The organism is Suipraeoptans intestinalis (assembly GCF_034091795.1).
GTDB classification, from domain to species: Bacteria; Bacillota; Clostridia; order Lachnospirales; family Lachnospiraceae; genus Suipraeoptans; species Suipraeoptans intestinalis.
The window spans coordinates 57,672-147,029 of the sequence record NZ_JAXFXH010000004.1 but is presented as its reverse complement, the minus strand read 5'-3'; the positions used below and the strand labels follow the sequence as shown (position 1 = coordinate 147,029).

Annotated in this window: 82 protein-coding genes, 1 tRNA gene and 1 pseudogene (1 of these 84 cut by a window edge); 59 read left to right on the top strand and 25 right to left on the bottom strand. The window is 45.7% G+C overall.

From position 1 onward, the window contains the following. The 20 genes from SOW26_RS01660 to rpmH form a co-directional block, all read right to left on the bottom strand. Positions 1–1,153 (bottom strand): oleate hydratase (locus SOW26_RS01660; RefSeq protein WP_320651769.1); only part of this gene is annotated, 1,153 nt, incomplete at its 3' end. Positions 1,154–1,360: 207 nt separating this feature from the next. Then, positions 1,361–1,927, bottom strand: coding sequence for a TetR/AcrR family transcriptional regulator (locus tag SOW26_RS01655; protein WP_320651768.1), 567 nt, complete (start codon positions 1,925–1,927; stop codon positions 1,361–1,363). Between the two features lie 590 nt (positions 1,928–2,517). Then, the gene (locus SOW26_RS01650; protein WP_320651767.1) at positions 2,518–3,264 is read right to left on the bottom strand and encodes a DUF169 domain-containing protein; all 747 of its coding nucleotides are present in this window, start codon (positions 3,262–3,264) and stop codon (positions 2,518–2,520) included. Between the two features lie 25 nt (positions 3,265–3,289). Then, a complete protein-coding gene (locus tag SOW26_RS01645; protein WP_320651766.1) occupies positions 3,290–4,096 on the bottom strand; it encodes an energy-coupling factor transporter transmembrane component T family protein in 807 nt (268 codons plus the stop codon). Beyond that, entirely contained in the window at positions 4,096–5,577 is a 1,482-nt protein-coding gene (locus tag SOW26_RS01640) for an ABC transporter ATP-binding protein (protein ID WP_320651765.1), read from the bottom strand. Before SOW26_RS01640 ends, SOW26_RS01645 begins: the two co-directional genes overlap by 1 nt. A gap of 11 nt (positions 5,578–5,588) precedes the next feature. After that, positions 5,589–6,146 (bottom strand): ECF transporter S component, encoded by a 558-nt coding sequence (locus SOW26_RS01635; RefSeq protein WP_320651764.1) that lies wholly within the window; start codon positions 6,144–6,146, stop codon positions 5,589–5,591. A gap of 310 nt (positions 6,147–6,456) precedes the next feature. After that, positions 6,457–6,528: transfer RNA gene (locus SOW26_RS01630), tRNA-Arg, on the bottom strand. A 46-nt stretch (positions 6,529–6,574) separates the two neighbouring features. Then, positions 6,575–7,441, bottom strand: a complete 867-nt coding sequence (locus SOW26_RS01625; RefSeq protein WP_320651763.1) for a DUF3881 family protein — start codon at positions 7,439–7,441, stop codon at positions 6,575–6,577. 7 nt (positions 7,442–7,448) lie between these two features. Further along, entirely contained in the window at positions 7,449–8,735 is a 1,287-nt protein-coding gene (gene serS / locus SOW26_RS01620) for a serine--tRNA ligase (protein ID WP_320651762.1), read from the bottom strand. Between the two features lie 35 nt (positions 8,736–8,770). Beyond that, positions 8,771–9,301: a DUF4446 family protein gene (locus SOW26_RS01615; protein ID WP_154477134.1), complete on the bottom strand. Its 531-nt coding sequence runs from the start codon at positions 9,299–9,301 to the stop codon at positions 8,771–8,773. Then, on the bottom strand, positions 9,301–10,218 hold the full coding sequence (locus SOW26_RS01610) for a ParB/RepB/Spo0J family partition protein (RefSeq protein ID WP_276959143.1): 918 nt from the start codon (positions 10,216–10,218) through the stop codon (positions 9,301–9,303). Before SOW26_RS01610 ends, SOW26_RS01615 begins: the two co-directional genes overlap by 1 nt. 193 nt (positions 10,219–10,411) lie before the next feature. Beyond that, the gene (locus SOW26_RS01605; protein WP_320651761.1) at positions 10,412–11,182 is read right to left on the bottom strand and encodes a ParA family protein; all 771 of its coding nucleotides are present in this window, start codon (positions 11,180–11,182) and stop codon (positions 10,412–10,414) included. A 246-nt stretch (positions 11,183–11,428) separates the two neighbouring features. After that, positions 11,429–12,142: a 16S rRNA (guanine(527)-N(7))-methyltransferase RsmG gene (gene rsmG / locus SOW26_RS01600; RefSeq protein WP_320651760.1), complete on the bottom strand. Its 714-nt coding sequence runs from the start codon at positions 12,140–12,142 to the stop codon at positions 11,429–11,431. A gap of 2 nt (positions 12,143–12,144) precedes the next feature. After that, complete coding sequence (gene mnmG, locus SOW26_RS01595; RefSeq protein WP_320651759.1) at positions 12,145–14,058, bottom strand: tRNA uridine-5-carboxymethylaminomethyl(34) synthesis enzyme MnmG; 1,914 nt, start codon at positions 14,056–14,058, stop codon at positions 12,145–12,147. Next, complete coding sequence (gene mnmE, locus SOW26_RS01590; RefSeq protein WP_320651758.1) at positions 14,024–15,412, bottom strand: tRNA uridine-5-carboxymethylaminomethyl(34) synthesis GTPase MnmE; 1,389 nt, start codon at positions 15,410–15,412, stop codon at positions 14,024–14,026. The genes mnmG and mnmE overlap by 35 nt, the downstream gene beginning before the upstream one ends. 67 nt (positions 15,413–15,479) lie before the next feature. Next, positions 15,480–16,298: an RNA-binding cell elongation regulator Jag/EloR gene (gene jag, locus SOW26_RS01585; RefSeq protein ID WP_320651757.1), complete on the bottom strand. Its 819-nt coding sequence runs from the start codon at positions 16,296–16,298 to the stop codon at positions 15,480–15,482. Between the two features lie 12 nt (positions 16,299–16,310). Then, complete coding sequence (locus tag SOW26_RS01580; RefSeq protein ID WP_320651756.1) at positions 16,311–17,333, bottom strand: YidC/Oxa1 family membrane protein insertase; 1,023 nt, start codon at positions 17,331–17,333, stop codon at positions 16,311–16,313. A 25-nt stretch (positions 17,334–17,358) separates the two neighbouring features. After that, entirely contained in the window at positions 17,359–17,571 is a 213-nt protein-coding gene (yidD, locus tag SOW26_RS01575; RefSeq protein ID WP_320651755.1) for a membrane protein insertion efficiency factor YidD, read from the bottom strand. A gap of 5 nt (positions 17,572–17,576) precedes the next feature. Beyond that, positions 17,577–17,918: a ribonuclease P protein component gene (gene rnpA / locus SOW26_RS01570; protein WP_154477150.1), complete on the bottom strand. Its 342-nt coding sequence runs from the start codon at positions 17,916–17,918 to the stop codon at positions 17,577–17,579. Positions 17,919–17,963: 45 nt separating this feature from the next. After that, the gene (gene rpmH, locus SOW26_RS01565) at positions 17,964–18,098 is read right to left on the bottom strand and encodes a 50S ribosomal protein L34 (protein ID WP_154477151.1); all 135 of its coding nucleotides are present in this window, start codon (positions 18,096–18,098) and stop codon (positions 17,964–17,966) included. Between the two features lie 224 nt (positions 18,099–18,322). Here rpmH and dnaA point away from each other — a divergent pair, with 224 nt between their 5' ends. From dnaA to SOW26_RS01500, 13 genes are all read left to right on the top strand, one after another. After that, the gene (dnaA, locus tag SOW26_RS01560; RefSeq protein ID WP_320651754.1) at positions 18,323–19,708 is read left to right on the top strand and encodes a chromosomal replication initiator protein DnaA; all 1,386 of its coding nucleotides are present in this window, start codon (positions 18,323–18,325) and stop codon (positions 19,706–19,708) included. Positions 19,709–19,971: 263 nt separating this feature from the next. Next, the gene (dnaN, locus tag SOW26_RS01555; protein ID WP_276959914.1) at positions 19,972–21,081 is read left to right on the top strand and encodes a DNA polymerase III subunit beta; all 1,110 of its coding nucleotides are present in this window, start codon (positions 19,972–19,974) and stop codon (positions 21,079–21,081) included. A gap of 9 nt (positions 21,082–21,090) precedes the next feature. After that, complete coding sequence (locus SOW26_RS01550; protein ID WP_276959915.1) at positions 21,091–21,300, top strand: RNA-binding S4 domain-containing protein; 210 nt, start codon at positions 21,091–21,093, stop codon at positions 21,298–21,300. Then, complete coding sequence (recF, locus tag SOW26_RS01545) at positions 21,290–22,381, top strand: DNA replication/repair protein RecF (RefSeq protein ID WP_276959916.1); 1,092 nt, start codon at positions 21,290–21,292, stop codon at positions 22,379–22,381. The genes SOW26_RS01550 and recF overlap by 11 nt, the downstream gene beginning before the upstream one ends. Positions 22,382–22,391: 10 nt before the next feature. After that, positions 22,392–24,323, top strand: a complete 1,932-nt coding sequence (gene gyrB / locus SOW26_RS01540; protein WP_154477158.1) for a DNA topoisomerase (ATP-hydrolyzing) subunit B — start codon at positions 22,392–22,394, stop codon at positions 24,321–24,323. 14 nt (positions 24,324–24,337) lie between these two features. After that, a complete protein-coding gene (gyrA, locus tag SOW26_RS01535; protein ID WP_276959918.1) occupies positions 24,338–26,815 on the top strand; it encodes a DNA gyrase subunit A in 2,478 nt (825 codons plus the stop codon). A gap of 358 nt (positions 26,816–27,173) precedes the next feature. Beyond that, a complete protein-coding gene (locus SOW26_RS01530) occupies positions 27,174–27,623 on the top strand; it encodes a DUF2975 domain-containing protein (protein ID WP_154477167.1) in 450 nt (149 codons plus the stop codon). Positions 27,624–27,634: 11 nt separating this feature from the next. Continuing rightward, positions 27,635–27,925: a helix-turn-helix domain-containing protein gene (locus SOW26_RS01525; protein ID WP_154477169.1), complete on the top strand. Its 291-nt coding sequence runs from the start codon at positions 27,635–27,637 to the stop codon at positions 27,923–27,925. A 22-nt stretch (positions 27,926–27,947) separates the two neighbouring features. Continuing rightward, positions 27,948–29,468: a DUF4153 domain-containing protein gene (locus SOW26_RS01520; RefSeq protein ID WP_154477170.1), complete on the top strand. Its 1,521-nt coding sequence runs from the start codon at positions 27,948–27,950 to the stop codon at positions 29,466–29,468. A gap of 49 nt (positions 29,469–29,517) precedes the next feature. Then, on the top strand, positions 29,518–30,360 hold the full coding sequence (locus SOW26_RS01515; protein ID WP_154477172.1) for a fumarate hydratase: 843 nt from the start codon (positions 29,518–29,520) through the stop codon (positions 30,358–30,360). A gap of 3 nt (positions 30,361–30,363) precedes the next feature. Beyond that, positions 30,364–30,912, top strand: a complete 549-nt coding sequence (locus SOW26_RS01510) for a Fe-S-containing hydro-lyase (protein WP_276959921.1) — start codon at positions 30,364–30,366, stop codon at positions 30,910–30,912. A gap of 31 nt (positions 30,913–30,943) precedes the next feature. Beyond that, on the top strand, positions 30,944–31,663 hold the full coding sequence (locus SOW26_RS01505) for a lysophospholipid acyltransferase family protein (protein WP_276959922.1): 720 nt from the start codon (positions 30,944–30,946) through the stop codon (positions 31,661–31,663). A gap of 377 nt (positions 31,664–32,040) precedes the next feature. Further along, complete coding sequence (locus tag SOW26_RS01500) at positions 32,041–34,587, top strand: cation-translocating P-type ATPase (protein ID WP_320651753.1); 2,547 nt, start codon at positions 32,041–32,043, stop codon at positions 34,585–34,587. A gap of 169 nt (positions 34,588–34,756) precedes the next feature. Here the strand turns inward: SOW26_RS01500 and SOW26_RS01495 are convergent, their stop codons facing one another. Next, positions 34,757–35,731 carry a dipeptidase gene (locus SOW26_RS01495; RefSeq protein ID WP_276959924.1) on the bottom strand — a complete coding sequence of 325 codons (975 nt, stop codon included), beginning with the start codon at positions 35,729–35,731 and terminating at the stop codon, positions 34,757–34,759. A gap of 144 nt (positions 35,732–35,875) precedes the next feature. Continuing rightward, positions 35,876–37,111 (bottom strand): DUF819 family protein, encoded by a 1,236-nt coding sequence (locus tag SOW26_RS01490; protein WP_154477179.1) that lies wholly within the window; start codon positions 37,109–37,111, stop codon positions 35,876–35,878. A gap of 249 nt (positions 37,112–37,360) precedes the next feature. On the opposite strand from SOW26_RS01490, the gene SOW26_RS01485 reads away from it, so the two are divergent. From SOW26_RS01485 to SOW26_RS01335, 31 genes and pseudogenes are all read left to right on the top strand, one after another. Beyond that, positions 37,361–38,167 carry a CPBP family intramembrane glutamic endopeptidase gene (locus tag SOW26_RS01485; protein WP_320651752.1) on the top strand — a complete coding sequence of 269 codons (807 nt, stop codon included), beginning with the start codon at positions 37,361–37,363 and terminating at the stop codon, positions 38,165–38,167. A 699-nt stretch (positions 38,168–38,866) separates the two neighbouring features. Beyond that, a complete protein-coding gene (locus SOW26_RS01480; RefSeq protein ID WP_276959926.1) occupies positions 38,867–39,082 on the top strand; it encodes a hypothetical protein in 216 nt (71 codons plus the stop codon). 91 nt (positions 39,083–39,173) lie between these two features. Next, on the top strand, positions 39,174–41,051 hold the full coding sequence (locus tag SOW26_RS01475; protein WP_320651751.1) for a glycosyl hydrolase family 18 protein: 1,878 nt from the start codon (positions 39,174–39,176) through the stop codon (positions 41,049–41,051). A gap of 208 nt (positions 41,052–41,259) precedes the next feature. Further along, positions 41,260–42,297 carry an L-threonylcarbamoyladenylate synthase gene (locus SOW26_RS01470; RefSeq protein WP_276959928.1) on the top strand — a complete coding sequence of 346 codons (1,038 nt, stop codon included), beginning with the start codon at positions 41,260–41,262 and terminating at the stop codon, positions 42,295–42,297. A 19-nt stretch (positions 42,298–42,316) separates the two neighbouring features. After that, the gene (upp, locus tag SOW26_RS01465) at positions 42,317–42,946 is read left to right on the top strand and encodes a uracil phosphoribosyltransferase (RefSeq protein ID WP_154477189.1); all 630 of its coding nucleotides are present in this window, start codon (positions 42,317–42,319) and stop codon (positions 42,944–42,946) included. Between the two features lie 19 nt (positions 42,947–42,965). After that, positions 42,966–43,454 (top strand): deoxycytidylate deaminase, encoded by a 489-nt coding sequence (locus tag SOW26_RS01460; protein WP_154477191.1) that lies wholly within the window; start codon positions 42,966–42,968, stop codon positions 43,452–43,454. 17 nt (positions 43,455–43,471) lie between these two features. Further along, on the top strand, positions 43,472–44,512 hold the full coding sequence (locus SOW26_RS01455) for a 1-aminocyclopropane-1-carboxylate deaminase/D-cysteine desulfhydrase (RefSeq protein WP_320651750.1): 1,041 nt from the start codon (positions 43,472–43,474) through the stop codon (positions 44,510–44,512). Positions 44,513–44,644: 132 nt separating this feature from the next. Next, a complete protein-coding gene (locus SOW26_RS01450) occupies positions 44,645–45,787 on the top strand; it encodes a YibE/F family protein (RefSeq protein ID WP_320651749.1) in 1,143 nt (380 codons plus the stop codon). Further along, complete coding sequence (locus SOW26_RS01445) at positions 45,784–46,560, top strand: YibE/F family protein (RefSeq protein ID WP_320651748.1); 777 nt, start codon at positions 45,784–45,786, stop codon at positions 46,558–46,560. The genes SOW26_RS01450 and SOW26_RS01445 overlap by 4 nt, the downstream gene beginning before the upstream one ends. Before the next feature lie 326 nt (positions 46,561–46,886). Continuing rightward, positions 46,887–47,591 (top strand): tyrosine-protein phosphatase, encoded by a 705-nt coding sequence (locus SOW26_RS01440; protein ID WP_320651747.1) that lies wholly within the window; start codon positions 46,887–46,889, stop codon positions 47,589–47,591. A gap of 25 nt (positions 47,592–47,616) precedes the next feature. Continuing rightward, entirely contained in the window at positions 47,617–48,339 is a 723-nt protein-coding gene (locus SOW26_RS01435) for a YveK family protein (protein WP_154477233.1), read from the top strand. 25 nt (positions 48,340–48,364) lie between these two features. Next, on the top strand, positions 48,365–49,066 hold the full coding sequence (locus SOW26_RS01430; protein WP_154477235.1) for a polysaccharide biosynthesis tyrosine autokinase: 702 nt from the start codon (positions 48,365–48,367) through the stop codon (positions 49,064–49,066). Next, positions 49,063–50,148 (top strand): LCP family protein, encoded by a 1,086-nt coding sequence (locus SOW26_RS01425; RefSeq protein ID WP_320651746.1) that lies wholly within the window; start codon positions 49,063–49,065, stop codon positions 50,146–50,148. Before SOW26_RS01430 ends, SOW26_RS01425 begins: the two co-directional genes overlap by 4 nt. Positions 50,149–50,336: 188 nt before the next feature. Next, the gene (locus SOW26_RS01420; RefSeq protein ID WP_276959932.1) at positions 50,337–51,785 is read left to right on the top strand and encodes a sugar transferase; all 1,449 of its coding nucleotides are present in this window, start codon (positions 50,337–50,339) and stop codon (positions 51,783–51,785) included. A gap of 46 nt (positions 51,786–51,831) precedes the next feature. Then, positions 51,832–53,094 carry a nucleotide sugar dehydrogenase gene (locus tag SOW26_RS01415; protein WP_320651745.1) on the top strand — a complete coding sequence of 421 codons (1,263 nt, stop codon included), beginning with the start codon at positions 51,832–51,834 and terminating at the stop codon, positions 53,092–53,094. 16 nt (positions 53,095–53,110) lie between these two features. After that, the gene (gene pssD / locus SOW26_RS01410) at positions 53,111–53,578 is read left to right on the top strand and encodes a PssD/Cps14F family polysaccharide biosynthesis glycosyltransferase (protein WP_154477248.1); all 468 of its coding nucleotides are present in this window, start codon (positions 53,111–53,113) and stop codon (positions 53,576–53,578) included. Continuing rightward, positions 53,575–54,057, top strand: coding sequence for a PssE/Cps14G family polysaccharide biosynthesis glycosyltransferase (gene pssE, locus SOW26_RS01405; RefSeq protein ID WP_276959934.1), 483 nt, complete (start codon positions 53,575–53,577; stop codon positions 54,055–54,057). The genes pssD and pssE overlap by 4 nt, the downstream gene beginning before the upstream one ends. 63 nt (positions 54,058–54,120) lie before the next feature. Then, the gene (locus SOW26_RS01400; protein ID WP_320651744.1) at positions 54,121–55,209 is read left to right on the top strand and encodes a glycosyltransferase family 2 protein; all 1,089 of its coding nucleotides are present in this window, start codon (positions 54,121–54,123) and stop codon (positions 55,207–55,209) included. A gap of 1,332 nt (positions 55,210–56,541) precedes the next feature. Then, positions 56,542–57,774, top strand: coding sequence for a CpaF family protein (locus SOW26_RS01395; RefSeq protein ID WP_320651743.1), 1,233 nt, complete (start codon positions 56,542–56,544; stop codon positions 57,772–57,774). After that, a complete protein-coding gene (locus SOW26_RS01390) occupies positions 57,740–58,456 on the top strand; it encodes a type II secretion system F family protein (RefSeq protein ID WP_276959937.1) in 717 nt (238 codons plus the stop codon). Before SOW26_RS01395 ends, SOW26_RS01390 begins: the two co-directional genes overlap by 35 nt. Positions 58,457–58,482: 26 nt before the next feature. After that, positions 58,483–59,655 carry a hypothetical protein gene (locus SOW26_RS01385; RefSeq protein ID WP_320651742.1) on the top strand — a complete coding sequence of 391 codons (1,173 nt, stop codon included), beginning with the start codon at positions 58,483–58,485 and terminating at the stop codon, positions 59,653–59,655. A gap of 43 nt (positions 59,656–59,698) precedes the next feature. After that, positions 59,699–59,875 (top strand): Flp1 family type IVb pilin, encoded by a 177-nt coding sequence (locus SOW26_RS01380; RefSeq protein WP_154477277.1) that lies wholly within the window; start codon positions 59,699–59,701, stop codon positions 59,873–59,875. Continuing rightward, entirely contained in the window at positions 59,875–61,227 is a 1,353-nt protein-coding gene (locus SOW26_RS01375) for a DUF5702 domain-containing protein (RefSeq protein WP_320651741.1), read from the top strand. Before SOW26_RS01380 ends, SOW26_RS01375 begins: the two co-directional genes overlap by 1 nt. Positions 61,228–61,398: 171 nt before the next feature. Beyond that, entirely contained in the window at positions 61,399–62,118 is a 720-nt protein-coding gene (locus SOW26_RS01370; RefSeq protein ID WP_276959940.1) for a pilus assembly protein, read from the top strand. After that, a complete protein-coding gene (locus tag SOW26_RS01365) occupies positions 62,106–62,534 on the top strand; it encodes a prepilin peptidase (RefSeq protein WP_276959941.1) in 429 nt (142 codons plus the stop codon). The genes SOW26_RS01370 and SOW26_RS01365 overlap by 13 nt, the downstream gene beginning before the upstream one ends. Positions 62,535–62,696: 162 nt before the next feature. After that, positions 62,697–63,143 carry a TadE family protein gene (locus SOW26_RS01360; RefSeq protein WP_320651740.1) on the top strand — a complete coding sequence of 149 codons (447 nt, stop codon included), beginning with the start codon at positions 62,697–62,699 and terminating at the stop codon, positions 63,141–63,143. A gap of 76 nt (positions 63,144–63,219) precedes the next feature. Beyond that, positions 63,220–63,948, top strand: a complete 729-nt coding sequence (locus tag SOW26_RS01355) for a DUF6382 domain-containing protein (RefSeq protein WP_276959943.1) — start codon at positions 63,220–63,222, stop codon at positions 63,946–63,948. A gap of 258 nt (positions 63,949–64,206) precedes the next feature. Beyond that, positions 64,207–64,806 carry a rhomboid family intramembrane serine protease gene (locus SOW26_RS01350; RefSeq protein WP_320651739.1) on the top strand — a complete coding sequence of 200 codons (600 nt, stop codon included), beginning with the start codon at positions 64,207–64,209 and terminating at the stop codon, positions 64,804–64,806. A 3-nt stretch (positions 64,807–64,809) separates the two neighbouring features. Then, a complete protein-coding gene (locus SOW26_RS01345; protein ID WP_276959944.1) occupies positions 64,810–65,220 on the top strand; it encodes an HIT family protein in 411 nt (136 codons plus the stop codon). Positions 65,221–65,492: 272 nt separating this feature from the next. After that, positions 65,493–65,990: pseudogene (tnpA, locus tag SOW26_RS01340) on the top strand (IS200/IS605 family transposase). A gap of 330 nt (positions 65,991–66,320) precedes the next feature. Beyond that, positions 66,321–68,981, top strand: a complete 2,661-nt coding sequence (locus tag SOW26_RS01335; RefSeq protein ID WP_320651738.1) for a hypothetical protein — start codon at positions 66,321–66,323, stop codon at positions 68,979–68,981. Positions 68,982–69,145: 164 nt separating this feature from the next. On the opposite strand, the gene SOW26_RS01330 is transcribed toward SOW26_RS01335, so the two are convergent. Next, complete coding sequence (locus tag SOW26_RS01330; RefSeq protein WP_276959947.1) at positions 69,146–70,210, bottom strand: undecaprenyldiphospho-muramoylpentapeptide beta-N-acetylglucosaminyltransferase; 1,065 nt, start codon at positions 70,208–70,210, stop codon at positions 69,146–69,148. Between the two features lie 12 nt (positions 70,211–70,222). Next, entirely contained in the window at positions 70,223–70,471 is a 249-nt protein-coding gene (locus SOW26_RS01325) for a TIGR03905 family TSCPD domain-containing protein (RefSeq protein ID WP_154478844.1), read from the bottom strand. Positions 70,472–70,703: 232 nt separating this feature from the next. Here SOW26_RS01325 and SOW26_RS01320 point away from each other — a divergent pair, with 232 nt between their 5' ends. From SOW26_RS01320 to SOW26_RS01255, 14 genes are all read left to right on the top strand, one after another. Then, positions 70,704–71,408, top strand: coding sequence for a 5'-methylthioadenosine/adenosylhomocysteine nucleosidase (locus tag SOW26_RS01320; protein WP_154477294.1), 705 nt, complete (start codon positions 70,704–70,706; stop codon positions 71,406–71,408). A 74-nt stretch (positions 71,409–71,482) separates the two neighbouring features. Next, on the top strand, positions 71,483–72,832 hold the full coding sequence (locus tag SOW26_RS01315) for a glucose-6-phosphate isomerase (RefSeq protein WP_276959948.1): 1,350 nt from the start codon (positions 71,483–71,485) through the stop codon (positions 72,830–72,832). Beyond that, positions 72,829–74,286, top strand: a complete 1,458-nt coding sequence (locus SOW26_RS01310) for an aminotransferase class I/II-fold pyridoxal phosphate-dependent enzyme (RefSeq protein WP_320651737.1) — start codon at positions 72,829–72,831, stop codon at positions 74,284–74,286. Before SOW26_RS01315 ends, SOW26_RS01310 begins: the two co-directional genes overlap by 4 nt. Next, the gene (locus SOW26_RS01305; RefSeq protein WP_276959950.1) at positions 74,243–74,830 is read left to right on the top strand and encodes a nucleoside/nucleotide kinase family protein; all 588 of its coding nucleotides are present in this window, start codon (positions 74,243–74,245) and stop codon (positions 74,828–74,830) included. The genes SOW26_RS01310 and SOW26_RS01305 overlap by 44 nt, the downstream gene beginning before the upstream one ends. Then, the gene (locus tag SOW26_RS01300) at positions 74,817–75,806 is read left to right on the top strand and encodes a DNA polymerase III subunit (RefSeq protein ID WP_320651736.1); all 990 of its coding nucleotides are present in this window, start codon (positions 74,817–74,819) and stop codon (positions 75,804–75,806) included. The genes SOW26_RS01305 and SOW26_RS01300 overlap by 14 nt, the downstream gene beginning before the upstream one ends. A gap of 4 nt (positions 75,807–75,810) precedes the next feature. After that, complete coding sequence (locus tag SOW26_RS01295) at positions 75,811–76,722, top strand: PSP1 domain-containing protein (protein WP_154477302.1); 912 nt, start codon at positions 75,811–75,813, stop codon at positions 76,720–76,722. Continuing rightward, complete coding sequence (locus SOW26_RS01290; RefSeq protein WP_276959952.1) at positions 76,712–77,464, top strand: tRNA1(Val) (adenine(37)-N6)-methyltransferase; 753 nt, start codon at positions 76,712–76,714, stop codon at positions 77,462–77,464. The genes SOW26_RS01295 and SOW26_RS01290 overlap by 11 nt, the downstream gene beginning before the upstream one ends. A gap of 2 nt (positions 77,465–77,466) precedes the next feature. Beyond that, on the top strand, positions 77,467–78,306 hold the full coding sequence (gene rsmI / locus SOW26_RS01285) for a 16S rRNA (cytidine(1402)-2'-O)-methyltransferase (protein WP_154477306.1): 840 nt from the start codon (positions 77,467–77,469) through the stop codon (positions 78,304–78,306). A gap of 122 nt (positions 78,307–78,428) precedes the next feature. Next, entirely contained in the window at positions 78,429–79,541 is a 1,113-nt protein-coding gene (locus tag SOW26_RS01280) for an ABC transporter ATP-binding protein (RefSeq protein ID WP_154477308.1), read from the top strand. Positions 79,542–79,892: 351 nt separating this feature from the next. Then, positions 79,893–80,318, top strand: a complete 426-nt coding sequence (locus SOW26_RS01275; protein WP_154477310.1) for an Rrf2 family transcriptional regulator — start codon at positions 79,893–79,895, stop codon at positions 80,316–80,318. Between the two features lie 10 nt (positions 80,319–80,328). After that, complete coding sequence (locus SOW26_RS01270; RefSeq protein WP_320651735.1) at positions 80,329–81,336, top strand: NADP-dependent oxidoreductase; 1,008 nt, start codon at positions 80,329–80,331, stop codon at positions 81,334–81,336. A 17-nt stretch (positions 81,337–81,353) separates the two neighbouring features. Continuing rightward, the gene (locus SOW26_RS01265; RefSeq protein WP_276959954.1) at positions 81,354–82,208 is read left to right on the top strand and encodes a nitroreductase family protein; all 855 of its coding nucleotides are present in this window, start codon (positions 81,354–81,356) and stop codon (positions 82,206–82,208) included. Between the two features lie 528 nt (positions 82,209–82,736). Then, positions 82,737–83,849, top strand: coding sequence for a PucR family transcriptional regulator (locus tag SOW26_RS01260; RefSeq protein WP_276959955.1), 1,113 nt, complete (start codon positions 82,737–82,739; stop codon positions 83,847–83,849). After that, entirely contained in the window at positions 83,842–86,121 is a 2,280-nt protein-coding gene (locus tag SOW26_RS01255; protein WP_320651734.1) for a hydratase, read from the top strand. Before SOW26_RS01260 ends, SOW26_RS01255 begins: the two co-directional genes overlap by 8 nt. Before the next feature lie 179 nt (positions 86,122–86,300). On the opposite strand, the gene SOW26_RS01250 is transcribed toward SOW26_RS01255, so the two are convergent. After that, positions 86,301–86,855 (bottom strand): biotin transporter BioY, encoded by a 555-nt coding sequence (locus tag SOW26_RS01250; RefSeq protein WP_320651733.1) that lies wholly within the window; start codon positions 86,853–86,855, stop codon positions 86,301–86,303. A gap of 1,342 nt (positions 86,856–88,197) precedes the next feature. On the opposite strand from SOW26_RS01250, the gene SOW26_RS01245 reads away from it, so the two are divergent. Further along, positions 88,198–89,358, top strand: the 5' end (the start) of a protein-coding gene (locus SOW26_RS01245) for a tetratricopeptide repeat protein (protein ID WP_276960290.1). Its footprint extends 1,578 nt past the window's final position; the window shows 1,161 of its 2,739 coding nt (coding positions 1–1,161); the start codon lies at positions 88,198–88,200; its stop codon lies beyond the right edge, outside the window.

The window sequence follows — 89,358 nt, the reverse complement described above, 5'->3', positions numbered from 1 at the left end:
TAACAATCCCGCCGGTTGTAACTTTTCCTTCCCTTGGATCCCTCTTGCACACCCCAATAATCTTCTGAATGATTTCTTCGTCAGCGGTTTCAACCGTTGCACTCATCCAGTTTGTCGCCTCAACATCACTACAGAAATTCTTCGGGTTCCCATACTCCCCGTTCTTGGCCTGTGCAGCTATATTTTTCCACAAATCCCACGACTCGCCCTCTCCATTCCTGATATTTCCAAGATCCGGCGCCGTATTCTGGTCCCCGTAGCAAGAGGTATCTGTACAGCAGCCATTGGTTATGAATACCAGGTCGTCCTCTACAAGATCGATCGTGTCTGTCGCTCCCTCTTTCTCGTATACAATCCGGGTTGCAGTTTTCTTCCCATTTTCATCCTTTATGATAACATTTTTTACATCTATTCCAAATTCTACCGTTACGCCATGATTTTTGAGATATTCTATCAAAGGTAAAATCATGCTCTCATACTGATTGTATTTTGTGAATCGAAGAGCTGTAAAATCCGGCAGTCCATCAATATGGTGACAGTATCTGCACAAATATCTCTTCATCTCAAGAGCAGAAGACCATCTCTGGAAGGCAAACATGGTCTGCCAGTAAAGCCAGAAATTTGTATCCCAGAAGGAGTCCGGAAGAACTTCACTGATCTTCTTGCCCTCCAGATCCTTTTCCGGCGTCATAAATAATTTGGAAAGTGCCAGTGCGGATTTCTTATCCAGAGAAAATTTTTTGTCCGTATGCGCATCCTGCCCACACTTCTCTGATGCTCTGCAAAGAGAATAGTTTGGATCGTGCTTGTTCAGCCAGTAATACTCGTCAAGTACAGAAATGCCGGGAGTTTCTATGGATGGAACGTCACGGAACATATCCCACATACATTCAAAATGGTTATCCATCTCCCTGCCGCCTCTCATGTAAAAGCCCTTACGAACATCCTTTCTTCCATCACAGCTGCCACCTGCAAGATCCAGCTTTTCAAGAAGATGTATTCTCTCTCCTTTTACCTGCCCATCTCTAACCAGGTAAAATGCGGCGGAAAGTCCTGCAAGTCCTGTTCCGATGATATACGCTGATTTTCTGTCAGCTCCCTCCGGTTTCTCCGGTTTTGCAAATGCCTCATAAGTTCCTGCTGAATAGTACATAAAAACACACTCCTTTTCTTTTTCCGGAGCCTAAACTCTTTATTTAGGTCGCTAGTAGATTCTACGCACTTAGTATATTGACAAAAAACCAGAATTAAAATGAACAAAAACAGAAAACTGTCAAAAAGAACGACAGTTTCTCCCTATTGAACAAAAATACGACAAAACACTCTCTTTGTCGTATTTCCCACCATATTTTCAAACGCTCTATTTTTTGTTTATTTTAGCATTATTAAGCGCATGGAAAAAGGTTCCCTGAATTAGAGAATTCAATCTCTCTACGATCCGTTTTGGATCCTCCTTCATCCCGCCATCGATCCATTCCAGTACAAGACCCACAAACCCATACTTATAAAAGTTTGCAATAAAGACCTTGTCCTCTTCTCTGATGACCATTCCTTCCGCCTTTTCTTCCAGTACGTTGTAAAGCAGCTGGTAAGTAACCCTGTACAAATAGCGATATAAATAGTCCTTTGGGACATTGCGGTAAATGTTTATGATGAAAGCCTTATCTTTTTTTATCATGTCGAAAATGGACAGGAATCCCTCCTGCCATGTGTCGTACGTTCGATTTTCCTTTAAGGCCTGCTCTGCATCCTCCTCGCAGATCCATTCGGTGAGTTCTAAAATATCATGAAAGTGATAATAAAATGTCTGACGATTTATCTCACATTTTTCGGCAATATCACTCACTGCTATTTTGTCCAACGGTTTTTCTAATAACAATTCTTTAAAAGCAAATGCAATCGCAAGCTTTGTAGTTGTTTTACTCATAGTCCCTTTCTCCTTTTCCCGTTTTGCACCAAATTTGTTTCGGCAAACCGCATCGCACACTCTGGCATACCGCCTACAGCAAGATACCGTCGCTAGAACTGCATTGCCGCATCGTGCAATGCGGACGACATCGGGTTATAAGTTCTTCTGACCTGTCTTGCTCCCTACAAAATAAAGAGTTTGCGGTATTCATTTCCTTTTCACGCTTCTAAAAAGCTTCTTTTTTCTATGGATCGTTCGCCTGCCGGTAAAGCAAGCAAAATCATCCGCCTTCATGATCTGTATTTAAAGTACTGGCTGTAATACATGGAATTATCCTGTAAAAATCAATGGTTTTTAGATTGGTATCTGTACTTATAATCTGGTTTTCACAAACGGATATTCTCGTGCCCTGGTTGACAGGGTTAGTCTGACCAGTCCTGCCTGATATGTCCGGAAACTGCATCATAGTACAAACAAAGGCAGAACCTCAAAAAATTAGCTCTGCCCGAAGTAACTAGCGACATGTCTTATATCTGTTTTTCAATTTACACAAAACTTGAACCGGTCTTGAGAGAACTTTTTAAGTTCTTCTTTGAAAAAACACCATTTTAATAATTCGGTTGTGTTGCCACAACTCCATTCGTCATTGATTCAAATAATTCAAAAGGAATTCCTACTGCCATATCGTTTTCACTCCATTTACATAGCATTCTTGTACTTGGACATAATACACTAACATTTAATTCACCTGATAAATATGGCGATACAGTAACTTCTGAACACATTCCTTGCATTGCTCCCATATCAATTGCAGGTTTTTTACCTGTATTATACTCATATCCTTGCACATATCGCATTGCTTGATATACATTACAAATGCTTATAATAACGTCCGGAGTCTGCACACACTGACTTAATGGCACGATTGCCACACCATAATTACGCACTGGCATTCTATGTAAACTTCTTATCGAATTCCTGAGTCTTCTTGCTGTAGCAACCGATGAATACAATTTATATGAAAAATATTCTCTCCCGCTTTCGATTTTCTCTGTGCTCGGTTCCAACGCCAAAGCAGTTGTTGCGCCATCGCATTTATGATGTTCCAACCTACTTTTAATTCCTTTAGAGTGTAAAGTAGCTTGTTTCACCATCACGCAATATGGCATTGCTGTTTCAATCTCTTCTACTGGATAATTATCATAGTCCTCTTGTGTAAACAAAAATGTAATTGCAACAGGCTCTTTGTCTAAGCTTATCACATTTTTTAGTTCTTCAAGACATTGATTAATAATTTCTCTTGGATACTGCTCATGTGGCAAGCCATATTCAATATTTTTATGTTTAAATGGCATTTCTATTTCCTCCCAACAAATCACTTTATTTGATTGCAGCAAAATTTAATCTAAACAAATCATATTTCACTAAAACTGCAATAATTATTGTATAAATTATAACTCCTGCACCCAAAAACAACCAGTCATTCTTAACAATTTCTGTCGTTTTATAATATGTTCTATTTTCACTCTTTCCGAGTCCTCTGCTCTCCATTGCACACGCTACTCTTTCGCCCCTTCTTGCAGCTACGCATAGCAAGGGTAGCACCACTCTAAAAGGTGATGTAAATCTTGATACTATCCCTTTGTTCCAAGATATTCCTCTAATTTCCTGCGCAAGATGAATTGAATCAACCTGTGCTTGCAATTCAGGTAAAAACCGATATGCCGCCATTGTTGCGTAACCATGGACTGGGGATATATTGCATTGTAAAATAAGGCTAAGTATTAAATCTCGTGGTCTCGTAGTCAAAACAAATCCCATTGACATTGTAACTAATGCCAGGATGCGGAATCCTAAAGAAATAGAGTGTATTATATCTTTCGCTGTCCATCGAAAAACCCACAGGCGATAAACAATTCCTGACTCGCCATTTAATCCACGCAAAATCATCATCGATATCATAAAAAGCAAACTAATCACTATAAACATTAAAAGTCTACGCAAAAGATTTTTCAAAGGAATTTTTCCTGCAAGCCAAGTGGTTGTAAATACAAGAAAAAATGTTATACTCGGTAATACTGGAAAATAGGAAAGACATACAATAATCGTCATCATTACAATTAACAATAGCTTAATCATCGGATTTCTCTGATGTAAAAAAGAATCTTGTTCAATATAAGCAAACATCAAGCATCTCCTTCCATAAGCTTTTCCTTCACCACATGTCCATTTGCAATCACTACTTTTTTTGTTGCATACTGTTTTACTAAATGCATGTCATGCGTAATCATAATAATTGTTACACCCTCGTTTCGTAGCATTTCCATATCGTTCATTAATTCTCGACGATTTTCATAATCTTGACCGTATGTTGGCTCATCCAAAAATAGAATTTTCTGATCCGTCAGCAACATACTTGCAACGCTTAATCTTCTTTTTTGCCCCTGACTCAGTACAAATGGACTTTTTTCCTTTTCCGTTTCAAGATGAAAACGTTCTAGCATTTTCTTTACTTTTTCTTCTTTTTCATTCGGATTCATCTTTACCTTTTTCAAACTAAACATCATTTCATCCCATACGGTATTCGTTACAAATTGTTCTTCTGGATTTTGAAACACTAATCCGATCGTATTGTACAGTTCCTTCTTTTTATAAGATTCTATTGGCTTCCCATATAGCAAAATACGACCTTCATTTTGCTTGAAGATTTGAAAGATCACTCTCAGCAATGTTGTTTTTCCTACCCCATTTTTACCTGTTATGGCTAGGAAATCTTGCTTATTTATCCTTAGATTCAAATGACGTAATATGTAATTATCTTCACTCAATATCCTTTTCCGGAATCCCTGTTTCTGATATGAAAAGGAAATATCACTTAGCTCTAATATACATTCCTGCGATAATTCAATTTTGGAAACATTACTCTGATTTCGTTTTGCAATCTGTGGTTCTGACCACGCTCTAAAATTCTCCACAACGCTTTTCCCATGAACATCACAAAACTTTCTACCTTGTAAGTCTAAAATAACCAAGTGATCAATTTGTTCTATAATTTCCTCTACATTATGTTCCACCAAAATAATCGTTATATTCTTTTCTTTAGCTAACTTTAAAATCAAGTCGAAAATTTGTTTTCTACTTTCCGGATCTAAATTTGCTGTAGGTTCATCTAACAGTAACACTTCCGGTTCTGTAACAAGAATTGATGCAATGGCTATTTTTTGTTTCTGTCCTCCTGAAAGATTATTCAAATCACATTCTTCGTAACCAGATAAGCCAATATACTCCAACATTTCCGAAATCTTCTCTTTCATGATTTCTTTAGGTATTTCTAGATTTTCCATTCCGAATGCTAATTCTTCTTCAACTGTAAAAGTGCAAAACTGGCTTTCTGGATTTTGCATAACAAACCCTATTTTATCACAACGCTCCTTTGGAAGCATTTCTGTAATATTCACTTCATTATACAACACTTTTCCAGTTAATTTTCCTTCATACATATGAGGAATCAATCCATCAATTAAATAAAGAATAGAACTTTTTCCACATCCACTTGGTCCGCAAATTGCATGAACTGCTCCTTTATAAAAACAACAAGAGAGATGCTCCCAAACCGGAAGTGTCTCTCCTTCATAACAATATGAAACATCCTGTAATTTAAGACTCATTTTGTCATTTCCTATTTTGCACATACAAATCCTTTCAATACGCCAGTTTTTACCAGTGCTGCTGTAATTACTTTCACAAGCACAATACCAATTACCACAGAACTTAACAGACGTACCACTATTACTCCTAATGCAATTGTCACACCGTAACACATTGGTGATCCCCAGAAAAATGCATCTCTTCCAAACACAAAGACTGCTCCAAGAATCTGACCAACAACCAGACATTTAAGGTTTGCCTCTCTCTTAAAAAGAATATAGGCGATTTCTACTCCAAGTGCTTCTAAAATTCCGGCTAAAACCAACTGTAAACCATACGGACTACCAAGAAGCAGATTAACACCAGCAGTAACTAAAGCTCCGAAAACTGCTACTCCTGGTTTGCGTACTAAATACATGGGAAGAGCTGCTGATAACATATAAATGCCAAATGTTAATTCCATAAATACCGTTCCAAGAACTGCTGATAATGGCATATATGCATAATCAAGCAATGTAAAAACAACTCCCACTACTGCAGCAACCATAGCCACAACAACAACCTCTTTTGTTCTGATTTTTTTGTTCATTCTCATCCACCTCGTACAATAATTTTTCAATATAGCAGTATAAATTATATTAGCTATATAAAAAAAAGTAAAATAGCTATTATCTATGCCGGTTTATTTATAGGCAATATCTATTGCTAAATTAAGTTCTGACAAGCAATGAATTGCATCCATATCGCTAGCTGTATCGGTGAAAGTAACGTCGTCGCCAAAGTTTCTTAAAAGAGTTTTTCTTTTTAGGCATGATTTTAAATGACTGTGATTATTTGAAATCATGCCTGAAAAGAAAAATGCAGTAATAATTGAAATCAATTATTACTGCAAAAATGACCGTTCCCTGCGAGAATCGAACTCACAACTAGTGCTTAGGAGGCGCTTGTTATATCCATTTAACTAAGGGAACTTAAATAGGAAAGCTATAATGCTTTCCCATTATACTGCAAATCTACTCAACTGTCAAAGTTTATTCTTCCCTGCAGCCATATAATCGCTTTCAATCTACGTCCTGCCTGCGGTTCTCCTAATACGTGCTTTTTGGGAACACAGACATCGAAGATCAATCCATTCACTTCTACCTGCAAAATATACAGAACCACTCCCGTACTTTCATTCTCCACTTCCAAAAAGTTTCGGATCTCCCCCAGAATAGAATATTGATCACATTCCAGCCCGTAGGGCATGATATAAGTATCTACAATGCTGTAGACGTCTTCCTTCATCAGCCGCTTTGACATTAATGTATATGTATTCCATTCTTCCTTTGTGAGATGTTCAATGGCAGTGGTATCTCCACTTCTTGCCGCCTGCATCAGGGATGTTCTGTCGGTCGCTTCTTTCTGCTGTCTCTGCCTCTGTCCGGAATCCTTGCTTACCGGCAACAAAATAGTTCCCTCCCTGCAAAGGCCCGATAAGGTTACAGACCTGCAGGGAATTTCCTTTCGGGAGAGAAGTCTTCTGTTTTTAAGGGAAATAAGATTTTGCAGGTGAAAAATCAAGCTGATCCCCACTCTCATATCTTCGCAGATTCCGATATAAGCTTCTTTATCCAGTCGCCTTTCTGCAAAAATCTCTCCTCTGGCCGTCTCTCCTGTTCCTTCAAAAAAAGGCACATAGTATTCCCGGTGATAGCTTTCATCCGTCCTCCCAAAAGAGGAAATCCCAAATCCCGCGCCAAACTCTTTTTGATATTCACAAAAATTTTCGTCCGCAGCGCAGTGATGCGCTGAAAAGATATGTTCGGTCTGCCGCAGCAGCTTTTCCGGCAGACCGTCTTTTCCACTTGTTTCAAACCCGATTGCTTCTAAATATTGGTGCATAGTCCTCCTATTTCTTTGGGATCAGCACTTCTTTTCCTCCCATGTATGGGCGCAGGACTTCCGGAATTTTTACGCTTCCATCTTCCTGCAGATTGTTTTCCAAAAATGCGATCAACATTCTCGGAGGTGCCGCTACCGTGTTGTTCAATGTATGGGCAAAATATTTTCCTTCTGCTCCCTTTACGCGGATGCCCAATCTCCTTGCCTGTGCATCTCCCAGGTTGGAGCAGCTTCCGATCTCAAAATACTTTTTCTGACGGGGAGACCACGCCTCCACGTCGCAGGATTTTACTTTCAGATCTGCCAGGTCTCCGGAACAGCATTCCAGCGTGCGTACCGGTATGTCCATAGAGCGGAACAGATCCACGGTATTCTGCCACAATTTGTCATACCATTCCATGCTTTCCTCTGGCTTACATACTACGATCATTTCCTGTTTTTCAAACTGATGGATCCGGTAAACGCCTCTCTCCTCGATCCCATGCGCTCCTTTTTCCTTTCGGAAGCAGGGAGAATAGCTGGTCAGGCTCTGCGGAAGCTCCTCCTCCGGCAGCATCGTATCAATAAACTTTCCGATCATGGAATGCTCGCTGGTTCCGATCAGGTACAGATCCTCTCCCTCGATTTTATACATCATGGAATCCATCTCTGCAAAACTCATAACGCCTGTTACCACATTGCTGCGGATCATGAAAGGTGGAATGCAGTAGGTGAAGCCTCTGTCGATCATAAAATCTCTTGCGTAAGACAGTACGGCAGAATGCAGTCTTGCAATATCTCCCATCAGATAGTAAAATCCATTTCCTGCCACTCTTCCCGCACTTTCCAGGTCGATCCCCTTAAAGCTTTCCATAATTTCTGTGTGATAAGGAATCTCAAAAGCCGGTACGACAGGCTCTCCAAACTTTTCGATTTCTACGTTTTCGCTATCGTCCTTTCCTATGGGAACGCTGGCGTCAATGATGTTTGGGATCGTCATCATGATCTTTTTGATCTTCTGCTCTACTTCTTTTTCTTCGGCAGACAGCGTCTCGATACGATCTGCATTTTCCTGTACCTTTTGCTTCCATTGTTCTGCCGCTTCTTTTTCCCCTCTTGCCATACACCCGCCGATTTCTTTGGAAATCTTATTTTTATCCGCCCGAAGCACTTCTACTTCCTGTTTGATTTCCCGGTTTCTTCTGTCCAGTTCTAAAACTTCATCTACCAGAACCAGCTTTTCCTCCTGGAATTTCTTCCTGATGTTTTCCTTCACTGTCTCCGGGTTGCTTCTGACAAACTTAATGTCTAACATATTTTTTTCCTCCTTCGTTCCTTCTATGATCCTTCTTATTGTTTTTTCGCTTCCAGTTCATACCCATCGCTGAAAATCGCCTTGTCTAATGCCTCTGCCTCTTCTTCAGACAGTTCTACATAACTTTCCCCTTTTACAACCTCTTTGATATAGGTGTAACATCCTTCCCGGCTATGCATGGCGTTCATGACCCATCCATTGTGATTCCCATCCAGCATGGAGATCGCGAAGCTGAGTTTTCCGCCCATTTCATTAAATGCGTCGTATTTTACCACTCCAAGCTTCTGATAACTGCTGTTCTCTCTCTTATTGATCTCACGGATGTCTTGTCGGTTCTGCTTCACTACCTTCAAAACCAGTTCCAGTTCCTCAAACTTTTCTTTCATGCTCTCTTCCAGTGCTTTTCCGTCCTTCCCTTTCATGAAAGTGCTGTAGCTGCTTTTCAACCGATTATATTTCATCATAACATTTACATATAGTGCAAACAGTCCAATGATAAGCAGCAGCAGGATCACAAATAAGATCACCGGATCGATTCCCATTGCTTTCAGAAATTTGCTCTCCATTATGACTCCTCTCCTCTTTTTATACTCATAATTTTATAGAACACATGTTCTAGTTCTTCTTCCGAATAGTATTCAATTTCAATTTTTCCTTTGCCGGAACTTTTTGAATGAATTGAAACTTTGGTTCCCATCACGCTTTTCATTTTTTCTTCCAGATCTTCATAGAGAAAAGCATGTTTCTCTTTTATGATTTCTTTCTTTTTCTTCGGATTCTTCCATTCTTTTATCAGTTTTTCCACATCCCTGACACTTAATTTTTCATCAAAAATGCGGTTTGCAAGAATCTGCTGGTCCTCCTTATTTTCCAGGGAAAGTAACGCTCTTGCATGGCCTGTCGTCAGCATTTCGTCAATGATCATTTGCTGTACTTTTTCATCCAGTTTTAGCAGTCGCATGGAGTTTGTCACAACTGTCCTGCTTTTTGAAACCCTTTCCGCTACTTCGTCCTGCTTTAAGTGAAATTCCTCTATCAGCTTTTTGTAGGCCATAGCTTCTTCTATTGGATTCAGGTTTTCTCTCTGAATATTTTCAATCAATCCAATTTCCAGGATTTCCTGTTCCGAAAAATCTTTGACGATTACCGGAACTTCTTTTAGTCCCGCCCGCTTTGCAGCTCGCCATCTCCGCTCTCCTGCAATAATTTCATAATAATCCTTGTTTTTTCTTACCAAAAGGGGCTGCAATACCCCAAACTGTCTGATAGAATCCTCTAATTCCATCAGACTATCCTCATCAAAATGTTTTCTTGGCTGTTCCCTGTTTGGTTCTACCTTTGTTATCTTTACCAGTTGTTCTCCTGGTATTTTTTCTTCCTTTTCCTCAGGTTTCTTTGCTTCCTCTTTCTTTCCCTGAGTACTTCGTGTATTTGGAATCAAACTATCCAGTCCTTTTCCCAATCCTTTTTTTCTTACCGCCATCGCTTTCTCCCCGTCTGCCTTTAGCAGATCTTTTTTTGTTTTTCTAACCGGTGTTTGTCGTTTTTCTAAAATATTACAGTATATTTCTTATTTCTTTCAATCTTGTTCTGTTCTTAGTTTCTTTCCGATTTTTGTTTCTGCTTTTCCTTCTTATTTTTCTACTCTTTTACTCTTGCTTTTAATTTTTTAATCTTTATTGTTCTGTATTGTGCTTAATTACCTCGTCTGCCAACTTTCGATAGCTTTCTGCTCCTGCTGATCTTGGATCATACTGATTGATAGGCATTCCATAGCTGGGGGCCTCTGCCAGACGTATATTTCTTGGAATAATCGTTTGATAAATCGTCTGATTCAGATTTTCTTTTACATTTTCTACCACTTGAAGAGATAAGTTTGTTCTTGCATCATACATAGTAAAAACAATTCCTTCTATTTCTAATGCCGGATTCAATCTCTCTTTTACCAACTCCACCGTGTAGATCAACTGACTCAATCCCTCCAAAGCATAATATTCGCACTGTATTGGCACCAGCACTGAGTCTGCCGTTGTCATGGCATTTACCGTCAACATATTCAACGACGGAGGACAGTCTATGATCACATAATCATAGCGATCTTTTATCTTTTCCACTTCTTTTTTTACGATAAACTCTTTGTCTTTGATTCCAATTAATTCGATTTCTGCCGCAGATAGGTTGACTGTAGATGGAATAACATCCAAATTATCCATTACACTTTTGTGTATAACTTCTTCTACCGTCATTTCTCCAATCATAAGGTTATAGATGGTTTTCTCTGTATTGGATTTCTCTATTCCCAGCCCGCTGGAAAGATTTCCCTGTGGATCCATGTCTATTGCAAGAACCTTTTTTTTATTTTCTGCCAAGCATGCTGCTAAGTTTATGGAAGTCGTCGTTTTCCCCACTCCTCCCTTTTGGTTTGCAACAGCTATAATTTTCCCCATTTGAAACCATCCTTTCTTTTTTATACGTAGTTTCAGTATAACACCTTTTCCCTTCTGAATCCAGTAATGTTTCACGTGAAACATTCTATCATTCTATTTTTCATACATAGTCTGGGTCTGTTTGTTTTTTATCTTTATTTTTACTTTCCATCCTTCTACTTCTCACAGAGGTTCTATCTTATCACTCTATGATACTTGTATATTTTAGTATGTTTTAGCATATTTATAGTAAAAATTACTTTTTCTCTATTTTATAGGTTCTTTTGTAGGTATTCCTGCCTTTCTCGGATATTTTTTTGCTGTAGGATGCTCTTTTAATATGGTGACTAGTGTTCTATTGATTTCCGTCTCCGGAAGCTGGAATTCATGAATAGACTGAATTTTCCCTCCCAGAATTTTTATCGCCTTTCTTGACTCTTCTATTTCCTTTTTAGAATCTCCTGCTTTGTAGGAAATAAAGGCCCCTCCTTCCCGTACAAAGGGAATACAATATTCACTTAAAGTGGAAAGATTTGCTACTGCTCTGGATACGCACAGATCGTACTGCTCGCGATATTCTTTCTTTTTTGCAAAATCTTCCGCTCTTCCATGCAGCGTTTCTATTTCATGTAATCCCAGTTCTTCTATGACTGTATTTAAAAACTGAATTCGCTTATTAAGAGAGTCTAACAGGGTAACTTTCACATGAGGAAACATAATTTTAATCGGGATACCGGGAAATCCTGCACCAGTTCCTATATCTATCAGATTGCTTATTTTTTTCAGATCTGTTACCTTTACAATACTCAAGCTGTCTACAAAATGTTTTTCTACCACTTCTTCAAAATCTGTGATTCCTGTCAGATTCATTCTTTCATTCCATTCGATCAAAAGCTGATAAAACCGAATGAATTTCATTTTTTTCTCTTTATTTATCTCTATATTTAGATTATTTATCTTATTATTCAGAAAATTTATCATATTTATTCTTTTTTCGCTCCATTTAAGTAAATAAGAAGGACTGAAATGTCTGCCGGAGAAATTCCGGAGATCCGGGATGCCTGTCCAATTGATTCCGGTCTGTATTCTTTCAGTTTTTGCCGTCCTTCCAGTCTCAGACTCTTTACCTGGTCATAGTCTATATTCTGCGGAATCTTTTTCTGCTCCAGTTTTTTAAACTGCTCCACCTGTTTTTTCTGTCTTAGAATATATCCTTCATATTTGATGAAAATATCTATCTGCTCCTTTATTTCCTCTGCATATCTTTGTGGCAGCTCCGGTCTTTTCTCATCCATTTCCTTCAGGCTGTCATAGGACAATTCCGGTCTTCGTATCAATTCTGCCAACGTAATACCGGAAGAAAGCGGTGTGCTGTTATTCTGCTCCAAAAGCTTCTGCACCTTTGGCGATGTTCCCACATGTGTGGATCTCAGCCTTTTTACTTCCTCCTCGATCCACTGTTCCTTTTGTTTCAGGCTCTGATATCGCTTTTCGCTGATAAGTCCCAGCTTATACCCTTTTTCTGTCAGGCGTTGGTCTGCGTTGTCCTGCCTTAACAGCAATCTGTATTCTGCTCTGGATGTCATCATACGATACGGCTCATGACTCTCTTTCGTCACCAGATCGTCGATCAGTACTCCGATATAGGCCTCCGATCGATCCAGTACAAATTCTTCTTTTCCCTGAATTTTTCTCACCGCATTGATCCCCGCCATGATACCCTGCGCCGCAGCTTCTTCATACCCGGAGCTCCCGTTCATCTGTCCTGCGCTGTAAAGGCCTTCTATCTGTTTAAATTCTAATGTCGGTCTTAGCTGTCTGGCGTCAATGCAATCATATTCGATGGCATATGCATTCCGTATGATTTTTACCTGTTCTAGTCCCGGAACTGTCCGGTACATTTCATACTGCACATCTTCCGGCAAGGAACTGGACATTCCCCCTATGTACATTTCATTTGTTTCCAGTCCTTCCGGCTCAATAAATACCTGATGTCTGTTTTTATCTGCAAATTTCATGACCTTATCTTCTATGGAAGGGCAGTATCTGGGTCCGGTCCCCTCAATCATTCCTGAAAACAAGGGAGACCTGTCTAAATTTTTCCGTATGATTTCATGCGTCTTTTCATTTGTATAAGTCAGCCAGCAGGATACCTGGGAAATCTGTATCTCTTTCGGATCCGTTCCAAAAGAAAACGGCACGATTCTGTCGTCCCCTTTTTGTTCTTCCATTTTTGAAAAATCCACCGAACGTCTGTCGATCCTGGCCGGCGTACCGGTTTTATAACGTCTCATGGAAATCCCCAATTCCATCAGACATTCTGATAATTCATTTGCTGCAGAAAGGCCATTGGGTCCGGTGTTTTTGCTCACATCTCCGTAGATACATCTTGCTCTCAGGTAAGTTCCTGTACATAAAATCACTGCTTTGCAGAAATAAACGGCGCCGGAACAGGTCTGTACTCCCGTTACTTTTCCACCCCCCACAAGGATGTTTACCACTTCATCCTGCCTGATATCCAGACCTTCCTGATTTTCCAAAACGCGGCGCATCTTTCTGGTATACTGCTCTTTATCTGCCTGTGCCCGCAAGGAATGTACTGCCGGACCCTTTGATTTGTTCAACATTTTGGATTGAATAAATGTCTGATCGATCACGCGGCCCATTTCTCCACCCAGCGCATCGATCTCTTTTACCAGATGTCCCTTTGAACTTCCTCCTATATTGGGGTTACACGGCATCATCGCAATACTTTCAATATTTACGGTAAATATCAGCGTTTTCTGCCCCAATCTCGCAGAAGCAAGCGCTGCTTCACATCCTGCATGCCCTGCTCCCAGTACGATCACATCATATTTTTCTCTATTTTCCCATGCAGAACTTGCTGAAAATTTCATGAATGACATCCTCTCCTGTTGTTTCTCCTGTAATTTTTCCCAAGGCATCGCAGGCTTCCATCAGATCAATAGAATAGAAATCCTCCGCCAATCCGGCATGGATACTTTCTTCTACCCGGCTTAAAGCCTCTTCTGCTTCTCTTAATGCTTCTTTCTGTCTTACATTTGTCAGATACACTTCGTTATTAAAAGAAAGCTCTCCTCTAAAAAAAATCTTTTTTATTTCTTCTTCTACTTCTTCTATCCCTGTGCGGTTTTGTGCAGAAATGGAAATGATGGAAATATGTTCTGTAAATAATAATTTTATATCTTTCTCATTGATCCTGCTTTCTAAATCCGTCTTATTCAGAAGAACCAGAACGTTCTTTTCCTTACAGATTTCTGCAATTTCTTTATCATTTTCATTGAGAAGCCTGGAAGCATCTGCAATGTATATGATCAGATCCGCCTCTTCTGCCAGTTCCTTTGCTTTCTCCACTCCTATTTTTTCCACTGCATCTGCCGTATTTCTGATACCTGCCGTATCCATGACCTGCAAAGTGATCCCCTGAAGATTGATTTCCTCTCTGATCACATCTCTTGTGGTTCCTTCCACATCTGTAACAATGGCGGACTCTCTTCTTGTCAAAGCATTTAAAAAAGAAGATTTTCCTGCATTTGGTTTTCCCAGGATGACTGTTTTGATCCCTTCTTTTATGATTCTCCCATTATCCCAGGTTTTTAGTAATTTATTTATTTCTTTTTTTATTTTTTGGGTGGTTTCTCTTAATTGTTCTTGATAGCCTTCTATACTGATGTGTTCCGGATCATCCAGAGCCGTCTCTATAAAAGCGATTTCATGAATGATCCTTCCTCTTAATTCTTTGGTTCTGTGTCCCAACTCTCCCAGCATCTGGCGCATAGAATTTTTTAAAGCGTATTCGTTTCTTGCAGCGATCATATCTCCCACAGATTCCGCCTGAGACAGATCCATTTTTCCGTTTAAAAAGGCTCTTTTTGTAAATTCTCCCGGCTCAGCAGCAGAAGCTCCATTTTGCAGCAAAAGCTCCAATACTCTTTGTACCACATAGACGCCTCCATGGCAATTGAATTCTACTGTATCCTCCCCCGTAAAGGTATGAGGCGCTCTCATGAGCATTACCAGAACTTCATCCACCAGTTCCTTTTGATCTGCTACATATCCGTAATGTATGGTATGAGACGGCTGAGAAGACAGCTTTTTTTCTTTTTTCCCCCTGTAAATACGATCTGCAATTTCAAAAGCCTGCGCCCCGCTTATTCTCACGATTCCAATTCCTGAATCGCTCATGGCCGTCGCCACAGCCGCAATCGTCTTTTCGTACTGATTTTCCATATGTTTTAACCTCTGTTTATATGGAAAAAAATAGGGGCTTCACAGTCCACCCCTATTTCTGTCCTCTTTATTTTCTTGATAAAGTTACAACCACTTTCCTGTAAGGCTCTTCCCCTTCACTGTGAGTTGTGATAGCCGGATCTCCCTGAAGAACAGAATGAATGATTCTTCTCTCATATGGGTTCATCGGCTCCAGGATCACTTTTCTTCTTGTCCTTTTTACCTTTCCTGCAATATTTTTTGCAAGATGCTCCAGCGTTTCTTTTCTTCTTCTTCTATAGTCTTCTGTGTCCAATTTCACTCTTACATAACTTTCCTGCTCTTTGTTCGCAACTCTGTTTGCAAGATATTGGATGGAATCCAGGGTCTGTCCTCTTTTCCCGATAAGAACGCCCATGCCTTCTCCCGCTACTTCAATAGCCAATGCTCCCTCTTCATCTATTGAAGAGGTTACGGTTGTCTCTTTCATGCCCATGGCTTCCAAAACATCTTTTATGAATGTCTCACAAGCTTCTATTGTTTTTGCTTCCACCGGAGCCAGTTCCGGTTCTTTTTCCGGCTGTTTTTTTGCAACTGTTTCTTTTTCTTCTTTGCTTTCTCCTACAGTCTCTTTTTGGAAGGATTCCTTTTTTCTTTCTTTTTTCTCCGGTTTTTCAAACGATTTCTTTTGAAAGGAGGATTCTTTCTTTTCTTTTTCCAAATTCTTTTTTGGACTTGTTTTTTTGCGGGCTTTTATCACTGCCTGCTTCATGCCTATTCCAAAGAAACCTGCGCTTCCTTTTTCAATGATCTCATAATCCAGCTGATCACTGGTGATCCCCAGTTCTACCAAAGCTTCTGTGATCGCATCATCGACATTTTTTGCTGATACAGTAATATATTCCATCGTAAATGCCTCCTAATTATTTTCGTTAAATTTCTTAACCATGTTTGCTTTACTGGAAAGGCTTCCTTCCTTTGCTTTATCTGAAGAAGCACCTGCTTTCGTATCCATTTCCAGAGAAGAAGTACTTTTTGAAGCGGTTTCTCTCATGCTCTTCGTATTTCTCTGAGCCATTTCATTGATCTTTCCGGCTCTTTCTCCTCTTCTTTCTCTTTTTCTTTCTGCCTTTTCTTTATTTTTTTCAATCAGATCTTCCACAGAAATACTGGATAAATGTCTGTTAATAAAAATCTGCTGTACGCAACGCACAATAGCACTGACGATCCAGTAAAGACCAATACCGGTAGGTAAGGTAAATACCATGAATACAGAAAACAGAGGCATTGTCATATTCATTGTCTTCATCGTACCTGCCATCGGATTATCTTCCATTCCCTGTCCTGAAATAGACTGAGACAGCTTGATGCTGAAATACTGGGTCACTCCCGAAATAAGCGGAAGAAGAATCGCCGTTATGATGACCGCCACAGAAGGATGGCTCTTTATCATTGCAATAGGAGCCACTGTCAGATTCGGAATGGTAAGAAATCTGTTTGCTTCCGTTGAAATAGACGGTACATAATCCTGAATATTATAAATAACCGGATACAGGGCAAACAGGAACGGCATCTGGATCAGAAGAGGAAGGCATCCTCCCGCCATGGAAGTTCCATATTTGTCATAAACCTGACGCATCTCTTCCTGCTGCTTCATCATGGAAGCCTGATCCCGTTTATTTTTATACTTTTTCTGAATTGCCTGAATCTCCGGATTCATGACAGAAGACATTTTTGACGTTCTCTGTTGCTTGATCGTCAACGGCAACATCAGTGTATATACCAGAATGGTATATATGATAATTGATAATCCTACCAATCCTGTATCACTTGGAAGGACGTTATCCAAACTTGTATAGATAAAGTTCATCACCTTACCTAACAGCCAGCAAAGCTGTCCTACGATAGGCCAGTTTGCAGCGCTTAATAAACTTAACGACATTCTGTTTTCCTCCGCATATTTGTATTTATGGAACCGGGTCATATCCTCCCTTTGCAAAGGGGTGACATCTCAAAATCCTTTTGGCTGCAAGAAAGCTTCCTTTTAAAGCTCCATACTTTTCAATGGCTTCTGCCGCATACTGCGAGCAGGTCGGGTAGTAGATGCAGGTAGAGCCTCCCTTTATTCCTGATAGATACCTTCTGTAAAATCCTATCATCCACAACAATGTCTTTTTCATAGTACCTACTCCACATTCATAATCTTATGAATATTACCCAGATGAAAAAAAGAACTTTCTATCTCTTTATAGCTTTTATCTTTTGCATTTACTCTTGCCAGAACTACGATATCCAGTCCTTTTTTGACGTCTGTTTCATTTTTTCTGTAGATTTCTCTTACCAGTCTGGTGATCCTGTGCCTTACGACACTGTTCCCAACTTTTTTACTGACGGAAATTCCAAGTCTGTTTCGCTCCGTCCCATTCTGTAAAATGTACATCACCAGATATTTGTTGGCATAAGATTTTCCTTGCCTGTAAACTTTCTGAAAATCTTTATTCTTTTTCAACGACTCGGAATACTGCATACCATCTCCTAATTTTCAGAGAAGAAAAGGCCACATATATGCGGCCTACGCTGATAATTTCTTTCTTCCTTTTAATCTTCTGTTCGCAAGAACTTTTCTTCCGCCTGCTGTGCTCATTCTTGAACGAAATCCATGAACTTTTGCTCTTTGTCTTTTCTTTGGCTGGAATGTCATTTTCATGTATATCCACCTCCTTATATTCTAATGGTCAACTCCCACTTTTTCTAAAGACATCATTTTTGATTATATGCAATAAAAGCCTTAAAGTCAAGCAAAAACGTAAATACTGTGATTTATCATTATTCGATTTCATACATTGCTTATATTTCTTTTTTGATGTAGAATAGATGAGAGTGGTTTTTTATGCCATCTCTTAGATTATGAAAGCTTAGGAGTATGTAAAAATGGACGTTGTTGCAGAAAAATGGGAGGAGATCATAGAGCATCTGAGAGAGGAACACGAATTATCCAGTGTTTCTTTTAAAACGTGGATCAAACCTTTAAAAATATACAAAATCACAAATTCTACCGTTTATCTTCTGGTCAATTCCGCTGCAAGTGTGGAATATATCGAACGAAAATATCTTCTTCCTCTCAAAGTTTGCATCGCAGATATCGTCAATGAAGAATATGACGTTGTATTTCTTTCCGAAGACGACGAGCAACTGGACCGGTTCAAAGATCTGTCTACAGAATCTGTTTCCAAAAAGAAAGGAAGATCTGTGGCAGAGATGGCAAATCTGAATCCCAGATATACCTTTGATACTTTCGTGGTAGGAGGAAACAATACCTTTGCGCATGCGGCGTCTCTTGCAGTAGCGGAATCTCCCGGAAAGGTCTATAATCCTCTTTTTATTTACGGAGGAGTAGGACTTGGCAAGACGCATCTGATGCATTCCATTGCCAATTACATCTTAGAGCAGGATCCAAAAAAGAAGGTTCTTTATGTAACCAGTGAAACCTTTACCAATGAACTGATCGAAGCGCTGAAATCAGGAAAACAGTCCAACAACAAATCTTCTATTTCTAATTTCAGGGACAAATACAGGAATAACGACGTGCTTTTGATCGACGATATTCAGTTTATTATTGGAAAGGAAAGTACTCAGGAGGAATTTTTCCATACCTTTAATCACCTTTATGATTCTTCCAAGCAGATTATTATTTCCAGTGATAAACCGCCTAAAAATATAGAAACTTTGGAAGAACGGCTCCGCACACGTTTTGCATGCGGGATCGTGGCGGATATTTCCGCTCCCAATTATGAAACACGTATGGCAATCCTTCTGAAAAAAATAGAGGTGGATCATCTGGGACAATACAATATTCCTAATGATGTACTGGACTATATCGCCACAAACGTAAAGAGCAATATCCGGGAGCTGGAAGGTTCTTTAAATAAACTGATCGCTCTCTACAAATTAAATAACCATGGAAGCATTGATATCATGCTTGCCATGGAAGCATTGAAAGATATTGTTCTTCCAAAAGATAAAAGGGAAGTGACCCCTGAATTGATCCTGGACGTCGTATCGGAACACTATAATATTTCCGTAGCGGATCTGAAAAGTAAAAAAAGAAATTCTCAGATCGCCATTCCCAGGCAGGTAGCAATGTACCTGATGAGGACTCTCACCGACGCTCCTTTGGAGGGGATCGGCATCATTCTTGGGGGAAAAGATCATACTACCGTCAAATATGGTGTGGATAAAATCACCTCTAATATAGAAGAGGATGAAATCCTCTCCAATACCATCAGTATCATTAAGAAAAAGATTAACCCATTATAAACAAAGAGCTGTTAGTTCTATGTGGATAAGTATGGGATAGGATATGGATAACTTTTTACAAGGTTTCTTTTTCCTCTTTTGCTCCTGGTTATACACATTTTTTCTACAGTCTGTTCTGTTGATATCCACAGAGATTTCATTTTTAAATCTTCTTAGTTCTCAAGGAAAAACAGGGTTTTCCTCTTTTCCACAGTCTCTACTACTAAGAAGACGAAAATAATATATATATTTATATACGTTTTATCGCGAAAGGAGTTTTTCACATGAAAATAATCTGTAAGAAATCAAACCTTCTAAAGGGAGTTACTATTGTAATGAAAGCTGTGTCTTCCAGAACCACCATGCCTATCCTGGAATGTATTTTGATAGATGCTTCTTCTGATGTGATAAAGCTGACTGCCAATGATATGGAACTGGGGATTCAGACAGAGGTGGAAGGAACAATAGAGGAAACGGGAATGATCGCAGTCAATGCCAAAATCCTGTCTGAGATCATAAGGAAGCTTCCTGATAATGATGTTACCATCAGAAGTATGGAAAACAACCAGACTTCTATTACCTGTGAAAAAGCAAAATTTGATATTCCCGGAAGAGAAGCGGAAGAATTTTCTTATCTTCCCAAAGTGGAAAAGGAAGGTTCTATATCCTTGTCCCAGTTTGTTTTAAAAGAAGCCATCCGGCAGACGATCTTTTCTATTTCTGACAGTGAGACCAACAAGTTGATGACAGGAGAGTTATTTGAGATTAAGGAAAATTACTTAAGACTGGCTACGTTGGATGGTCACAGGATCTCTATTCGCAGAATAGAGATGGAAGGAAATTTTGAAGAGAAAAAACTGGTAATCCCCGGAAAAACTCTGACGGAGATCAGTAAAATCTTGTCGGGAGAAATTGAAAATGAAGTGATCATTTCCTACACAGATAATCATGTTGTGTTTGAATTTGATAAAACCATCGTGGTCTCCCGTCTGATCGAGGGAGAATATTTTAAGATTGATCAGATGCTGTCAAAGGATTACGAAACAAAAGTGACCATCAATAAAAAAGAATTTTTAAATTGTATAGACAGAGCTACTCTTCTGGTAAAAGAAGGGGATAAAAAACCTGTGATCATCCGGATAGAAGATGAGAGAATGGAACTTCAGATCAATTCTCAAATGGGTTCTATGAATGAAGAAATTCTGATCGAAAAAGAAGGAAAGGATCTTTTGATCGGATTTAATCCTAAATTTTTGATAGATGCATTAAGAGCCATTGACGAGGAAGAAATCACGATTTATCTGATGAATCCAAAGGCTCCCTGCTTTATCAAAAATGAAGAGGAGAGTTATCTGTATCTGATTCTTCCCGTAAATTTCAGCACGGCAGTGTAGGAGGTTTTCATGAGCAGTTTAAAATTAAGAGAAGAGTATATTAAGCTTGGACAGGCTCTGAAAGCGGCGGGACTGGTAGGATCAGGCGTAGAGGCAAAAGATGTAATAGCAGACGGACTTGTGAAGGTAAACGGGGAAACAGAATATAGAAGAGGAAGAAAGCTATACGGCAAAGATGTCGTAAGCTTTCAAGGAGAAGAAATCAACATTGAAAATTAAATCTTTGAAGTTGAAAAACTTTAGAAATTATCCGTTTTTGGAGTTCTCTTTGGAAGATGGCCCCACCATTTTTTACGGAGACAATGCCCAGGGAAAAACAAATATACTGGAAGCGGCCTATATTTCCGGAACAACAAAATCCCATAGGGGAACAAAGGACAGAGATGTTATAAAATTTGGGGAAGAAGAAGCTCATATAGAGTCTGTCATTGAGAAGAACGGACTGGATTATAAAATAGACATTCATTTAAAAAAAAACAGTCCCAAAGGTATTGCCATCAATAAGTTCCCTATAAAAAAGGCTTCGGAATTATTTGGAATCGTTCATTATGTCTTTTTTTCACCGGAAGATTTGAATATTATAAAGAACGGTCCTTCCGAAAGAAGAAGATTTTTGGATATGGAACTTTCTCAGTTGGATAAGATCTATCTGAATCACCTTTCAAATTATAACAGGATCATCAATCAAAGAAACCACCTGCTGAAAGAAATCTATGGAAAAGAGTCAAAAGATAAAAAGGATATGCTGGATGTCTGGGATATGCAGCTTGTCCGGCACGGGACTGCCATCATAGAAAGAAGAAAGAAGTTTGTAGAAGAAATAAATTCTATTATTTCTTCTATCCATTATAACCTGACAGGAGGAAAGGAAAGTATTTATATTTCCTACGAACCCGGAAATGGGAGTCTGCCGTTGGAGAAGGCTCTTTTAAAAAACAGAGAAAGAGATATCCGGTTAAAAAGCACGTCTGTGGGACCCCACAGGGACGATCTGTGTTTTATGATGGAAAAGATCGATATTCGAAAATTTGGATCCCAGGGACAGCAAAGAACGTCTGCCTTGTCACTGAAGCTGGCAGAGATAGAAATCGTAAAAAAAGAAATCGGAGACACTCCCATCCTTTTGCTGGATGATGTATTGTCGGAGCTGGACAGTCACAGACAGCAATATCTGCTGGATAGTATTCACGGGATCCAGACGTTGATCACCTGCACGGGAGTGGAAGAATTTATTAAGCATCAATTCAAAGTAAATAAAATATTTTATGTAAAAGAGGGAAGTATCAGTCGAGTCAATTAGGAGGAACAGAATGAGTACAGAAAAAGTACAGCATGAGTACGGTGCAGATGAAATTCAGATATTGGAGGGATTGGAAGCGGTAAGAAAGCGTCCCGGTATGTATATAGGGAGTACTTCCCTTAGAGGACTTCATCATCTGGTATATGAGATCGTAGACAATGCAGTGGATGAGGCTCTGGCAGGATTTTGCGATACAATTTTTGTCAGCATCAATCCGGACAACTCTATAACAGTCATAGATAACGGGCGTGGGATTCCTGTAGGGATCAATCAGAAGGCAGGACTTCCTGCCGTAGAGGTGGTATTTACCGTTCTTCATGCCGGAGGAAAATTTGGAGGAGGAGGATACAAGGTATCAGGAGGACTTCATGGAGTGGGAGCTTCTGTCGTAAATGCTCTTTCCAATTGGCTGGAGGTAGAAATATTCAGTGAAGGAAACATCTACAAACAGAGATATGAACGGGGAAAAGTCGTTCAGAAACTGACGGTAGTGGGAACCTGTGAAGCAGAAAAAACAGGAACAAAAGTAACCTTTTTACCGGACAATACCATTTTTGAAGAGACGGTATTTGACTATGATACATTAAAGCAGCGTTTCAGGGAAATGGCATTTTTGACAAAGGGATTAAAAATCATTCTCTGCGATGAAAGGCTGGAAGAAAAGAAAGAAAAAACATTCTATTATGAGGGCGGTATCAAGGAATTTGTAACCTACCTGAACAGGAGCAGGACGCCTCTGTACGAAAATGTGATCTACTGCGAGGGAGTGATCAACCATGTGTCTGTGGAAGTTGCCATGCAGCATAATGATGGCTATACAGATAATACCTATGGATTTGTAAACAATATTACGACTCCGGAAGGGGGAACCCATGTAGTAGGTTTCAGAAATGCGCTGACAAAGACCTTTAATGATTATGCCAGAAAAAATAAGCTGTTAAAAGAAAGCGAGCCGAATCTTTCGGGAGAGGATATCAGAGAAGGACTGACTGCTATTATCAGTGTCAAAATAGAAGATCCTCAGTTTGAGGGACAGACAAAGCAGAAATTGGGAAACAGTGAAGCAAGAGGAGCGGTAGACAACATCGTCAGCAAACAACTGGAAATCTATCTGGAACAGAATCCTTCCGTGGCAAAACTGACCATTGAAAAATCCGTAATGGCACAGCGGGCAAGGGAAGCAGCCAGAAAAGCCAGGGATCTTACCAGAAGAAAATCTGCGCTGGATGGGATGTCCCTTCCGGGAAAGCTGGCAGACTGTTCCGACAAAAATCCCGAAAACTGCGAAATTTACATTGTAGAGGGAGATTCGGCAGGAGGTTCTGCCAAAACGGCCAGGGACAGATCAAAACAGGCCATCCTTCCTTTGCGTGGAAAAATCCTGAATGTAGAGAAGGCCAGATTGGATAAGATCTATGGCAACGCGGAGATCAAGGCGATGATCACAGCATTTGGAACGGGAATCCATGATGACTTTGATATTTCCAAGCTGAGATATCATAAGATCATCATTATGACAGATGCGGATGTGGACGGAGCTCATATCAGCACTTTGCTTCTTACGTTCATGTATCGGTTTATGCCGGATCTGATCAAGGAAGGATATGTGTATCTGGCACAGCCTCCTCTTTATAAGCTGGAAAAAAACAAAAAGGTTTGGTACGCATACAACGATGAAGAACTGGATTCTATTTTAAGAGAAGTAGGACGTGACGGAAATAATAAGATCCAGAGGTATAAAGGTCTGGGAGAGATGGATGCAGATCAGTTGTGGGAAACCACCATGGATCCGGAAAACAGAGTCCTTTTGAGAGTAACGATGGATGAGGAAGCAACGTCGGAGCTGGATATCACCTTTACGACCCTGATGGGAGACAAGGTGGAGCCGAGACGTGAATTTATTGAAGAAAATGCTAAGTATGTGAAAAATCTTGATGTTTAACAGGAGAACAAAAAATGGAAGAAAATGTATTTGATAAAGTTCATGACATAGACTTAAAAAAGACGATGGAGACCTCCTATATTGATTATGCCATGAGCGTCATCGCATCCAGAGCCCTTCCGGATGTGAGGGATGGTCTGAAACCGGTTCAAAGAAGAATCTTGTATTCCATGATCGAACTGAATAATGGTCCGGATAAGCCCCATAGAAAATGCGCCCGTATCGTTGGAGATACTATGGGTAAATATCATCCCCATGGAGACAGTTCCATTTATGGAGCGCTGGTCAATATGGCGCAGGAATGGTCTACCAGATATCCTCTGGTGGACGGACATGGAAACTTTGGTTCTGTGGATGGAGACGGAGCAGCGGCCATGCGTTACACGGAGGCAAGGCTTAGCAAAATATCCATGGAACTGACGGCAGATATCAATAAAAATACGGTGGATTTTTCTCCTAACTTTGATGAGACGGAGAAAGAACCGGTGGTGCTTCCTGCAAGATTTCCCAATCTTCTGGTAAATGGAACATCCGGAATCGCAGTAGGAATGGCCACGAATATCCCTCCGCATAACCTTCAGGAAGTGATCGACGCAGTCGTAAGGATCATTGACAATCGTCTGGAGGATAAAGAAGAGACGACGGTAGAAGAAATCCTGGATATCATAAAAGGGCCGGACTTTCCTACGGGAGGAACTATCCTTGGAAAGAGAGGGATTGAAGAGGCCTACAGAACCGGAAGAGGAAAAATAAGGGTTCGCGCCGTTACCAATATCGAGACCATGGCAAACGGGAAAAGCCGTATCATCGTGACGGAACTTCCCTATATGGTAAACAAGGCAAGACTGATCGAAAAAATGGCAGAGCTTGTTCGGGATAAAAAAATCGACGGAATCACGGATCTAAGCGACCAGTCCAGTCGTGAGGGAATGCGAATCGTTATCGAATTAAGAAGAGACGCCAATGCAAATGTGATCCTGAACCAGTTGTATAAGCATACCCAGTTGCAGGATACCTTTGGAGTAATCATGCTGGCGCTGGTAAATAACGAACCCAAGGTTATGAACATTCTGGAGATGCTGCACCATTATCTTCGTCATCAGGAGGAAGTTGTTACCAGAAGAACCAAATATGAGCTGAATAAGGCAGAAGAAAGGGCGCACATTTTACAGGGACTGCTGATCGCTCTGGACCATATCGACGAAGTAATCAAGATCATCAGAGGATCCAAAAATGTGCAGATCGCAAAGCAGGAATTGATGGAAAAATTCCAACTGTCAGAAATACAGGCACAGGCGATCCTGGATATGCGTTTTCGTGCGTTGACCGGTCTGGAAAGAGAAAAGCTGGAAAAAGAATACGAAGATCTGATGAAGCTGATCGGAGAGTTGAAGGCGATCCTGGGGGATGAAAAACTTCTTCTTGCCGTGATCAAAAAAGAGATTCTGGTGATCCGTGACAAATATGGAGACGGAAGAAGAACGGATATCGGATTCGATGAGTTTGATATCTCTATGGAGGATCTGATCCCAAGAGAAGACGTAGTCATCACCATGACAAAAAGAGGATATATCAAAAGAATGTCCACGGACAACTTTAAATCCCAAAACAGAGGCGGTCGTGGTATTAAGGGAATGCAGACTATCGAAGAAGATTATGTGGAAGAGCTGTTTATGACAAACACGCACCATTATATTATGTTCTTTACCAACAAAGGGCGGGTGTACCGACTGAAGGGATATGAGATCCCGGAATCCGGAAGAACATCCAGAGGAACTGCCATCATCAATCTTTTGCAGCTGATGCCGGAAGAACAGATCAGTGCCGTGATCCCCATTGAAGAGTACAGGGATGGAGAATACCTTTTCATGGCAACGAAAAAGGGACTTGTAAAAAAGACCTCTATCAAGGAATACGCAAATGTCAGAAAGACGGGGCTTGCGGCCATTACACTCCGGGAAGAGGATGAGCTGATCGAAGTAAAGTATACAGATAACAACAGCGATATTTTCCTGATCACACAGTATGGACAATGTATCCGGTTTGATGAAAAGGATGTTCGTTCCACAGGAAGAACCTCCATGGGTGTTAGGGGAATGAACCTGGCTGACGGAGATGAGGTGATCGGCATGCAGTTGGATTCTCAGGGAGAGCAGCTTTTGATCGTTTCTGAAAAGGGAATGGGAAAAAGAACTTCTATCGACGAGTTTACCGCACAAAACAGAGGCGGGAAGGGTGTCCGCTGCTATAAGATCACAGGAAAAACGGGAAATGTAGTAGGCTTTAAATCCGTCAATGAAGATGATGAAATTATGATCATCAATACAGACGGGATCATCATCAAGATGAGATGCGAAGGGATTTCTGTTCTTGGTCGGGTTACGTCAGGCGTGAAGCTGATCAATCTTCCTGAGGGAGGAATGGTTGCAAGTATAGCAAAGGTAAGAAAAGACGACTCAGAGGAAGAAGCGGAAGAAATGACAGAAAAATAAATAAAAACAGGGCCGGGCAGAAGCATCTGTCTGGCTCTGTTTGTTCTAAAGAAAATAACATATGATGTTACCTTGGCAAAATCAAGAGGGCAGGGATTGACGACAGACAGACCTGTTACTGGTTACAATAATTTAAAGCTGCCAATAACAATTCAGCTCCATGGAGGGTGGTATGCAGGGGGCCTTTTTGAAAATATTGATTAACAAGAAGATAAGATTTAAAAACAATAAAAAAATATTGATAAACAATAAAAATTATGATATGGTAAGGAAAAATAAAAGGAAGGCATCGTCATAAGTGATGAAAACCCTTCTACAAATTTTAGAAAAAAGAATGAATGGAAAAGGGAGAAACAGGATGGATAAAAAGCTTGCAACATTTACAAAATATTTGCTGGATTTTATGCTGATTTCCGGAATCGGGATCGTTGCCACACTTCCATTTAGTTTTCGCTTTCTGGGGGAAAGGTATATCAGGCCGATACAGAAGGAATATCTGCTTTATCTGATCGTTTTTGGAATTGCGGGAATTTTTGGGATTCTGATCGTGTATGAATTGAGAAAAATGATAAAGTCTGTCCTGGCTGAACATTGCTTTGTAAGGGCAAACGTAAAAAGCTTAAATGCTATGGCGGCATACAGCATGGGGATTTTCGGATTGTTTCTTGTAAAACTGCTTTGGGTCCCCACCTGGGCTACAGCCATCATCCTGCTGGTATTTTTTATTGCAGCCGTCTTTAGCAGAGTGCTGTCACAGGTTTTTCTACAGGCCATTTTGTACAAAGAAGAAACAGATTTTACGATATAGGAGGTTCTGCAATGGGAATCAGAGTTCGATTGGATGTAGTAATGGCACGGAAAAAAGTGGGAGTATCTGAGTTGGCGGAACGTATTGATATTACAACTGCAAATTTGTCCATCCTGAAAAATGAAAAGGCGAAGGCGATCCGTTTCTCTACGCTGGAAGCAATCTGCCGGGAACTGGACTGTCAGCCGGGAGATCTGTTGGAATACTGCCGGGAAGAGACAGATAGGGAAAAGCAGAAGGAAAAAGACAGGGAAATACAGGCAGAACGTAGTAAACCGGAAACCATAAGCCAAAAATCATAACCTGAAAGGAGGAAGATCTCGGATGAGGAAAACCGAGATCGAGGAAATGATGGAACAGACAAGAACGGAATATATGAAAGAAAAATTTGCTTTTTTTGGAGGGATGAGCCTTCTGTATGGACTGCTGTATACCCTGTTTTTTTATCAGAGTAAAATGGGGATCAACAACATTTTATGGGTTCTTTCTATCATAGTCATAGGATCATTTCTACTGAAAAAAACAGGAATACCAAAAAAGAAACGAACAAATATCTATTTAGCCGGAATGATTCTTTTGGGAATTTCTTCCGCACTGACGACATCCATGTTTTTCTATGTGTGTAATACTATCGGAATATTGTGTTTGTATATCCTGTTTATGATACACCAGTTCTATGACAAAAAAGTGGGAGGCAGTCTGACTTATGTAAAGGGCTTTTTTGTAATAGCAGGAAATATGTTTCTTTCTACATTCAAGCCTTATTCCCATACCATAGCGTATTTTTCAGGGAATACGACTGCAAGAAAGAAAAAATGGACGGCAGGCCTGATAGGAGTCCTTTTGGGGATCGGGATCCTGGCTGTTATTCTTCCGTTTCTTTTGAACTCAGATGCAGTCTTTTCACAGATGGTAGGACGTCTGTTAAAGTATGTAAATATCTGGGACGGAATCCAGATCGTATTTTCTGTCCTGTTTGGCTTTCATATCTGTTATACGTTTTTCTTCAGTCTGTGTAAAAACAGTGAGATCCGGGGGAAAGAGGCCCATCGAAAAAAAGGGAATCCTGTCATTGGGATCACCTCTCTTACCGTAATAGGCATCATCTATCTTCTGTATGTAGCCATTCAGATCACGTATCTGTTTTTGGGGATCGAGAAGGGGCTTCCTCAGGGAATGACCTATGCACAATATGCAAGAGGCGGATTTTGGGAGCTTTTGTTTGTAAGTACCGTCAACCTGTTTCTTGTGATCATCTGGTCCCGCTTTTTTGAAAAGCATAAAGTGCTGTCCGTTCTTCTTGCCCTGATTTCCGGGTGTACATTTGTTATGATCCTGTCGGCAGGCTACCGGATGCTGCTGTATATCCAGGTATATCATCTGACATTTTTGAGACTGTTTGTGATGTGGTTTTTGGTAGTTCTTGCGCTTATCATGGGGGGAGTGACCATAAAGATCTTTCGGGAAAAATTTCCGGTATTCCTTTATACGACGGCGGTGGTCAGCGTCTGCTATCTCCTGTTTTCCTTTTCCAGACCGGATGAGATCGCGGCAAAATACCTGGTAGCGCAGGAAAAGCAACTGAAAGAAGAAGATGTTTACTATCTTTTGCGAAGACCTTCTCTGGACGGAGCAGAGGTTCTGACACAGTTGGATTATGAGAGGTACAGTGACAGAGTGAAGATGGATGTGTTCCGCTACTTCTCCAACATTTCAGAAAAAAACAAGGAGATGGACATCAGAAGTACGAATTATATGCGAAACCGGACAGTGAAAGCGGCAAATGCCTTTTTGGAAGAACACCGGGACTGGAAAAACCTTACGGAACCCTATTTAGATTTTTAGGGAACCTGTGATATACTGAGGAAGAATAAAAGAAACGGGAGATTCGGGTATGAGAAGGCTGCAGGTAGAAGAGATTACAAGGCACATTAAGGAAATGTGCATCGAGGTCAATTATTCTTTATCCAAGGATATGGAAGATGCTCTGAAAAGGGCAAAGGAAGAGGAAACAAGCCCTTTAGGGAAACAGGTTCTGGAACAGCTACAGGAAAATCTGGAGGTGGCAAAAAAAGAACAGATTCCCATCTGCCAGGATACGGGAATGGCTGTTGTTTTCCTGGAAATCGGGCAGGAGGTGTTTCTGGAAGGCGGGGATCTGAAGGAAGCGGTCCACGAGGGAGTCCGACAGGGATATCAGGAAGGATTTTTGAGAAAATCGGTGGTAAGAGATCCCATCATCCGGGAAAATACCAAAGACAATACACCCGCTGTTCTTCATATAGATATCGTAAAGGGGGATGGGATCCGGCTCAAAGTAGCTCCCAAGGGATTTGGCAGTGAGAATATGAGTAAGGTATGTATGTTGAAGCCTTCCGATGGAAAAGAGGGGATCCGCCAGGCGATCCTGACGGCTGTGAAGGAAGCAGGTCCGAACGCCTGTCCGCCGATCGTGGTAGGAGTGGGAGTGGGAGGAACCTTTGAAAAGTGCGCTTGCATGGCAAAGGAGGCTTTGCTTCGGGAAACGGGGAAGGCTTCTCCTATCCCCTGGGTAAAACAGATGGAGGAGGAAGTGCTGGAGGAAATCAATCGACTGGGAATCGGACCGGCAGGACTGGGAGGAAAAAAGACGGCGTTGGCTGTACATATAGAAACCTATCCTACCCATATAGCAGGACTTCCGGTAGGGATCAACATTTGCTGCCATGTAAACAGACATTGTACAAGGGAGATATAGACGGTGAAAAAGAACATACAGATGCCGATTTCACAGGAAACGGCAAAAACGCTGAAGGCAGGAGATTATGTATCTCTAAGCGGAATCCTTTATACAGCCAGGGACGCTGCCCATAAAAGACTTTACGAGACTCTGGAGAGCCATGGAGAGCTTCCTTTGGATATCAGGGGACAGACCATTTATTATATGGGGCCTTCACCGGCCAGAGAGGGAAGGGTCATTGGATCTGCAGGTCCCACAACGTCAAGCCGGATGGATGCATATACGCCCAGACTGATGGAAGAAGGGCTGATAGGGATGATCGGGAAGGGAAAAAGAAGCCGGGAAGTTCTGGATGCCATCATAAAACACCAGGGAGTATATCTGGCTGCGGTAGGAGGCGCCGGCGCACTTCTGTCAAAATGTATTGTGGAATCGGAAGTGATCGCATATGAGGATCTGGGAACAGAGGCGATCCGAAAGCTGCGGGTAGAAGCGTTTCCCGCCATTGTGGTGGCGGACTGCCGGGGGGGAAATCTATACGAAATGACCGGACATCCGGAACAGATGTGAAGGATCGACAAAGGATGAGAGGATTTTAAAGATGAAGAGAATCTTATACATGGTACTGCGGAATATTTTCCTGATCCCGTACCTGTGGATAAAGCTGTGCTATTATGCGGGGCATGTGGAAAAATATACGGAAGAAGAACGATACCGTCTGCTGCGCTATATTACCTATCGGGCGAACAAAGGGGGAAATGTGCGGGTGGAAAGCTATGGAACAGAGCATCTGCCAAAAGAGGGAGGGTTCATGTTTTTCCCCAATCATCAGGGCCTATATGATGTTTTGGCCATCACGCAGGTCTGTGAGATTCCTTTTTCGGTGGTCGCGAAAAAGGAGGTTGCCAACGTTCCCTTCTTAAAACAGGTATTTGCCTGCATGAAAGCATATATGCTGGACAGAGAGGATGTTCGACAGGCCATGAAAGTGATCCTGGAAGTTTCCAAGGAAGTAAAAAACGGAAGAAACTACCTGATCTTCCCGGAGGGGACCAGATCAAAAGAGGGAAACAAGGTGCAGGAATTTAAGGGGGGAAGCTTTAAGGCTGCAACCAAGGCAGGCTGTCCCATCGTTCCGGTTGCCCTGATCGATGCCTTCGTCCCCTTTGACAGAAATACCATTCGCCAGACAACGGTACAGGTTCATTTTCTTCCGCCTCTGTATCCGGAGGAATACGAGGGAATGAGTACCAATGAGCTTGCACGGGAGGTGAGGGAAAGGATCGTAAAGACCATTGAAGCCCATAAGAAAGAGGAATAAGGGGAAAAAGAATTTCTTGACAGAAGGAAAAAAGTCCTGTAATATAGGGTTTCGATAAAAGGGAGTAACTGGCGCCGATTTTTGGCGTTTGCGATGTCGTCAATACGATGGAACCCATCCGGTATCGCGATGAAATGGTGAGACTTTTGTTGTATGGTTCATACAGCAGGAGTCTTTTTTTGTTTCGCAGGAAATTCCTTCAAATTTTCATTAGAGTTTTCATTCGAAAAGCTCTTGAGTGGACATTTAAAAAGCACTGTTGTAAAAAGCCTCTGACAGGTGCTTTTAAAAAGTAGGATCGCAGGATAAGAGGCTGTTGTCAAAACGAAGTAGTTGTGTAAAAACAGGCGGTATCACAAAGAAAGGAAGAAACAGATATGCTGACGAGTGAACAGGCAAAGCGTCATCAGGAAACGTATGGATTTAACGAACTGACGGAGGGAAAAAAGAAAAGCACCTTTGTTTTATTTCTGGAGCAGTTCAAGGACTTTTTGGTCATTATTTTGATCTTGGCGGCGATCATATCAGGATTTTTGGGAGATATGGAAAGTGCGGCTGTTATTTTTGTCGTTATTACCATCAATGCCATTTTGGGAACGGTACAGACCATTAAAGCGGAGCAGTCCCTGAATAGTCTGAAGCAGTTGTCGGCGCCGGAAGCGAAGGTGCGAAGAGACGGGCATTTGATGCAGATTCCATCCAGAGAGGTTACCATCGGGGATGAAGTGATCGTGGAGGCGGGAGATATGGTCCCTGCTGACGGGAAGCTTCTTACCTGCGCCAGTCTGAAGGTGGATGAAAGCGCCCTGACGGGAGAGAGCCTTTCGGTAGAAAAATCCCTGGACGAGGTGGAAGAGGGAGCCGCACTGGGAGACCAGACAAACCGAGTGTTTTCAGGGGGACTGGTTACCTATGGAAGAGCTTCTTTTGAAGTGACAGCCATTGGGATGCAGACAGAAGTAGGGAAGATCGCAGGCCTTTTGGAAAGCACCAAGGAAAAAAGAACGCCTCTTCAGATGAGTCTGGACGATTTTGGAAGAAAACTTTCCATTGCCATCCTGGTTTTTTGCGGTCTTTTGTTTGGGGTCATGGTCGTTCGGGGCGGAAGACCAATGGATGCGTTTCTCTTTGCGGTAGCGCTGGCAGTGGCAGCCATTCCGGAGGCATTAAGCTCTATTGTTACCATCGTCCTCTCCTTTGGAACACAAAAAATGGCGAAGGAGCATGCCATCATCCGGAAGCTTCAGGCGGTAGAGGGTCTTGGAAGTGTATCTATCATCTGTTCGGATAAAACAGGAACCCTGACACAAAATAAAATGACGGTAGAAGACTACTACGTGAATGAAATCAGAATCCCGGCAGAGAAGATTTCCATAGAAGAGGAGAATCAGAAGAAACTGCTGTGGTACAGCATGCTGTGCAATGATTCCTCCAACCGGAACGGAAAAGAGATCGGAGACCCGACAGAGACAGCGCTGATCAATCTGGGGGATCGGCTGGGAGTTCCGGCCGCCAGGATCCGGCAGCAATTTCCAAGGCTGTCAGAGATTCCCTTTGACAGCGACAGAAAGCTGATGTCCGTCTCTCACAGGGAGGACGAGAAAGTAGTAATGGTGGTAAAGGGAGCCGTGGACGTCCTGCTTCACAGAGCCGTTTCTATACAGGTGGGGACGGATATCCGGTCCTTGACAGAAGAGGACAAACAGAAGATCGAAACCCAGAATGAAGAATTTTCTAAAAACGGGTTGAGAGTACTGGCTTTTGCCTATAAGACTCTGAACGAGGAGAAAGACCTGACGCTGCAGGATGAGGCGGAACTGACCTTCCTGGGGCTGATCTCTATGATGGATCCGCCGAGAGAGGAATCTAAACAGGCAGTAGAAGAATGTATCCGTGCAGGGATCAAGCCTATTATGATCACAGGAGATCATAAGGTAACGGCAGCGGCCATTGCAAAGAGGATCGGGATCCTGAAAGAAGAGTCGGAAGCCTGTGAGGGAGCCGTCATTGAAACGATGACGGATGAAGAACTACAGGAATTTGTGGAAGGGATCTCCGTCTATGCCAGGGTGTCTCCGGAGCACAAGATTCGTATCGTAAGGGCATGGCAGGAAAAAGGAAATATTGTATCCATGACGGGAGACGGCGTCAACGATGCGCCGGCGCTGAAGCAGGCCAATATCGGAGTGGCCATGGGGATCACCGGAAGCGAGGTCTCCAAGGATGCAGCGGCTATGGTGCTGACAGATGACAATTTTGCTACGATAGTCAAGGCGATTGAAAACGGACGGAACATTTACCGAAATATCAAACAGTCTATTCAATTTTTACTTTCGGGCAACTTTGGGGCGATTTTGGCAGTGCTGTATGCCTCTGTCGCCAACCTTCCGGTTCCTTTTGCACCGGTACACCTGCTGTTTATCAACCTTTTGACAGACAGCCTGCCTGCCATTGCGCTGGGGCTGGAGCCGCACACCAGTGAAGTGATGCAGGAGAAGCCAAGACCGGTTGGCCAGTCTATCTTAAACGGGGCGTATTTGAGAAGGATCGGAACAGAGGGTCTGATCATAGGAGGAGCTACCGTAGCCGCCTTTTTGCTGGGACTGCGGGAGGGAGGAAGTCTGTTGGGAAGTACCATGGCCTTTGGAACGCTGTGTATGAGCCGACTGGCCCACGGATTTAACTGCAAATCAGAAAAGCCGGTACTGTTTACCAAGATGTTTTTTAACAATCTGTTTTTGATCGGGGCCTTCTTGTTAGGTACCGCGTTGATCACCGCCGTGCTGTTATTACCGGTGCTACAGCCGATTTTTAAGGTACAGACGCTGACGCCCGGCCAGTTGGGGATTGTTTATGGATGTGCGCTGGGAAGCTTCCTGGGAATCCAGGTATTAAAGGGAATCAAAAGAATCTTTGTAAAATAGATCGCATCTTTTCAGGGGAGGCATTTCTGTGATGATTGCCGGAGCAGTAAGATTGCCGGGACGACAGAAAAGGCTTCCGCCGCGAAACAGGAAAAAAGAAAACTTATAGGACAAAAAGAGAGTATTTCTTCCGGTTTTTTGCCGGAGGGAATACTCTCTTTTGACAGGATCAACCAATGACCTCTTCGATGACCCGATGCCAGTTTTTATAAGCGATTTTTTCTATTTCGTCCGGATGGAATCCGATCCGCCGCATTTCCTCGATCACGCCGGGAACCTGGGAGGCATCCTCCAGTCCGATGGTATAGGGAGTGGACTGGCTGCTGAAGGAACTGAGGGTATCTCCGCAAAGAAATTCTGCAAAGTCAAAGCCAAAGCCTACATGGTCGATTCCCATGACCTCCACCATATGATCCAGATGCTTCACGAGATTTTCCAACGTCTGCTGACTTTCGATGTCATGGACAAATTCGTTGAAGGAATTTAGTCCGACGACACCGCCTGTTTTTGCCAGCTCTTTTAACTGCGCATCGGTCAGGTTACGTTTCTGATCGCACAGCGCGCGGCAATTTGAGTGCGAGGCTACAACAGGGCCGTTTGCCACTCCTAAAAGATCCCAGAAGGAGGCATCGTTCAGGTGAGAGACATCCAGAAGCATTCCCAGATCCTGGATTTTCTTTACAGCCTGCCTCCCCACGTCTGTCAGACCTCTTTTAGGATCGCCCTTGATTCCCGTGGCAAGGGGATTGGCCTCGTTCCAGGTCAGGCCGGCATGGCGGGCGCCAAACTGATAAAATTCCTCAATGAGAGCCAGGTCTTCCCCGATACTTTTCAAGCCTTCCAGTCCGATCAGGGTGTACATTCGCCCCTCTTTTTTTGCCGTCTGGATATCCCGATAGGATCGTGCGATCGTCAGGATATCCGCACACAGGGGTTCTTCTTGTGCGATGGCTTCCATCATCTGCCGGGTGCGTTTCAGAGGGTCTTTGTCAAAAGGCGGGTCGTTCCAGATAACGAAGATTCCCCCTTCGATGTCTCCCTTTTTCAGTCGTTCATAATGGTATTTGCGAAAAATGTCAGATTCCCCCCTCAGGTAATGGTGGGTCACATCTGTCCAGATATCGCAGTGTGCATCAAAATTCATAAGAAACTCCTTTCTGTCCGGGTGACTTGTCCTGCTTATGCAAAATAGCAGAGCCTTATAAAATCCCTGCAAATTACGATACAAAAACAGGAACGGAAAAAGGCTCCGTCCCTGTCTGAACTTTTTCTAACTGAGCCGCAGCTTTTAGAGTCCTAAAATGCTTCCGACGATCAATCCAAAATAGGTTCCCAGAACATATCCCAACGTTCCCACCAGCACGATGGGGCCGATCAGATCGGTCCATCCTTTTGAAACAGCCATAGCGGCAGCCGTAGTCGGACCTCCGATGTTGGCGTTAGATGCCAGTATGATATCCTCCAGGTTGAATTTCAACAGTTTTCCTGCAACGAAGCTAAACAGCATATTTACAAACACGACGATCGCGGCAAACACCAGAAGCAGCGGTGAATTCTTTACGATCATAACGATGGAAGCGGGAACACCGATCACGAAGAAGAAAATATAGATGAGGAAAGTTCCCAACTCGTTCGTTCCCTTGATCTCTCCAAAGAAACCAGGCGCAAACGTAGCGCAGCACATGGCGATGGTAGTGATCCACAGATACTTGTTGCCCATCAGAGTATTCAGGATTCCCAAAAAGGCGTTGCCTGTAGGAATGATGCTTGCAAAGATGGTAGCGATAATGTCGGACAGGGTAACGATGGTGAATGCGGTGGCAGCACCAAGCGCGATGTCCTTCAGGGAGATTTCCTTCCGTCCCCAGAATGCGGCAGCATTCGTCTGATTTTTATCAGCGTGGGCGCTGGAAGCCTCTACAGCGTCTACATAAGGATGCTTGAAGTGCTTCCGGAAAAATCCGATGGAAGGAATGGCGATCAGCGCAAAGAAGTAAAGCGCCATCAACAGGTTGTCTGCAACGGTAGCGGCAGAGATCATCTCTCCGGATACGTCGAAGGCAGCGCCAAGTGCGGCAAAGTTTACCGTTCCGCCGATATAGGTCCCGGTGAATACGCCGGCAAGTCCTGCCAGTTCAGGAATGAACTTGTGAAGCGCTGCATAAGCAAGAAGAGCGCCGCAGGCAGTTCCAACAGATCCAAAAAGGAAAATGATCAGGATGCGTCCTGCTTCTTTTCCGATCTTGCGCATGTCACACTGCAGCAGCAAAAGCGGGATGGCGAGAGGAACCACAAAGCCCCATACATTATCCCAGGTTGGCGCATCCATAGGAATGATACCAAAGTTAGAAAGAACGATTGCAAGAACAAGAGCGATGATGGCACCGGTCAGTTTCGCCGCCCATTCATACTTTTGTTCCAGGTAGATGGCAATGGCCGCTCCCAAAACGCAGATCGTCCAAAGCATCCAAGTGTTTTCCGCTCCTACCAGCGGGTTGTTCAGATCGAAAATATGTCCCCACATACTCTCTTGGCCTCCTTTCAGAAACAAAACATATTGTAAAATAAATTGTGAAATAAATCTCACTTAAGTATATAGAGATTTGTAATAAAAGTCAATAATCTACCGGAAGCAATATCACAAAATGTGCAATATGCACATCAAAATCAGATATTTCAGAGAGGTAAACTTTCTTTATATCGGAGCGTCTTAACAAAAATTTTATACGGTGTGTGGTAGGATAAACAGCAAATGAGAAAGAAGGAGAAGAATATGCAAAAACAATCGGATATCAAATGCAACTGGAAATTTCAACTGGCTTTGTCGGTAGCCATCTTTGCTATCTTTAGTATTTATGTTCCTGCTCTGGGAGCCCTGGGATTAGATCTGACAAACGGAACGTTATTGTCGGAAGGGAGCAGACTGTTTGTCAGTGTGGCTTTGGCGACTGTCTGCGGATGTTTGATCCGGGAAGAGCTGGAAAAAAAGAACCCCTTACATCTTTCCGGCCGGACAAAGATACTACTGGGGCTGTTGGGGGCAGTCTTCCTAATAGTGGCGTTTCAGATAGGGATGTTTTTTAACTGGATGGATGTGCTCCAACTGGATCCGGTCTCAATCCTGAAGTGTTTTTTCATAGCAGTGGCAGCAGCGGTATTTGAGGAGCTTTTGGTGCGGGGGCTGATCCTGTCGGCGCTGGAAAAAGCTTTTCAAAACAGCAGACACCGGCTACTGTTGGCAGGACTGATTTCTGCCTTGATATTCGGAGCGCTGCATTACTATAACTTGTTTCAAAACGCATCTTTGGGAGAAATAAATCAACAGGTGTTCTATGCGGCGGCGCTGGGTGTGATGTTCGCTGCGTTTCGGATCTGCTTTCAGAATCTGTGGCTGCCGATCCTCATTCATTTTGCCATAGATTTTCAACCGTTCATCGGAGAAGGCGGAGGGGGAGGAGGGCAAAGCCCCTGGACATTTCTGCTTTTGCTATTTGTCCCGCTGGCACTGATGGCAGCCGTCACACTTTTTAGTGCAGAAAGGGACGCAGGTATCTGCCGGAAAGAAGAGGAAAAAGAATAGAGAAAAGAGGAGAGAACGAGACTGTCCCGGCAAAAAGACCTGCCGGGACAGTCCTTTCCTTTTTTATGGAAAATTCGGGCCTCTGTGGTCTATACGATAAAAATATTTTGCGCAGGCCGCGCTGCGGCGCTATAAAGCTATGTGATGAAAGCGACTGGCTGCAAGGAGAAACTTTCATATCGCAGAAGGCGTTTACCTGACTCGACGGTCGGGAAAAAGAGACAGAGAGAAACAGACAGAGAAAAATAGAGAAAAATATTTTAAAATTTCAGGAGAGGGCTTGCGAAAGAAAAAAGAATCTCGTATAATGTCCCCACTGGAGAATGGATTTTGATAGCTGTGTTTTACGTAAAGGAGGACAGTTTCTATCATTTTTACCAATCGTCTGAATTCTAAGATCAGACCGAATCAAATCAAGCGTTGCAGATACCTGCAGCCGTAACGCCGATTCAGGCAATTTTTCAAAAAGTACGAAACAGAATCTGCAAAATCAAACAGTGACGGGAAGTCGGATGTCAGAGGAAACCTTGTCCGTAGGATTTTTGTGGAAAAAAAGAAAAAAGAGAAAAAAGACCGTGAATTTCTTCAGTAGGAGCAGCTGCGACTCAGGAAATCTCCCGGGTGGGCACTGTGTCACAGCACCTTCGATGCCGCCGCGGGACACAGCAGCCACGGCTATCGACGGCAAAAGGAGGAAAAATGGAAAGGGAGGTGCAGATGCGGCATATGTTTGAAGAGCTGACGGGATATGAGTCCAGGGATATAAAGCTGAAAATGGACGGATATCCGGCAAGCCCCATGCAGATCGTCCAGGCGCATATGCTAAGAGAAGAGACTGTCTATATGAGAGACTACATTTTGGACGAAAGGGGCAATGTGAAAGAGCTGTGCTTTCATCGTGTAACAAATAAATAAGAAACTTACCCCGCAAACGTGAAAATGTCGAAATAATTAATGACGTGGATCAGAGCTTTTGCTATAATGGAGTCCGAGTAGGAGGTGCAGTATGGATCAAAAAGAAAGAAGACCCCGCACAGCTTCGGGACGGACGACGGCAGAAAGAAGAGTCCAGCGAACCGGAAGGCCCCAGGGAGACGACGGCAGGAAGCAGTCTTCCAGAAGGAACCAGAAACGAAGAAGACGGAGAAGACTGAGGATTTATGCATTTCTTCTGGTGGTTTTGGCGGTTTTGGGACTGCTGGCGGCGGTACTTTGGAAACGCTACAGCCCCACGAAAGAAAAATATGATTTGAAAGCATACTATGGGATTCAAAGTGAGGAGCAGGTGGCAGTTACAATGGACAACCAGGTCGTTGAGCCAAATGCCAAAGTCTGGGACGGAAAGGTCTACCTGCAGTACGAGACTGTCAGAGACTATGTAAACAGCAGATTTTACTTTGATCAGGGAAATAACACCTTGCTGTATACCCTTCCAAAAGATATCGTTTCCGTGGAAGTAGGAAGTAAGGAATATACCATATCCAAGGAAAAAAAGAGCGAAGATTACGTCATTTTAAGAACAGAGGGAAGCACAGCTTATGTTGCGCTGGAGTTTGTCCAGCAATATACCAATATGGACTATGAGGTATACGATAACCCCAGCCGTGTGGCGGTAGTGACCAAGTGGGGAAAAAAGACGGTGGCTTCTGTCAAGAAAGACACGCAGGTACGCTATCAGGCAGGAGTGAAGAGTCCGATCCTGACGTCGGTGAAAAAACAGGACGAAGTGACGGTCATAGAGACGGAGGGAAGCTGGAAAAAAGTGAGGACGAAGGACGGGTTTATCGGTTATGTCAAAACCTCCGCACTGCGGGCGCCGGAAGAAAAGACGGTGTCCAGAAAGTTTGAAGAGCCTGAATTTACCAGCATTTCCAAGGACTATACCATTAATATGGCATGGCACAACGTGACGAACCAGGATGCCAACAGCGGAGTCCTGCAGATGATCGCAAAAAGCAAGGGACTGAATACCATTTCGCCTACCTGGTTCCATGTTTCGGATACATCGGGAAACATAAACTCCATTGCATCGACGGAATATGTCGGCTATGCGCACCAGGCAGACGTAGAGGTGTGGGCGGCAGTAAGAGATTTTGACGGAGGGATCAATTCCTATGAGGAATCCCTTCAACTGCTGAAGAGCACAGAAAGCAGGGCGACACTGATCAACCAGCTGATCTCTGAGTCCCTTCGCGTAGGAGTGGACGGGATCAATGTGGATTTTGAGAAGATCTCGGAAGAGTGTGGAGAGCACTTTATCCAATTTGTAAGAGAGCTGTCTGTCCGCTGCAGGCAGAACGGTCTGATCCTTTCGGTAGACAACTATGTACCCAAGACCTTTAATACCTATTACAACCGGAAAGAGCAGGGGATCGTGGCAGACTATGTGGTCATCATGGGATATGACGAGCACTATGCAGGATCTCCCGAAGCCGGATCGGTTGCGTCATACAACTTCGTAAAAGAAGGGATCGAGGAGACGCTGAAGGAAGGTGTTCCGGCCAACAAGATCATTAGTGGGATGCCGTTTTTTACCCGCTTGTGGAAAGAGACGGCCAAGACCAAGGAAGAGCTGGCAAGCCAGAAGGGAACGGAAGCGGCAGAATATACGATGAACGTGACCAGCGAAGCTTTAGGCATGGACAGCGCTCAGGCAGTGGTGGATCAGTCAGGAGCAGAGGTTACCTGGGATGAAACAGCCAAGCAGGATTATGCCACCTGGAGCGACGGAACCACCACATATAAGATCTGGCTGGAGAACGACAAATCTATCGAACCCAGACTGCAGCTGATGAAAGACAATAAGCTGGCAGGGACCGCCGCATGGGCACTGGGACAAGAAAGTGAAAGTATCTGGAACCTGATCTTCAAATATGTAAATTAAAAACAGAGATGCCCTGGAACTGCAGACCACATGGTTGGCAGACGGGGCATCTTTTTTGCGGAAACAACCGGACAAAACGACAGAAAAACATTTTTTCAGCCATAAAACCTTGTAAAACAGAGGGTTTTTGCAGGTGAGCCGGATTTTCCGGGCAAGGAAACTTGTAGGACGAAATAGAGTATAGTATAATGAAAAAATGAAAACAAAAATGAAACGATTAGAAACGTTGGAAACAGATAATTCCATATTGCAGGAAGCCGGACGGATCCTAAGAGAGGGCGGACTGGTAGCGTTTCCTACAGAAACGGTATACGGACTGGGGGCAGACGCCCTTAATGAGAAGGCGGCGGAAAAGATCTATGCGGCGAAGGGAAGACCTTCCGACAATCCGCTGATCGTCCATATTGCAGAGAAGGAGGCTCTTGACCGGATCGCAAAGGAAATTTCTGCGGAGGCGACAAAGGTGATAGAAAAATATTGGCCGGGTCCTCTGACACTGATCTTTGAAAAGACAGATGCCGTTCCGGAGGGAACGACGGGAGGACTGGATACGGTGGCTGTCAGGATGCCGTCCCATGCACTCGCAAGAGCGCTGATCCGGGAAGGGGGCGGCTATGTGGCTGCGCCCAGTGCCAACACCTCCGGAAGGCCGAGTCCCACCAGTGCGGAGCATGTCCGGGAGGATCTCTGGGGCAAGGTGGATCTGATCATAGACGGAGGAGAGACGGAGATCGGAATTGAATCGACCATTCTGGATGTGAGTGTAACGCCTCCGGTGATTTTGCGCCCGGGAGCCATTACAAAAGAAATGCTGGAAGAAGTAGTGGGCAGGGTGGAGATGGATGAAACTCTTTTTTCCGGAGACAGCAAGGAACCGCCCAAAGCTCCGGGAATGAAGTATCGCCACTACGCACCGAAGGCAGAGATGACAGTCATCGACGGAGAGATCCAAGACGTCATAGAAGAGATCAACCGGAGAGCAGAGGAAGATCTCAGACAGGGAAAACGGGTGGGGATCATTGCGACAGAAGAATCCTGCCTGCAGTACCGGAAAGGATCGGTAAAAAGCATCGGTCTGAGGACGGAGGAGGCAACCGTAGCCAACGGTCTGTACCGGATCCTGCGGGAGTTTGATGCAGAGGGGACAGACTGCATCTACAGCGAGGCGTTTGGTTCGGAGGGAATTGGGAATGCTATTATGAACCGGCTCTTAAAAGCGGCCGGCCATCATATAATAAAATTATAAGAAAGAGAGAGGAAAAACTATGTCAAACGTTTATGTAATGGACCATCCATTGATTCAGCACAAGATAAGCTATATCAGAAGAGAGGACACGGGATCCAAAGATTTCAGACAGATGATCGGGGAAGTGGCGGCGCTGATGTGCTATGAAGCGACGAGAGATCTGAAGCTTCAGGATGTTAAGATAAAGACACCAATCTGTGAGATGATCGGAAAAGAGCTGAGCGGGAAAAAGATGGCGGTGGTTCCGATTCTGAGAGCAGGGATCGGGATGGTGGATGGAATCCTGAACATGATACCGGCGGCAAAGGTAGGACATATCGGTCTGTATCGTGACCCGGAAACCTTCGAGCCGGTAGAGTACTACTGCAAGCTTCCGGCAGACTGCGGCGAGAGAGACGTGTTTGTGGTAGATCCTATGCTGGCAACGGGGGGCTCCTGTGTGGCAGCCATCCAGATGCTGAAGGATAAAGGCGTGAAAAACATTCGGTTCATGTGTATCATAGCAGCGCCGGAAGGAGTCGAAAGACTTCAGAAAGAGCATCCGGACGTGGATGTATATGTAGGGGCTTTGGATGAATATCTGAATGAGCACAAGTACATTGTTCCGGGACTGGGAGACGCAGGAGATCGTATTTTCGGAACCAAATAGACAGGAAGAGGAAGTGCGTATGGGAAATAAGAGAAGCGATTATATAAGTTGGGATGAATATTTTATGGGAGTGGCAAAGCTTTCGGGTATGCGTTCCAAAGATCCGAGCACGCAGGTGGGCTGCTGCATCGTAAGCCAGGACAACAAGATCCTTTCCATGGGATACAACGGGTTGCCCAGGGGATGCTCCGACGATACGTTTCCCTGGAGCAGAGAGGGAGAGGACCCGCTGGAAACAAAGTATGTATACACGGTACACAGCGAATTAAACGCCATCTTAAATTACAGGGGAGGGAGTCTGGAAGGGGCAAAGCTGTATGTATCCTTATTCCCCTGCAACGAATGCGCCAAAGCCATTATACAAAGCGGGATCAAGGAAGTAATCTACGCAGAGAACAAATATGAAGATACTCCGGCAGTACAGGCCTCTATGCGGATGTTCAACGCAGCGGGGGTATCCTATCATCCATATCAGGCAACAGAAAGGGAAATCTGTATCAGGCTGTAAAAGGCAAGGAGGGCGTTATGGACTGGACAAACAGAAAAGAAAGCTTTTTGAATCTTCCCACACCATTGGAATATCTGGAAACGATATCAAAGGAACAGGGAGTACACTTCTATATCAAGAGAGATGACGTGATGAATCTGGGATTTGGAGGAAACAAGCTGCGAAAACTGGAATACATCCTGAAAGATGCCAGAAATCAAAATGCCACCATGATCATCACAAGAGGCGCAGTCCAGACAAACCATGGGCGTTTGACGGCGGCAGCGGCAGCCAAATACGGGATGAAATGTGCGATCGTATGTATCGGGGAATATCCGGGAGAGCTTTCTGCCAACCTGCTTTTGGACAGGATTCTGGGAGCAGAAGTGATCATCAAAAAACCGAATGGACGGCCGATAGAAGAGCAGTATAAAGAACTGATCAAACAGGTCTGCAGCCGATATGAGGAGCAGGGAGAACGGGTTTACTACACTCCGATGGGAGGCTCGGACGAAGTGGGATCATTGGGGTACTATGAATGTGCCAAAGAGATCGCAGCCCAGACGAAAGGAAAAGAGTTTGAAAATGCCCGGCTGTTCTGCAGTGTGGGAAGCGTAGGCACTTACATGGGACTTTACTGTGGCCTGCAGGAGGTGGAGAATTCCCTGCATTTGACCGGAGTCGCCATTATGCCGTTTGACGAGGAAAAAGATAAAGAAGTGGGAGCCCTATACAAAAGGGTAAAAACACTTCTGGGAAAAGAGACAGGAGATCTTCCGGAGTTCCATATAGAAAAGGGATATGTCAGGGGAGGATATAATCAGCCTTCCCCGGAAGTAAGAGAAGCCGTGTACTATATGGCAAGAAAGGAAGGGATCTTTTTGGATCCCTGTTATACGGGAAAGTGTTTTGCGGGGATCCTGGAAATGATCCGGGAAGGAAAGATAAAGAACGGAGAAACGATTATATTTCTTCATACAGGAGGAGGTCCCGGACTATTTACCAGGCATCACAGAGAGGCATTTGAAGAGGAACTGATGGCAGGTGTACACCTGCTGGAAGAAGACGGGGAGTTTTAGCAGCTCCCGGGAGAAAAAAGGAGGATGACAGGCTTGCTTTCAGGAAAACGGCCGTCATACTGCTTTTTTCTTCTGTAAGGGCAAGCATCAGTCAAGGCAGAGAAAGTTTTGATAAATCAGGAAAGGCAGGAAATGGAGCGCAAAATACGGGAATATTTCAGAGAGCTGGGACAGATTTTCTTCCCGGCAAAAAAAAGAAGATATTGGGGCTGCTTTCTTCTGATCTATCTGGCTGCGTTGGTGTTTACAGCAAATGATGCCTGGCTGTACCAGACGCCGATCGTAAGGATCACGGAAGTACAGACAAAAAAAGACGGCGTTTCGGAGTCAGCACGGGGAGGAAAGGAACAGCATTACAGGCAAAAACTGAAAGGAATCCTGCTAAATGGAGAAAAGAAAGGAAAAAGTGTTATCCTGAAAAATCAATACACTTACTCCAATGTGTTGACGCAGAAATTTCGGAAAGGGGATCAGATCCTGATAGGACTGAATACATCCTCCATGTCCGGCACAGTAAAGGTGTTAAAAAGGGATGTATACCTGGTGGGTCTGGCAGGGGGATTACTCCTTTTTCTGATCCTGGTTTCAGGAAAAAGCGGAATCCTTACGATCGCCACTCTTCTGGGAAATGCTCTGATATTTGGAGTGGGATTTTCACAGTATCTGAAGGGGAGAGATATCCTGCTGATCTGTAATTTGATGGCCGTTTTGTTTGCAGCGATAACGCTGCTGATCCTGAACGGATGCCACAAAAGAACATGGGCGGCGCTTCTTTCTGTGCTCTGCGTGCTGGGGTGCATCATGGGACTGTTTGATCTGCTATCGGCGCATACAGAAGGCTTCGACTATTCTACGATGGAATATTTGGGCAGCCTGGACGATCCGGACCATCTGTTTCGGGCAGAGATCATGCTGGCGGGATTGGGGGCCATCATGGATGTGGCGGTGACTATTTCCAGTGCATTGGGGGAGATCGTCCAAAAGAAGCCGGATGTGTCGTTTGGACAGCTGTTTCGGTCTGGAAGAGAGATCGGGTATGATATTATGGGAACCATGATGAACGTACTGCTGTTTGTGTTTGGCTGTGGTCTGATCCCGACCTTTTTAATACGCATGAATAATGAAGTGGGATTCCTGACGATCGTGAAACTGCATATTCCCTACGAGATCTGCCGATTCCTCATAGAAAGCATCGGGATCGTCTTGACCATTCCGGTTTCTATCCTGGTAGCTTCTATATTTATGAAAGCAGGAGGAAGGAGGAAGAGTGGATGATCGGGATATTAGCACTTGTGCTTTTTGTACTGCTTTTGGCGGTAGGTGGAGAGAGAGGGGCCTCTTCTATTTTGACCCTGGCGGGGAATATTTTCGTACTGACAGTGACGATCTTTCTGTTGGCGGGAGGATTTCCGCCGATCCTTCTTACCTTTCTGGCAGGGACCGTGATCAGTTACCTGACGCTGATCAAACAAAATGGAAAAAATAAGAAAACAGGAGCGGCATTTTTAGCTACGGCGGCAGTCATGCTGCTGTTGCTTCCGGCAGTGTATCTGGTGGTATGGAAAATGAACGGGGGCGGACTGAATGAGATCCAGGCGATACAGGAGGATGTGATGTATTATTATAATGTGGATCTGCGGATCCGTATGCTTTCTATCGCAGTCTGCATCAACCTGCTAAGCGTGCTGGGAGCCGTTCTTGATACGGCGCTTTCTATTACATCTTCAGTGCATGAGGTGGCGGTCCACAGACCGGAGCTTACCAGACAGGAGCTGTTTTTTTCAGGAATGCGGATCGGGAAAGAGATTACGGGCACCACAGTCAATACGTTGCTGTTTGCCTATCTGGGAGGATCGCTGCTGCTGTTTGCCTATATCAAGACCGGGAAATATACAGTGGAGACGATCCTGAACTCTAAATTTTTGTTTCAGGATCTGTCGGTGATGTTGTTTGGGGGGATCGCCTGCCTGGCAGCAGTTCCGGTTTCATCCGTTTGTGGGGCACAGATGACGGCAAAAAACATCAAGAAAAACCAGGTGCAGAATTGACCTTTATTACCTACTTTTAGGGTGGGTAATAAAAACGAAGGAGAGGCGGGCAAAAACCCTTGACACCGGAGAAAATAGGGTATAAAATGACAAACTTACAGGACGGATACAGAGCGGATGTAAGTGTTTTCAGAGACATCAAAGATGGCGAACAGATTAAAAAACGCAAATCAGATAGAATAAAGCAAAATCCCGTATGACAGAATACCCACATAATAGAAGAACTTGCTAAGAAAAGGGAACAGGAAAACGACAGGTTCCCTTTTCTTGTCTGATGATTTTGAAGAAGGGAAAGAAACGGGCAGATCGGGAAAGACGAGGATGAAATGATAGATATACATTGCCATTTACTATACGGAGTGGATGATGGCGCAAAAACATGGCAGGAATCCCTGGAACTGCTGCAGGAAGCAAAGGCACAGGGAGTTGAAAAGATAATCTGTACTCCGCATTACCGGGAGGGAATGTTCATATACCGCCAGGAGTCTATGAAAGCACGGTTTCATAGACTGAAAGAAATAGGGGACAGACTGGGAATAGAGTTATTTCCGGGTATGGAATGCTATGGAGATGACAGACTCTTGGTGTATCTTCAACAGGGACGGTGTATCACACTGGCCGGGTCGGATTATGTTCTGGTAGAGTATTCTCACGATATCACAAAAGAAGAGTTGTGGAGAAGCTGCGGGAATCTGACTGCTCATGGCTACATCCCGGTAGTAGCGCATGTTGAGCGTTATCACAGAGTTTGTAAGGATACAGAATTTTTGAAAAAACTCAGGGAGCTGGGGGGACGGATCCAGATCAATGCAGGATCTGTGATCGGACAGCACGGCTGGAGTTGTAAAGGGATCTGCAGAGCGCTGCTGAAAGAAGGCGTGGCGGATATTGTGGCCAGTGATACACATGGAGTAAAGCACCGCAGAAATCATATGAAACAGTGCCGCACTTATCTTGCAGGAAAATACGGAGAGATGTATGCGGGGGATCTGATGGAAAGGATACCTCAGGAGATTTTAGAGAATCGATAAGCGTTTTGGAAGAAAGAGGACAGGTATGGGAGAGAAGAGACGGGATCAGGGGGAGCAGGAAATCAATCTGCTGGAACTGACGATGGAGCTTGTGACAAGATGGAAGAGAATTGTGATCCTGGTGATCCTGACGGCAGGAATCGGATTTGGAGCCAGTAAATTTCTGATGGAAACCCGCTACCAGTCTACCTCTCTTTTATATGTATTTACAAAGAGTACGTCTATTACCAGTTTGGCAGATCTACAGATGGGAACGAACCTGACAAATGATTATAAAGTGGTGATAACCGGACGGCCGGTGCTGGAGCAGGTGATAGAAAACCTGAAGCTGGAGGAAACCTACCGGAGCCTGCAGGAGAGGATTTCTGTGACAAATCCTCAGGATTCCAGGATCCTGGAAATTACAGTGACAGACACCAGCTCTAAAAGAGCAAAGGCCATTGCGGATGAACTGGCAGATCTGTCTGCCGGATTTATTTCCGACAAGATGGGACAGGATGCACCCTCCGTCATTCAGTACGGGTATGCGGACGAAAATCCAGCCGCACCAAACATAAAAAGGAATACACTGATAGCCGGGCTGCTGGGATTTCTTTTGGCAGTGGTATCGATTGTCCTTCCGTTTATCTTCCACGATACGATCCTGACGGAAGAAGACGTTCAGAAGAAGCTGGGACTTCAGATATTGGGCGTGCTGCCGGAGGAAGAGGCAGAAGCGGACAGGAGACGGAATTATCGAAAGAGATAACCGGACGAGGGATAGGAGAGCAGGAATGCAGACGGTAAGATTAGAAAAAATCAAAAAGCAGAGTTATGCGTGGCAGGAATCTTTGAGAGCGCTGCGAACGAATCTTCAGTTTTGTGGAGATGACAAGAAGGTGATCCTGTTTACCAGCGCCATGCCGGATGAAGGAAAGAGTACGGTCGTGGTAGAGCTGGCCAGATCCCTGACAGAATCCGGGAAAAAGGTTCTGGTGATCGATACAGATATGAGAAAATCCGTGCTGGCAGGGCGCCTGCGGGTCAAAGTAAACAAAGGGGAGCTGCTGGGATTGTCTCATTATCTGTCGGGACAGAGACCGGCTGGAGAAGTTTTGTACGGGACGGATGTCTCCGGACTGTTTATGGTCTTTGCGGGACCGACAGTGCCCAATCCTACGGAAATCCTGGAAAAAGAATATTTTCAAAGATTGATAGAGTTTGGACGGGAAACCTTCGACTATGTTTTGATCGATACCGCGCCGCTGGGGGCTGCCATTGACGCTGCGCTGATCGCAAAAAAATGCGACGGGGCAGTCCTTGTGGTGGAACAGAAAAGAGCGGGAAGGCGACTGCTGCAGGGAGTGATCAGGCAGCTGGAACTTTCAGAAGTAAAGATTTTGGGCGTGGTGCTGAATAAGGTAAAGAAGGGATTTCATGGGTATGGCAGCTACTATGGCCAGTATGGAATCGACAATAAGGGAAGAGGAGAATGAAAAAGCAAGAAGCATCCGGACGGCGAAGAAGAATAGCGGCAGCAGCAATAGCAGTAGCCTTGCTGGGAGGGATCCTGTTGGGAAGCTATCTGCTAAAGACAGCGGGAGCAAAGAGAGAAGCAGAAGACACCCCTTCTTCCCCGGAAACGAAAGGAAAGCAGGTAACAGTAAAACGCTCCGAGGAAAAGGGAGAGCAGGAAGAGGATCAGAAAGGATCGGAAATGTTTGCCATCTTTGGAGTGGACAGCAGGGAAAATGAGCTGGGAGAAGGCACCCGGTCCGATTCCATTATGCTGGTTCAGGTGGATCACGAAAAGAAGACGATCCGGGTGGCATCCGTGTACCGAGACTGCCTGGTATGGATCGAAGGGCATGGATTTGAAAAGATCACACATGCCCATGCTTACGGAGGCCCGGAGCTTGCAGTGGATACGGTCAACAGGAATTTTGATCTGCAGGTCTCCCAATACCTGACGGTAAACTTTCAGGGAGTGGCAGAGGCAGTAGATGCTGTGGGGGGAGTGGAGCAGACGCTGGACGAGGAAGAAGCGGATGTGATCAATTCCTATATCAAAGAAGTAAACACCATCCGAAAAACATCTTCCGGAAAGATCGAAAAAGCGGGGACGTATGTGCTGGATGGAACCCAGGCAGTTGCCTTTTCCAGGATCCGGTATACAGAAGGCGGCGACTATAAGCGGACGGAAAGGCAAAGGACGGTTCTGTTTCAACTGTTTGAAAAGGCAAAGTCTCTTTCGGCAGACAAGAAAAGACAGCTTCTGGAAAGGCTGGGAAAAGGGGTCCGTACCAATTTCTCTGCGGAAGATCTGTTAAAAAGAATGAAGCAACTGTCAGAATATCAGGTAGAAGAAATGAATGCGTTTCCACAGGTGTTTTATGGTGGGATCATAGAAGGAGCCTGGGTGGAAGCGCCGGTTACATTGACGGAAATGAATGCAAAGCTGCACCTGTTTTTGCAGAAGGAGGAGAACTATCTTCCTTCCTCACAGGCACAGAAATACAGCGACGAGATTGCCGTAAAGGCGGGCGGCCAGGCGAATGTAGATCTGTCAGATCAATAGGAGAAACAGGGCATATACGCAGAACAAAGCGTTTTTCAAGGCCGATGTTACAGGCGGTCTGCGGGTGAAAGGATAGGGGCGCTCGCTGTATCAGAAGGAACACAGCATCCCGGCAGGCAGAGAACGAAGAAAACGGTGGGAAGAAAAGATAAAAAGCGGGAGAAGCCGAACAGGAGAGGAGAAAGAAGATGTACTCCAAAGCAAGAAGCGGATGGATGAAGCACATAGACTTTATCATGTTGGATCAGATCTGTCTGGGACTTTCTTTTGCCGTGGCTTTTTTTCTGCATGGCAGAGATTGGAGCAGGACAGTGGGAAAGCAGGCGTATTGGAAAATGTTTCTGGTCCTTCTTCTGCTCCAGGTGTTTGTGACGGTCTTCTTTGAAACCTTCCGGAATGTCTTGAAACGAGGCTATTACGAAGAACTGAAAGCTACCTTCAAGAACACGGCGCTGATCTTTCTGATGCTGTCGGCCTACCTGCTTTTGGCGGGAATAGGAGATGAATACTGCAAGATGATCTGGATCCTGACAGGAGGGATCTACCTGGCGCTGACTTATGGCGTCCGGAGCCTGTGGAAAAGACGGCTGTTTCACAAAAAAAAGAAGCAGATAGGAAAGCACTCTCTTTTGATCCTTACAACGAGAGAGCTGGCAGATACTGTGATTCAAAGAATCCGGGAAAACAACTACGGCAGATTCCGGATCCGGGGGATTATCCTGACAGACGACGGGAAGAAGGAAGAGCAGATCCAGGGGATCCCGGTGGTGGCAGAGATGGGCACAGTTCTGGAATATATCAGAACGGAATGGGTGGATGAAATATTTTTACATCTTGCAGGGCGGCAGGAAGCGTATCAGGATCTGATCGCCCAGTGTGTAAAGATGGGAGTCACCGTACACTGCAATCATCCGGAAATGGAGGAAAATGATTTTCTGGGGAAGCGGCTGGTGGAGCGGATGAATTCCTATACCGTGCTGACATATAGCGCCAATGTGATCACCTCCCGGCAGGCGGCGGTAAAAAGAGCCATAGACATCCTGGGAGGTACGGTGGGATGCCTGATCACCCTGGGACTGCTGCTGGTCATTGGACCCATCATCTACATCCAGTCTCCCGGACCTGTATTTTTCAGCCAGGAGAGAGTAGGAAAAAATGGACGAAGATTTAAAATATACAAGTTTCGCAGCATGTATCTGGATGCAGAAGGACGAAAAAAAGAGCTGCTGAAAAAGAACCGCAACAAGGAAGGCCTGATGTTCAAGGTGGAAGATGATCCCCGGATCATTGGAAACTACAAGGGACCGGGAAGAGGGATCGGAAGTTTTATACGAAAAACTTCGCTGGATGAATTTCCACAGTTCTGGAACGTGCTGAAAGGCGAGATGTCTCTGGTAGGCACCAGACCTCCGTTGGTGGAGGAGTGGGAGCGGTATTCCAAGCACCATCGGGCAAGAATGGCGACCATACCAGGGATGACAGGACTTTGGCAGGTGAACGGACGAAGTGAAGTGACGGATTTTGAAAAAGTCGTAAAGTGGGATGTGGAGTATATTGAAAACTGGAGCATGGAACTGGATTTCCGACTGATCCTGCAGACGGTGGGCGTGATGATCAGCGGAAAAGGATCCATGTAAAAATACTTGATGCCGTAGTTTAAAAGGCGGCAGAACGGAGAGAAAGATGGAAAAGCAGTACAGGATCGCAGTGGCGGGAACCGGATACGTAGGGCTATCTGTTGCCATTTTGCTTTATCAGTATCATCAGGTAACAGCGGTGGATATTGTCCGGGAAAAGGTGGATGCGATCAATCAGAGGCGATCGCCTATCCAGGATGAGGGAATCCAGAGATATCTGGCAGAGAAGAGGCTGCATCTGAGGGCGACCTGGCAGCCGGAGGAAGCCTATGGGGCTGCGGACTTTGTGGTGGTGGCAGTTCCCACAAATTATGATACTGCGACCCTGCATTTTGATACCTCGGCGGTGGATAAAGTGATCCAAACGGTTCTGGCGTGCAACAAAGAAGCGGCCATCGTGATCAAGTCTACCGTTCCGGTGGGTTATACCAATGCAGCTAAAAAACGGTTTCGGACAGAAAATCTGATATTTTGTCCGGAATTTTTGCGGGAGTCCAGAGCACTCTATGATAATCTTTATCCGTCCAGGATCATTTTGGGCGTAGAGGAAGAGGGGCCGGCCGGGAAACAGGCCGCCATTTTTGCCGATCTTTTGCAGGAAGCCGCTGTGAAAAAGGAAGTGGACACGATCTTCATGGGAGCCTCGGAGGCAGAAGCAGTCAAGCTGTTTGCAAACACCTATCTGGCTTTGCGGGTCAGCTACTTCAATGAACTGGATACCTATTGTGAGAGTAAGCAGCTGGATACTCAAAAAATCATACAGGGTGTTTGCCTGGATCCCAGGATCGGAGACCATTACAACAATCCTTCCTTTGGCTATGGAGGATACTGCCTCCCGAAAGATACGAAACAGCTTTTGGCAAATTATGAGGACGTTCCTCAAAATATGATGTCAGCCATCGTGGAGAGCAATCGTACCAGAAAAGAATTTATTGCAAAGCAGGTGCTGAAGCTGGCGGGATATCAGGAAGAGAAAGAAGGCGCAGGCACGAAGCAAAGGGGAACAAAGCAGGAACAAGAGGAAAGAGGCGTTGTCGGTGTGTATCGACTTGCCATGAAAAGTAACAGCGATAATTTCCGCCATTCTGCTATCCGGGGGATCATGGAACGGATCCAGAAAAAAGGCGTCAGGGTAATCGTGTACGAGCCCTCCCTCAGGGAAGGCAGTCTGTTTTCCGGCGCCAGCGTGGTAAACGACCTGACTGTTTTTAAAGAGCGGTCGGATGCCATTATCGCAAACCGGTACGATACCTGCCTGGATGATGTGAAGGACAAGGTTTATACGAGAGATATCTTCCAGAGAGATTAGGAGAAAGGAAAGCAAAATGAAGGGTGAAAAAAAGATCTGCTTTATTGCGTCTTCCGGCGGACATTTTGAACAGATCCGGCAATTGAAAGAGGTGGCAGAAAAATATCCACATTATTATATCGTGCCGAAAAATGCCAGCACAGCGGCTTTTCGGGAGAAAAAGTACCTGGTGGGAGATTTTTACAGAAAAAAGCGGGTTCAATTTTTCTTTCGATTTATCGGGACAGCCATTCAGCAGCTTTTTATTTTTTTTAAAGAAAGACCGGATGTAGTGATCACAACAGGGGCGGGGGTGGCGATTCCCACCTGTCTGTATGCTCATTTTTTCAGAAAAAAGGTGATTTATATTGAAAGCTTTGCAAGAATGAAGTCTTTGAATCAAACGGCAAAGCTGCTGCACAGGTATACGGACCTGTTTATTGTACAATGGGAGGAATTGTTAAAGCTGGCGCCGGGGTCAGTGTATGGAGGGTGGATCTATTGATATTGGTATGTGTGGGAGCGACAGAATATAAACTGGACAGATTGCTGCGCTTACTGGATGAATTATGTGAAGAGAATGTTTTAAAGGGAGAGGAGATCGTGGCACAGATCGGAAGTACAGATTACTGTCCCAGACATTACAGGAGCTTTCATCTGATCAGCCGGGAAGCCTTTCAGAAGTATATGGAGGAAGCGGAGTTTGTCATTACGCATGCAGGGACAGGCAGTGTGATTCCTCTTTTAAAACTGGGGAAAAAAGTAATCCTTTTTCCCAGAAGGGAACGGTACAAGGAGCATGTGGACGATCATCAGCTGGAGCTTCGGGATGCACTTACCAGGGAAGGGTATGTATTAAGCGCGGAAAAGAAAGAAGAACTGAAAAGGGCAATAGAAGAAATCAAAACATTTCATCCAAAGAAATTTCAGTCGAATAATCATAGAATAAATCAAATGGTCATAGACTTTATTGAGGCGTTGTAAAAGGCAGAAGAAAAGTCATGGTCTTTGTACCCTGAGATGGAAGAGAAAAGAGGATGGACAAACGTGGCAGAAAGCAGGAAAGAGCGGGAAATGGGAAGAGAACAAATATCCATCGTCATACCGGTATATGGGGCGGAAAAGTACCTGAAAGAACTGCTGGATAAGCTGCTGCGGCAGGAGGATCCGGAGGTAGAGATCCTGTGTATCGACGACGGATCTGTGGATAAAAGCCAGGAGATCTGCAGGGCATACGCGCAGGCACACCCGTGCATCCGGTATTATCGAAAGGAAAACAGAGGCGTTTCCCACACCAGAAATTTTGGGATCCAAAAGGCCAGGGGGACATGGATCTGCTTCGTGGACTCAGACGATTATCTGGAGAAGGGAGCGATCGCAAGGCTTCGCCCCTATCTGGGGCAGGAGACAGATGCGTTGTATTTTAATTACCACAGAGGAGAAAAAGACAGGGAGCTGACCGGCAGGGTAGGAGATTTTGAAGCAAAAGAGATCCTGAGGGCGACGCTGGATCAGACAGCCGGACAGTCAGAAATCCGGGAATGTTTTACGCTCCAAAGCGCGTCTCTTGCCATCAGCTGCGCCAAGCTGTACAGGCTGGACGTGATCCGGAAAAACGGGATACAATTCCCGGAACAGCTCCGGATAGGAGAAGATGTCTGCTTTAATCTGCAGTATCTTGGCAGAAGCAGGAAGGTACGGACGCTGGATGAGGCGCTGTATTATTATCGGAAAACTCCGGGTTCTACGACACAGACATATTCCGGGCAACATTTTCTGGAAGAGGAAAAACTGATCCGGCAGATGGCAGGATACCGGGAGGAAGCGGCAGAGTTTACAAAAGAGCTGCGGATCTATCTGCTGGGGGTGCTGCTGCATATCAATACGAATTTGGGGAAGCTTCCCGCACGGCGGCACAGGATCCGGGAGTACCGAAAACTTCTGAGGGATGCGGACATACGATGGATCCTGGAGAAAACAGAGAAAAAGGAAGCGCTGTCGCCGGGGAAGTACCAGAATCTTTACTACCATTTGGCGGTAAAGCTCCTGCAAAAAAACAGAATACATTTGGCTGTCTGCCTGGGAGATCTTTACAGAAACCTGCAAAAATTCTTTCGGACAAGGGACGGCAAATAAGGGCATTTCAAAGGGAAAGTTACGGGAAAGTGACGGAACCAAAAGGGGAATGCCCTTATTTTTGACAAGAACCCTTGAGGGAGAGACAGCAGAAGGTGCGGGTTTTATAGAGGAAAGATTCCCTTGTTGCCACCAGACAGACTACACAAACTGCACAAAATTTGAAGATTTTTAGAAAAAGGATGGACAAGAAGAAAGTGCGGTTATATAATCTCCCTACAAGCAAATCTTAGCTTGTATCAAACGATCTGATCGTCTTGCCAATTCGGCAGTTTTTTTCAATTGAAACAATCTATAAAGAATTCTGTTTTGCAGGGAACGGACTGTTTTTAAAAGCAGTCAGGTTTCAACACATCCAGTTTCAAAATGCGATGCCGGAAGACTCCAAAAGGCAATTTCAAAATGTGGGAGGATAGGAGGGAGAATATGTGCAGAGAAAGCGGCTGATCATCTGTGATGAAGAAGAGGGCTACGGGAAAGCGCTGGCATCATTTCTCGGTGGAAGAAAGGAGCTGTCTTTTCAGATACAGCTCTGTGAGGAACTGTCAGGGATCCGGGAGATCCGGCAGCAGGCGGGCATTGACCTGCTGATCATCAGCAGTTTTTTTGAGAAAGAAAAAAGAGAGGAATTTTCAGAACTGGTGGTCTGTGTGCTGCAGGAGACCGGAAGAGAGGAGCTGCTGCCTCATGAGGAAGGAGTCTTTCGCTATCAGCCGGGAGAAAGGATATGGGAAGCAATCCTGCACTGCTGTGAGGAAAGAAAGGTGGGAGACGCTTTGTTCCTTCCGGCAGCAGGGAAAAGAAGTATCCGTATCCTGGGAGTCTTTTCTCCCGTTGGCAGGACGGGAAAGACGGAATATGCCCTGGAGCTGGGGAAACGTTTAAGCCGGGACAGGAGTACCCTATATATCAACATGGAAGTGTATGGAGGGCGGAACGGCAGATTTTCCCAGGGAAGAAATACAGGGGATGCCCTGTACTACATCCGTCAGGAAAAAGGGAATCTGGGAAGATTTTTATCTACCATGGCAGGGCATCTGGAGGATCTGGATTATCTGGGACCGGTATCGGTCTCGGAGGATATCAAGAATGTTCCGAAGGAAACATGGCAGCTTTTATTGTCACAGATCGAGAAGGACAGCCTGTACGAAGCGGTTGTGCTAGATATAGATCCTGGTCTGACGCAGGTGTATGAGCTTCTGAGACTATGTACCGAAATCCATGTGCCGGTGGGAGAAGAGGGAGCAGAAAAACTGGCACAGATGGACTGGGAACTGAAAAAACTGGGTTACGAAGACATACAGGACAAAATGATACGAAAGAGAGGGACGGATGTCCAAAGCAGAGCAGCTATATGCAAAGATCCTGGCAGAACTGGATATGACGAGAGATCCGGAAGACGAGGAGCTGACCGACCTGATCTACCGGGTGCTGCAGGAGGTGTCAGAGCAGGAGCATTTGACTTTGCAGCAGAAGACAGATCTGGGCAGAGAATTATTTAATACCTTCCGCAAACTGGATATCCTTCAGGAATTTCTGGAGGATGACGAGATCACGGAGGTGATGATCAATGGAACGCAGCACATTTTTTACGAGAAAGCAGGGCAGCTCTTTCTATCGGATAAGCGGTTTGCCTCCAGGGAAAAGCTGGAGGACGTGATCCAGCAGATCGTGTCGGCATCCAACCGGGTCGTAAATGAAGTTTCACCCATTGTGGATGCGCGGCTTGCGGACGGATCCCGGGTTAATGTGGTGCTGTATCCGGTGGCCATCAATGGGCCTGCGGTCACGATACGAAAGTTTTCAAAACAGGGGATCACAATGGAGCAGTTGATCAAGTGGGGCTCTGTCAGCCCGGAGATCGACAGATTTCTGCGAAAGCTGGTGATAGCAGGTTATAACATTTTTATCAGTGGAGGGACCGGATCGGGAAAGACTACCTTTTTAAACGCATTGTCGCAGTACATTCCAAAGGATGAAAGGATCATTACTATTGAAGATAACGCGGAGCTGAGGCTTCAGGGGATCCAAAATCTGGTTCGTCTGGAGGCAAGAAATGCCAATCTGGAAGGAAAGGGAGCCATCACGATCCGGGATCTGATCAAATCTGCCCTTCGCATGAGACCGAACAGAATTATCGTGGGAGAGATCCGCTCAGAGGAGGCGATAGATATGCTGCAGGCACTGAATACAGGGCATAGCGGCAGTCTCAGCACCGGACATGCCAATAGTCCGGAAGATATGCTGAGCCGGATCGAGACGATGGTGCTGATGGGAATGGAAGTGCCGCTTTCTGCCATCCAACGGCAGATTGCTTCCGGAATCGACCTGATCGTCCATGTAGGGCGCCTCAGAGATAAGAGCAGAAAGGTATTGGAGATTACAGAAGTGATCGGATATCAGCAGGAAAGGATTCTGCTGCAGCCCCTGTTTTGCTATGAAGAAAAAGGAGAAAGGGAAGGGCGGATAGAAGGTGAATGGAAAAAGGTACACGACCTGGTTTTTCAGGACAAGCTGTTGGCGGCAGGATGTGACACAGAGGGAGATCCTGAGGCTGGCGGGTAAGAGCATGGGGATCGTAACGGCAACGGCATGGCTGTATTACAGGAGCCTTTGGGCGATTCTTTTTCTGACGCCTCTTTGGATCATCCGAATGAGGGAAGGGATAAAAAAGCTGGAAAAGAAGAAAGAAGCAGAATTTTTAAAGCAGTTTCAAAATTTGCTGCAGATGCTGTCCTCCTCCCTGATGGCGGGATATTCTTTGGAGAATGCCATGAAAGAGGTACAAAAGGAGATAAAAGTCCTCTATGGGAAACATACCAGGATTCAGAAAGAGCTGAATATTATGATCCGGCAGTTGAACATTCAGATGCCGGTGGAAGATATATGGAAAGAGATGGCCGACAGAGTCCGAACCGATGATGTAAATACGTTTGCGGAGGTATTGGGAGCGGCTAAGAGAAGTGGAGCCGGAATGCTGGAGATCCTTCGGGACACAGGCAGCCAGATCGGAGAAAAAATAGAAGTAAAGAGGGAAATTGACGGGATCCTGGCTGCCAAAACCTACGAGTTAAAGGTTATGACGATGATCCCCTATGGGATGATCGCATATATGACGGTAAGCTTTCCGGAGTTTTTGAAGGGACTATACGGAAGCGTTTTAGGGAAAGGGGTGATGACAGGTTGCCTGGCGCTTTATTTAGGAGCCTGCTGCATCGGGACAAAGATCTTAGAAATAGAAGTCTGATGCTTCTCCTGAGCGGACTGCTCTTTGTGGGAGGCCTGGTTGTTTTTGCCGGTGATTGGCGAAGGTCTGAAACGGCGATATCCAAAAAGGTTTTGCGGCAGGAAGGAGGGCATGGAAGCAAGCTACGGGAATGGGAAGTAAGGATAGAAGGGGAGAGGGCTCGATATCCGGTAAAAGTGGCAGTCTCAGAAAGGATTTACGATAAAAAAGAAATAAAAAAACTATTTTCCAGAGTCATAAAACGGATCGAGTCCGAAATGCTGGGGAAGAACCAAAATCCGGAGCAGATCGAGTATGATCTGAACCTAATGAACAGGATATCGGGGGAACCGGTAGAGATCAGCTGGACGACAGAAGATTTTCAGATCATAGATGCAAGGGGAAGGATCAAGACAAAGGGAATGGGAAGCAAAGGAAAACCGGTGGCGTTGAAAGCCAGGATCATCTATACGGGAAACAGGAAAGAGCAGATGGAGTACCGCCGCGCAGTGCGTGTAGTCCCTCCGGTATCGGACAAAAGAAGACAAAGAAAGCAGGACATAGCGTATGCTGTGGAAAAAAGGGAGGGGGAAAACCGGAAAGAAAAGGTATTTTGGCTGCCGGAGAAGATCGGCGGCAGGCGGGTGGACTACTATCCCAAAAGAGAGTCAAGAGGACTGGTGTTGGCAGGAATGGCAGTTCTGACAGGCGGGCTGGCTTACGGAATGCAGTACCAGACAAGGAGGGAGAAGGAAAAAGAAAGAAAGCGGCAGATGACGCTGGATTATCCGGAGATCCTCAGCAAGCTGGCCGTCTATATAGGCGCCGGAATGACGACCAAGCGGGCATGGAGGCTGGTGGCGTATGGAAGAAAGCGACAGGGACAGCCTCGATATGTTTACGGAGAGATGCAAAAAACGCTGCGGGAGATCGAAAGCGGAAAGACCGAAGGAAAAAGTTATGAAGACTTTGGGAAAAACTGCGGAACCCAGGAGTATCTCAGGCTGGGCGCCCTGCTTTCACAGAATCTGAAAAAAGGGACGCAGGGACTTGGAGGTCTGCTGCATGCGGAGGCGGTACAGGCGTTTGAAGAGAGAAAAGCGAGGGCCAGGAAAGCCGGAGAGGAAGCCTCCACAAAGCTGTTGCTGCCCATGTTCCTGATGCTGCTTACCGTATTGATCATTGTGATGACACCTGCCTTTTTGTCTTTACAGATATAGCAAGGTACAACAGAGAGTTTCGTGTAAAAGAGGGAGGAAAAATATGAAGCGAATCAAAAGACTATGGAAGACACTGCAGGAGGAAAGAGGGATCGGCGTAGTGGAAGTGATCCTGATCCTGGTGGTACTTATCGGACTGGTGATTATTTTTAAATCACAGCTGACCAGTCTGGTAGAGTCTATCTTTAATAAAATCGTCAGTGAAAGCTCGGGAATCTGATGAAAAAGGGTTCGATAACGGTATATCTTAGTCTGGTGCTTCTTCTTTTTATTGGACTGATAGGCGCATTACTGGAAAGCGCTTCCGTACAGGCGGCAAAAAACTGCAAGCGGGCAGATGTGAACAGAGGAATGGAATGCTCTTTCGCAGAATATCAGAAAGAGCTGCTGCAGGAATATGGGATCTTTGGCCTGGAAGGAACCTACGAAACGGGAGCCTACGAAGAAGCAAAAGTGTTAGATAGGATCCGGTGGTATGCAGGAGGGAACCTGACGCAGGAGATATCGGGGATCCGCTTTTTGACAGAGGAAGGAGGCGCTCCTTTTTTCAGACAGGCAACGGAGTATATGAAGGCCAAGATTCCTGTAGATTTGCCGAGACTGACAGAAGAAAAAGGACAGTGGGAGACACAAAAGGGAAAAGAGAAGGGAATCGTGGAAACAGAAACCCAGTCGGAAAGGAAGCTGGACGAGATCCTGGCAGAAGAAAAGACAGATCTGGAAAAAGAGGAAAACCCCATCACCCACATGAAACAGATAAAAAGCAAAGGGCTTTTGGAGCTGGTGATGCCCAGAGAACAGCAGATTTCTGAGAAGTGCCTGAAAAAAGAAGAAATGCTGCAGGGCAGAACAGTGAACAAGGGGTATGGAAGATTTTCGGAACGTCAGGAAAAACTGGATGAAATCCTGTTTAAAGAATACCTGCTGGAAAAGTTTCCGCCAATGACAGAGACAAAAGGAGGCGGGGCGCTGGACTATGAACTGGAATATATCCTTTATGGGGAGCCTCAGGACAGGGAAAATCTGAAAAAGACAGTACAGGCGATCCAAAAGCTTCGATTTGTCGCCGATTATCTGTATATCCAGGGAGACGGAGAAATGCGGGCAGAAGCAGAAGGGATGGCAGCAGCTTTGTGTACAGCTCTTGCCGTTCCGGTGGCGACAGAGGCAGCGGCACAGCTGATTCTTCTGGCATGGGCCTATGGGGAGACGATCATGGATCTGAGAACTCTGCTAAGAGGTGGAAAGGTACCTGTCGTTAAGACAAAGGCCACCTGGCAGCTGCAGTTGAGTCAGCTTTTAAAGCTGGGAACGGAGGAAGATCGCCTGGAGGGACAGGATTTTGGAGAAGGACAGACTTATAAAGGCTATTTAAGAGCAGTTCTTTACCTGAAGGAAAGAAAAGAACTTCCCTGGAGAGCATTGGACATGATAGAAGGAAATATGAAAGGACGACTGGGACAGTCCTTCTTCCGAAGTGATTTCTGTATCTCGGATCTGCAGATAAAGACAAAGGCGATGCTCCCGAGAGGGATCCGTTATACATTTGAAACAGAATATGGATATCGATAGGAAGTAAGCCCGGGTACCCTCCCGGCAGTCTGAAATACATCCCAAAACAAACCTGAAATTAAGAAAAGAAAGGAGAAGGATCCGTACGTGAATAGAAAAAAACTCCCCTCACAATCTCTCTATTCTAAATTTGCCGGGAGGGTACCCGGGCTTACTTCCTGCAGGGGTGCAATGACGTTAGAAGCAGCCTGTGCCGCCCCGCTCTTTCTGATCACAGTCATCACCTTCCTCTATTTGCTGGAGATCATGAGTCTGCAGATTGCTGTACGGGAAGGGCTTCAATATGCCGGCAGGAATGCGATGCAGGAGGCGGCAGAGATTCCCCTGTTGAATCCGGGAAAGGCAGAGGCGGATATTGTGGAATCCGTCGGAAGATCAAGGCTGGACGGGAGCATCCTGCAAGGCGGCAGCAGCGGCATTGATTGTAGCGGATCGACTCTTTCTCCGCTGACTGGAATCGGAAAACTGCAGGTAACATACAAGGTGAAGATTCCGATCCCCCTATTTCACATTCCGCCGATCCTGTTGACGGAACATATAAAAATAAAAGGATGGGTAGGCTATGAACCGGCGGGAGGAGACATGGACGGGGAAGAGGTGGTGTATGTAACGGAAACAGGGCTGGTGTACCATAAGGATCCCAACTGCACCCATTTGGATCTTTCCATACGACAGGTAGAAAAAAGTCAGATTTCCGGGCTACGCAATGAAAGTGGAGGCAAGTATTATGCCTGTCCTATTTGTAAGAAAAAAGGAAAGGCCTGCTATATTACCACTACGGGAGACAGATATCACAGGTCCTTATCCTGCAGCGGGTTGAAAAGGACGGTTTATTCCATCCCGCTCTCAGAGGCAAGGGGAAGGAGGAAATGCTCCAGATGTGGGAATTAGACAAATGTGTATGCGGCATACTGCTGGGGATCTTGGCAGTGCTCGACTATAAGAAAAAGCAGGTTCCCACAAGTCTGCTGGTGATAGGTGGAGTCCTGGCTTTGTGCTTTTGCATCGGAGAGGGACCGGATGGGCAAACATTGGCAGGCGGCGCAGTGGGAAGCGCCTGCCTGCTGCTCAGCAAAGTCACGGGAGAACAGATAGGATATGGAGACAGTATAGGTATTTTGGAAATGGGGATCTATCTGGGAGGATGGAACCTGCTTCAGGTGCTGCTGCTGGCTTTCTTTTTTCTAGGGATCCGGGCAGGAATCTGTATGGCAAGACGAGGATTCAAAAAAGAGATGTGTATTCCCTTTTATCCCTTTTTATGGATGGGATACAGCCTGCTGTGGGGCTTGGAAGGATTCCTGTGAAATCAGAAGGGGAGACCAGAAAAAGACAACGAAGAGGAAGAGATTAGGGAGGGAGCAAAGAAGAGAAACCAGCCATGGGCGGAAGTCAAATGAAAGCAGGAGGCGAAGATAGGAACTGGCAGGCAGAAAGACAAAAAGGGAAGACAGGGAGAAAGGCGGAGAATGGACAAAGGATCCGAGATGACAGTGGGACAGACCCGGAGGAAAACAGAAAAAATTTTATGGATAAAAGGCGGATTTACGATAGAAATGTCCCTTTTAATGCCGCTGCTTCTTTTTATGGGGATGCAGTGTGTATTTCTGATGTTTTTCTTTCATGACAAAAATATAGTGGAAGGAGCAGTGTATGAGGCCCTGGCCTCTACCGTCACAAGAGGAAAAGAGGCGGAGGATGTAAAAGAAGGAGTCATACTGGAAAGATTTTATGAAAGGATCCAGGGGAAATGCCTGTTACTTTCCGATATCCGGGGAAGTGTAAAGAAGGAAGGGGAAAAAGTGGTACTGGAGGCCACGGCAAATAAGTTTGGCTGGCAGGTTATCATCAGAAGAAAGTGGCAGGTGCTTTGGCAGGAGGATCATATTCGGAGGCTTCCCGACATTTTGAAATAGACAGGTGAAACATGAAGAGAGAAGGAAACCGGAAAAACAGAGGAGAAGCGAGAAAACAAGGCCAAAAGGAGTGAGGATGGAAAGAAGGATCAGCATCAGGGAAAAGGGATATTATGAAGAAGATTATCAGATGCGGATGCTGCGCATAAATCCAACGGAATATCTGCTGCGCGTGATGGGCAGAGGGATTGATGACAGCAGTTGTTACGAATATGAAGTGAGCGGAAAGGTGTCCATGAGCGCCATGTTTGAAAGAGGAAACATGAGAGGCAGGGATGTGGAACTGCTGATGGACAGTATCAGAGAAGCGATCCGCGAGACAGAGAGGCATTTATTGAACATTCACTGCCTTTTGCTGCAGCCGGAATATATTTTTTATGAAGAGAAAAAGTTTTATTTTTGTTACTTTCCTCCTTCCAAAGAGAATATATGGGAGGGTATCCACAGGCTGACAGAGTATCTGGTAAAACATATAGATTACGACGATCCGGCAGGGGTAGAGGGAGTGTTTTTTCTGCATAAGAAGACAATGGAGGAAAACTATAGTCTGGAAAAGATCAGCCGGGAATACAAGACGCTGCTATCCGGGCGGCTTCGGGAGCAAAAAGAAGCGATGGTAGCAGGAACAGAAGAAAAAGAAACAGAAACCGTCTGTTGGGAGAAGTGGGAAGAGGAAGGAGAAATGGAGCCTATATTGATCAGAGAAGCAAAGCAGTTTTGGGAGCCGGTAAAAAATCTTTTAAAACGGAGAAAAAAGAAAAAATGGGGAGACTGGGAAGGGTTTTCCCGGGAAGAAATCCGGTAAGAGATTTGGTAAGAGATCCAGGGAGGAGCCCTTGGCGATATTTATGAAAAACAGTCCTTTCCCGGAATGCGCTGAAAAAGTCCGGAGCCGATCTGCGCAAGAGAGATAGCACCAGACAACACCTGAGATACCTGAAGGGAGTGACAAGAAAACAGGAAAGTGTTAAAATGAAATCCAGAAGAACCGGTGGGATCCCGGAAGGCTACAGAACATATTACAGGGAAAGTAAAAGACAGGAGGAAGCAAAAGGAGAGGCAGATGGAAACAGGGAGATGGATAAAATCAGCGTCCTTTTGGCTGGTAGTCATAAATGTTGTGATATTTTTGGGAATGTCGGCTATGGGAGATCCCCAGGATGCAGGATTCGTGTTGGGGCACGGGGGGATGTATGTCCCGTTTGTGCTGGAGAAAGAAGAATATTATCGGCTGTTTACCTGTATGTTTTTGCATTTCAACGCGATACATCTGGTGAATAACATGGTGGGATTGCTGGCCATGGGAAGTCATCTGGAACGGGAACTGGGAAGGATCAAGCTGATCCTTTTGTATCTGGGGAGCGGACTGGCAGGAAACCTGCTGTCCATGTGGATGAATCTTCAAGGGAATCGGTTTCCGGTGTCGGCAGGTGCCTCCGGCTGTGTGTTTGGCTTGATCGGCGGACTGTTGTATGTGGTTTTGCGGAATAAAGGACGGCTGCGGGGAGTATCTGGAAACCGGCTGTTTATCATGGCGATTTTCAGCATTTACATGGGATATGCAGAGGGTGGAGTGGACAATGCGGCTCATATCGGAGGACTGGCCGGCGGATTTTTGTTAGGGATACTACTGTATCGAAAGAACAGGGAAGGAAGGGAATAAAAGATGAAAAAAGAGGATTGTATTTTTTGTAAACTGGCAAACGGAGAGATTCCTACGGCTACATTATATGAGGACGAATGGTTTCGGGTAATCCTGGACGCCAGTCCGGCATCTATGGGACACGCGCTGATCATTCCCAAGGAACATTTTGAGAACCTGTATGAGTTGGAGGATGAGTTAGCGTCAAAGGCGCTGGTTCTGGCAAAGAAGCTGGTGATAAAATTTACCGGAGCATTGGGCTGCCAGGGATATAATATCGTCCAGAACAACGGAGCAGCGGCGGGGCAGACGGTGTTTCATTTCCATATGCATCTGATTCCCAGATATGACAAGGATAAAGTGGGCCTGGGATGGAAAATGGGGACGTTGACGGAAGCAGACAAAAATAAACTGTTGAACCTGCTGGCAGAATGATCTGACTGAAAACAAGGATCAGAGGTGTTTCTTCGGAGAAAAACTCAATAGGAAATCGTAAAAGCGGCGGTCTTTTGTTTCTGTAAAGGAAGCAAAGGAACGCCCTTTTTGTGTTAGGTTTTAGCCTGTCTCAAATAAATGCGCAGCGTGCATTTATTTGGGACTAAAACCCACCTGCTATGCGGGTGGAGACAAAGGGTTATACAAAAAACCACCTTTCCGCTACAATAGAGGTGTCCAAGCCACTATTGCAAAAAAGGAAAGGTGATTTTATGGCGAAGAAAACTAATGATTTAGCACATACAAAGTGGATGTGTAAATACCATATCGTCTTCACACCAAAGTATAGACGAAAAATAATTTATAATCAATATAAAGCGGATTTGCGAGATATTATAAAATAGTTATGTTCCTATAAGGGAGTGGAGATTATCGAAGGGCATCTTATGCCCGATCATATCCATATGCTCGTAAGTATCCCGCCAAAGATGAGTGATTCCAGCTTTATGGGGTATTTAAAAGGGAAGTCAGCATTGATGATGTTCGACAGACACGCAAATCTGAAGTATAAATTTGGAAACCGTCATTTCTGGTCAGAAGGATACTATGTGAGTACAGTGGGACTAAATGAAGCCACAATAAAGAAATATATACAGGATCAGGAAAAGTATGACATTATGCGAGATAGGTTAAGCGTAAAGGAGTATGAAAGAATAAATGTAAGATTTGCCGGATGGGGTCTGGAAAATAGTTCAGCGCTCGTTGAATAATTATAAAAAATAAATGGTGTAGAAATGACTAAGAGAAGTGGAGTAATAATCTGCTTCTCTTTTTTGTAATGCAAGGAGAGTGCAAATGACAGATGAGAAAGACGTAAAACAAAAAGAAGCAATATAGGCGGTTTTTGAGAACCGATATTAAAAATGTTGACATTTTTTGTCTTTTCTATTGAAGCGGGCCGGAGAGTGTGCTAAAATCAATTAGCCTGTGCTAACCGAAAAGGCGGCGGGGAATTCTGCCGGGGGAGAAGGACGGCAAAAGATGACACAGGCTATGTAGGAACACACAGGTATGTGAGAAAGACGAAGGAGAGGAACGCGATGAAGATGAAAAAGTTTATGCTGCTGGTAGCGCTTGCATTGTCCATGGCGATGCCGGTTTCTGCGTATGCGCAGGAAAGCGAAGCGCCTGTTATTGAATCCAGCGCCTCCAGTTTGTTTGGATGCCAGATCAATTTTAAGAACCGAGAGTTTATCGACAAGATCCAGACGGTGCAGGTAAACGAGGAGGCTTACACAAAAACAGAGTCTCGGTCGGGACTGATGACAGAAAAAAAGTACTGGATCAGTGATACGGATCCGGCGGTGGGACTGTCTACGCTGAAAAAGGGAGACGTTGTTCAGTTTATTACGGATGCAGGGACGCTTACATTTACCATCAAGGATCCCAACGGATTGATTTCTATTATTGACAAAGAAACCATCCGCTATCAGGCAAAGGAAGAAACAAAGCCCTCTGTACAGCCGGAGGAACCGCAGAAGGATGAGCCGGAAACGCCTATTACACTGACGCCGGGGATGCAGAATTCCTTTTTTGTGGTAGAGGTATCTCCGAAGGAGTGGATCCAAAAACTAAAGAGTGTAAAGGTAAATCACAGAGAGTATGAGAAAGCAGACAGCAAATGGCAGGCCTGGGTAGAAGGAAAATATTTTCCGGAGGAAACTGTTCTTCATATGAAAGAGCTGAAGGAAAATGACGTTCTCACACTGGAAGACCAAAACGGACAGACACAAAGTTTCCGGTATCATCTGGAGGGCTCTGTAAAACAACTGATCCCGGTCAAGGAAGAGACGGTGCCAAAGCAAAAGGCATTGAAGGTTCGTCTTGTGGGGAAATTTGAATCTGCCATGGTGAACCAGAAGGGGTACGATGCCATTTCAGGGGCGACGACGGCTGCCGTACAGAATAAGAACAGCAATGTGGTAGTACAGGTAACAGAAGCAGATACACCACAGGAGACAGACTGGGTGGACCTGAATAAAATGAAACAACTGGAGATCACACAGGCGTCCAAGGTCGTACTGGATGCAGCGTCCGGGATGAAGGGCATCTATTCTACCTACGACAGTTCTGTAACCTTAAACGGAACGCCGAAAACTCCGGGAACATACAAGGTGAAGGTACAGATTGTTGACAAAACAGGGAGAACAGCCACCAGCAATGAACTGCCTTTCGTAGTATATGACTATAATGAAACGCTGAAGGATCGCATGACAATCCAGAATGCGCAAAAGACACAGGATGGAAAATATCTGTGGGATATGGAGCCATGGGTGATCCAGAAGTTTGGCGGAAAAAATGAGGAGGTTTCCGTTCCGTCTGAGATCAAGGCGATTTACGGTTCTCATGCAAGTGGGACTTATGGAGAACTGGGAGTTTCGGTAGAGGGGGAGCCAAGTCAAAAGCTGATCGTAGATAAGGGAACGGATGTAACACTGGTAAACATGAAGCTTCTTAGCAGTGTAGAAGTGGTTGTAAAAGAAGGCGGAAAGCTGAGTCTTCACGATTCTTCTGTCCACGGAAAGATCACTGTGGAAAAAGGAGGAGAATTCCAGATGAACTACGATTCCTTCGGGAAAAAATTCCTGACGGGAGCATCTATCAACGGGCAGCTGGAGCTGAAAGATGGAGCAGTACTAAAGGATTCTCTGATCTACTCCAATACCAACTTCCTGCCCAATGGAAAAAAGGCAAGAAGAAATGTGGAGCCGGTAGTAAAGATCAGCGGAAATGTTCAGGTAAAGGGAAATGTGTTTGTACGGGGAGATGAATCTCCCACTGGAGATGATCCCAAAACAGGGAAGCCCTACACGGGTCAGCCGGCACTGGCGGTAGAAAATGGAACATTGACCATTACGGAAAATTCCACACTGGGAGTTTATGGTGGTGGATCTATAGCAACAACCACGCTGGGAGGAAGTGCTCTGGTGCTGGATAATGGAACCGTAGACGGAGAAGGAAAATTGATCGCAGTAGGTGGAAGCGGATCCGGCGGAGACGGTGGAGAGGCTGTTTCCGGAACAGGAAGGCTACAGGTAAAACAGGCGTATTTGCAGGGAGGAGATACCTATAGAAAGGACGCGAAACCGGGACAGCCGGCAACACAGGGAATTGCGATCAGCAAGACCACCGGCAGCGCAGCTGCAGGAAAAAATCTCAAAGTGTTAAGCGATGGAGATCAGCCGACTTATTGGCGAGGAACGGCAGTTCCTGATTTTGAAAAGATCGTGTTTGGAACAGAATCCCTTGCCAATGTGTCTGTAACGGAAGAGCCAAAGCCGTCTGAAGAACCGAAGCCGGGTGTGGAGCCAAAACCGTCTGAAGAACCGAAGCCGGGCGTGGAGCCAAAGCCGTCTGAAGAGCCGAAGCCGGGTGTGGAGCCAAAGCCGTCCGAAGAGCCGAAACCGGGCGTGGAGCCAAAACCGTCTGAGGAACCGAAAACAGGGGCTTCCACACAGGCAACGTCTCCGGAAAAGACAGAGACAAAGCAGAAAAACAGCCTGCACGCAAAGGGAAACGGTCAGACAAATGGGAACGTGGCAGCTTCACAGGAAGTGAAGGCGGGACAGACGAAAGCAGAAGGAACAAAAAGCCCTAAAACCGGAGATCCGGCAAGTATCTACAGGTGGATGCTGCTGTTGCTGGTTTCATCACTGGGAGTTTTGGGTATAGACCTGCGGCGCAGAAAAAAGAGACCTTAAAAGAAAAAACTGACAAGAGATAGAAAAGGCAGAGACGACAAAGCATTCGTTATGTGAATGCCCCAAAAGGAGAATGCGTCTCTGCTTTTTGCCGTACAGAAAAGACAGCCTATTCTGCCTGATGCGCATGGGCTGCTTTTGGAGAAAAGGCTGTCGAAGATATATCATCTGCAGACACTTTCTATGGTATCGATAACCATGTCGATAGAATTTTGCTGCGGAGAGTGCTTCATGTTGTTGATATAAAAGTCCTGGTTATCATACAGACGGTTAATGGCGTCCAGAAGAAGGGGATTGCTGAGAGACTCTTCTTCCAAAACCAGACTGTAGCCCTGCCGTTCAAAGGAACGGGCGTTTAAGATCTGGTCTCCTCTGCTGGCAGCAGCCGAAAGAGGAATCAGAAGGTTGGGCTTGTGCAGCGCCAGGATCTCACAGATGGCGTTGGCTCCCGCACGCGATACGATCAGGTCGGACAGCGCGAAGAAATGGCGCAGCTCGTCCTTAATATATTCAAACTGTGCATAGCCTTCCTGCATATTCAGCGTAGGATCCAGTTTCCCCTTGCCGCACAGGTGGATCACCTGAAAGCGAGACAGCAGGGAGGGCAGGACGCTGCGGATCGCATCGTTTACCGCCACAGATCCCAGGCTTCCGCCGACTACCAGGATAACCGGCTTTTCGGAAGAAAAGCCCAGAAGCTCCCGCGCTTTAAACCTGTCGCCGGAAAGTAGCTCCTGACGGATGGGAGAACCGGTCAGAACGGCTTTTCCCTCCGGAAGGATCTTTAAAGTCTCCGGAAAGTTACAACAAATCCTGGCTGCGGAAGGAAGCGCCAGTTTATTGGCCAGTCCCGGCGTCATGTCAGATTCATGCAGAACGACGGGAACCCGACGCTTTTTTCCTGCGAATACGACAGGAACAGAGACAAAACCGCCCTTGGAAAAGATCACATCCGGCTTCAGGATCTTGATCAGGTGATCTGCCTCCCGAAATCCCTTCAGTACGCGGAAAGGATCGGTGAAGTTCTGAAGACTGAAATAGCGCCGCAGCTTTCCGGAAGAAATCCCATGATAGGGAATTCCCATCTGTTCCACCAGTTCCTTTTCAATTCCGTTGTAGGAGCCGATATAGTGAATGTCGTACTGCAGCTCCCGGAGACGGGGAAGGAGAGCGATATTGGGCGTTACATGCCCTGCCGTTCCTCCGCCGGTCAAAATAATGCGCTTCATATGAACCTCCACTTAAAATGATTGACGTAAAGCTGCCTTTAAAGCCTGTGCCAGCTGATCCGGACAGGAGGTAGCCTTGTTTCCGCAGGTGAGACCGTCTATGCGGGAGATGGCCTCCCGGGCATCCATTCCAACGACAAGACTGGCAATCCCTTTCAGGTTGCCGTTGCACCCACCGATAAATTCCACCTGCTTGACTACATTATTTTCCAGATCCACGCGGATGGACTGGGCACAGACCCCTTGGGGCGTATATTCCATCATGATAAACCTCCTATGTAAGCTGCAGGCGGAGCCGGATCGGCCGCCTGCGGATCGTATAGGCATAGTATAACAGAAATATATAAAAAATACCATATTTCTACGGGGAAGGTTTCCCGGCGAAAAAAAACCTGCTATGATAACAGAGAACACTGCGGCAGTGGAAACAGGAAAGGAAAGACCGGCAGTGAAATAAGCGAAACAGATCCGGAGATCGGGAAAGGAAGGACATATGATAGGGATCATCGGTGCGATGGAAGAAGAAGTGGCGGCGCTGCAAAGGGATATGGAAATAGAAGAGACGAGAAAGATCGCTTCCATGGAATTTTATAAGGGGAGACTGTGCGGACAGGAAGCGGTCGTGGTAAGAAGCGGAGTAGGAAAGGTCAATGCGGGAATCTGCGGGGCGATCCTGGCGCTGGAATTTGGTGCGGACGTGCTGATCAACACCGGTATTGCAGGAGGACTGCACCCGGATATCAGGATCGGAGATATGGTGATCTCCCGGGATGCGCTGCATCATGACATGGATGCCAGTGCATTTGGAGATCCCAGGGGACAGGTACCCAGGATGGACGTCTGGGCATTTCCTGCCGAGGAAGAACTGATAGAAAGAGCAAAAAAAGCGAATCAGCGGGCAAATCCGGACATTCAAACCTTTGTGGGAAGGGTGGTGACGGGAGATCAGTTTGTGTCCTCAGAAGAGAAGAAGCAGGAGCTGACAGAAGTATTTGGCGGAATGTGTGTGGAAATGGAGGGGGCAGGGATCGCCCAGGCGGCATACCTGAACAGGATCCCCTACGTGATCGTTCGCTCTATCTCTGATCAGGCAGACCACTGTGCCACGGAGGATTACCCGACCTTTGAAAAAAAGGCCATCGCCCACAGCGTCCGCCTCATCAGGGAGATGCTGGGAAATTGGGGGAAACTTGATTAATCAGGGGCAATTTGCTAGAATGGCAGGGAAAGAAAACATTGCTGTACAGACAGGATTTGGAAGGAGTTACACAAATGAAGAAAATAACATTTGATTATTCAAAAGCGGCGGGCTTTATTTCAGAGCATGAAGTAGATTATATGAAGAACCGGGCGGAGGCTGCCAAAGAGGAGCTGCTGAAGAAGGAAGGAGCGGGAAACGATTTCCTGGGCTGGATCGACCTTCCGGTTCATTACGATAAAGAGGAATTTGCAAGGATCCGGAAGGCTGCCAAAAAAATCGGAGAAGATTCAGAGGTGCTGGTGGTGATCGGGATCGGAGGATCCTATCTGGGAGCCAGGGCGGCGATCGAGTTTTTGCGGCACAGCTTTTACAATGAAGTGTCCCGGGAAATCCGAAAGACTCCGGAGATCTACTACGCGGGAAACAGCATCAGCAGTACCTATCTGAAGCATCTGATCCAGGTGATCGGCGACAGGGACTTTTCCGTCAACGTCATTTCCAAATCGGGAACCACCACAGAGCCGGCCATTGCATTCCGCGTGTTTAAGGAGCTTCTGGAAAAGAAGTACGGACGGGAAGAGGCGGCAGGACGAATCTATGCCACCACAGACAAGGCCAGGGGTGCACTGAAGCATCTGGCAGAGGAGGAAGGGTACGAAACCTTCGTAGTTCCGGATGATGTAGGCGGAAGATTTTCCGTTCTGACGGCAGTGGGACTGCTGCCCATCGCCGTAAGCGGGGCGGATATTGAAAAGCTGATGGCGGGAGCGCAAGCAGGAAGGCAGGAAGCCATAGAGCAGCCATTTGAGAAAAATGGAGCCCTGCAGTACGCGGCTATCCGAAACATCCTGCTCCGGAAGGGAAAAGAGATCGAGGTGCTTGCCAACTATGAGCCCAGTCTGCACTATGTGGCAGAGTGGTGGAAACAGCTTTACGGAGAAAGTGAAGGAAAAGATCAAAAAGGAATCTTCCCCGCCTCGGTGGATCTGACGACAGACCTGCATTCCATGGGACAGTTTATCCAGGACGGCAACAGAACGCTGTTTGAGACGGTACTGCATGTAGAGACATCCCAGGAAGAGATCCTTTTGAAGGAGGAAGCGGTAGATCTGGACGGTCTTAATTATCTGGCGGGAAAGACGGTGGACTTCGTAAATAAAAGCGCCATGAACGGAACCATCCTGGCACATACAGACGGCCAGGTACCGAATCTGATGATCAACATTCCGGCACTGGATGAAGAATCCTTGGGCCAGCTGTTCTATTTCTTTGAGTTTGCAGTGGGGGTAAGCGGATATCTTTTGGGCGTCAACCCCTTCAACCAGCCGGGAGTGGAAAGCTACAAGGCCAATATGTTTGCCCTGTTGGGGAAACCGGGCTACGAAAAAGAAAGAGAAGCATTGCTGAAAAGACTATCATGAAAACCTTATTTGAACGACTGCAAGAATATGGAGAGTCTGATTATTATGGATTCCATATGCCGGGACACAAGAGAAATCCTGTGATTCCCGGTATGGAATCCATGTTCCGTATAGATATTACAGAGATCGAAGGCTTTGACGACCTTCATCACCCGGAGGGGATTCTAAGGGAAAGCCAGGAGAGGGCGGCAAAGCTGTTTGGGGCGGAGGAAACCTGCTTTCTCGTAAACGGGAGCACAGCGGGGATCCTTGCCAGCCTTTTGGGAGCTTTTCAGGAGGGGGACAAGGTGCTTGTGGCAAGAAACTGCCACAAATCTGTCTACAATGGCATATATCTGGGAAAATTAAGACCGGTCTATCTGTATCCGGAGGTGGATCCGGATACGGGACTGAACAAAGGGATCCGGGAGGCAGAGGTAAGAAGGGCGCTGGAAGTGGATCCAAAGATCCGGGGGATCGTGCTGGTTTCTCCCACCTACGACGGGGTGGTATCGGAGATTGACAGGATCGCTCTTGCCGCACGGGAAAGGGGAATTCCTCTGATCGTAGATGAGGCACATGGAGCCCATTTTGGATTCCATCCCTACTTTCCCGCAAGCGCCAATGAAAAAGGGGCGGACATTGTGATCCACAGCCTGCATAAGACACTGCCGGCACTGACGCAGACAGCTCTTTTGCATTTCAACGGAGACCGGGTGGACAGAGAACGGGTCAAAGGATATCTGTCCATGCTGCAGACCAGCAGCCCATCCTATCTTTTTCTGACAAGTATCGGTCAATGCATTGACCTGCTGGAACGGGAAAAAGAGGAGCTGTTCTGTTCCTATGTAGACCGGCTGAAGCGATTTCGGGAGTCCTTTCGTGCGTACCGCTCTGTGAAGCTTTTGGAAACCGGCTGCTACGACCCCTCCAAGGTGGTTATCCGAGTAGAGGGATGGACGGGGAAACAGGTCTCGGACCGGCTGAGAAAAAAACACCACCTGGAAATGGAAATGGCGGCAGGCACTTATGTACTGGCAATGACATCCGTAGCAGATAATGACACGGGATTTGCAAGACTGGAAGCTGCCTTGAAAGAATTGGAAAAAGAAGGGCCCAAAAAGGCGGAAGCCAAAGAGGCGAAGGCTTTGGAGGCGCTGCTTTCCGGAGGCGGAAGAAGCAGTATTCGGGAGTATGACAGCTTTGAAGTGGAGACGCAGCGAAAAGCCCGGGGAGCCCGGAGGATCCGGATAGAGGAAAGCGGCGGTAGAGTTTCTTTGGAATATGCCTATCTGTACCCGCCGGGAGTTCCTCTTTTGGTTCCGGGAGAAAAGATTACCAAGGAAAGCATCGCTGTGTTACAATATTACAAAGAACTGGGATACGCCATCCACGGACTGCGGGAGGAAGAGAGGATAGAGGTGTTAGGCAATGGGAAAGATATTCTATGTGATGGGAAAGAGTTCATCGGGTAAGGATACCTTGTTTCAGGATCTGAAACGGGAATTTCCGCAGCTTCGGACCATCGTGTTGTACACCACCCGCCCCATCCGGGAGGGAGAAAAGGATGGCGTCGAATATTTTTTTGTAGAAGAAGAAAAGCTGGACGTGTTTCGGAAGGCAGGCCGACTGATAGAAGAAAGAGCCTATGATACGATACATGGCATCTGGCGGTACGCCACCGTGGACGACGGGCAGATCTGTCTGGAAGAAGCGGATTACCTGGCGATAGGGACGCTGGAGTCCTACAACCGGTTAAAGGCATATTTTGGCAGCAGCTGCGTGATCCCCCTCTACGTGGAGGTGGAGGATGGAGAGCGGCTGAAAAGGGCTTTGGCAAGAGAAGAAAGACAGGAATCTCCCAGGTATGAGGAGTTGTGCAGGCGGTTTTTGGCAGACGCCAAAGACTTTTCAGAAGAAAATCTTCGGGAAGCGGGCATTTCAAAACGATTTTACAACGAAAACAGGAGTCAGTGTTTCAAAGAAATGGCAGAGGAAATCAAACATGGCAAGTTTTAAAGACGTAATCGGACACAACAGGATCATTGAATATATCCAGACGGTCACGATGCAGGACAGAGTGTCTCATGCGTATATACTGAGCGGAGAAAAGGGATCCGGAAAGAAGCTTTTGGCGGGTCTTTTTGCTACGGTGCTGGTGTGTGAAAAAGGAGGGGCGGAGCCATGTAATGTCTGCCATTCCTGTCGTCAGGCGGAAAGCGGCGCACATCCGGATATTTTCTATGTGAAGGGAGAAAAGCCGGGAGTCCTGGGAGTGGAGGATATCCGCAAGCAGATCAACGATACCATCCGGATCAAGCCTTACCAGAGCAGATGGAAGGTTTATATTGTGGACGGAGCAGAAAAAATGACGGTGCAGGCACAAAACGCATTGCTGAAGACGATGGAGGAACCTCCGGAGTACGCTGTGATCCTGCTGCTGACCGAAAATTACGAGCTGCTTCTGCCCACCATTACTTCCCGGTGCGTCATGCTGAAGCTTCGCCACCTGCGGGATACCCTGATCCGCAAGTACCTTATGGAGGTCATGGAGGTTCCCGACTATAAGGCGGACCTTTGTACGGCGTTTGCACAGGGCAATCTGGGGCGGGCGATCCTGCTGGCCAATTCGGAAAGATTCCATGAACTTCGGGAGGAGGCCATCCGCCTTTTGAAACAGTTCCCCGACATGACGACGGAGGAGATGATCGCCGCGCTGAAGCAGATCCGGGAATACAAGCTGGAGATCGAGGATTATCTGGATATTATCATGGTCTGGTACAGGGACGTATTGCTTTACAAAGCGACAAAGGAGATCGATCAGGTGGTATTTCGCGAACAGATCAAGTATATTCGCGAGCAGGCAAGAAAAAGTTCTTATGAGGGGATCGAGGAGATCCTAAACGCCCTGGAACGGGCCAAGGCAAGACTGAAAGCCAATGTAAATTTTGAACTGGTAATGGAACTGCTGTTTTTGACGATGAAGGAGAATTGATTCCATGGTAAATGTAATAGGAGTAAGATTTCGACCGGCGGGAAAGATCTACTTTTTTGCTCCGGGAGAACATAAGATAAAGCAGGGAGACCACGTGATCGTGGAAACGGCACGGGGAGTAGAGTATGGCATGGTAGTATCAGGCATCCGCCAGGTGGAGGAGGAGAGGATCTTGCAGCCGCTGAAGCCGGTGATCCGGATCGCCACCAGGGAAGACAAAGCCAAAGAGGCGAGAAACAGGGAAAAAGAGAAAGAGGCCTTTGGGATCTGCCTGGAAAAGATCCGCAAGCATGGCCTGGAAATGAAACTGATCGATGTGGAATATACCTTTGACAACAATAAGGCGCTGTTTTATTTTACGGCAGACGGACGGATCGACTTCCGGGAGCTGGTCAAGGATCTGGCAAGCGTATTCCGAACCCGGATCGAACTGCGCCAGATCGGAGTCCGGGACGAGACGAAGATCCGGGGTGGGATCGGCATCTGTGGCAGGCCTCTTTGCTGCCATACATATCTGTCCGAGTTTGCGCCGGTTTCCATCAAGATGGCGAAAGAGCAGAATCTTTCTTTGAACCCCTCCAAGATATCCGGGGTATGCGGCAGACTGATGTGCTGCCTGACCAACGAACAGGAAACCTACGAGGAGCTGAACAGCCACCTGCCTACGGTGAGCGACTATGTGATAACGCCGGAGGGACTCAGAGGAGAAGTACAGTCTGTCAATGTGCTTCGCCAGCTGGTGCGGGTCATCGTATCTTTGGAGCAGGATGAAAAAGAGATTCGGGAATACAAAGCGACGGAACTGAAATTCAAGCCGCGCAGGAAGAAGAAAGACATCCGGATATCCAAAGAAGAGATGGAACAGTTGAAAGCGCTGGAAGAAAAGAACGGAGCGTCGAAGCTAGATGAAGGTTAAAATGAAGCCGGGAGAGCGGCTGGACGATCTGCAGATAAAAGGCTATAAGATCATACAGGAGCCGGGAAGATTCTGCTTTGGAATGGACGCGGTGCTGCTGTCTGCCTTTGCGGTGGTGAGACCACAGGAGGAGGTGCTGGATCTGGGAACCGGAACGGGAATCCTCCCCATTTTGCTGGCGGCTAAGACGGAAGGGAAATCCTTTACGGGTCTGGAGCTTCAGGAAGAAAGTGCAGACATGGCTCGCCGCAGCGTTCTGTATAACGGACTGGAGGAGCGTATCCGGATCCGAAAGGGAGACATCAAAGAAGCCTCCTCCCTGTTTGGCAAAGACGCCTTTTCTGTGATCGTGACCAATCCGCCTTATATGATAAACAGCCATGGGCTGAAAAATGAAAAAGAGGCTCTCTGGATCGCCAGACATGAAGCCTGCTGTACCCTGAAAGACATCCTTCGGGAAAGCGGGAAGCTGCTCAGGCAAAAGGGACGGTTCTACATGGTACATCGTCCGTTCCGTCTGCCGGAGATCCTGGCAGAAATGATACAGGCAGGGATCGAACCGAAGCGGATGCGTCTGGTACAACCGGAACAGGGCAAGGAGCCAAATCTGGTGTTGCTGGAGGGAATGAAAGGCGGACGTCCGCGGATGACGGTGGAACCGACTCTGGTGGTATACAGGGAGGACGGAAGCCATACGGAAGAGATCCTGCGGATCTATGGAAAGGAAACGGAAGGAGAATAGCTATGGCAGGAACCCTGTATGTGTGCGCAACCCCTATTGGAAATCTGGAGGATATGACTTTTCGTGGGATCCGCACGCTGAAAGAGGCGGATCTGATCGCGGCGGAGGATACCAGAAACAGCATCAAGCTGCTGAACCATTTTGAGATCCGGACGCCTATGACCAGCTATCATGAACATAACAAGATCGAGAAAGGCAAAAAGATCGTGGACTGGCTCCTGGAGGGGAAACAGGTTGCGCTGATCAGCGATGCCGGAACTCCGGGGATCTCCGATCCGGGGGAAGAACTGGTCCGGATGTGCCGGGAAGCAGGGATCACGGTAACGGGAGTCCCCGGACCGGCGGCCTGCATCACAGGGCTTTCCATTTCCGGCCTGCCTTCCAGAAGATTCGTATTTGAGGGGTTTCTTCCGGCAGAAAAAAAAGAGCGGCAAAGAGTGCTGGATCAGATTACCGAGGAAACGCGGACGATGGTATTTTATGAAGCGCCGCACCGATTGAAAAAAACGCTGGAAGAATTGCAGAAAGTACTGGGGCAGCGAAGGATCAGTATCTGCAGAGAACTGACGAAGAAACACGAATCCGTGTATTCTATGACCCTGGAGGAAGCCATCGCCTACTATGAAAAAGAGGAGCCCAGAGGAGAATGTGTGATCGTGGCAGAGGGACGGAGCCGGCAGGAACTGGAACAGCAGGAAAGGCAGAAGTGGGAACCGCTTTCTTTGGAGGACCATATGGAGGTTTACCTGCGGCAGGGAATGGAAAAAAAGGAAGCGATGAAACAGGTGGCAAAGGACAGAGGCATAGGAAAACGGGAGGTTTATCGCCAGCTTCTATCCTAAAGAGTCACATTGTATAGGAATCAGAAAAAAGATTGTTCAACTTGTGCATAGCATGAGTTGGACTTTTTTTGTAAACTTCTCATAGAAATGAAAAAGGAAACAGACAGCAGGAGGAAAATAGAATGGCAAGTTTATCACTGAAGCACATCAACAAAACGTATCCCAACGGCTTTGAAGCGGTGAAGGATTTTAATCTGGAGATCGAAGACAAAGAGTTTATCATCTTTGTAGGACCTTCCGGGTGCGGAAAATCCACGACGCTCAGAATGGTGGCAGGGCTGGAGGAGATCTCTTCCGGAGAATTAAAGATCGGAGACAAGGTTGTCAATGATGTAGAGCCGAAGGACAGAGATATTGCAATGGTATTCCAGAACTATGCGCTGTATCCCCATATGACAGTGTATGAAAATATGGCGTTTGGATTGAAGCTGCGCAAGGTACCAAAGGATGAAATTGACAAGATGGTAAGGGAGGCTGCCAAGATCCTGGATCTGGAGGCGCTTCTGGACCGGAAGCCCAAGGCTTTGTCCGGAGGACAGAGACAGCGCGTGGCAATGGGACGTGCCATCGTAAGAAATCCCAAGGTATTCCTGATGGACGAACCGCTTTCCAACCTGGATGCAAAGCTGCGCGGACAGATGCGTATTGAGATCTCCAAGCTGCACCAGAGACTGGGGACGACCATCATCTACGTAACCCACGATCAGACAGAGGCAATGACTTTGGGAACCCGGATCGTAGTTATGAATGCCGGTGTGGTTCAGCAGGTGGATACCCCCCAGACACTGTACGATTATCCGTGCAACCTGTTTGTGGCAGGCTTTATCGGATCCCCGCAGATGAATTTCATCGATGCGACCTGTAAGGTAAAGGGAGACAAGGTTTATCTGGTGGCAGGACCGTCTGAGATCGAGCTTCCGGAGAGAAAAGGAAAGAAGCTGATCGAGGGAGGCTACGACGGAAAGACGGTAGTACTGGGGATCCGTCCGGAGGATGTGCATGATGACGAGAGATTCCTGGCATCTTCCCCCAACACGGTCATTGAGGCAACGATCCGAGTGTACGAAATGCTGGGAGCAGAAGTGTACCTGTACTTTGATTATGAAGGCTCCAATATGACGGCAAGAGTAGAGCCCAAGACCAAGGCAAGAACCGGAGATACCGTTAAATTTGCACTGGATGCAGAAAAGATCCATGTATTTGACAAAGAAACGGAGCAGACAATCACTAACTAGTGCTGCAGAATCCAAAAATGAAAGCGAAAAGAAAAAATTGTTAAAAATTTTGTACCGCCAGCTGTGTGAACAGCTGGCGGTATTTTGCCTTCCCGTCGCGGAGTTAACAGTTATTATGTCGTGGCAATAGTGTAGACAGCATATCTTTACAGTACAAATCCGACGCACAGTAGAAGACGGTTCTTATTTTTCGAGGTCAATAGCCTTGAGACTATCATCCTCCAACTGTTTTTTGGAGATCTCGACCGGGTATTTTTAAAGTTCGGAAAGAGAAAAAGAAAAAAAGATGTACTTGACACAGATACAAGTACATGATATGATGCAACTGTAATTGAAGGAAAGGAGTTTGACATGGATACAAAATTTTCAATGGCACTTCATATTTTGGTGTATATGGAAGAAACTACTCATGTAGTTACGTCAGAGCTTCTGGCAAAAAGTGTGGGTACAAATGCCAGTCATATTAGAAAGATTATTGTCTTGTTAAAAGATGCAGGTATCATTGAGAGCAGGCAAGGCAAAAAGGGAATGATGCTGAAGATAAAAGCGTGTGAACTAACTTTAGATAAGGTGTATTTTGCAGTATACCCGGAAAAGGAACTTCTGCATGTGCATGATACGGTAAATCAGGATTGCCCTGTGGGAGCAAGCATAAAAGAAGCTTTATTACCGATCTTTGAAGAATCAGAAAAACAGTTAATACTAAACTTACAGAAAAAAACACTGAAAGCCTTAATTGAGGATATGTATAAAATCTATAACGATAAAAATAGGTAGAGGAGAAAATATGAGAGCGGCACAAGTAGAGCAATACAATAAGAAAAATATTTCAGTAAAGTTGGTTGATCTGGATAAGCCAACTATAGGACACAGGGATGTTCTGATAAAAATTTTGGCGGCAGGAGTAAATCCACTTGACAATATGATTTCTCGTGGAGAAGTTAAAATGATTGTTCCATATAAGCTACCGGTGGTTGCCGGCAATGAGATTGTTGGTATAGTTGAGCAAGTTGGTGCGCAAGTGTCGAAGTATAAAGGAAAAGATCGTGTGTTTGCAAGACTTCCTTTGGATAAAATCGGTGCCTTTGCAGAATTCGTATCAGTAGACGAGGATGCACTGGCTAAGGTTCCGGAGTATCTTTCTGATGTAGAAGCGGCGGCAGTACCGTTGACAGCGCTTACAATTATGCAGGCGCTGGATGTGATGAAAGCGAAAAACGGAAAAACCATCTTTATTTCAGGCGGAACGGGTAGCGTGGGAGCGATGGCGATTCCGATTGCCAAGGCAAAGGGGCTGACCGTAATCACAAACGGAAGTGTAGAAAACAAAGAGAGAGTTTTAGAACTTGGAGCAAGCAAATTCATCGATTACAAAACAGAAGATTACACGAAAGTTTTATCCAATGTTGACTATGTATTAGATACGCTTGGAGGAAATGAAACGGAAAAGCAGATGACGATTTTAAAAAGAGGAGGAAAATTAGTATCCTTAAGAGCAATGCCAAATGGCGCTTTCGCAAAGAGAATGCATTTACCAAAATGGAAGCAGCTTCTGTTAGGAATTGCCGGACGTAAGTTTGACAAATTGGCGGGGGAATATGGGGTTACTTATGATTTTATTTTTGTGGAATCGAATGGAAACCAGTTACAGGAAGTAGCCGATCTATTTGATAATTTTAAAATTAAGCCGTCAATTGATACGGTTTATCCTTTTGAAGAAGTGAACAGAGCATTAGACAAGGTAGCCAATGGACGCTCTAAGGGTAAGACGGTTATCACTATGGAAAGAAAATAGGGAAAGGAAAAATATAGATGGAATTTAAAGAAGTAAGTCAATTGCCAATTGATATTGAAAAAGCCATAAAAAAGCGTGTCAGTACCAGGAGCTTCGAGGCAAGATCCTTGACTGACGAAGATAAAAATAAACTGATGGATTTTAATAAAACTTTGACCAATCCATTTGGTGTAACTGTTAGGGTACAATACATCAGTAAAGATACCGGCGCAAAAAATGTTCAACTTGGAACATATGGAACGATAAAGGGTGCAAGAGACTTCCTTGCAATTACAGTAAGGGATGAACCATTTGCTATGGAAGCGGTAGGCTATCAATTTGAGAACCTGGTCTTATATGCCACCCACATGAATCTTGGAACGGTATGGCTTGCGGCAACATTTAGCAGAAAAGACTTTGAAAATGTCATGGATATAACTTCAGATGATTTATTTCCATGTATTTGCCCCATTGGCTATCCTTCTGAAAAGCGTTCTCTTGTCGAAAAATTTACCAGAGCGAGTCTGGGTTCTAAAAACAGAAAAGCATGGGACAAATTGTTCTATTTAGAAAATTTTGATCAGTCTTTGCCACAGGCGGATGCCGGAAAATATAAAGTGGCACTGGAAATGCTCAGACTGGCACCTAGTGCTACAAACGCGCAGCCTTGGGCGGTAGTTCAAGAGGGAAATAGCTTTCATTTCTTTTGTGACTTTAAGAACAGCATAAGCGATGATATGAAAAAAATAAAACAGTTAGACCTTGGGATAGCCTTATCACATTTTCACCAAACAGCTATGAGTGAAGGGTTAAGTGGGAAGCTCGGAATACAGGAGATACATTTTTCGATCCCGGAAAATATGCATTATATTGTATCATATACATCAAAGTAAGGCTGAAACAATGTAGAAAGCTATCGATCCCATAAAATCTAATAAAGAGAAATAGAAGTGATTTCCCTTGGCTGTTCAGAGGTTTGTAAATACTTGGCGAGTATTTGGAGCATCGAAAGCATGCGGGATGCTTTGTTTCTGACGCCATCGTGTCCCTCCCCCATCTGTGACGCTGCTAGTATACAGATGCGGGAGGGATTTTTCGTAGTTCGCAATATTACAAACAATCAGAGAGGACGCATTTTCTGGCGGGATCTGTTGCTTTGTCAAATGCTTGTGCCGGGATGTCTATGGCTGACAAGGCGGCTCAATTATTACATGATAGCGGAGTAAAAGCATTCAACCATATAGAAGAGCTGCTTGATGGAACCGCTTTCACGGAAATGCTCTTGTCCATTTCTGCTGTGTGAACAAAAAGCAGTTCTGCTTTCGATGCGGGAATCGATTTTGGCAGAGTTGAAACCGGCAGATTTTGTGCGGGTAAAAATTAGACACTTTCAGCGGGGTATGGTAGAATAGGAGCAATTGATGGCGAAAGGAGAAAGAAGGATGCTGCCGAACCAGATATTACACAGGGTCATACAGGATATTTACAGGATCACCGGGCAGGACTGCGGAGTGTGGGACAGAGCCGGACACTGCCTTGCCATGACGGGAGAGAACATCCTTTTGCTGAAAGAAGAAGTCAAAACCTTTTCCGAAAGCGGCAGGGAAACGCAGTTGGAAGGCGGAAAAGGATGCTTTCTGGCGGGAGCGGAGGGAGAGTACATCCTGACGATCCGTGGACAGGAAGGGGTGGAGCGATCCGGCTGCTGGGGAGTCAGCCAGCTAAACAATCTTCTTTTGCTTCAGAAGGAGAGGCTGGACAAGGGGCAGACGCTGCTTCGGATCATGCGGGAAGATCTGAGCGAGTCGGAGATCCTTCAGTTGACGCACAGACTGAGACTGGCGGAAAGTGGCGCCAGGACGCTGTTTTTGATCGAGGCGCGCAGTAAAGGGAAGACCTTGATACCGGAAACCTTGCGAGGACTGTATGGAAACGGTTCCCGGGATTTTGTAATTCCCCTGGACGAGAGGCGGACGATCCTGGTGAAGTCTCTGGACGGAGAGGATACCAAGCAGCAGCGGGTACGCTTCAGCCATGAGATCTTGGACACCTTGCAAATGGAAGCGATGGTGGGTGTGCGCGTGGCATGCGCCCGGGTGATCTTTCATCTTCGGGATCTGAAAAAGGCTTATGAGACAGCGCTGACAGCGCTGGAGGTAGGGAAGATCTTTTATGAGGAAAAAAATCTTCTGACCTATGGAGAGCTGGGAGTGGGGCATTTGATCCATCAGCTTCCCAGGGATCGCTGCCAAATGTTTTTAAAAGAAGTATTTCTGGGAGAACAGGAGCAGGTGTTTGAGGAGGAAGAGCTGACTGCTATCTATACCTTCTTCGAATGCAGCCTGAATATATCCGAGGCGGCAAGAAGGCTGTTTGTGCATCGAAATACACTGGTGCACAGACTGGAACGAATACAGAAGAAAACCGGATTGGATATTCGGGTGTTTGAGGATGCTCTCACGCTGAAGATCGCTATGATGGTATCAGAGCATAATAGATATTTAGAAAAGAAGGAGGCACAGAAACATGATTAAGCTGTACCAGGAGGGCGTTTACCTGCTAAACGGAACAGAGATTGCAACGACAGGGGAAGAGGCAGCCAGACAGGCAGGAAAAGCTGTCTGCCGGGAAGAAGCGGCAAAAGGGACGATCGCATATCAGATTTTGAAGGCGCACAATACATCGGACAACATGGAGGAGCTTCGGATCCGATTTGACGAAATGGCTTCCCACGATATTACCTTTGTGGGGATCATCCAGACAGCCAGGGCCTCCGGCCTGGAACGGTTCCCGATTCCCTATGTGCTGACCAACTGTCACAACTCTCTTTGCGCAGTGGGAGGAACCATCAACGAAGACGATCATGTGTTTGGCCTGACCTGCGCAAAACGATATGGAGGGGTATATGTGCCGCCGCATCAGGCGGTGATCCATCAGTATGCAAGAGAAAAGATGGCGGCCTGTGGGAAAATGATCCTGGGCTCAGACAGCCACACCCGTTATGGAGCTCTGGGAACCATGGCAGTAGGAGAAGGCGGGCCGGAGCTGGTAAAGCAGCTGCTGAGGAAAACCTACGACATTAAAATGCCTCAGGTTGTGGCAGTCTATCTGGAAGGAGAGCCGGCAAAGGGAGTGGGTCCCCAGGACGTTGCCCTGGCGATCATCGGAGCCACCTTCGGAAACGGATATGTAAACAATAAGGTCATGGAGTTTGTGGGACCGGGCGTGGGAAAACTGAGTGCAGATTTTCGTATCGGGATCGATGTTATGACGACGGAAACCACCTGCCTGTCCTCTATCTGGAAGACAGACGAAATTATCCGGGAATTTTATGAGATTCATGGCAGAGAGGAAGCCTATCGTCAGCTGGATTGTGACCCGGTGACCTATTATGACGGAATGGTCTATGTAGATCTAAGCCGGATCAAGCCGATGCTGGCGATGCCCTTCCATCCCTCCAACGTATACACGATAGAAGAGGTTGTACGTAACCCCAGAGAGATTCTGGCAGAGGTGGAAAAAAAGGCAAAGATCAGCCTGGACAAAGAGGTGGACTACTCCCTTCAGGAAAAGATTGTGAACGGAAAGCTGTATGTGGATCAGGGGATCATTGCAGGCTGTGCCGGCGGCGGGTTTGAAAACATCTGTGCGGCGGCAGATATTTTAAAGGATCGATATACGGGAGCGGACGAATTCGGATTGAGCGTCTATCCGGCAAGCACGCCGATCTATACAGAGCTGGTAAAGAACGGAGCCATCGCTACCTTGATGCAGGCGGGAGCTATTGTAAAGACGGCGTTTTGCGGACCGTGCTTCGGAGCAGGAGATACGCCGGCAAACAACGGATTCTCCATTCGCCACACCACAAGAAACTTCCCCAACAGGGAGGGCTCCAAGCTGCAGAACGGTCAGATTTCTTCCGTGGCACTGATGGACGCCAGATCCATTGCGGCGACGGCGGCAAATCAGGGGTATCTTACGGCGGCGACGGATCTGGATGTAGAGTATCGGGGAGTGAAGTATCATTTTGACAGCCGCATCTATGACAACCGTGTGTTTGACAGTAAAGGAAAAGCGGACGACACGGTAGAGATCCGGTTTGGACCCAATATCAAGGACTGGCCGCAGATGCCTGCCCTTCCACAGAACCTGCTGCTGAAAGTGGTATCAGAGATCCATGATCCGGTTACTACCACAGATGAACTGATCCCGTCGGGAGAAACTTCGTCTTATCGCTCTAACCCGCTGGGACTGGCAGAGTTTGCCCTTTCCAGAAAGGATCCCGCCTATGTGGGCAGAGCAAAGGAAGTCCAACTGGCACAAAAGGCGCTGGAGGCAGGAGAAGATCCGGCAAAAGCGCTGGAGGAAGTGGGACCTGTCCTCTGCCGGATCCGGGAAACCTTCGGAGAAGACGCTGCGGCGGATCTGGGGATCGGAAGTACGATCTTTGCAGTGAAGCCGGGAGACGGATCTGCCAGGGAGCAGGCGGCATCCTGCCAGAAAGTGCTGGGAGGATGGGCGAATATCGCAAACGGATATGCCACCAAGAGATACCGGTCAAATCTGATCAACTGGGGAATGCTTCCGTTCCTGACGGAAGAGCCCCATGAGGCTCTCACTTTTAAAAACGGAGACTATCTGTATATTCCGGATATTAGGGACTGCGTGCGAGAAAAGAAAGAAACGGTGAAAGGATTTGTCATCGGAGAGGCCTGCCGCAAGATCGAACTGAAGCTGGGAGAACTGACAGATACAGAGCGGGAGATCATCCAGAAGGGCTGCCTGATCAATTACTACAGAGGATAAGGCCATCGGCGCAAGCCGTGCCGCCCGGACAGAAAACAAAAAAAGAAACGAAGAAAAGAAATGGATTTCGTTGGAATACAAACAGGGACACTGGGCAATGTGCTCAGATGTCCCTGTTTGCATTAGGAAAACCACGCGATAGTCGCGTGGCCCCATTCACGGTATATCTACAAAAGGATTTAAGACTGGGAAGGGAGCCGCTTTTTTAAAGCCGGTCCTACCAGAAGAGCCAGAAGAATCTTCACGCCATCTCCGGGAAGATAGGGAAGAACACCGACAGACAAAGCGGGAACAAATCCCATATGCAGCTGATGGGAAAGCCATAGAGTTCCCACCACATATAGGGCCAGACTGCCTAAGAGCATTCCCAGAAGGAAGGGGAGAGGACGATAGGAAAATGCCTCGCCCAAAAGACCGGAAATCAGGATAAACAAAAGAAAACCGAGCAGGTATCCTCCGGTGGGGCCGGTCAGCTTTGCCAGGCCGCCGGAAAAACCGGAAAAGACGGGAAGACCGAAAGCCCCAAGAGCCAGATACAGGGCACAACCGGCCAGAGCGTCCTTCCATCCCAGAACATACACGAGGACCAGCAGGATAAACGTGGTCAGTGTAATGGGAACAGGACTGACGGGAACAGGTATGGAAATAGGAGCGACGACACAGATGATGGCAGCCGCCAAAGAGATCCGGATCAGTCGGCGAAGATTCAGGGTTGAAGTTGTAGATGATTGCATAGAAATGCTCCTTTCATGTTTTTTAGAAGTATAAAAGGAGAAAAGGAAATTGTCAACTATTAAATAAAAATGGTTGACAATCTGCGCTTGTGCCGGAACGAAAGAAGGCGGCGGAAAATGGGGAACGAGAAACGAAGAGTCTAGGGAAAATGAAAAGCAAAAGAAGGATCTGCTCCGAAAAAACTTTGAGAAAGCGGCGGGTGTTATTCCATAAAAGAGAAGAATCCGGGGAAGTTGTATAGCATACAGGAAAAGAGAGAAAGGGGGAAGGTATAATAGTCAGAATATTATACACAAAATAAAAACAAAGACAAATAAAAAGAAAAAAACAATAAAAAATATTGACAAAACAGTCTGTCGGTGCTATTATCAAATTAATCAAAAACAGTGTATAGTAAGCAAGATAAAATACACAGAAGAAAATCCGTTTTTGAAATCAAACGAAGGAGGGTAATCCATTGGACAATTCAATAGAGACGCAATGCGACGGATCGGTGATGTTGCAAATGGCGGTTCCCTCAAGGAAGGCCTTTTATAGAAGAGAAAATGCAGGCACACCGACATAGATAAAAAGAAAAGAACGCGGAGAAGGAGCGTCGGAAGTAGCTGGTTACATTTGCAGATCGTCGCAGGGAAACGAACATCACAAAAGGTGGGATCTGTGTAAAGAAACAGAGAAAGCCAAAGAGAAAGAAGCATCGGCCGTTCTCACCGGGAGGACAGAAAGTGCAGATGTGATAGTGTTATAGTTGAAACGCTTTATCCCTTCGGGGGATGAAAAAAATACGGAAGGATATACCGCTGGCAGAGCGGAAAAGGCAGAGGGATTTTTAACCGAAAGAGAACCTCCGAATTTTATGAAAACAGAATAAGGGAAAGAGGCGGCTACCATATGTACTGTATGGTGGCTGTCTTTTTGTTTGAAAAATATTTTTTATAAATTTCCTAGAAAAGTCTGTAAAATCTTCCTCAGCAATTTTTTGAGCAGAAGAGTGTGTTTAATACGATCAATCTTTGTCCATTGACAAGTGAATCGATTTTTTGAATAGGAGAATACTTGGACTGAATGATGAATGTTCAGGAATCGTTGAAGATAAATCGGTGTGGTGGAAAAGAGTGAAGGCACAGAAAAATCCTTTTCGGAAAGAGGTGGTCAAACGGGTTCGAAAGAAAAGATGCCTTGCGAAAAAACGCGGAAAATCCCGCGAATTCTACCGAAACTAAAGGCGATACATTTTGACAATAGAAAGGGGCTGTGCTAAAATGAGAGACGTAAAACTGTAATCAAATAGTTGAGGTGAGTGACTTGGATAAATATGAATATAGGGTAAAAACAGAACAGATGATGGAGTGTTTTGGAAATAAGCAATACAAGAAAGCAATGGAGATTGCAGACACCATCGACTGGCGCAGAGTAAAGAATGTATCGATGCTGAATACGGTCAGTGAGATCTACGAGCAGACAGGGGAGTTCCAGAAAAGCCGGGATGTCCTGTTTATGGCGTTTGACAAGGCGCCCGGAAGCAGAAAGATCGTGTATCGTCTGGGAACGCTGGCTTTAAAGATCGGTGATTTCAGCGAGGCGTCAGACTGCTATGAGGAGTTTGTAAAGCTGGCGCCAAAGGATCCAAACCAGTACATCTTAAAATACAAGATCCAGAAGGCACAGAAGACGCCGATCCAGGAGCAGATCCGGACATTGGAAGATTTTAAAAAAGCAGAATACATTGAAAAGTGGGCCTATGAGCTGGCAAAACTCTACCATGATGCAGGTATGACGGCAAAGTGCATCGAAGAGTGCGACGACCTGATCCTCTGGTTCAGTGAAGGAAAGTATGTGTATCAGGCCATGGAGCTGAAGATGCGCTATAAACCGCTGACCCCTCTGCAGCAGGAAAAATATGAGGAAAGACACGGCGTCGGAGAAGAGAAAGAGGCGAAGGAAAAAGAAGCCCAGAAGAAGATGAACGCCATGGCAGAGGTACTGCGGGCGGCAGGAGCAAGCCGGGAGGAAAAGGCGGAAGCACCGGAAAGCCTGGATGAAGCGTTGGAGCAGCTTTCAGCAGGAGAAACGGCCGGAGAAGAAACAGCGGCAGAAGCCACGAAAGTAATCGGAGGAAGCGGCATACAGGCAGCGCTGGCCGGAGGAACGCCGGAGCCGTTTATGCCAAAATCGGAGGAGAAAACGATGGCAGAACGAGACGATGAACTAAAGAAAAACGGACAACTTCGCATTGACGAGATCCTGATGAAGTGGGAAGAGAAGCAGAAGGAGCACGCCAAGGCGATCGAGATACAAAAGGCCAAAGACGAAGAGCGGCTTCGTAAAGAGCGGGAAGAAGCCCAGAAAAGAAAAGAAGAGGAACGCCGCCTGATGGAACAAAGGCTGGCGGAATCTGCAAGGAGAGCGGCGGAGGAAGCTGCGGCAAAGGCGGCGGAAGAAGAGCGCCTGAAAGAAGAGGAAAGAAAAGCAGAGGCGTCCAGACGGGAAGCAGAGCAGTAC

What these genes read in the sequence shown, in the direction of transcription:
- SOW26_RS01355 (WP_276959943.1), top strand. Translation starts at nt 63,220, where the DNA reads ATGGAAAGAAGGATCAGCATCAGGGAAAAGGGATATTATGAAGAAGAT.
- SOW26_RS01610 (WP_276959143.1), bottom strand. Translation starts at nt 10,218, where the DNA reads ATGGCGGTAAGAAAAAAAGGATTGGGAAAAGGACTGGATAGTTTGATT.
- SOW26_RS01625 (WP_320651763.1), bottom strand. Translation starts at nt 7,441, where the DNA reads ATGCACCAATATTTAGAAGCAATCGGGTTTGAAACAAGTGGAAAAGAC.
- SOW26_RS01475 (WP_320651751.1), top strand. Translation starts at nt 39,174, where the DNA reads ATGGATCAAAAAGAAAGAAGACCCCGCACAGCTTCGGGACGGACGACG.
- SOW26_RS01310 (WP_320651737.1), top strand. Translation starts at nt 72,829, where the DNA reads ATGAAAACCTTATTTGAACGACTGCAAGAATATGGAGAGTCTGATTAT.
- SOW26_RS01315 (WP_276959948.1), top strand. Translation starts at nt 71,483, where the DNA reads ATGAAGAAAATAACATTTGATTATTCAAAAGCGGCGGGCTTTATTTCA.
- serS (WP_320651762.1), bottom strand. Translation starts at nt 8,735, where the DNA reads ATGTTAGACATTAAGTTTGTCAGAAGCAACCCGGAGACAGTGAAGGAA.
- rnpA (WP_154477150.1), bottom strand. Translation starts at nt 17,918, where the DNA reads ATGCAGTATTCCGAGTCGTTGAAAAAGAATAAAGATTTTCAGAAAGTT.
- SOW26_RS01425 (WP_320651746.1), top strand. Translation starts at nt 49,063, where the DNA reads ATGAAAAAGCAAGAAGCATCCGGACGGCGAAGAAGAATAGCGGCAGCA.
- SOW26_RS01640 (WP_320651765.1), bottom strand. Translation starts at nt 5,577, where the DNA reads ATGAGTCTTAAATTACAGGATGTTTCATATTGTTATGAAGGAGAGACA.
- SOW26_RS01300 (WP_320651736.1), top strand. Translation starts at nt 74,817, where the DNA reads ATGGCAAGTTTTAAAGACGTAATCGGACACAACAGGATCATTGAATAT.
- upp (WP_154477189.1), top strand. Translation starts at nt 42,317, where the DNA reads ATGTCAAACGTTTATGTAATGGACCATCCATTGATTCAGCACAAGATA.
- SOW26_RS01485 (WP_320651752.1), top strand. Translation starts at nt 37,361, where the DNA reads ATGCAAAAACAATCGGATATCAAATGCAACTGGAAATTTCAACTGGCT.
- SOW26_RS01455 (WP_320651750.1), top strand. Translation starts at nt 43,472, where the DNA reads ATGGACTGGACAAACAGAAAAGAAAGCTTTTTGAATCTTCCCACACCA.
- SOW26_RS01515 (WP_154477172.1), top strand. Translation starts at nt 29,518, where the DNA reads ATGAGAAGGCTGCAGGTAGAAGAGATTACAAGGCACATTAAGGAAATG.
- dnaN (WP_276959914.1), top strand. Translation starts at nt 19,972, where the DNA reads ATGAAAATAATCTGTAAGAAATCAAACCTTCTAAAGGGAGTTACTATT.
- SOW26_RS01520 (WP_154477170.1), top strand. Translation starts at nt 27,948, where the DNA reads ATGAGGAAAACCGAGATCGAGGAAATGATGGAACAGACAAGAACGGAA.
- SOW26_RS01420 (WP_276959932.1), top strand. Translation starts at nt 50,337, where the DNA reads ATGTACTCCAAAGCAAGAAGCGGATGGATGAAGCACATAGACTTTATC.
- SOW26_RS01275 (WP_154477310.1), top strand. Translation starts at nt 79,893, where the DNA reads ATGGATACAAAATTTTCAATGGCACTTCATATTTTGGTGTATATGGAA.
- SOW26_RS01260 (WP_276959955.1), top strand. Translation starts at nt 82,737, where the DNA reads ATGGCGAAAGGAGAAAGAAGGATGCTGCCGAACCAGATATTACACAGG.
- mnmG (WP_320651759.1), bottom strand. Translation starts at nt 14,058, where the DNA reads ATGAAATTTTCAGCAAGTTCTGCATGGGAAAATAGAGAAAAATATGAT.
- SOW26_RS01395 (WP_320651743.1), top strand. Translation starts at nt 56,542, where the DNA reads ATGTCCAAAGCAGAGCAGCTATATGCAAAGATCCTGGCAGAACTGGAT.
- SOW26_RS01430 (WP_154477235.1), top strand. Translation starts at nt 48,365, where the DNA reads ATGCAGACGGTAAGATTAGAAAAAATCAAAAAGCAGAGTTATGCGTGG.
- SOW26_RS01320 (WP_154477294.1), top strand. Translation starts at nt 70,704, where the DNA reads ATGATAGGGATCATCGGTGCGATGGAAGAAGAAGTGGCGGCGCTGCAA.
- SOW26_RS01445 (WP_320651748.1), top strand. Translation starts at nt 45,784, where the DNA reads ATGATCGGGATATTAGCACTTGTGCTTTTTGTACTGCTTTTGGCGGTA.
- SOW26_RS01370 (WP_276959940.1), top strand. Translation starts at nt 61,399, where the DNA reads ATGACGTTAGAAGCAGCCTGTGCCGCCCCGCTCTTTCTGATCACAGTC.
- pssD (WP_154477248.1), top strand. Translation starts at nt 53,111, where the DNA reads ATGAAGGGTGAAAAAAAGATCTGCTTTATTGCGTCTTCCGGCGGACAT.
- SOW26_RS01605 (WP_320651761.1), bottom strand. Translation starts at nt 11,182, where the DNA reads ATGGGGAAAATTATAGCTGTTGCAAACCAAAAGGGAGGAGTGGGGAAA.
- SOW26_RS01365 (WP_276959941.1), top strand. Translation starts at nt 62,106, where the DNA reads ATGTGGGAATTAGACAAATGTGTATGCGGCATACTGCTGGGGATCTTG.
- SOW26_RS01550 (WP_276959915.1), top strand. Translation starts at nt 21,091, where the DNA reads ATGAGCAGTTTAAAATTAAGAGAAGAGTATATTAAGCTTGGACAGGCT.
- SOW26_RS01530 (WP_154477167.1), top strand. Translation starts at nt 27,174, where the DNA reads ATGGATAAAAAGCTTGCAACATTTACAAAATATTTGCTGGATTTTATG.
- SOW26_RS01360 (WP_320651740.1), top strand. Translation starts at nt 62,697, where the DNA reads ATGGACAAAGGATCCGAGATGACAGTGGGACAGACCCGGAGGAAAACA.
- SOW26_RS01415 (WP_320651745.1), top strand. Translation starts at nt 51,832, where the DNA reads ATGGAAAAGCAGTACAGGATCGCAGTGGCGGGAACCGGATACGTAGGG.
- SOW26_RS01435 (WP_154477233.1), top strand. Translation starts at nt 47,617, where the DNA reads ATGGGAGAGAAGAGACGGGATCAGGGGGAGCAGGAAATCAATCTGCTG.
- SOW26_RS01655 (WP_320651768.1), bottom strand. Translation starts at nt 1,927, where the DNA reads ATGAGTAAAACAACTACAAAGCTTGCGATTGCATTTGCTTTTAAAGAA.
- rsmI (WP_154477306.1), top strand. Translation starts at nt 77,467, where the DNA reads ATGGCAGGAACCCTGTATGTGTGCGCAACCCCTATTGGAAATCTGGAG.
- SOW26_RS01330 (WP_276959947.1), bottom strand. Translation starts at nt 70,210, where the DNA reads ATGAAGCGCATTATTTTGACCGGCGGAGGAACGGCAGGGCATGTAACG.
- SOW26_RS01380 (WP_154477277.1), top strand. Translation starts at nt 59,699, where the DNA reads ATGAAGCGAATCAAAAGACTATGGAAGACACTGCAGGAGGAAAGAGGG.
- dnaA (WP_320651754.1), top strand. Translation starts at nt 18,323, where the DNA reads ATGGACGTTGTTGCAGAAAAATGGGAGGAGATCATAGAGCATCTGAGA.
- SOW26_RS01580 (WP_320651756.1), bottom strand. Translation starts at nt 17,333, where the DNA reads ATGTCGTTAAGTTTATTAAGCGCTGCAAACTGGCCTATCGTAGGACAG.
- rsmG (WP_320651760.1), bottom strand. Translation starts at nt 12,142, where the DNA reads ATGATAAATTTTCTGAATAATAAGATAAATAATCTAAATATAGAGATA.
- SOW26_RS01325 (WP_154478844.1), bottom strand. Translation starts at nt 70,471, where the DNA reads ATGGAATATACGCCCCAAGGGGTCTGTGCCCAGTCCATCCGCGTGGAT.
- SOW26_RS01650 (WP_320651767.1), bottom strand. Translation starts at nt 3,264, where the DNA reads ATGCCATTTAAACATAAAAATATTGAATATGGCTTGCCACATGAGCAG.
- SOW26_RS01345 (WP_276959944.1), top strand. Translation starts at nt 64,810, where the DNA reads ATGAAAAAAGAGGATTGTATTTTTTGTAAACTGGCAAACGGAGAGATT.
- SOW26_RS01290 (WP_276959952.1), top strand. Translation starts at nt 76,712, where the DNA reads ATGAAGGTTAAAATGAAGCCGGGAGAGCGGCTGGACGATCTGCAGATA.
- SOW26_RS01335 (WP_320651738.1), top strand. Translation starts at nt 66,321, where the DNA reads ATGAAGATGAAAAAGTTTATGCTGCTGGTAGCGCTTGCATTGTCCATG.
- SOW26_RS01505 (WP_276959922.1), top strand. Translation starts at nt 30,944, where the DNA reads ATGAAGAGAATCTTATACATGGTACTGCGGAATATTTTCCTGATCCCG.
- SOW26_RS01295 (WP_154477302.1), top strand. Translation starts at nt 75,811, where the DNA reads ATGGTAAATGTAATAGGAGTAAGATTTCGACCGGCGGGAAAGATCTAC.
- SOW26_RS01635 (WP_320651764.1), bottom strand. Translation starts at nt 6,146, where the DNA reads ATGAACAAAAAAATCAGAACAAAAGAGGTTGTTGTTGTGGCTATGGTT.
- SOW26_RS01495 (WP_276959924.1), bottom strand. Translation starts at nt 35,731, where the DNA reads ATGAATTTTGATGCACACTGCGATATCTGGACAGATGTGACCCACCAT.
- SOW26_RS01250 (WP_320651733.1), bottom strand. Translation starts at nt 86,855, where the DNA reads ATGCAATCATCTACAACTTCAACCCTGAATCTTCGCCGACTGATCCGG.
- mnmE (WP_320651758.1), bottom strand. Translation starts at nt 15,412, where the DNA reads ATGGAAAATCAGTACGAAAAGACGATTGCGGCTGTGGCGACGGCCATG.
- SOW26_RS01525 (WP_154477169.1), top strand. Translation starts at nt 27,635, where the DNA reads ATGGGAATCAGAGTTCGATTGGATGTAGTAATGGCACGGAAAAAAGTG.
- SOW26_RS01480 (WP_276959926.1), top strand. Translation starts at nt 38,867, where the DNA reads ATGGAAAGGGAGGTGCAGATGCGGCATATGTTTGAAGAGCTGACGGGA.
- SOW26_RS01280 (WP_154477308.1), top strand. Translation starts at nt 78,429, where the DNA reads ATGGCAAGTTTATCACTGAAGCACATCAACAAAACGTATCCCAACGGC.
- jag (WP_320651757.1), bottom strand. Translation starts at nt 16,298, where the DNA reads ATGGAATATATTACTGTATCAGCAAAAAATGTCGATGATGCGATCACA.
- SOW26_RS01265 (WP_276959954.1), top strand. Translation starts at nt 81,354, where the DNA reads ATGGAATTTAAAGAAGTAAGTCAATTGCCAATTGATATTGAAAAAGCC.
- SOW26_RS01350 (WP_320651739.1), top strand. Translation starts at nt 64,207, where the DNA reads ATGGAAACAGGGAGATGGATAAAATCAGCGTCCTTTTGGCTGGTAGTC.
- SOW26_RS01470 (WP_276959928.1), top strand. Translation starts at nt 41,260, where the DNA reads ATGAAACGATTAGAAACGTTGGAAACAGATAATTCCATATTGCAGGAA.
- SOW26_RS01305 (WP_276959950.1), top strand. Translation starts at nt 74,243, where the DNA reads ATGGGAAAGATATTCTATGTGATGGGAAAGAGTTCATCGGGTAAGGAT.
- SOW26_RS01450 (WP_320651749.1), top strand. Translation starts at nt 44,645, where the DNA reads ATGGAGCGCAAAATACGGGAATATTTCAGAGAGCTGGGACAGATTTTC.
- SOW26_RS01615 (WP_154477134.1), bottom strand. Translation starts at nt 9,301, where the DNA reads ATGGAGAGCAAATTTCTGAAAGCAATGGGAATCGATCCGGTGATCTTA.
- yidD (WP_320651755.1), bottom strand. Translation starts at nt 17,571, where the DNA reads ATGAAAAAGACATTGTTGTGGATGATAGGATTTTACAGAAGGTATCTA.
- SOW26_RS01270 (WP_320651735.1), top strand. Translation starts at nt 80,329, where the DNA reads ATGAGAGCGGCACAAGTAGAGCAATACAATAAGAAAAATATTTCAGTA.
- SOW26_RS01460 (WP_154477191.1), top strand. Translation starts at nt 42,966, where the DNA reads ATGGGAAATAAGAGAAGCGATTATATAAGTTGGGATGAATATTTTATG.
- gyrB (WP_154477158.1), top strand. Translation starts at nt 22,392, where the DNA reads ATGAGTACAGAAAAAGTACAGCATGAGTACGGTGCAGATGAAATTCAG.
- SOW26_RS01255 (WP_320651734.1), top strand. Translation starts at nt 83,842, where the DNA reads ATGATTAAGCTGTACCAGGAGGGCGTTTACCTGCTAAACGGAACAGAG.
- SOW26_RS01375 (WP_320651741.1), top strand. Translation starts at nt 59,875, where the DNA reads ATGAAAAAGGGTTCGATAACGGTATATCTTAGTCTGGTGCTTCTTCTT.
- rpmH (WP_154477151.1), bottom strand. Translation starts at nt 18,098, where the DNA reads ATGAAAATGACATTCCAGCCAAAGAAAAGACAAAGAGCAAAAGTTCAT.
- SOW26_RS01490 (WP_154477179.1), bottom strand. Translation starts at nt 37,111, where the DNA reads ATGTGGGGACATATTTTCGATCTGAACAACCCGCTGGTAGGAGCGGAA.
- SOW26_RS01645 (WP_320651766.1), bottom strand. Translation starts at nt 4,096, where the DNA reads ATGTTTGCTTATATTGAACAAGATTCTTTTTTACATCAGAGAAATCCG.
- gyrA (WP_276959918.1), top strand. Translation starts at nt 24,338, where the DNA reads ATGGAAGAAAATGTATTTGATAAAGTTCATGACATAGACTTAAAAAAG.
- SOW26_RS01440 (WP_320651747.1), top strand. Translation starts at nt 46,887, where the DNA reads ATGATAGATATACATTGCCATTTACTATACGGAGTGGATGATGGCGCA.
- SOW26_RS01500 (WP_320651753.1), top strand. Translation starts at nt 32,041, where the DNA reads ATGCTGACGAGTGAACAGGCAAAGCGTCATCAGGAAACGTATGGATTT.